At 74.6% G+C, this 115343-nt stretch carries 83 protein-coding genes and 1 pseudogene (1 of these 84 cut by a window edge); 50 read left to right on the top strand and 34 right to left on the bottom strand.

From position 1 onward, the window contains the following. A protein-coding gene (locus tag ACWDRR_RS01845) for a phophatidylserine decarboxylase associated domain-containing protein (protein ID WP_449770192.1) crosses the window boundary here: on the bottom strand, positions 1 to 651 show its 5' portion. The gene continues 588 nt to the left of window position 1, outside the view; 651 of the gene's 1239 nt are visible here — the first part of the coding sequence; its start codon is at positions 649 to 651; the stop codon falls past the left edge of the window. Between the two features lie 369 nt (positions 652 to 1020). Here ACWDRR_RS01845 and ACWDRR_RS01840 point away from each other — a divergent pair, with 369 nt between their 5' ends. Together ACWDRR_RS01840 and ACWDRR_RS01835 are read left to right on the top strand one after the other, a co-directional pair. Then, entirely contained in the window at positions 1021 to 2100 is a 1080-nt protein-coding gene (locus ACWDRR_RS01840; RefSeq protein ID WP_449770191.1) for a restriction endonuclease, read from the top strand. 94 nt (positions 2101 to 2194) lie between these two features. Next, positions 2195 to 2743: an NUDIX domain-containing protein gene (locus ACWDRR_RS01835; RefSeq protein WP_449770190.1), complete on the top strand. Its 549-nt coding sequence runs from the start codon at positions 2195 to 2197 to the stop codon at positions 2741 to 2743. A gap of 118 nt (positions 2744 to 2861) precedes the next feature. On the opposite strand, the gene ACWDRR_RS01830 is transcribed toward ACWDRR_RS01835, so the two are convergent. Together ACWDRR_RS01830 and ACWDRR_RS01825 are read right to left on the bottom strand one after the other, a co-directional pair. Further along, positions 2862 to 4106, bottom strand: coding sequence for a cytochrome P450 (locus ACWDRR_RS01830; RefSeq protein ID WP_449770189.1), 1245 nt, complete (start codon positions 4104 to 4106; stop codon positions 2862 to 2864). Positions 4107 to 4181: 75 nt separating this feature from the next. Then, positions 4182 to 4316 (bottom strand): hypothetical protein, encoded by a 135-nt coding sequence (locus tag ACWDRR_RS01825; RefSeq protein WP_449770188.1) that lies wholly within the window; start codon positions 4314 to 4316, stop codon positions 4182 to 4184. Positions 4317 to 4565: 249 nt separating this feature from the next. Here ACWDRR_RS01825 and ACWDRR_RS01820 point away from each other — a divergent pair, with 249 nt between their 5' ends. From ACWDRR_RS01820 to ACWDRR_RS01800, 5 genes are all read left to right on the top strand, one after another. Then, a complete protein-coding gene (locus ACWDRR_RS01820) occupies positions 4566 to 4694 on the top strand; it encodes a hypothetical protein (protein ID WP_360634607.1) in 129 nt (42 codons plus the stop codon). A gap of 163 nt (positions 4695 to 4857) precedes the next feature. After that, entirely contained in the window at positions 4858 to 6012 is a 1155-nt protein-coding gene (locus ACWDRR_RS01815; RefSeq protein WP_449770187.1) for a hypothetical protein, read from the top strand. Then, positions 6009 to 6902 (top strand): phytanoyl-CoA dioxygenase family protein, encoded by an 894-nt coding sequence (locus tag ACWDRR_RS01810; protein WP_449770186.1) that lies wholly within the window; start codon positions 6009 to 6011, stop codon positions 6900 to 6902. Before ACWDRR_RS01815 ends, ACWDRR_RS01810 begins: the two co-directional genes overlap by 4 nt. A gap of 13 nt (positions 6903 to 6915) precedes the next feature. After that, entirely contained in the window at positions 6916 to 8304 is a 1389-nt protein-coding gene (locus ACWDRR_RS01805; RefSeq protein WP_449770185.1) for an MFS transporter, read from the top strand. A gap of 331 nt (positions 8305 to 8635) precedes the next feature. Continuing rightward, positions 8636 to 8911, top strand: a complete 276-nt coding sequence (locus ACWDRR_RS01800) for a hypothetical protein (RefSeq protein ID WP_449770184.1) — start codon at positions 8636 to 8638, stop codon at positions 8909 to 8911. A gap of 20 nt (positions 8912 to 8931) precedes the next feature. On the opposite strand, the gene ACWDRR_RS01795 is transcribed toward ACWDRR_RS01800, so the two are convergent. The 5 genes from ACWDRR_RS01795 to ACWDRR_RS01775 form a co-directional block, all read right to left on the bottom strand. Further along, positions 8932 to 9933 (bottom strand): LuxR C-terminal-related transcriptional regulator, encoded by a 1002-nt coding sequence (locus ACWDRR_RS01795; protein WP_449770183.1) that lies wholly within the window; start codon positions 9931 to 9933, stop codon positions 8932 to 8934. A gap of 478 nt (positions 9934 to 10411) precedes the next feature. Further along, positions 10412 to 11221 carry a methyltransferase gene (locus tag ACWDRR_RS01790; protein WP_449770182.1) on the bottom strand — a complete coding sequence of 270 codons (810 nt, stop codon included), beginning with the start codon at positions 11219 to 11221 and terminating at the stop codon, positions 10412 to 10414. A gap of 330 nt (positions 11222 to 11551) precedes the next feature. Continuing rightward, the gene (locus ACWDRR_RS01785) at positions 11552 to 14458 is read right to left on the bottom strand and encodes an AAA family ATPase (RefSeq protein WP_449770181.1); all 2907 of its coding nucleotides are present in this window, start codon (positions 14456 to 14458) and stop codon (positions 11552 to 11554) included. A 72-nt stretch (positions 14459 to 14530) separates the two neighbouring features. After that, positions 14531 to 14734, bottom strand: a complete 204-nt coding sequence (locus ACWDRR_RS01780) for a hypothetical protein (RefSeq protein ID WP_449770180.1) — start codon at positions 14732 to 14734, stop codon at positions 14531 to 14533. A gap of 156 nt (positions 14735 to 14890) precedes the next feature. Further along, the gene (locus tag ACWDRR_RS01775) at positions 14891 to 18058 is read right to left on the bottom strand and encodes a type 2 lanthipeptide synthetase LanM family protein (protein WP_449770179.1); all 3168 of its coding nucleotides are present in this window, start codon (positions 18056 to 18058) and stop codon (positions 14891 to 14893) included. Between the two features lie 361 nt (positions 18059 to 18419). On the opposite strand from ACWDRR_RS01775, the gene ACWDRR_RS01770 reads away from it, so the two are divergent. The 10 genes from ACWDRR_RS01770 to ACWDRR_RS01725 all read left to right on the top strand — a co-directional run bounded on the left by ACWDRR_RS01770 (position 18420) and on the right by ACWDRR_RS01725 (position 33037). Continuing rightward, on the top strand, positions 18420 to 19043 hold the full coding sequence (locus tag ACWDRR_RS01770; RefSeq protein ID WP_387879916.1) for a response regulator transcription factor: 624 nt from the start codon (positions 18420 to 18422) through the stop codon (positions 19041 to 19043). Continuing rightward, positions 19040 to 19681 carry a response regulator transcription factor gene (locus tag ACWDRR_RS01765; protein ID WP_449770178.1) on the top strand — a complete coding sequence of 214 codons (642 nt, stop codon included), beginning with the start codon at positions 19040 to 19042 and terminating at the stop codon, positions 19679 to 19681. Before ACWDRR_RS01770 ends, ACWDRR_RS01765 begins: the two co-directional genes overlap by 4 nt. Before the next feature lie 249 nt (positions 19682 to 19930). Next, the gene (locus ACWDRR_RS01760) at positions 19931 to 23164 is read left to right on the top strand and encodes an amino acid adenylation domain-containing protein (protein ID WP_449770177.1); all 3234 of its coding nucleotides are present in this window, start codon (positions 19931 to 19933) and stop codon (positions 23162 to 23164) included. 44 nt (positions 23165 to 23208) lie between these two features. Further along, the gene (locus tag ACWDRR_RS01755; RefSeq protein WP_449770176.1) at positions 23209 to 24477 is read left to right on the top strand and encodes a diaminobutyrate--2-oxoglutarate transaminase; all 1269 of its coding nucleotides are present in this window, start codon (positions 23209 to 23211) and stop codon (positions 24475 to 24477) included. A 49-nt stretch (positions 24478 to 24526) separates the two neighbouring features. Next, complete coding sequence (locus tag ACWDRR_RS01750; RefSeq protein ID WP_449770175.1) at positions 24527 to 25474, top strand: ornithine carbamoyltransferase; 948 nt, start codon at positions 24527 to 24529, stop codon at positions 25472 to 25474. Positions 25475 to 25533: 59 nt separating this feature from the next. After that, entirely contained in the window at positions 25534 to 27867 is a 2334-nt protein-coding gene (locus ACWDRR_RS01745; protein ID WP_449770174.1) for a lantibiotic dehydratase, read from the top strand. Further along, on the top strand, positions 27864 to 29390 hold the full coding sequence (locus tag ACWDRR_RS01740) for an amino acid adenylation domain-containing protein (protein WP_449770173.1): 1527 nt from the start codon (positions 27864 to 27866) through the stop codon (positions 29388 to 29390). Before ACWDRR_RS01745 ends, ACWDRR_RS01740 begins: the two co-directional genes overlap by 4 nt. Further along, on the top strand, positions 29387 to 30418 hold the full coding sequence (locus tag ACWDRR_RS01735) for a threonine ammonia-lyase (protein WP_449770172.1): 1032 nt from the start codon (positions 29387 to 29389) through the stop codon (positions 30416 to 30418). The genes ACWDRR_RS01740 and ACWDRR_RS01735 overlap by 4 nt, the downstream gene beginning before the upstream one ends. Positions 30419 to 30467: 49 nt before the next feature. After that, complete coding sequence (locus tag ACWDRR_RS01730) at positions 30468 to 30728, top strand: phosphopantetheine-binding protein (protein ID WP_329486317.1); 261 nt, start codon at positions 30468 to 30470, stop codon at positions 30726 to 30728. Between the two features lie 11 nt (positions 30729 to 30739). Next, complete coding sequence (locus ACWDRR_RS01725) at positions 30740 to 33037, top strand: lantibiotic dehydratase (RefSeq protein WP_449770171.1); 2298 nt, start codon at positions 30740 to 30742, stop codon at positions 33035 to 33037. Between the two features lie 108 nt (positions 33038 to 33145). Here ACWDRR_RS01725 and ACWDRR_RS01720 read toward each other — a convergent pair whose 3' ends face one another. From ACWDRR_RS01720 to ACWDRR_RS01700, 5 genes and pseudogenes are all read right to left on the bottom strand, one after another. Beyond that, a complete protein-coding gene (locus ACWDRR_RS01720; RefSeq protein ID WP_449770255.1) occupies positions 33146 to 33790 on the bottom strand; it encodes a GNAT family N-acetyltransferase in 645 nt (214 codons plus the stop codon). Next, positions 33774 to 33926: pseudogene (locus ACWDRR_RS01715) on the bottom strand (lasso peptide biosynthesis B2 protein); the annotation flags it as partial. The pseudogene ACWDRR_RS01715 and the gene ACWDRR_RS01720, both read right to left, overlap by 17 nt. Positions 33927 to 34159: 233 nt before the next feature. Next, a complete protein-coding gene (locus ACWDRR_RS01710) occupies positions 34160 to 41383 on the bottom strand; it encodes an amino acid adenylation domain-containing protein (RefSeq protein ID WP_449770170.1) in 7224 nt (2407 codons plus the stop codon). Then, positions 41380 to 47805: an amino acid adenylation domain-containing protein gene (locus ACWDRR_RS01705; protein WP_449770169.1), complete on the bottom strand. Its 6426-nt coding sequence runs from the start codon at positions 47803 to 47805 to the stop codon at positions 41380 to 41382. Before ACWDRR_RS01705 ends, ACWDRR_RS01710 begins: the two co-directional genes overlap by 4 nt. Then, positions 47792 to 48823, bottom strand: a complete 1032-nt coding sequence (locus tag ACWDRR_RS01700) for a TauD/TfdA family dioxygenase (RefSeq protein ID WP_449770168.1) — start codon at positions 48821 to 48823, stop codon at positions 47792 to 47794. Before ACWDRR_RS01700 ends, ACWDRR_RS01705 begins: the two co-directional genes overlap by 14 nt. 190 nt (positions 48824 to 49013) lie before the next feature. Between ACWDRR_RS01700 and ACWDRR_RS01695 the strand changes: the two genes are divergently transcribed. From ACWDRR_RS01695 to ACWDRR_RS01675, 5 genes are all read left to right on the top strand, one after another. Next, a complete protein-coding gene (locus ACWDRR_RS01695) occupies positions 49014 to 49229 on the top strand; it encodes an MbtH family protein (protein ID WP_387879859.1) in 216 nt (71 codons plus the stop codon). Between the two features lie 32 nt (positions 49230 to 49261). Then, positions 49262 to 50623 carry an MFS transporter gene (locus ACWDRR_RS01690; RefSeq protein ID WP_449770167.1) on the top strand — a complete coding sequence of 454 codons (1362 nt, stop codon included), beginning with the start codon at positions 49262 to 49264 and terminating at the stop codon, positions 50621 to 50623. Between the two features lie 201 nt (positions 50624 to 50824). After that, positions 50825 to 51844, top strand: coding sequence for a 2,3-diaminopropionate biosynthesis protein SbnA (gene sbnA, locus ACWDRR_RS01685; RefSeq protein ID WP_449770166.1), 1020 nt, complete (start codon positions 50825 to 50827; stop codon positions 51842 to 51844). After that, positions 51838 to 52851, top strand: a complete 1014-nt coding sequence (gene sbnB / locus ACWDRR_RS01680) for a 2,3-diaminopropionate biosynthesis protein SbnB (protein ID WP_449770165.1) — start codon at positions 51838 to 51840, stop codon at positions 52849 to 52851. The genes sbnA and sbnB overlap by 7 nt, the downstream gene beginning before the upstream one ends. Positions 52852 to 53035: 184 nt before the next feature. Continuing rightward, the gene (locus tag ACWDRR_RS01675) at positions 53036 to 55354 is read left to right on the top strand and encodes an ATP-binding protein (RefSeq protein ID WP_449770164.1); all 2319 of its coding nucleotides are present in this window, start codon (positions 53036 to 53038) and stop codon (positions 55352 to 55354) included. 145 nt (positions 55355 to 55499) lie between these two features. Here the strand turns inward: ACWDRR_RS01675 and ACWDRR_RS01670 are convergent, their stop codons facing one another. Both ACWDRR_RS01670 and ACWDRR_RS01665 read right to left on the bottom strand, forming a co-directional pair. Then, complete coding sequence (locus tag ACWDRR_RS01670; RefSeq protein WP_449770163.1) at positions 55500 to 55694, bottom strand: hypothetical protein; 195 nt, start codon at positions 55692 to 55694, stop codon at positions 55500 to 55502. A gap of 341 nt (positions 55695 to 56035) precedes the next feature. Next, the gene (locus ACWDRR_RS01665) at positions 56036 to 57235 is read right to left on the bottom strand and encodes a serine hydrolase domain-containing protein (RefSeq protein ID WP_449770162.1); all 1200 of its coding nucleotides are present in this window, start codon (positions 57233 to 57235) and stop codon (positions 56036 to 56038) included. A gap of 355 nt (positions 57236 to 57590) precedes the next feature. Here ACWDRR_RS01665 and ACWDRR_RS01660 point away from each other — a divergent pair, with 355 nt between their 5' ends. Further along, a complete protein-coding gene (locus ACWDRR_RS01660) occupies positions 57591 to 58139 on the top strand; it encodes a hypothetical protein (RefSeq protein ID WP_449770161.1) in 549 nt (182 codons plus the stop codon). A gap of 141 nt (positions 58140 to 58280) precedes the next feature. Here the strand turns inward: ACWDRR_RS01660 and aspS are convergent, their stop codons facing one another. The 5 genes from aspS to ACWDRR_RS01635 all read right to left on the bottom strand — a co-directional run bounded on the left by aspS (position 58281) and on the right by ACWDRR_RS01635 (position 64453). After that, positions 58281 to 59588, bottom strand: coding sequence for an aspartate--tRNA(Asn) ligase (aspS, locus tag ACWDRR_RS01655; protein ID WP_449770160.1), 1308 nt, complete (start codon positions 59586 to 59588; stop codon positions 58281 to 58283). Between the two features lie 131 nt (positions 59589 to 59719). After that, positions 59720 to 60835, bottom strand: coding sequence for a hypothetical protein (locus tag ACWDRR_RS01650; RefSeq protein ID WP_449770159.1), 1116 nt, complete (start codon positions 60833 to 60835; stop codon positions 59720 to 59722). Then, positions 60819 to 62009: an amidohydrolase family protein gene (locus ACWDRR_RS01645; protein WP_449770158.1), complete on the bottom strand. Its 1191-nt coding sequence runs from the start codon at positions 62007 to 62009 to the stop codon at positions 60819 to 60821. Before ACWDRR_RS01645 ends, ACWDRR_RS01650 begins: the two co-directional genes overlap by 17 nt. Before the next feature lie 32 nt (positions 62010 to 62041). After that, positions 62042 to 63037, bottom strand: a complete 996-nt coding sequence (locus ACWDRR_RS01640; RefSeq protein ID WP_449770157.1) for a TauD/TfdA family dioxygenase — start codon at positions 63035 to 63037, stop codon at positions 62042 to 62044. Positions 63038 to 63217: 180 nt separating this feature from the next. Then, a complete protein-coding gene (locus ACWDRR_RS01635; protein ID WP_449770156.1) occupies positions 63218 to 64453 on the bottom strand; it encodes a helix-turn-helix transcriptional regulator in 1236 nt (411 codons plus the stop codon). Positions 64454 to 64523: 70 nt separating this feature from the next. Here ACWDRR_RS01635 and ACWDRR_RS01630 point away from each other — a divergent pair, with 70 nt between their 5' ends. After that, positions 64524 to 65165: an HAD family hydrolase gene (locus tag ACWDRR_RS01630; protein WP_449770155.1), complete on the top strand. Its 642-nt coding sequence runs from the start codon at positions 64524 to 64526 to the stop codon at positions 65163 to 65165. A 122-nt stretch (positions 65166 to 65287) separates the two neighbouring features. On the opposite strand, the gene ACWDRR_RS01625 is transcribed toward ACWDRR_RS01630, so the two are convergent. The 10 genes from ACWDRR_RS01625 to ACWDRR_RS01580 form a co-directional block, all read right to left on the bottom strand. After that, entirely contained in the window at positions 65288 to 66190 is a 903-nt protein-coding gene (locus ACWDRR_RS01625; RefSeq protein ID WP_449770154.1) for a helix-turn-helix domain-containing protein, read from the bottom strand. Between the two features lie 193 nt (positions 66191 to 66383). Next, complete coding sequence (locus ACWDRR_RS01620) at positions 66384 to 67202, bottom strand: alpha/beta fold hydrolase (RefSeq protein WP_449770153.1); 819 nt, start codon at positions 67200 to 67202, stop codon at positions 66384 to 66386. A 122-nt stretch (positions 67203 to 67324) separates the two neighbouring features. After that, a complete protein-coding gene (locus ACWDRR_RS01615) occupies positions 67325 to 68293 on the bottom strand; it encodes an alpha/beta hydrolase (RefSeq protein ID WP_449770152.1) in 969 nt (322 codons plus the stop codon). A 317-nt stretch (positions 68294 to 68610) separates the two neighbouring features. Continuing rightward, the gene (locus ACWDRR_RS01610; RefSeq protein WP_449770151.1) at positions 68611 to 69594 is read right to left on the bottom strand and encodes an AraC-like ligand-binding domain-containing protein; all 984 of its coding nucleotides are present in this window, start codon (positions 69592 to 69594) and stop codon (positions 68611 to 68613) included. 270 nt (positions 69595 to 69864) lie between these two features. Beyond that, positions 69865 to 72582 carry a BREX system ATP-binding domain-containing protein gene (locus ACWDRR_RS01605; RefSeq protein ID WP_449770150.1) on the bottom strand — a complete coding sequence of 906 codons (2718 nt, stop codon included), beginning with the start codon at positions 72580 to 72582 and terminating at the stop codon, positions 69865 to 69867. Between the two features lie 270 nt (positions 72583 to 72852). Continuing rightward, on the bottom strand, positions 72853 to 73674 hold the full coding sequence (locus ACWDRR_RS01600; RefSeq protein ID WP_449770149.1) for an alpha/beta fold hydrolase: 822 nt from the start codon (positions 73672 to 73674) through the stop codon (positions 72853 to 72855). Positions 73675 to 73821: 147 nt separating this feature from the next. Beyond that, positions 73822 to 74325 (bottom strand): DoxX family protein, encoded by a 504-nt coding sequence (locus ACWDRR_RS01595; protein WP_449770148.1) that lies wholly within the window; start codon positions 74323 to 74325, stop codon positions 73822 to 73824. Between the two features lie 19 nt (positions 74326 to 74344). Beyond that, positions 74345 to 75019, bottom strand: coding sequence for a hydrolase (locus tag ACWDRR_RS01590; protein ID WP_449770147.1), 675 nt, complete (start codon positions 75017 to 75019; stop codon positions 74345 to 74347). A 104-nt stretch (positions 75020 to 75123) separates the two neighbouring features. Next, on the bottom strand, positions 75124 to 77022 hold the full coding sequence (locus ACWDRR_RS01585; protein ID WP_449770146.1) for an amidohydrolase: 1899 nt from the start codon (positions 77020 to 77022) through the stop codon (positions 75124 to 75126). A gap of 22 nt (positions 77023 to 77044) precedes the next feature. Then, positions 77045 to 77755 carry a GPR1/FUN34/YaaH family transporter gene (locus ACWDRR_RS01580; RefSeq protein ID WP_449770145.1) on the bottom strand — a complete coding sequence of 237 codons (711 nt, stop codon included), beginning with the start codon at positions 77753 to 77755 and terminating at the stop codon, positions 77045 to 77047. A 392-nt stretch (positions 77756 to 78147) separates the two neighbouring features. Between ACWDRR_RS01580 and ACWDRR_RS01575 the strand changes: the two genes are divergently transcribed. Further along, positions 78148 to 80205 (top strand): galactose-binding domain-containing protein, encoded by a 2058-nt coding sequence (locus tag ACWDRR_RS01575; RefSeq protein ID WP_449770144.1) that lies wholly within the window; start codon positions 78148 to 78150, stop codon positions 80203 to 80205. Between the two features lie 85 nt (positions 80206 to 80290). Here the strand turns inward: ACWDRR_RS01575 and ACWDRR_RS01570 are convergent, their stop codons facing one another. Continuing rightward, on the bottom strand, positions 80291 to 81160 hold the full coding sequence (locus ACWDRR_RS01570) for an AraC family transcriptional regulator (RefSeq protein WP_449770143.1): 870 nt from the start codon (positions 81158 to 81160) through the stop codon (positions 80291 to 80293). 403 nt (positions 81161 to 81563) lie between these two features. Continuing rightward, positions 81564 to 82208: a GyrI-like domain-containing protein gene (locus tag ACWDRR_RS01565; protein ID WP_449770142.1), complete on the bottom strand. Its 645-nt coding sequence runs from the start codon at positions 82206 to 82208 to the stop codon at positions 81564 to 81566. Positions 82209 to 82560: 352 nt separating this feature from the next. Between ACWDRR_RS01565 and ACWDRR_RS01560 the strand changes: the two genes are divergently transcribed. The 25 genes from ACWDRR_RS01560 to ACWDRR_RS01440 all read left to right on the top strand — a co-directional run bounded on the left by ACWDRR_RS01560 (position 82561) and on the right by ACWDRR_RS01440 (position 108726). Further along, positions 82561 to 83883, top strand: a complete 1323-nt coding sequence (locus ACWDRR_RS01560; protein WP_449770141.1) for a TrpB-like pyridoxal phosphate-dependent enzyme — start codon at positions 82561 to 82563, stop codon at positions 83881 to 83883. 231 nt (positions 83884 to 84114) lie between these two features. Continuing rightward, positions 84115 to 85224: a 2-deoxy-scyllo-inosose synthase gene (locus tag ACWDRR_RS01555; protein ID WP_449770140.1), complete on the top strand. Its 1110-nt coding sequence runs from the start codon at positions 84115 to 84117 to the stop codon at positions 85222 to 85224. Between the two features lie 197 nt (positions 85225 to 85421). Beyond that, positions 85422 to 86060, top strand: a complete 639-nt coding sequence (locus ACWDRR_RS01550; RefSeq protein WP_449770139.1) for a class I SAM-dependent methyltransferase — start codon at positions 85422 to 85424, stop codon at positions 86058 to 86060. A gap of 86 nt (positions 86061 to 86146) precedes the next feature. After that, on the top strand, positions 86147 to 86992 hold the full coding sequence (locus ACWDRR_RS01545; RefSeq protein ID WP_449770138.1) for a sugar phosphate isomerase/epimerase family protein: 846 nt from the start codon (positions 86147 to 86149) through the stop codon (positions 86990 to 86992). Between the two features lie 7 nt (positions 86993 to 86999). Further along, the gene (locus ACWDRR_RS01540; RefSeq protein WP_449770137.1) at positions 87000 to 87920 is read left to right on the top strand and encodes a deoxyribonuclease; all 921 of its coding nucleotides are present in this window, start codon (positions 87000 to 87002) and stop codon (positions 87918 to 87920) included. Further along, entirely contained in the window at positions 87865 to 89112 is a 1248-nt protein-coding gene (mfnA, locus tag ACWDRR_RS01535; RefSeq protein ID WP_449770136.1) for a tyrosine decarboxylase MfnA, read from the top strand. The genes ACWDRR_RS01540 and mfnA overlap by 56 nt, the downstream gene beginning before the upstream one ends. Positions 89113 to 89123: 11 nt before the next feature. Beyond that, positions 89124 to 90569 (top strand): B12-binding domain-containing radical SAM protein, encoded by a 1446-nt coding sequence (locus tag ACWDRR_RS01530; protein ID WP_449770135.1) that lies wholly within the window; start codon positions 89124 to 89126, stop codon positions 90567 to 90569. Then, a complete protein-coding gene (locus ACWDRR_RS01525) occupies positions 90566 to 91618 on the top strand; it encodes a zinc-dependent alcohol dehydrogenase (protein ID WP_449770134.1) in 1053 nt (350 codons plus the stop codon). Before ACWDRR_RS01530 ends, ACWDRR_RS01525 begins: the two co-directional genes overlap by 4 nt. Further along, positions 91615 to 92949, top strand: coding sequence for a phenylacetate--CoA ligase family protein (locus ACWDRR_RS01520; protein ID WP_449770133.1), 1335 nt, complete (start codon positions 91615 to 91617; stop codon positions 92947 to 92949). The genes ACWDRR_RS01525 and ACWDRR_RS01520 overlap by 4 nt, the downstream gene beginning before the upstream one ends. Beyond that, positions 92946 to 93806, top strand: a complete 861-nt coding sequence (locus ACWDRR_RS01515; protein ID WP_449770132.1) for an NAD(P)-binding domain-containing protein — start codon at positions 92946 to 92948, stop codon at positions 93804 to 93806. The genes ACWDRR_RS01520 and ACWDRR_RS01515 overlap by 4 nt, the downstream gene beginning before the upstream one ends. Continuing rightward, entirely contained in the window at positions 93803 to 94942 is a 1140-nt protein-coding gene (locus ACWDRR_RS01510; RefSeq protein ID WP_449770131.1) for a BtrH N-terminal domain-containing protein, read from the top strand. Before ACWDRR_RS01515 ends, ACWDRR_RS01510 begins: the two co-directional genes overlap by 4 nt. 5 nt (positions 94943 to 94947) lie before the next feature. Further along, the gene (locus ACWDRR_RS01505) at positions 94948 to 95628 is read left to right on the top strand and encodes a class I SAM-dependent methyltransferase (RefSeq protein ID WP_449770130.1); all 681 of its coding nucleotides are present in this window, start codon (positions 94948 to 94950) and stop codon (positions 95626 to 95628) included. A 15-nt stretch (positions 95629 to 95643) separates the two neighbouring features. Next, a complete protein-coding gene (locus ACWDRR_RS01500) occupies positions 95644 to 97143 on the top strand; it encodes a coproporphyrinogen-III oxidase family protein (RefSeq protein ID WP_449770129.1) in 1500 nt (499 codons plus the stop codon). Next, entirely contained in the window at positions 97130 to 97894 is a 765-nt protein-coding gene (locus tag ACWDRR_RS01495) for a class I SAM-dependent methyltransferase (protein ID WP_387879764.1), read from the top strand. The genes ACWDRR_RS01500 and ACWDRR_RS01495 overlap by 14 nt, the downstream gene beginning before the upstream one ends. A 138-nt stretch (positions 97895 to 98032) precedes the next feature. Further along, positions 98033 to 99001, top strand: a complete 969-nt coding sequence (locus ACWDRR_RS01490; protein ID WP_449770128.1) for a carbon-nitrogen hydrolase family protein — start codon at positions 98033 to 98035, stop codon at positions 98999 to 99001. A 4-nt stretch (positions 99002 to 99005) separates the two neighbouring features. Then, on the top strand, positions 99006 to 99938 hold the full coding sequence (locus tag ACWDRR_RS01485) for a carbon-nitrogen hydrolase family protein (protein ID WP_449770127.1): 933 nt from the start codon (positions 99006 to 99008) through the stop codon (positions 99936 to 99938). Between the two features lie 6 nt (positions 99939 to 99944). After that, the gene (locus ACWDRR_RS01480) at positions 99945 to 100568 is read left to right on the top strand and encodes a hypothetical protein (RefSeq protein WP_449770126.1); all 624 of its coding nucleotides are present in this window, start codon (positions 99945 to 99947) and stop codon (positions 100566 to 100568) included. A gap of 227 nt (positions 100569 to 100795) precedes the next feature. After that, on the top strand, positions 100796 to 101032 hold the full coding sequence (locus tag ACWDRR_RS01475; protein WP_360634850.1) for a ferredoxin: 237 nt from the start codon (positions 100796 to 100798) through the stop codon (positions 101030 to 101032). After that, complete coding sequence (locus ACWDRR_RS01470; protein WP_449770125.1) at positions 101029 to 101604, top strand: NADPH-dependent FMN reductase; 576 nt, start codon at positions 101029 to 101031, stop codon at positions 101602 to 101604. The genes ACWDRR_RS01475 and ACWDRR_RS01470 overlap by 4 nt, the downstream gene beginning before the upstream one ends. A gap of 168 nt (positions 101605 to 101772) precedes the next feature. Beyond that, entirely contained in the window at positions 101773 to 102333 is a 561-nt protein-coding gene (locus ACWDRR_RS01465; protein WP_449770124.1) for a hypothetical protein, read from the top strand. Beyond that, positions 102330 to 102929: a class I SAM-dependent methyltransferase gene (locus tag ACWDRR_RS01460; RefSeq protein ID WP_449770123.1), complete on the top strand. Its 600-nt coding sequence runs from the start codon at positions 102330 to 102332 to the stop codon at positions 102927 to 102929. The genes ACWDRR_RS01465 and ACWDRR_RS01460 overlap by 4 nt, the downstream gene beginning before the upstream one ends. A 165-nt stretch (positions 102930 to 103094) precedes the next feature. After that, entirely contained in the window at positions 103095 to 104726 is a 1632-nt protein-coding gene (locus ACWDRR_RS01455; protein ID WP_449770122.1) for an MFS transporter, read from the top strand. A 129-nt stretch (positions 104727 to 104855) separates the two neighbouring features. Continuing rightward, on the top strand, positions 104856 to 105557 hold the full coding sequence (locus tag ACWDRR_RS01450; protein WP_449770121.1) for a hypothetical protein: 702 nt from the start codon (positions 104856 to 104858) through the stop codon (positions 105555 to 105557). A 153-nt stretch (positions 105558 to 105710) separates the two neighbouring features. Further along, complete coding sequence (locus ACWDRR_RS01445; RefSeq protein ID WP_449770120.1) at positions 105711 to 106499, top strand: DNA alkylation repair protein; 789 nt, start codon at positions 105711 to 105713, stop codon at positions 106497 to 106499. Between the two features lie 49 nt (positions 106500 to 106548). Further along, positions 106549 to 108726, top strand: a complete 2178-nt coding sequence (locus ACWDRR_RS01440; protein WP_449770119.1) for a molybdopterin-containing oxidoreductase family protein — start codon at positions 106549 to 106551, stop codon at positions 108724 to 108726. Here ACWDRR_RS01440 and ACWDRR_RS01435 read toward each other — a convergent pair. Beyond that, positions 108695 to 111274 (bottom strand): right-handed parallel beta-helix repeat-containing protein, encoded by a 2580-nt coding sequence (locus ACWDRR_RS01435; protein ID WP_449770118.1) that lies wholly within the window; start codon positions 111272 to 111274, stop codon positions 108695 to 108697. The genes ACWDRR_RS01440 and ACWDRR_RS01435 overlap by 32 nt on opposite strands. Then, positions 111274 to 115257: a hypothetical protein gene (locus ACWDRR_RS01430; RefSeq protein WP_449770117.1), complete on the bottom strand. Its 3984-nt coding sequence runs from the start codon at positions 115255 to 115257 to the stop codon at positions 111274 to 111276. The genes ACWDRR_RS01435 and ACWDRR_RS01430 overlap by 1 nt, the downstream gene beginning before the upstream one ends. Positions 115258 to 115343: the final 86 nt, after the last annotated feature.

Here is a 115343-nt window from a genome sequence, read left to right as displayed (position 1 = left end):
CGGATCGGTGTCGACGGGCCGCTTCCCCGGGAGGAGTTCCCGGTGGAAGAACGCGTTGAACGAGGTGAAGCCCCAGTGCGGCTTCTTCCGGTCCGCCGCGGTGACGTACTCGTCGAGGTCGAACTCCTTCGCGGCGGGCGGGGAGAGCCAGCCGTTCTCCTTCTCGGTCAGGACGCCGAGACTCTTGTCGCCGTTCAGGTGGTCGCACCACTCCTTCAGGATCCGCTGGACCGCCCGGTTGAACTTCTCGTTGCGGAACAGGGCTTCACCGGCCGGCGTCATCATCATGTAGACGAAGAGCGCCGACATCGGGAAGAAGACCCGCTTCTCGCGGTTCGGGTTGTACTGCGGCGCGGTCCTCCTGATCAGGTCGAGGGCGGCGAGCAACTCGTCGACGCCGTTGATGTACCGGTGCGGCGGTGGAACCTCCTCGATCATCTGGGTCACGTACATCCGGATGATCCCGTCACGCTTGATCAGCTGCTCCAGCTCACGAACCCCCGGGCTGAACTTCTCACCTCCGACGCCCAGTTGCAGGGCGAGATCGGCCTGCCACTCGTCGATGGCCTGCCGGCTCTCCGGCAGGTAGCCGGCGACGCGCGCAAACAGGTTGTCGTACTGCCCATCGAGAACAGCCTCTGGGTAACCCACGGATCTCTCCATCCCGAAGTGTCCGAATCACAACTCCTCGGCCAGTGGTACCACCGCAAAGGTCAATCGTGTACGAAGACATGCGGGGGTACCGGAACTTCGCCCGCCGCAATGAGCGACCACGCCCGGCGCGGGGTATCCGTCGCCACCTGGGCGAGAAGCGATGTTCGGCCGGCATCGACGGACGATCGGAGCATTTCCAACTCCTTCTTCCCCCAGGTCAACTGACGGATCGACAGTCATGTTCATGCTCGCAGGAGCGCTCGGGCGCAGGGCCTACTATCAGTTCCGACACAGGACTGACGCCGCGTCGGCGATTCGTCTACCGTGACGCCTGCCCAACCAGCCACCCCTGCAAGGGAGCACCGTATGGCCCGGAGCCGGAAGCTCCATCGCCTCAGCAACCCCGACACCAGCGAGCGCCACGCGCAGCGCATGCTGTTCCGCCACCTCCGCGACGACACCAACGCGAATCGCGGCCGGATGGCGAAACGGGTTCGCGAGCTCCAGCTCCTGCTGGCGATGGACCCGGTCGAGTTCGAGCAGCTCATAGCCCGGTTGATGGAGGCCATGGGCATGAAGGTCGAGCTCACGGCACGCTCGCGGGACGGCGGGGTGGACGTCCGCGGGATCGACACGGACGCCTTCCGCGGCGGGAACGTGATCGTGCAGGTGAAGCGGTACCGGGACACGGTGACACCGTCGGCCGTACGGGACTTGTACGGCACGCTCCAGCACGACCGGGCCGCGACGAAGGCCGTCCTCGTCACCACCAGCCGGTTCGGCCCGAGCTCGCACCAGTTCGTGGCGGGCAAGCCCATCACGCTGATCAACGGTGCCGAGCTGGTCGGCCTGCTCAAGCACCACGGTTTCCACGAGGTGTTCGCGCCCGCGCACCACGGCTCCGCCGACGCCGACGACCGGAACGCCGACGACCTGCCCGCGATCGAGCTGGCCACCGAGCCCGCCCGGCTCCTCCTGCACTGGACCGGCGAGGAGGAGTACGACATCGCCGCCCTGGTGTGCCAGGGGAACAGGGCCCTGTCGGACGAACATCTGGTGTTCTACAACAACGGCTCCACGCCCGACGGTTCGGTGCGGCTGGTCACCGGCTACGGCGACGCGAACGCCTGCCTGATGGTGGACTTCGACGCACTTCCCGCCGACGCCGACCGGCTCGTCATCGTCGCCGCGGCCGACACCGGGAACCACCCGGCGGCCACCATGGCCGGGTTCGCCGGACCGGCGCTGATCCTCGAAGCCGGCGCCGACCAGGCCCCGGCCGTGGTGCACCTGGCCGACGGCGCGGCGGCCAACACCGCGATGCGCCTCGGCCGGTTCGATCGCGACGCCGCCGGGAACTGGGACTTCACCCCCGCCCTCGCCGGCTACCCGGGGGGACTGCACCAGGCGGTCGTCGCCTACGGCCTGGAGGTCGAGGACGCCTAGCGCCGGGGCGTCCGGACCTGGCCCGGACCCGCAGCGCCCCCGCGGGATCGGCTCGCAGCAGCACCCTCACCGTGATCACAGAAGGGAACTCCCGATGAGCCGGTCCGACGCCCCCGCGCCGGAGACCGCGACGAAGGTCAGGCCCCGCGTCCAGGTGGTGGCCGGGCTGGTGCGGTCCGGGGACCGGATCCTGCTGGTCCGCGAGGTCGTCGCCGACGGGGGCCCGCTCGCCTGGTCCCTGCCGGGCGGCGGGGTGAAGGCGGGCGAGCTGATCCACGAGGCCCTGCGCCGCGAGCTCCGGGAGGAGACCGGGCTGGAGGTCGGCGAACCCACGGGCCTCGCCTTCGTCGTCCACCACGACACTCCCGAGTACCCTTCGGCGATCCTTTGCGCGCTCGCGTACGACTCCTGGGAGGGCCGGATCACCGTGTCGGACGATCCCTCCGGCGACATCGTCGAGGCGCGCTTCCTCCCGGTCGACGAGGCCCTGCGGGCGATGGCCGGGACCACCGGGCCGCCCCATCACCAACCGGTCGTGGAGTACCTCCTCGGCCGGGCACCCGCCGGCACCGCCTGGATGTACCGCAGGACCGAGGAGGGCACCGACGAACTGGTCGCGCGCATCGCACCCGTAGGCCCGTGACCGCCGGGCGGCAGGCCCTCGGCATCGGCGCGGGACCGTGCGGGCTGACAGCGGCCCGCGCCCTGCACCGGTCCGGCGTCTCGTCGTCGACCGTGAGAAGGGCGCTGCACGGACGGGCTCAGGGCCGGATCGCGGACCAGGTCGCGGGCAGCGGGTCGAACCAGCCGATGACCCGGCCGCTGCCGTCGTGGGCCGAACCGGCGACGGTGACGGGCGCGACGTACAGGTCCTCGACCCGGCGGGCCAGGGCCGCGATGGCGACCTGGAGCTGCATCCGGGCCAGCGCGGCGCCCGGGCAGTGGTGGGCGCCCATGCCGAAGCCGAGGTGGGCGTTCTCGCCGCGCTCGACGTCGAAGGTGTCCGGGCGGGTGAACGCGCGCTCGTCCCGGTTGGCCGCGCACAGCGCTCCCACCGCGACCTCGCCGCGCCGGATCAGCGTGCCGCCGATCTCGACGTCCTGCGCGGCGTAGCGGGGGAAGGTCGAGGTGCTGTGGAACGGCGTGAAGCGGATCAGTTCCTCGACGGCGGACGGCACGAGGTCCGGCCGGCGGCGCAGCCGCTCCAGGTCGGACCGGTGGTGCATCAGGGCGCGCACGAAGTTCGACAGCATCAGGACGGTGTTCTGGAGCCCGGGCAGGAGCAACCGCAGGGCCGCCGTGACGAGTTGACGGTCACCGAGGCGGTCGTCGCCCTCGCCGCGGGCCCGGATCATGGAGCTCAGCAGGTCGTCGGCACCGGCACCGGCCGCGTCGCGTGAGGCGATCAGAGCGGCCAGGTGGCGGGCGAGGGCGCGCCGGTCCTCCTTGTCGGCCTCCGACGGGGGCGACGCGGTGGTCGCCGCGCCGAGCAGCAGCGCCCGGACCTCGACCCGGTCCCCGGCGGGCACGGCGAGCAGCTCGCACAGGACCTCGGCGGCGAGCGGTTTGACGAACAGGGCCATCAGGTCCACGGGCGTCCGGTCGCCTTCCGGGCCCGCGACGCTGTCCAGCCGGTCCGACAGGTCCAGCCGGTCCAGCAGGTCCTCGGCGGTCCGCTCCGCGGCTCCGCGCAGCCGCTCGATCTGCCGGGGCTTGAGACCTCCCTTGGTCACCCGGTTGACCTGCGCGGACGTCAGCGCCGGGGCCTTCTCCGGTGCCGCGGCGGCGCCCGGCTCCGGCGGGGTCAGCCCGAACCGGCTGTCGGTCAGGATCCTGCGGACGTCGGCGTACCGGGAGCAGAGCCACGCCTCGCCCAGGTCCCGGACCTCGACCCGGCGGAGCCCCTCGGTGTCGCGCAGGCCGGCGTAGCGGTGGTCGAGGTCGAGGAGATGCGGCTCCCCGAAGGGGTAGCGCGGCACCTCCGGTGCGGGTTCGGGGTGAGTCACCGTGCGTTCCTCTCTGCGAGGCGGGTGCGGACCGACGCGGGGCCGGACCGGGGACGCGGGGTCGGACCGGGACGCTCAGGAGCGCGCCGCGACCTGCCAGCCGAAGCCGTCGTCGTCGCCCCCGACGCCGACCGCCGCGGCCACGGCGGCGCTGCGGACGAGCGACCGGTGCAGGTCCGAACCGGGCTCGGTGCCGGCGAAGTTGCTCATGGTGATGCCTCCGGGAGGTCTGCGGGGTGGGGTGTCGGAAACCTGTATACAGCGGCTTCCCGGCCTGGTCAGCCCCTTGCACCGGCCTCGGGCCGACATGGCAGGGACAGTCCGTTCCGGCGCCGGGAGGCCGGTTCAGGCCACGTCCACCGGGGTGCAGGAAGTGACCACTACCGCCCGCTCCGGCCCGGGCCACAGCATGGGACCAGTCAGCAGCCCGCTGACGACCACCAGCCGAAGGAGACTGCAATGTCTGCGTTCGAGGAGCTTGAGGAACTGGTCAACACGATGGCCGCCGCCGAGCCGGCCGAGGTCGACGAGGACGGCATCGGCGACGTGGCGTGGAAGGTCTCGTACTCGACCTTCTACAACAACTAGTCGTTGCCGGCAGGGGCACCCGCCGCACCGCGTCGGAGGATCTCCCCTCCGGCCGGGCGACGGGTGCCCCTGCCGCGTCCGCTGCGCCTTCCCCCACCGCCCGGGCGCGCCGTGCGCCCGCGGATCCGCCCGGCGGGTCCCCGTCGATCCGAGGAGCTCGACCATGAACTTCGTCATTCCGGACGAGAAGGTCCAGCAGGGCATCAAGGTCCTGCTGGACGACTACGTCCTCATCGAGAGCACCGACACCTTCGTCATCACCTACACCCCGGACAGCCGTGACCCGGCGGCCTGGCTGGCGCTCGCGCTCCGGCACCGGGGCTTCGCGACGCCGATCGTCCCGATGCGCAAGCTCGAGGACCCGGAGTTCGCCGGGCGCCTGGAGGCGGTGCTCCCCGACCCGGAGACGCTGCCGGGCCGCCTGGTCGTCCTCACGCTGGAGCGCGACACCATGTCGCACTTCAACGTGTTCGAGAACGCGCTGAAGAGGTTCGGCGGCGACCGCACGATGATCCTGCGGATCATCAGCGCCTCCACCGCGTTCTTCACCAAGTCCCTCAACCTCGCCCCCGCGCAGCTGACCCGGTTCAACGCGACGCTGCTGGAGCGGGTGAAGCCGGCCCGCAAGGTGCGGGTGACCAGCCGCGGCGGCACCGACCTGACGATCGAGCTCGACGCGGACAAGTACCACTGGATCAGCAACCGGGGCGTCTGGCGGCCCGGCGGCTTCACCATCCTGCCGGCCGGCGAGGTGGCGACCTACCCGGTCACGGTCGACGGCGTCCTGGTCGCGGACGGGGCGTTCAACGCCAACATCATCACCCCGCTGAACGCCAGCCTGGCCGCCAACCCCGTCCGGGTGGAGATCGAGAACGGCCAGGCGGTCTCGCTCAGCTGCGCCGACCCGCAGCTCGACGCGATGTTCCAGCTCTGCCTGAACAGCCCCTACGGCCGCAACGTCGGGGAGTTCGGCCTGGGCACCAACCGCGGCATCGACGAGTTCATCACCGCCAACTCGCACATCAACGAGCGGCGTTGCGGCGTGCACCTGGGGTTCGGCCAGCACAACCAGCGGGTGAGCAAGGTCCCGTACATCGCGGACGTCCACCTCGACCTGATCACCGCCGGGGCACTGGTCTGGGTCGACGACGACCCCGAGCCGATCGACCTGGAGACCTTCGCCGCCACCGACGCGGAGCACCCGGCGGACGCCCTGGACGAGGACATCACCGGCGACTGCTGCGGCCTGGGCTACGGCCAACTGGAGGGCCTGGCCGCGTGCGTCGCCCCCGGCAGCCCGGTGCGGGTCCAGCGATGACGGCCGCGGCGAACGGCACCGCGACGGCCGCCCCGGCCCCGGTCTCAGCGCCGGCACCGACCTCGGTCCCGGCCCCGGCCCCGGCCCCGGTCTCCGCCGAGGAGTTCGCCCGGCGCGGGTACGTGATCCTGCGCGGGATCCTGGACGCCGAGGAGGTGGAGCGGGCCCGGGCCCTGTGCTCCGGCTACCTGACGGGCACCGGCTCGCAGGAGATGCTCACCAGCGACTTCCTGGCCGACGACTTCCTGGCCGGCATCGTGCTGCGCGAGCGTGTGGTGCGCGCCGTCAAGGAACTGCTCGGCGACGACCACCCGGTGCTGTACCCGAACTGCACCGCGCGCAAGAACGTGTACGTCCCCTGGCACGTCGACGCGACGTTCGTCGGACCGACCGCCGCCTACGTGTGGGAGCCCGGGTTCGCACACGTCCAGTGCGGGCTGTACCTGCAGGACAACGACCCGGTCGGCGGGGGCGGGATCGACGTGGTGCGCGCCTCGCACCTGATGTCCTTCGACGGATACGGCACCACCGAACCGGAGTTCGACATCCCGGCGCGGACGGTGGGCGAGTCGGACCTCCGCGAACGCGTCGATACCCGGGCGGGCGACGTCGTGGTGTGGAACGCTCGTCTGATGCACACCAGCACAACCGTCGTGCGGGACCCGGGCCGGGAGAAGTTCGGGGTCTTCTTCAGCTACGCCCGCACCCATGTGCGCGACAACCACCGGTTCCTGAGCCAGATCGCCGTGGACTCGATGCGCACGATGAACGGCGTCTCCCGGCTCATCCCCCGGCTGGCCGAGATCGCCCGGATGCGGTACCCGGAGAGCTTCCCGGCCTGGTTCGCCCAGGAGGCCGCCGACGCGGCGGTCCGCATCGTCACCCTGTGAAAGGACGCGCGACGTGACATCGACGACCCTGGCCGGCGGGGGTGAGCAGACCTCGGCGTCGCCGGTGTTCCCCGACCGCCCGTTCCGGGCCCTGTGGGCCGCAACCGGCCTCTCCCAGGTGGGTTCGGCGGTCAGCAACGTCACGATCCCGATGTGCGCGGCGGTCACGCTGGGCGCCTCGGCCCTGGAGATGACCTCGCTGGCGGTGGCCGAGGTGCTGCCGTCCCTGCTGATCAGGCTCCCGGCGGCGGCGTGGTCCGACGGGCTGCGCCGCCCGCGCGCCCCGATGATGGCGGCCTGCAACCTGGTGCAGGCCGCCATCATGGGGGCCATCCCGCTGCTCTGGTGGTTCGGGGCGCTGCACATCGTGCTGCTGATGGTGCTGGCCGCGGCGGCCTCGGCGGCGCTCGGGGTGTACTCCGCGCTGTCCAGTCCGCTGCTGGTGCAGATCGTCCCCAAGGCGCACCTGGTGGAGGCCAACGGGAAGATCTCGGCGACCCGCAGCATCGCGGACATCAGCGGGCCCGCGCTCGGCGGGGCGCTGCTCGCCCGGATCGCGGCGCCCTACGTGGTCCTGGTCGACGCGCTGTCGTTCCTGGCGTCCGCGGCCCTGCTGACCCGGGTCCGGCCCGGGAAGGCCGACGAGGCCGGCCCGGCGGCGGACCCGACGGCCGGCCGGCCGGGCACCGACGGCGGCGGCGCCGACAGCAGCCCCGGCGGCGACGCCGGCACCGGTGCCGGGGGAGGCACCGGCGGGACCTCGAAGCCCGCGAGACAGCGGCTCGGCGCCGCCGCCAACGTGCGGCTGGCGCTCGCGATGGCGCGGCAGTCCGGCGTCCGGGCGATGGTCGCGGTGGCCTTCGTCAACGGCCTCACCCAGCCGGTGCTCGTGCTCTTCCTGGTGCGGTCGGTGCACATGCGGCCCTCGCTGATCGGCACGCTGCTGGCGCTCGGCGCGGTCGGCGGCGTGACCGGCGGCATGCTGGTCGGCCGGGCGCAGAAGCGGCTCGGGTCGGGCCGCACGCTCGCCCTGGGCACCGGCGTCAGCCTGCTGTCGCTGGCCCTGCTGCCGTTCACCACCGCCGGGCCGAGCGCGATGGCCGGGCTGGTGCTGCTCGAACTCGCCGGCAGCTTCGGGGGGACGCTCCTGGTCGCCACCGTCTTCGGGAGCCTGCAGGCCGCGGCGCCCAAGGACCGGATCGCCCAGGTGATGGCCATGGCCTTCGTGCTGCTGCAGGCCGCCAACCTGATCGGGGTGCCGGTCGGCGGAGCGCTGGCCATCGCGTTCGGGACGCGGTGGGCGATGGTCGCCGCGTTCGCGGTGATGGCCGCCGTGCTGGGCCCGCAACTCCTCCGCTGGGCCCTGACCCGGTGGGCACCGGACCCGCCGATCTCCGTCTGACCGACCGCCGGCCGGCCCGCCCCGGGCGCCGGGCCCTGACCACGGCCCCCGGACACCGGCCCCCGAGTACCCGAGCACCCGAGCACCCGTCAGGCCGCCCGCACGCCAGCGCCCGCGCACCGCGGCTCCCGCGCACCGGAGCCGCGGCGGCCGGGCGGTGGAACGGGCGGCGCAGCGGGCTCGGGACCGGCTCGCAACGAGGCACGTGAAAGGTTCAGCGTGAATGCGCAACGGCTGAAGTCCGACCAGCCGGCCGGAAGGGGACGCGGGCGCGACGGCGCCCGCACCCCCCGGACCGGAACGCACGCCCCGGCCGGGAGCGGGTCGACCCGTGTACCTGACCAAGACCACGGTTGACACCCCCGGCGCCGCGCCGCAGTCCGCGCGGGAACTGCACCGGCACCTGCTGTGCAGCAGGGCGGGCACCGACTCCCTCCAGCACGCGCGGATCGAGGTCCACGAGGGCTTCGTGGTGTTCAACCTCTACGTGCAGGCCCGCGACCTGCTGGACGCGGCGCGGGTGGCCGTGCAGCTCTGCCGCCGGACCATGGCCGGCGCCGGCACCTGCCCCGACTGGGCCGTCCGCTCCACCGAGGTGGGGCCGTAGGGCCGCCGGGCGAACGCGCCCTACTCCAGGTCGTCCGGGGTGATCCAGGCCCGCGAGACGGCCTGGGCCCCGGCCTGGAACCTGCTGCGCGCGCCGAGCCTGGTGTGCAGGTCCGACGCGACCCGGCGGGCCGTGCGGACCGAGACGCCCAGCTGGCGGGCGATCGCCTCGTCGGTCAGACCCGCCGCCAGCAGCCTGAGCACCTGCCGCTCCTGGCTCGACAGCCCGTCGTCGTCGCGGCGGCGGGCGGCGCCGAGCACCGTCGCGGACCGCCAGACCGAGTTGAACAGCGCGGTCAGTGCCGTGATGATCCCGACGCTGGAGATCACGACCGCCGCGGTGCCCTCCTGCTCGGCCGTGTCCAGCGGCACCACGGCCACCCGCCGGTCGACGATCAGCATCCGCAGCGGGAGCGACGCGGTGGTGCGCACCTCGCTGCCGAGCCCGCTGAGCCACTGGGCGTACTCCAGGGTCGGCCGGTGGTTGCGGACGCTGTCCTGGTAGACGGTGCGCAGCCGCACCCCGCGGTCGATCGCCTCGGCGTCCAGCTCCCGGCTGGCGTTGATGTTCTCCTCGGACTGGGCACCGCCCGGCATGAAGGAGCTGGCCTCCCACTCGCAGCCGCGCGCGAGTTCGCTCAACCGGTCGCGGATCGCCTCGATGCCGGACAGCCGCTCGATGCCCGGCTCGGTCTCGGCCGGCCGGCTCTCGGCACGCTCGGCCAGCAGGGTGGACAGTGCGGCGGTGCCCTCCTCGATCTGCTGGTGCCGGCGGGCCATCTCGGCCTGCTGACGGGCCACCAGCGCGGAGAGCCCGATCTCCGGCCGGACGGCTCTCGGCGCGGGCCGGCCCGGGAACACCTGGAGCAGCGAGATCCCGGTGAGCTCGTCGAGCGCGACCCGGATCTGGGCGTGGTCCACGTCGAGCCGGCGGGCGAGGACGTCGAGGCTCTCGTCCGGGTGCTGGAGCATCGCGAGATAGACGGACTCGGCGAGGCTGCTCAGCCCAAGCCCTTCGAACATTGACCACTCCCCCTGACCCGGCCCGGCGGCTGACGTCGGCGCACAACTCCTGCCTGATCTCGCCATGCACATTTAATCCGGCAATTGACTTCACAGATTGGCACTTGACGTGGCCCCCCACAAGCGGGCCTGCGCAGGCGGATCGGCGGCCCCGGCACCGGTGTTCGGTCCGCGAACGGGTCCGCCGACGGGTCGCCTCCCGGGCCCCGGCAGGCTCGGGATCAGCGGACCACCGTGGTCGCGCGGCATCCGCGGGGCGCCCCGGTGCCGTCGGGGCCGGTCCTCGACGCGGCGCCGCCGGCGAGCGCGGGCCCCGCGTTGGCAGGATCCTGCCGGACCCCCGGCGCACGGCAGGGGCCCGGCGCAGTCACCCGGGCTCCGGCGCACGCCCGCGCCACCGGCGCACGGTCGCGGCACCGGCGGTCGGCGCCGGGCAGCCGAGCCGTCACGGCCGTCGGGACCGGGCGCGTGGGCGGGGCTACCGGGGCTCGGCCCCGCGCCGGGCGACGAGGTGGAAGAGCCGGGCGAGGCCGCGGTAGGGGTCGCGCAGTCCGGCCTGCCACTCCAGCTCGCACAGGTCCGCGAACTCCTCCGGCGACGGCTCGCCGGACCGGTGGTCGGAGAAGACCCGCACGCCGAGCCACTCCACCGTCGGCGCCCCGCGCGCGGCCAGGCGCCGGCCCAGGTCCTGCGGGGTGTCCGGCCGGGTCGGCAGGTACTGGTCGCCCTGCTCGGCGGACTCCAGCAGGGTCGCCAGCGCGCCGCGCCAGTCGCCCTGCAGCCCGTCGCGCATCGCCTGGGAGTCGCGGTTGACGGTGAGCAGCGAGACCAGGCCGCCGGGCGCGGCCAGCCGCACCAGCGCGTCCAGCATCGGGTCCGGATCGGCGAGGTACAGCAGGACGCTGTGGCAGCAGACGAGGTCGAACCCCGTCCCGACCAGCTCGGGTGCCTCCTCCCCCAGGCCCTGGACCAGGCGTACCCGGCGGCCGACCTCGGGGGGCTCCGCGGCGACGAGGTCGGCGGCGGCCCGGAGCAGCGTCTCGTCGTTGTCCACCACGGTCACCGAGTGCCCGGCCCGCGCCAGCAGGATCGCCTGCCGGCCGAAGCCGCCGCCGATGTCGACGACCCGGCAGGCGCGCTGCGGCAGGTGCCGGGCCAGCGCGCGGGTGACGAGCTGGAACCGGACCTCGCCGCGGATGCCCCGGGCGTGGTCGAGGTAGGCGTGGGCCCGCTCCCGCGCGGAGTCCGTCCACATGTTCCGCTCCGGCCAGGCGGCGGGTTTCGTCATCTGCGTCGGTCCCTTCCTGGTGCCGTCGTGGTGCCGACGCTGCGGGACCTCGGCGGGCGGATCCCGGTGGGAGCCGGCTCGCAGCCAGTGTCCCGCTCCGCGGGGGCCGCTGTCCCGGGGCGGGCGGTGGCCGAAAGCTGCACCGGCACGAACCGGCCCCCTCCGGCCGGCCCGGCCGCTTCCGCCCCGCCGGAGCGCGCCGGTGCCGGCGGCAGCAACTGACCGCTTGCGGCCCGCGCCCCGGTCGGGTACCGCGCGGCGCGGGCACCGGCCACCCCCGGGCGGCGGGGGCCGGGACGGGGTCACGGCGAGCGCCGGCCGGCGGTCGGGTCAGGACTGCTCCGCCGCCAGCGCGCAGAGCTGCGCCCGGTTCGGCAGCCCGGTCTTGGCGATCAGGCTGGCGACGTGCTTCTCGACGGTGCGCGGCGAGATGTAGAGCCGGGCGGCGATGTCCTTGTTGCTGAGCCGGTCGGCCAGCAGCTGGAAGATCTCGTACTCACGGACCGTCATGCCCTTGAGGCGCAGCTGCGCCGGGATCCGGTTGCTGCCGGTGCGGTGCTGGCGGACCGGCGCACCGATCGCCCGGAGCAGGGTGCGGCAGGCGCCGACGACGGCGGTGGCGGAGGTCTCGCGGAAGTGGTGCTCGGCCTCCCGCAGCCAGCCCTCCGGGTCGCCCCAGCCCAGGGCATGGGCCTCCTCGGCGATCAGCCGCTGCCCGAGGTGGCGGGCGGTGGGGTAGGGCGCGCCGGCCTCCTGGGCGAGCAGGGCCGCCCGGCCGGCCGCCTCGGGCTCCCCCTCCCGGCCGAGCAGCACGGCCTCGGCGAGCAGCACGAAATGCCGGTTCCACCGCATCCGGCCGGCCGAGCTGGCGGCCACCCGGTCGAGCCGGTCGCGGTCGGCCCGGCCGTCGAGCAGGTCGAGCAGCAGGCCGAGGCCGTGCCGGCCGCCGAGGTGGAAGGTGCTCGGGTTCTCGGCCTCCAGGGCCTGGAGGCCGGCCATGTCGCGGGCGGCCCGGTCGCGGTCCTCCTCCAGGAGGGCGCAGAACACCCGGGCCAGGCCGAGGGCCAGCGGCTCCTCGGGCGAGCCGCTGCCGCCCCAGCGGCCGAACTCGGTCAGCGCCTCCTCCATCGCGGCCCGGTCGCCCTGGTGGGCGGCCAGCACCGAACGGGTCATCAGCAGGTAGCGGGCCACCGGTGTCAGCCGCAGCCGTGCGGCCATGATCAGCGTCTCGTCGCCCAGCGCGCGGGCCTCGGCGAACCGGCCGCGCAGGACGTCGTGCAGGGCGAGGATCCCGTCGAGGGTGTAGACGACGGTGACGGCGCCCAGCCGGCGGGCCTCGGTGCGGGCCTCGTCCAGGGTGGCGGTGCCGCCGTCGGCCAGCCACCGGCTGCCGCCGAGGCGGGTGAGCGCGTACATCCGCTGGAGCGGCAGGCTGTGCCGCTCGGCGGTGCTCATCGCCCGCTCCAGGTAGGTGACCGCCTCGGCCGGGTCGCGCTCGCGGGCGACGACGCCCAGCAGCTCCCAGGCCTGACAGGCGACCAGGGGCTGGTCGTGCCGCTCGGCGGTGTCGATCGCGGCGCGGGCCAGCCGTTCGGCCCGCTGGGTGCGGTCCTGGCCGGGGGTGTCGAGGCACAGGTAGGCCTCCACCACGTCGGTCAGGGCGGTGTGGGCCTCGTCCGGATCCGGTCCGAGCAGCGCGCGGGCCCGTTCGATCTGGTTGTTGCCGTCGGCCCAGCGGCCGGCCATGTAGGCCACCTGGGCGAGGCGGGTGTGCAGGGCGGCCAGCCGGGGCGCGCCCAGGCCGGCGCCGACGAGCTCCCGCAGGCTGCCGGCGAGGCTGAGCGCGCGGGTCAGCTCGCCGGTCTCGGCGAGGGCGGGCAGCAGGGCCTCCAGGGCCTCGGCGCGGGCGGCGGAGTCGGTGCCCCCGGCCAGCAGGCGCTCGGCCCGGTCGAGCAGGGCCACCGCGGAGCCGACCGTGCCGTTGGCCAGGGCGCGGCGGCCTGCCTCGGTGAACAGCCGGCCGGCCCGGACCGGGTCGCCCGCGTCGGCGCGCAGGGTCGCGGCCAGCGGGCACCAGTCGCCCCGCAGGTCGGGGTGGAGGGCCTCGATCGCGTCCGCGGCCTGGTGGGACAGGGCGGCCCGGGCCGTCGGGGTGAGCTGGGCGAGCAGGGCCTCGGCGGTCAGCGGGTGCTGGAAGGCGTACCAGTCGGGGGCGGGTTCGTCGGCCGCGACCAGGCGGGCCGTCACGCTCGCGTGCAGGTGGCTGAGCAGGCTCCGGTCGTCCGCGCCGGTCATCAGCTGGAGCACCGACAGGGGGAAGCGGCGGCCGAGCACGGCGGCGGCGGAGAGCAGGGTCTGCCCCTGCGGGCCGAGTTCGTCGATGCGGTGGATGGCGCCTTCGAGGAGCGCCCTCGGCACATTGCGGCGGAGGTTGCCGGCCACCCGCCAGGCGGCGTTCTCGCGGACCAGCGCGCCGCCGGTGACCGCGCCCTGGAGGAGCTCCTCGACCAGGAACGGGATGCCCGCGCTGTCCTCGCGGATCTGGGTCAGCACCTCGGCGGGCACCAGGCCGGGTTCGGTGTCCAGGCAGGAGGCGATCAGGCGGTCCACCTCGGCGCCGTCCAGCGGCGCCAGGCGGAAGACCGTTCCGCTGCGGCGGCGCCCGGCGGACTCGGCGAGCAGGAGGGCCTCGCCGGGCTCCGAGCGGACGGTCGCCACCAGCATGACCGGCTGCTGGTCGAGGTTGTCGACCAGGTACTCGACGACGGCCAGCGTCTCGGTGTCGGCGTCGTGCAGGTCCTCCAGGACGAGCAGGCAGCCCTGGTCGCGGCCGGCGGAGGCGAGCAGCCGCAGGACGGCCTCGGCGAGCACCACCGTCGACCCCTGGTCCGGGGTGCCGGTGCCCCAGTCCGGTATCAGCCGGCCGAGCACCGGGCGGTACGGGCCGAGGCTCGCCTCGTCCGGGGTCTCCCCGCCGCGCGAGAGCGGCATCAGCGCCTCGGTGAGCGGCCGGAGCGGCACCATCGGTCCGATGGTGCTGCTCCGGCCGCGCAGGACGCGGACTCCGGCGTCGACGGCGTCGCCGATCACTTCGGCCACCAGCCGCGATTTGCCGATTCCCCCCTCGCCGACCAGGAATGTGGTACAGCCGCGCGACCGGCGGAGATCCCGCAGTGATTCGCCGAGTTTGGCGACTTCGGCATCACGGCCGATGAGATGGGCTGCCCGCACACGCATAGCCCCGGATAGTAGTCGCTATCCCCACGGAGCGTCGCGTTCCTGTTCGGACGGGCTCTGTGTGAGCGCAGGTCAGAAGGGCACCGAGACGCTGGTGGTGATGGAGCCGAGGCCCACGACCACGCCACTGCCGAGGTTCATTCCGGCCAGCGCGCGGGTCCGGGCGCAGGCCCCGTTCCAGCGGACCAGCCGGATCTCGCCGGCCGGGTCCGGAATCGTCGCGGCCTGGTCGGTGGCCTCGCTGCGGACAGCACCGTTGTGCAGGGAGTAGGACATGGGGCTTTCCTTTCCATTCGGGAAGCGATGCGTGGTGATAAGTCGCGCTGTGCTCTGTGGTTCTCTGCAGTTTGATTCTTTTTCAGGTGTTTCAGGTGTTTCAGGTGTTTCTGTTCTATTCGGTTGTGTTCGGGGGGTCGGGGGTGGGGCGGCGGTTCAGGCGCGGCCGGCGCGCCCGCCGCCCGGGGCGGGGTCCAGCAGCAGGACGGCGGGCACGGTGTCGGCGAAGCCCAGGCGGAGCAGGGCGTAGCCGATGCCGGACAGCCCGGTGAGCAGTCCGGGCGTCGCCACCTGCCCGGGTGTCCCGCAGCGGGGCCCCCAGTCGTGGAGCTGTCCGAGGACCATCCCGGCCCGGCCGGTCAGGCTGTTCCGGGCACCGCCGTGGCCGCGCCCGGCGAGCGCCGCCAGCGCCTCCGCGGTGCCCAACTCGCCGTGGCAGAGGCTGAGGTCGGCCACCGGCTGCTGCCCGGTGAGCCGGCGGACGGCGTCCCCGAGCGGGCCATCGGCCGGCTCGGCGGACAGGCCCGCGTCGGCCGCCGCCAGCACGGTGCCGGCCGTCCCGGAGCACCAGCCGGTGGCGAGCCGGTCCGCGGCCAGCGCGGCGGTCAGCCGGGCCCGGCCGGCGGCGGCGAACCGCTCGCCCTCCGGGCCGCCGGTGAACCGGGCGTGCCGGGCGAGCGCCCAGCCGATGCCGGCCTCCCCGAAGGCGAAGCCGGCCCGCTCCGGGGCCGCGCCGCCGAGCGGACCGGGCGGCGGCAGCCGGAGCAGCCGTTCGGCGATCCGGTCCGCGAGGTCGGCGGCCTGCGCCAGCCCGCGCTCGCGGTGCACCGCGTGCAGGGCCGCGAGCGCGCCGGCCAGGCCCGCCGAGACGCCGGCCGGGGCGTCCTCGTCGAGCGCCGCCAGGGCCAGCGCGTCCAGCGCGGCCGGCAGGCACTCGGCGAGGCCGTCGTCGACCAGTCCGGCCAGCCGGGCGAGGGCGTAACAGAGACCGCCCAGGCCCTCGAAGCCGCCCGGGCCCACGGCCCGGCCCAGCGCCGGGTCGGCGGCCACCGCGGCGACGAGTTCGGGCAGCGGGGCGATCGCCGCCCGGGCCAGCCCGGTGTGCCGGGCGGAGCCGGTGAGCGCCCCGAGCTGGGCCAGGAACAGGGCCACTCCGCTGTAGCCCTGGGCCAGTCCGGCGCCCATCGGGAGCACCGTCCAGTGCTCGTCGACGGCCTCCAGGCCGATCCAGTTGACCCGGCCGTGCCCCTGGACGGAGCGGCCCACGATCTCGTCGGCGATCCCGGAGGCGGCGGCGAGCAGCGCGGACGGCTCCGGGACGGCGGCGGGCGAGGGGCGGGTGCGGCCGCCCGCCCGGTGCCGGGGGCCCGTGGCGTCGGGGCCGACGGAGGCCAGCGTGGCCGAGATGATCCACTCCTGGTCGTGGCGGTCGACGGTGTTCATGCCGTCGAGCTTCGCCCGGGCGGTGGCGAGGCCGGAGGTGTCCAGGACGCCGGGCACCGGGCTGCCGTCCGAGGCGAACACCTCGGGCGCGCCGGGCCGGTGGAAGAAGACCGGGATGTCACCGTCCCACAGGTCGGCGATCTCGTGCTCGATCAGCGCCTGCCGGGCCGGGTCGCCCTGCGACTCGGCCCAGAGCACCGCGAACACGGCGTCCCGGTCGAGCCCGTCGCCCAGCAGCTGCGGGTGGGTCGCCTCCTCCAGCAGGGTGGCGTACAGCATCGTCGGGCGGATCACGAGCCGGCCGACGGCCTCCGCACCGGTGGCCAGCAGCCCGGCCGGGTCGGCCAGTTCCGCCCGGTACCGGACGACGGCGTCGTACCCGGCGCGGAACCCGGCCAGGGTCGCGGACAGCCGGTCCGCGGCGCCGGCCCCCGGCACGGTGCCGTACGGGCGGTTCTGCGCGCCGGTGAACGGCACCGGCCGGCGCACCAGGCGCATCTCGTCCGTGCCGGCGCCCTCCCAGACCATCCGGGTGTTGGGGAACTCCCCGCCCGGTGCGGCGCCGAGGGCGGAGACGTCGACCGCGCCGAGCTCGCCCACCAGCAGCTGGGGCAGCAGGCAGGTCCGGTGCACCGAGGCGGCGTGCGCCGCGGCCGCCGGGTCCGGCAGGGTGGTGGCGCCCTCGCCCAGGACGGGGTGCAGCAGCGTCTCGACGTCGACGAGCACCGGCTGGTCGCCGTGCGCGAGGAGGTTCTCGCAGTGCAGGTCCACCCCTTCGAGGGTGTAGGCCAGGGCGAGCAGCGCGCCCTGCCGCCGGTGGAACCGGTCGATCTCGGTCAGCGAGCGGCAGACCCGGTGGTCGATGTACTCCAGCCAGCCGTAGCCCTTCCCGGCGACCCAGCGCGGGGTGCGCAGCCCCAGGCCCGGCGCCTTGGTGTCCAGCCAGCCCACCATGTCGTCCAGCAGCGCGTGCTGGCCGATCGGCCTGGGCTTGTAGACCACGCCGGCGCCGCCGGCGAACCACAGCACCGCCACCGACCGGCCCTGCTGGTGGAAGTCCCCGTGGCCCAGCTCGACGGCGGCCAGCGGGCCCTGGTCGTGCCCGCCGAACAGCTCCGCGGTGAGCGCCGGCCGGTCGGCGGCGAGCCGGGTCAGCAGCTCGGCGCCGGACCGGGCGGTGTTGCGGCACATCCGGGCCAGCAGCCGGGCCAGCACCGGGTACCGGGTGAACAGCCGGGCCAGCCCGGCCCGGGTGCCCGTCCGGGCCGCGAAGTCGGCGAACCGGGCCGCGCCGGTGGCGCCGGCCAGGCCGCCCGCGGCCCGGGCGGCGGCGAGTTCCACGACCAGCGTCCGGGCCGCCTCGCCGGCCAGGCGCTCCGCCAGCCAGCGCGTGTACGCCGGGGCGAACACCGCCAGGTCGCCCGGGGCGGCGCCGCCCGCCCGGGCCTGCTCCGTCAGTTCGCCGACGGCGGCGGCCACCAGCGGGCGCAGCAGCGGGGCGAACACCGCCGCCCCCTCGGCCGCTTCGGCGGGGACGCCACCGGGCCGCTCCGGCGCGGCGGCGAGGGCCTGCTCCGGCGCGGCGGCGAGGGCCCGCTCCGTGAACTCCGCCCACGCGGGCTTGGCCAGCCGGCCGGCCAGGCGCTCCGGCGGTTCGGCGGCGAGCGCCGCGGCCTGCCCCGCATCGACGCCCAGCCGGGCCAGCCGCACGGACTCGCAGGCCCGCTCGACCGCCGAGCGGGTGCGCGCCCCGGCCGTCGGGCCCGCCGCCGGCGCCACCGGCGGGTGCGGGGCCGACAGCCGTTCGCGCAGCGTCGCGGCCGGCGCCCACCAGGTGGGCGCCGGCCCTGAGGCCCGGGGGGCGGGGTCGGTTGTGGTCACGTCCGCCACCCTTCCAGCGGCACGACCCGTCCGTACAGGGGAGCACCACCCGTAGATTTCGTCGCGGACTACCCAGACGACGTACCCGCCGTGCCCCACCTTCTCGGGACCGGGTGGTCCGACGGGTGACGGGGGGCGGGCGCGGGGTCGGCCGCAGGGGCGCGGAGCTGCGGCGGAGCGGGCCCGGGGGCACCCGGGACCGGTGGCCGGATCCGGTCACGCCGCGGGCGGGGGCCGTGGCACGGCCGGGTACGGCCCGCCGCGGCGGGGAAAGCGGGTGATCGCGCCCCATGCGGCGCGGCACACCGGAAGCGAAGACTCCTCGCCGAGAGGTTCACCCCACGCTGACCGAGGAGTGCACATGGGCAACCCCCTGCCGCTTTGCGTCGTGGCCCTGGACCCGGTGCTCGAAGCCGGCGCCGTGAGCGCGCTGTCCGGCAACCCGGACATCGCCCTGGTCCAGCCCGAGGAGAAGGCCGACGTCGCCGTCGTCCTGGTCGACCGGGTGGACCGCCAGGAGCTCGACCTGGTGACCGCGACGCGTACCGGCCCGCACCGGCCCGCCATCGTCGTGATCGCCGCCGACCTGTCCCCGGCCGAGGCCGCCGACGCCATCAACGCCGGGGCCCGCGGTCTGCTGCGCCGGCGCGAGGTCAACGCCGACCGCCTGGCGCGGACCGTGCTCACGGTGGCCGGCGGCGACTGCACCGTACCGCCCGACCTGATCGACGGACTCCTCGACCACGGCACCGAGCTCGACCCGCACCCCGGCGCCCGGGGCCACGGGCCCGGCTGGGGCCTGGACGAGCGGGAGCGCGCCGTCCTGCGACTGGTGGCCGACGGCCACGAGACCGACGAGATCGCCCGGGAGCTCTGCTACTCCGCACGGACCGTCACCACCGTGGTCCGCGACATCACCCAGCGGTTCCGGCTCCGCAACCGCGCCCACGCGGTGGCCTACGCGCTGCGGGCGGGTCTGCTGTGAGCGCCCTCGCCCTCGGGACCAGGCCCGAGACCGGAAGACGGCCGGGCGGGCTGCGCGTCCACCTCGGCCCGGCGGGCGGGCCGGCCCGCGAAGCGGTGGCCGCCAACCTGCGCCGGGCCGGCATCGAACTCGCGGCCGCCCGCTCCGAGGCCACCGTCCGGGTGGCCGCCGGGCCGACGCCCGGCGCCGCGCTCGACGGCTGGCCGGAGCCCGACGGCGCCCCGCTGCTGCTGGTCGCCGACACCTTCACGGCCGCCGGGGTCCGGCGGGCCGTCCGGGCCGGGGCGGTGGCCATGCTGCAGTCCACCGAGGCCACCCCGGAACGCCTGCTCACCGCCGTCCGCTGCGCCCGGCACGGGGAGGGCCGGATGCCCTACGGCGTCCTGGTCGGCCTGCTCGGTCCGACCCGGCAGGGCGACCCGGCACCGCACCGGCCCGCCCCCGACTCGCCGCTGACGGCCCGCCAGACGGGCGTCCTGCGCCTGGTCGCCGAGGGGCACGGCAACGCGGCCATCGCCCGCGAACTCTCCTGCTCCGAGCACACCGTGAAGAACGTCATCTACGACCTGATGGCCCGGCTCCAGGTCCGCAACCGGGCGCACGCGGTGGCCCACGCCGTCCGCACCGGGCTGATCTGACCCGGCGCGCCCCCGGGTCGGCCACCCCGGCCCGATGGCACCCACCCCGGCCCGATGGCGCCGACCCCGACCGGACCCCGACGGCGCCGCCCCGGCCCGCCGCCGACCAGAGACATTGACGCAGCAAAAGCGGCGCCCCGCGCTGCCGCTCCTTCCCTACTCCCCCGCCGCACCCGACCGGCAAGCTCCGGTTGTGCCCCGACCACCCGGGGCGCGCGACGTTCTGACTACCCCTTTGGAGGTGAGCCGGTGGACCGCGGTGACGTCCGGACGACATCCTTCTCGCAGCAGCGGCTGTGGTTCCTCGACCAGCTGCGGCCCGGTACGGCGGACCATCTGCTGCCGCTGGCCCTGCGCCTGCGCGGCAGCCTCGACGCCGCCGCCCTCGCCGCCGCCCTGGCCGCCGTGGTCGAGCGGCACGAGGTGCTGCGCACCCGGTACGCGGCCGCCGACGGCGAGCCGGTGGCCCGGGTGGCGCCCTCCGTCGAGGTGCCGCTGGAGACCGTGGCGGCGCCCGCCCCCGGCGAGGCCGGCATCACCGCCGTCCTCGACGAGGTGCTGGGCCGGCCGATCGAGCTGTCGACCGCGCCGCCGCTGCGCGCCACCCTGGCCCGGCTGGCGGCCGACGACCACCTGCTGGTCGTCGTGGTGCACCACATCGCCTTCGACTTCTCCTCCTGGAACGTCCTCACCCGCGACCTGGCGGCGGCCTACCGCGCGGCGACCACCGGCGGCCCCGTCGGCCTCCCGGAACTGCCTTTGCAGTACGCCGAGTTCGCGGCCCGGCAGCAGGAGCGGAGCACCGGTCCCCGGCTCGCCCGCCAGCTCGGCTACTGGGGCTCCCGGCTGGCCGGCCTGCCGCCCCTGGAGCTGCCCACCGACCGTGCCCGGCCCGCCGAGTGGGACGGCGCCGCCGCGGTGGCCCGGTTCACCCTCCCGGCCGAGCTGGTGGCCCAGGCCGACCGGCTGGCCCGGTCCCGGCGGGCCACCCGGTTCATGGTGCTGCTGGCGGCCTTCCAGGCCCAGCTGGGCCGCTACAGCGGGCAGCGCGACTTCGCCGTCGGCACCCCGGTCGCCGGCCGGGGCCAGGCCGCCACCCGGGAGCTCATCGGCCCGTTCGTCAACACCGTGGTGCTGCGCGCCGACCTGTCCGGCCGGCCGAGCTTCGGCGAGCTGGTGGACCGCGTCCGGGCCGGCTCCCTCGCCGACCTCTCGCACGCCGAGACGCCCTTCGAACGCGTCGTCACCGAGCTGGCCCCGGCCCGCGACCTCAGCCGCAACCCGCTCTTCCAGGTCTCCTTCCTGACCCTCGACGCGCAGGCCGAACCGCCCGCGCTGCCCGGGCTGGACGTCGAGCTGGTGCCCACCCCCGTCGCCGGGACGCCGTTCGACCTGGCGCTGGACCTGCTCGGCCGCCCCGACGGCAGCCTGGGCCTGCGGCTGCAGTACGCCACCGCGCTGTTCACCCCGGAGACGGCGGCCCGCCTCACCGATGACTACGTCCAGCTGCTGCGCGCCGTGCTCGCCGCCCCGGACGAGCCGCTCGCGCTCGCCACCGCGCAGCTCGCGCCGCTGCCCTCCGGCGAGCGCCGCCGCCGGCTCGCGCTGGGCCAGGGCGCCGCCCGCGCGGTGCCCTCCCCCACCGTCACCGACCTCTTCGAGCAGCAGGCCCGCAGCACCCCGGACGCCCCCGCCGTCCGCTCCTCGGACGGCGCGCTGAGCTACGCCGAACTCGACGCCCGGGCCGACCGGTTGGCCCGGCGGCTGCGCGACCTCGGCGTCGACCGCGGCGTGCGGGTCGGCGTCCTGCTGGAGCGCGGCACCGGCCTGCTCACCGCCCTGCTCGCCGTCCTCAAGGCGGGCGGCGGCTACGTCCCGCTCGACCCGATGCACCCGGTGAAGCGGATCGGCTACCTGGTCGAGGACACCGGGGCCGCGGTGGTGGTCACCTCCGGGCCGCTGGCCGAGCGGGTGGCCGGCACCGCGGCGACGACCCTGCTGCTCGACGGCGACGAACCGGCCGGCGGCGAACCGGCCCGCGACGAACCGGCCGAGGCCTCGACCGGCACGCCGGCCCGGCTCGACCGGACCACCGGCCAGGACGACCTCGCCTACGTGTTCCACACCTCCGGCTCGACCGGCATGCCCAAGGGCGTGCAGATCCCGCACCGGGCGCTGACCAACTTCCTCCACTCGATGGCCGCCCGGCTCGACCTGCCGCCCGGCGCCACCGTCCTCGGGGTGACCACCGCCTCCTTCGACCCCTCGATGCTGGAGCTGTGCCTGCCGCTGCTGACCGGCGCCCGCCTGGTGCTGGCCGACACCGAGCAGGCCCGCGACCCGGAGCGCCTGATCCGCCTGATCGGCGAGGCCCGCCCGGACGTGCTCCAGGCCACCCCCTCGATGCTGCGGATGCTGACCGACACCGGCTGGACGCCCGGCCCCGGCCTCACCGTGCTCTCCGGCGGCGAGAAGCTCCACACCGAGCTGGCCGCGACGCTCGCCGCCGGCGGCGCCCCGGTCTGGGACCTCTACGGGCCGACCGAGGCGACCATCTGGACGAGCGTCGCCCGCCACGGCGCCGACGGCTCCGTGCTGACCTGGGCCGCGGTGCACAACACCACCGTCCGGGTGCTCGACGACCGGCTGGAGCCGGTGGCCGAGGGCGGCACCGGGCAGGTCTGCATCGGCGGCGACGGCCTCGCCTGGGGCTACCGCGGGCGGCCCGGCCAGACCGCCGGCGCCTTCCTCCCCGACCCGCACGCCACCGCCCCCGGCGGCCGGCTCTACACCACCGGCGACCTCGGCCGGCTCCGCCCGGACGGCTCGCTCGAAATCCTCGGCCGCAGCGACCACCAGGTGAAGATCCGCGGCCACCGGATCGAACCGGGCGAGATCGAGGCCGCGCTGCTCGCCCTGGCGGGCGTGCGCTCCGCCGTCGTCCACCCGACCCCGGACGGCACCGGCGGCCGGCAGCTCACCGCGTACCTGGTCGCGGAGGACGCCGAACGGCCGCCCACCGCCGAGGACCTGCGCGCCGCGCTGCTCGACTCGCTGCCCCACCACCTCGTCCCGGCCGCGTTCGTCCTGCTGGACGCGATCCCGACCGCCGTCAGCGGCAAGGTCGACCGGCACGCGCTGCCGGTGCCGGAGCCCCGCACGGCCGCCCCGGCCACCGCCGCCCCGCGCACCCCGCAGGAGCGGGCCGTGGCCGAGGTCTGGGAGGAGGTCCTCGGCGCCACCGGGATCGGCGTCCACGACGACTTCTTCCGGCTCGGCGGGCACTCGCTGCTCGCCACCCGGGTGTCCGTCCGGCTGCGGGCCGCCCTCGGCGTGGACGTGCCGGTGCGGGCGCTCTTCGACCACCCCACCGTCGCCGCGCTGGCCGCGGCCCTGGACGGCTACCCGCGGACGGCCGTGGCCGGCCCGCTGCCCCGGCTGACCGCCCGCCCCCGCGGCGACCGCGCGACCGCCGGCCGCTGACCGACCCGCACCCCCTCCTTGCCCCCTCGCCCCAAGGACCCGCCATGACCACCGCCACCACCACCGACACCTCCGTCTTCGAGAAGCTCGAATCCGAGGTGCGGATGTACTGCCGCACCTTCCCCGTGGTGTTCGAGCGCGCCAAGGGCGCGCTGCTGCACACCGACGACGGCCGGGCCTTCATCGACTTCTTCTGCGGCGCCGGCAGCCTCAACTACGGGCACAACAACGACGCGGTCAAGCAGCGCGTCCTGGAGTACCTCGCCGCCGACGGCGTGATGCACGGCCTGGACATGCACACCGTCGCCAAGCGCGAGTTCCTCACCCGGTTCAACGAGGTCGTCCTGCAGCCGCGCGGGCTCGACTTCAAGGTGCAGTTCACCGGCCCGACCGGCACCGACGCGGTGGAGGCGGCCCTCAAGCTGGCCCGCCGGGCCACCGGCCGCACCGGGCTGACCGCCTTCACCGGCGGCTACCACGGCATGTCCCGCGGCTCGCTGGAGATCACCGGCAGCCGCCGGGCCCGCCGGGCCGGCGGGGTGGCCGGCGGCGACGTGACCTTCGTCCCCTTCGAGGACGGCCCGCTCGGCCCGTTCGACTCGATCGACCTGATCGAGCGCCTCTGGGCCGACCCGTCCTCCGGCACCGAGCCGCCGGCGGCCGTCGTCGTCGAGCCGGTCCAGATGGAGGGCGGCGTCTACCCGGCCGGCCGGGAGTGGCTGCGCCGCCTGCGCGCCCTCACCGAGCGGTACGGCGTGCTGCTCGTCCTCGACGAGATCCAGTCCGGCTGCGGCCGCACCGGCACCTTCTTCGGCTTCGAGGAGGCCGGGATCGTGCCGGACATCGTCACCGTCTCCAAGTCGCTCAGCGGCTACGGCCTGCCGCTGTCGCTCACGCTGTTCCGCCGCGAGCTCGACCTGTGGCAGCCCGGCGAGCACACCGGCACCTTCCGCGGCAACCAGCTGGCCTTCGTCGCCGCCACCGCCGCGTGCGAACTCTGGCAGCAGGACGCCTTCCTGACCGGCCTGCGGAACAACTCGGCCCGGCTCGACCGGTTCCGGGCGGACCTCGGCACGCTCGACCCGGAGCTCGTGCTGCGCGGCCGGGGCATGGTGCTCGGCATCGACACCGCCCGGGCCGGCGGCCCCGACCGGGCCGAGCGCGTCCAGCGGTACGCCTTCGACCACGGCCTGATCGTCGAGCGCTGCGGCCGGTACGACGAGGTCCTCAAGGTGATGCCGCCGCTGACCATCACGCCCGAGCTGCTCGACGAGGGCCTCGGCGTCCTGCGCGACGCCCTGCGCGCGGGCTGACGGCCCGCCACCCGCCACCTGCCACCCGCCGCCCGAGGAGGAACCCCCGATGCCCCGACCGCCCCGCCGCCACCTGGTCTCCGTCGACGACCTCACCGACCGCGAGCTGCGCTGGATCGCGCACCGCGGCGCCCAGTACGCCGCCGGGGAGTGCGAGAGCGCCCGGCCGCTCGCCGACGCCGTCGTCGGCGTGCTGTTCCGCAAGACCTCCACCCGCACCAGGACGGCGTTCTCCGCGGGCGCGCTGCGGCTCGGCGCGAAGCTGATCACCTACGGCCCCGGCGACCTCCAGGAGAACACCGGCGAGAGCGCCGAGGACACCGGCGACGTGCTCTCCCGGATGCTCGACGTGCTGGTGGCGCGCACCGCCGGCAGCACCGAGGAGCTCCGCGCCTACGCCGCGCAGCAGCGGATGGCCGTCGTCAACGCGATGAGCGCCGCCGAGCACCCCACCCAGGCGCTCACCGACCTCACCACCATGCTCGGCCGCTTCGGGCGGATCGAGGGGCTGAGCGTGCTGTACGCCGGCGAGGGCAACAACACCGCCTCGGCGCTGGCCCTCGCCCTCGCCCGCTTCCCCGGCACCGAGCTGCACCTGCGGACCCCGGCCGGCTACGGGCTCGACCCGGCCTACCTCGACCGCGCCCGGACCCTCGCCAAGGAGTCCGGCGCCCTGGTCGAGGAGCGGCACGACATGGACGACCTGCCGGAGGCCGACGTCGTCTACACCACGCGCTGGCAGACCACCGGCACGGCCAAGGCCGACCCCGACTGGCGGCGCTCCTTCGAGCCGTTCCGGGTGGACGCCTCCGTGCTCGCGGCCTGCCCCGGCGCCGTCTTCATGCACGACCTGCCGGCGCACCGCGGCGACGAGGTCACCGCCGAGGTGCTGGACGGCCCCGCGAGCATCGCGTTCCAGCAGGCCGAGAACAAGTACCACAGCGCCCGCGCGGTCCTGGAGTGGTGCCTCGGCGGCATCCCGGCCGAGCAGGCCTGACGGTCGGTCGGCCACCGGCGGACGACCCGGCGCACATTTCCCAGGGAGGTAGCTCAGCAATGTCCGACACCATACGAATGCCCGGCGGTGGGTGGCGCCTGTGGCCGCACTTCGCGCTCCGCGGGCCGGGCTTCCCCGCCGCCGGAGTGCTCCGGCTGGCGCCGGAGGGCCTGGCCGCGGCCGCCGACAAGTTCACCCCCGGCGAGGTACCGGCGGCGGCCGACTGGGAGGCCTTCGAGGAGACCTTCACCGCCGCCGCCGTGCAGACCGCGCGGGACCTCCAGGAGATCGCCGCCTCGGGGCCGTTCCGGGCCGCGGTGGCCTGGCAGAACCGCGCGGTGCTCGGCACCGGCATCAAGTCGTTCCTCGACTGGACGCCGTCCGCCGAAGGCCGCACCAGCATGCCCCGCCAGCGCGAGGAGCTCGTCGCGCACTACTGGCAGCGGTTCTGCGTCAAGAACGACACCATCGGCTTCTTCGGCCCGGTCGGCTGGGGCACCTTCGACACCGCCCGGCGCGGCGTCGAGGTCCACCCCGGCACCGGCCTGGTCGCCGACTCCCGGGTGTACTTCTCCAGTTGGTCCATGGACGCGCTGGCGAAGGCGATCGAGCGCGACCCCCGGGTGCGCGACTGGACGCCGCCGCGGCCGGTGCCGTTCGTCCGGGCGGCCGAGGGCACGGTGCTCGTGCCCGGCCGCCCGCCGCAGCCGGCCGCCGAGCCCGCGCTCACCGTCTTCCGGCTCTGCGACGGCCGCCGGACCCCGGCCGAGATCGCCGGGCTGGCCGCCCGGGAGCTGGGCCGGCCGCTGTCCGCCGCGGAGGTCACCGCCGCCCTGGAGTGGCTGGTCGCCCGCCGGGTGGTGCTGTGGAAGCTCGACGTGCCCGCCGGCACCTACCCCGAGCAGGAACTGCGGGCGATGCTGGAGCGCATCGGCGACGCCGAGGTGCGCGACCCCGCGCTGGCCCGGCTGGCGGTGCTCGAACAGGGCCGCGACCGGGTGCAGCGGGCCGGGACCGACCCCGAGGAGCTCACCGCCGCGCTCGCCGCGCTGGAAGCCGACTTCGCCACGATCACCGAGGTCGCGGCGGTCCGCGAGAAGGGCGCCCGGACGGCGCCCAACCGCGCCCTGGTCTACTCCGACACCCGCCGGTCCGCCACGGCGACCGTGGGCACCGCCGTCCTGGAGCAGCTCGCCCCGCTGGAGCTGTGCATGACCGCCGCCCGCTGGCTGACCAACCGGTACGCGGAGGCGGTCGGCGCGCGCATCCGCACGGCCTACCTCGCCCTGCGCGAGCGCAGCGGCGGCCCGGTGGACCTCGGCTCGCTCTGGTTCGCCTGCCTGCCCGCCCCGCACCCGGAGTCGATCGCCGACGCCGACCGGATCCAGGCCGACCTGCGCGAGCGCTGGCGGCGGATCATCGACGCACCGGCCGGCGCCCGGCGGGTCACCCTCGCGTCGGCCGACATCGCCGAGCAGGTCCACGCGGCGTTCCCGGACGAGGGCCGGGGCTGGTCGCTCAGCCGGTACATCAGCCCCGACCTGATGATCATCGCCGAGGACCTCGCGGCCGTCGAACGCGGCGAGTTCGAGCTCGTCATCGGCGAGCTGCACGTCGCGATGAACACCCTCGGGCAGTCCCTCTTCGTCCACCAGCACCCCGACCGCGAGCAGCTGATCGACGAGACCACCCGCGACTTCCCCGGCCCGCGCCTGCTCCCCATGCTGCCCAAGGAGCTGCCGCTCAAGTGGTCCGCCCGCAGCCGGCAGGCGCTCTCCCGCCCGCAGGACCACTACGTCGCGCTCACCGACCACACCGCCGACCCGCACCGCCCGCGCACCGTCCGCTCCGGCGACGTGCTGGTCGAGGAGCGGGACGGACGGCTGGCCGCCGTACTGGCCGACGGTTCGGAGTTCGACCTGCTCGACGTCTTCTGCCACGCGCTCACCAACCGCGTGATGGACCGCTTCACGCTGCGCTCGGACGGCGACCACTCACCGCGGATCACCATCGACTCCACCGTGGTCGCCCGGGAGACCTGGCGGTTCGCCGGCGCGGCGCTGGACTTCGCGGACGAGAAGACCGAGGCCCGGCGCTTCGTCCGGGCCCGGCAGTGGCGCGACGCCCACGAGCTGCCCCGCTTCGTCTTCGTGGTCTCCCCCACCGAACCCCGGCCGTTCTTCGTCGACTTCGACAGCCCCGTCTACGTCACCATCCTGGCCAAGGCGGCCCGCCGGCTCGCCCGCAAGGACCCCGACGCCCGACTGACCGTCAGCGAGATGCTCCCCACCCCCGAGCAGGCCTGGCTCACCGACGACCGGGGCGAGCGCTACACCTCCGAACTGCGCCTCGTCGCCGTCGACCGGACGACCGGGACGGAGGAGCCGGCATGAGCACCCCCGCCGGGGCCACCTTCGTCGACGCCATCCGCGCCCACGCCGACCGCGCACCGCACGCCCCCGCCCTGCTGACCGCCGCCGGCCCGGTCGGCTACGGCGAACTCGCCGCCCGGATCGACCGTCTCGCCGCCCACCTCGCCGCGCAGGGCCTCGGACCGGAGCGGGTCTGCGCACTGGCGCTGCCCCCCGGCACCGACGCCGTGGTCGCGACCGCCGCCGTCGTCCGGACCGGCGGGGCGTTCCTCGCCCTGGACACCGAACTGCCCGACGGGCGGCTCGCCGCACTGGCCGCCGGCGGCGGCGCGGCGCACCTGCTCACCACCTCGGCCCTGGCCGAGCGCCTCGGCCCGCTCGTCGACGCGCCCGCCGTCCTGCTCGACCGGCTGCCCGCCGAGGCGCCGCCGGCCCCCGCGCACCCCGCCCCGCACCCGCGCTCGCTCGCCTACGTCAGCCACACCTCCGGCTCGACCGGCACGCCCAACCCCGTCCTGATCGAGCACCGCGGCCTGGACACCTATCTGCGCGCGGTCGCCCGCGACAACGACCTCGGCCCCGGCACCGTGACCCTCCAACTCGCCCCGCCCGGCTACGACGCGTCCATCCGGGACACCTTCGCCCCGCTCACCGCCGGCGGCTGCGTCGTCCTCGTCGAACGCTCGCGCCTGCTGCGCGCCGAGGCCTTCGCCGACACCGTCGCCGAGTACGGCGTCGACACCGTCCTCAGCACCACCCCCTCCTTCCTCACCTTCCTCGCCCAGCACCCCCGCGCGGCCGAACGGCTGCGCACCCTGCGCCTGCTCTGCTCCAGCGGCGAATCGCTGCGGCCCTTCCTCGCCGCCGGCGGCCGCGCCCTGATCGGCGGCCGCCTGGTCAACCAGTACGGGCCCACCGAGTGCACCATGACCTCCACCCGGTACGAGGTGCCGGCCGAGCCGGACACCTCCACCGACACCGTCGGCACCCCGATCGACGGCACCCTCGTACGGCTGCTCGACCCGCAGGGGCGCGACGTCCCGGCCGGGCAGGTCGGCGAGGTGCACATCGGCGGCGCCGGGGTGGCCCGCGGCTACGGCGGGCTGCCCGGCCTGACGGCCGACCGCTTCCCGCCCGACCCGTACGGCCCGCCCGGCGCCCGGCTCTACCGGACCGGCGACCTCGCCCGGCGCAGCCCCGACGGGACGCTCGACTACCTCGGCCGGGCGGACCGCCAGATCAAGATCCGCGGCCACCGGGTGGACCCGGCCGAGATCGAGGGCGCCCTGCTCACCCACCCCGGGATCACCGGCGCCGTGGTGATCGCCGAGACCGACGACCGGGGCCGGACCTGGCTCGACGCCCACGTCACCGGCCCGCTCGACGGCACCACCGACGCCGGGCTGCGCGCCCACCTCGCGCGCACCCTGCCGCCGCACATGATGCCCCGGCGCTTCACCCGGCTGGAGCGCCTGCCCGTGACGCACAGCGGCAAGGCCGACCGCCGCGCCCTGCGCGCACCCGTGCCGGAGGCCGTCGCGTGAGCGCCGCCGACACCCGGGTCGCGACCGCCACGGACACCCCGGTCGGGCCGGCCGACGTGCTGGCCGCCGCCGAGCGGATCGCCCCGTACGTGCGGCACACCCCGCTGCTGCGCTGCGAGTCCCTGTCCGACCTGCCCGGTCTGCCCGCCCTCCCCGGTCGGCCTGGCCTGCCCGGCCTGCCCGGTCTGCCCGGTCTGCCCGGTCTGCTCGTCAAGGCCGAACACCTGCAGCACAGCGGCTCGTTCAAGCTGCGCGGCGCGGCCAACGCGATGCTCGCCCTCGGCGCCGACGAGGTCGTCGCCGGTTCCTCCGGCAACCACGGCATCGCGGTCGCCACCCTCGCCCGCACCCTCGGCGTCCGGGTCACCGTGGTGATGGCCGCCGGCGCCGCCGAGGCCAAGGAGCTGGCGATCCGGGCGCTCGGCGGCGAGGTCCTGCGGGTGCCCGGCGGGGTGGCCGAACGCGACCGGTACGCCAAGGACCTCGCCGCCCGCACCGGGGCGGCGCTGGTTCCCTCCTCCGACCACGAACTCGTGATCGCCGGACAGGGCACCGTCGGCCTGGAGGTGTTCCGGGACGCCCCCGACCTCGACACGATCTTCGTCCCGGTCGGCGGCGGCGGCCTGCTGGCCGGCGTCTGCCTCGCGGCCGCCCGCCTCCCGAGGCCGGTCCGCGTCGTCGGCGTGGAGCCCGAGCAGGCCCGCCGCTACGCCCGCTCGCTCGCCGCCGGCCGACCGGTCGAACTGCCGCCCAGCGACACCGTCGCGGACGGGCTGCGCGGCCAGCGGCCCGGCGAGCTGATCCTCCCGATCGTCCGGCACCGGGTCGACGAGCTGATCGGTGTCGACGACGCGGCGGTCCTGCACGCGATGGACGTGCTGCACCGGGCCGGCATCGCGGCCGAACCCAGCGGCGCCGCCGCCCTCGCCGGAGCGCTGCGCTCCGGCGCCCCGGGCCGGAGCGCGGTCGTCGTCTCCGGCGGCAACTCCGCCGCCGTCCTGGCCGCCGCCGCAGCAGCGGCGCGCTGACCGCCCCCTCCCCTCTCCCCGCACACCCACCCCTTCGGAAGGACCGACCATGACCACCATCGACACCGCCGAACTCGCCGGGCAGATCGCCGGCTTCTACCGCGAGACGCTGGGCGACGACTCGCTCGACACCGACAGCGACTTCTTCGAGGCCGGCGGCGACTCGCTCGCCGCCTTCCAGATCGTCGACCGGCTCCAGGAGCTGGTCGGTGCCGAGATCGCCGTCGCCCTGGTCTTCACCTACCCGTCCCCCGCGGAGCTCGCGGAGGTCGTCGTCGACGACCTGTCCCTCGCTCCCGCGTCGGCCTAGGAGGCACCGGAATGCACGAGGAATCCGTCTCCCTGAGCGGCCGGTGGCGGCTGTGGGACCAGGTCGCGGTGCGCGGCCCCGGGTTCCCGGCCGATGGGGTGCTCCGGCTGGCGCCGGAGGGCCTGGGCGCGGCCGCGGACAAGTTCGGGGCCCGGGACAAGCTCTCCGGTGCCGCCTGGCAGGCCTTCGAGGAGGAGTTCACGCAGGCCGCCGCCCTGGCCGCCGCGAACGCGCAGGAGATCGCCGCCTCCGGGTCGTTCCGGGCGGCCGTCGCCTGGCAGAACCGCAGCGTGCTGGACTCGGCGATCCGGCCCTTCCTCAACTGGTCGCCCGCGACCGAGGGCCGGACGTTCAAGCAGCGCCAGCGCGAGGAGCTCGTCGCCCACTACTGGCAGCGGTTCTGCGTCAAGAACGACACCATCGGCTTCTTCGGCCCGGTCGGCTGGGGCACCTTCGACACCACCCGGCCCGGCATCACCGTCGACCCGGGCACCGGGCTGATCGCCTCCTCGGAGGTCTTCTGGTCCAGCTGGTCGATGGACGCGCTGGCCCGCGAGATCGGCGCCGATCCGGCGGTACGCGCCTGGACCGCGCCCCGCCGGGTGCCGTTCGTGCGGCTGGAGGAGGCCGCGGTCCGCGTCCCCGGCCGCCCGCTGCGCCCGGTGCCGCCGGAGACGCTGCGGGTGCTGCGGCTCTGCGACGGCACCCGCTCGGCGCACGCCGTCCAGCAGGAGATCGGCCCGCAGACCGACGTCCCCGCCCTCCTCGACGAACTCGTCCGGCTGCGCTGGATCACCTGGCAGCTCGACGTCCCCGCCGACATCCGGCCCGACCGCCGGCTCCGCACCGCCCTGGAGCGGATCGGTGAGCCGGCCGTGCGCGCCACCGCCCTGGCCCGGCTCGACGAGCTGGAGCGCGCCGGCGAGGCCGTCCGGGCGGCCGCCGCCGACCCCGAGCGCCTGGTGGCCGCCCTCACCGAGGTCGAGCAGACCTTCCAACGGGTGACCGACGCGGCCGCCAAGCGCGAGAAGAGCGGCACCACGGCGCCCGGCCGCGCCGTGGTCTACCAGGACTGCCGGCGGGCCGCCCGGGTGACGCTCGGCAGCAAGGTGCTGGAGGCCCTCGCCCCGCTCGACCTGCTGATGGACGGCGCCGCCTGGCTCGCCTCGGCCCTGGCCGCCCGGGTGGCCGGCCGCGTCGCCGAGGTGTACGAGAAGCTGCGCGCCGACACCGAGCCCGACCGCCCGGTGGACCTCGCCACCTTCTGGTTCGCCTGCATGCCCGTCCTGCACGGCGCCGCGGGCGCCGACGCCGCCGAGCTCCAGGCCGAGTTCGAGCGCCACTGGCAGCGGATCCTGCCCTCCTCGGACGGGGTGCGCCGGGTCACCGTCGCGGCCGCCGACCTCGCCGACCGGGTCGCGGAGGCCTTCGGCCCCGCCACCGCCGCGGGCTGGACCGCCGCACGGTACATCAGCCCGGACATGATGATCGCGGCGGAGGACACCGCGGCGATCGACCGCGGCGAGTTCGAACTCGCGCTGGGCGAACTGCACCTGGCCGCGAACACGCTCGGCAACGAGCTGTTCGTCAACCAGCACCCCGAGCCCGCGGAGCTGTTCGACCGGACCGACCGCGACCACCCGGCGCCGCGGCTGATGCCGCTGCTGCCGAAGGAGCACAAGGCCCGGCTCTCCGCCCGGATCCGGCACGCGCTGGTCCGCCCGCAGGACTACCAGGTCGCCCTGCTCGACAACACGGCCGACCCGCACCGCGACCGGACGGCGCCGAGCGCCGACGCCGTGGTGGAGCAGCGGGACGGCCGGCTGACCGTGGTGCTGCCCGACGGCGCCGTGTTCCCGGCGATCGAGGTCTTCTCGCACGTCCTGACCACCCTGGTGATGGACCGCTTCCGGCTCCTGCCGGAGGCCGACCACTCCCCCCGGATCACCATCGACAAGATGGTGGTGGCCCGGGAGACCTGGCGCTTCACCGGGCCCGCGCTGGACTTCGCGGACGAGAAGACCGAGCCCCGCCGGTTCGTCCGGGCCCGGCACTGGCGCGATGCCCACGAGCTGCCCCGCTTCGTCTTCGTGGTCTCCCCCACCGAACCGCGGCCGTTCTTCGTCGACTTCGACAGCCCGGTCTACGTCAACATCCTCGCCAAGGCCGCCCGCCGGCTGACCCGCAAGGACCCGGACGCCCGACTGACCGTCACCGAGATGTTCCCCACCCCCGAACAGGCCTGGCTCACCGACGACCAGGGCCGGCGCTACACCTCCGAACTGCGCCTGGTCGCGGTGACCGACTGACCCACCTGCACCACGGAACACACCGACCCCGGGCCGGGCTCCCCCAGGAGCCCGGCCCGGTCGCGTGGGCGCCCGCCCGGCGTGGACCGACCACGCCGGGCGGGCGATTCAGCCGTCGGCCGGGAGCACCCCGGGTACCGGATCACGGCCCCCGGGCGGGTGGTCCGGCAGCAGGGGCGTGATCACCGAGGGGCCGGTGAACTCGGTGGCCAGCGCGTCCATGATCAGTTCGTCGCAGATCCTGCCGAGCCAGTACCCGGCCTCGCGCAGGGCACCAACGGTGCGGAATCCGGCCTTCTCGTAGGCGCGGACACCGGCTGTGTTGGGGGCGAGGACCTTGAGCCAGACCATCCGCAGGTTGGTGATGTGGAAGGCGTAGTCGAGGGTGAGGCGGGTGGCCGCGGCCCCGAGGCCCTTGCCGCGGGCCTCGGGGGCGAGCATCACGACGTACTCGGCGGTACGGACGGAGGGGTCGGGCAGCAGCGTGCTGACTCCGGCCGGGACCGGCCGGCCGCCGGTGAGGTCGTAGACCGTGAAACGGATGTTGTCGCCGCGGAGCTGGTGCGCGATGCCCTCGGTGCGGGCCTCCAGCGACTCGGGCTGCTGGCGGCCGTAGCCGACGAGCAGGGCGGGGTCCTGTTCCCAGCGCCAGTAGGTCTCCACCAGGTCGGCACGGTAGGGGCCGAGGCCACAGGTGTCGTCGCGGACCCAGACGGTCGGCTCAGGACCGGTCGGCTCAGGGCTGGCGGTGATGGCGGGCTCCGAGGGTGAGGACGGGCGTGTAGGCCCCGGTGGACGGTGGCTCGGCGACCGGGGCGCCGTCCTCAGTCTGCACCCAGGCGTGCAGCCGTACGGCATCGGCGGCGATTCCGTGGCACCAGGTGACGGCGAGGCGGCGGGAGGCCGGACATCGCGCGGGCCGGGGCCGGCCTGTGGACGTGCGGCGACGGGCCGCGCCCCGGCGGAGTGGTCAGCAGCTCGACGCCCGAGGCCGGTGACCTGGCCGGGAGCCGAGCGGGTCGTCGAGCTCGGCAGGATCCGTCACCCGCTCCCTGACCCGACGCCCCGAGGGCGGGGGCGCGTGCAGCGCCTCCGCCCTCGGGGTGGTCCCTCGTCGTGCCGTCAGCCGGTGGGCTCCGCGGTGCCGGCGAGGATGGTGGTGATGGTCTCGGCCAGGCGCCCGAGGTGGGGCGGCTTCATGACGCCGAAGTGGTCGCCGGGCATCCGGTGCAGGGCCACCTCCCCGGTGAGTTCCTGCCAGCGGGCGAGGTACTCGGGGAAGGCCTGGCCGGAGGCCACCTCGTGCTTGCCCTCGGCCAGTTCGTCGCTGGCGATCAGGTGCAGGCGCCCGCCGTAGGGGCGGTGGCGGTAGCTGAGGCACATCTCCATGACCTCGCGCCACATCCGGGCGGAGGGCAGCCAGACCTCGCCGGCGCCGTGCTCCGGCAGGACGATCCCGACCTCGGGGTCGACGTCGTCCACCAGGTGTTCGAGCAGCGCCAGGGTCTCCTTCCGGAGGACGGAGGTGTCCTGCTCGGCCGGTGCGGCGGCCAGTTCCGCCAGCTTGGCGACGCAGCTCTCGATCAGCCGGTACTCCTTCCACAGCTCGGGCCGCTCGTGGTTGTCGAGCCCCGGGTCGAGCAGGACGAAGGTGACCTCCTCGCCCTCGGCGGTGAGCCGGTGGGCCAGTTCACTGGCGATGCCGCTGCCGCCGCACCAGCCGAACAGCCGGTACGGACCCTGCGGCGCCGCGGCCCGCAGTTCGGCCAGGTAGCGCTCGGCCATCTGCTCGGTGGAGGGGACGGGGCCGCCGTGCTCGGCCTGGAGGCCGGGCCAGGCGAAGGCCGCGACCGGCTGGTCCGGGTCGAGGTGGGCCACCAGCGGGCGGTACCAGTGGGCGCTGCCGCCGCCGGGGTGCACGCAGAACAGCGGCGGCCTGCTGCCCTCCCGGCGGAGCCAGACCAGCGCCTCCACCGGCTCGCCGGCCTGCGCCGCGTCGACGGCCGCCGCCAGTCCGGCGACGGTCGGGTCCGCCACGAAGGAGCGCACGGTCAGCTCGATCCCGTGCCGCTCGCGCAGCAGGGCGGTGATCCGCAGGATGGCCAGCGAGTGGCCGCCGAGGACGTAGAAGTCGTCGTCGACCCCGACGTGTTCGATGCCGAGCACCTCGGCCCAGACCTCGGCGACCGCCCGCTCGGCGGGGGTGCGCGGGGCCGTGGAGCCGGCGGTCGGGGCGGGCCCGGCGGGCGCGGGCAGCGCGGCCCGGTCGATCTTCCCGTGGGCGGTGAGCGGGAGGGCGGGCAGCTCCACCCAGGCTCCGGGGACCAGGTAGTCGGGCACCCGCCGCCGGAGCTGCTCGCGCAGCGCGGCGACGTCCAGCGGGCCCGCCCCGGGTTCGAGGACGACGTAGCCGACCAGCCGCTTCTGGCCGTCCGGGCCGGGGTGCACGGCGGCCGCGGCGGCCCGGACGGCGGCGAGCCCGCCGATCATGGCCTCCACCTCGGCGAGTTCCACCCGGTGGCCGCGGATCTTCACCTGGTTGTCCCGCCGGCCGACGAAGGACAGCGTCCCGTCGGGGTCCCGGCGGACGATGTCCCCGGTCCGGTAGAACCGTGCCCCGGGCACGTCGCCGGACGGGTCCGGCACGAAGCGGTCCGCGGTGAGGTCGGGGCGGCCGAGGTAGCCGCGGGCCAGCCCGGGGCCGCCGACCAGCAGCTCGCCGGCCACGCCGAACGGCACCGGGTCGAGGTCGTCGTCGACCACCAGGACGCGGGTGTCGGTGATCGGCACGCCGATCGGCACGCCGCGGTCGGCGTCGGCCAGGGTCACCCCGCGCAGCGCCGTGCTGAAGGTGGTGCACTCGGTGGGGCCGTAGCCGTTGGTCAGCGCCACGCCGTGCCCGACGGCGGTGCGCACGTGCGAGGGCGAGAGCGCGTCGCCGCCGGCGAGCACCTGCCGCACCTCGGCCAGGACCTCGGGGTGGGTCTCCACCATGTGCTGGAACAGCCCGGCGGTGAGCCAGAGCAGCGTCACCCGGTGGCGGCGGATCACCTCGGCCAGCTCGGCGGCGGTGGTCGCCCCGGGCGGGCAGACGGCGAGCCGGGCGCCGTTGCCGAGCGCCCCCCACACCTCCAGGGTGGAGGCGTCGAAGGCGAGCGGTGCGTGCAGCAGCACCACCTGGTCGGGGTCGAGGTCGGCGTAGTTGGGGTCGTGCACCAGCCGGACGACGGCGCGGTGGGTGACCTGGACGCCCTTGGGCCGGCCGGTGGAGCCGGAGGTGTAGGTGACGTAGGCCAGGTTGTCGGGGTGGGTACCGGCCTCGACCGGCGTCTCGGGCAGCACCGCGAGGCCGCTCCAGCCGGCGTCCAGCGGGACGCAGCGCAGGTCGGCGATCCGCGCGAAGCGGTCGGTGTCCTGCGGGCGGCAGATCGCCACGTCGGCGCGGACGTCGTCCAGGACGTAGCCGATCCGGGCGTCCGGGTAGGCGGGGTCGAGCGGTACGTAGTAGCCGCCGGCCTTGAGGACGCCGAGCATGGCCAGCACCGCCTCGATGCCGCGGTCCAGGCAGATCGCGACCGGCGTCTCCGGGCCGACGCCGAGCCCGCGCAGCAGGTGGGCCAGCTGGTTGCTGCCGGTGTCCACCTCCCGGTAGGTCAGGCGCCGCTCGCCGTCGTCCAGGGCGATCGCCTCCGGGTCGGCGCGGGCCGCGAGCAGCTCGGGCAGGCAGACCTCGGGCAGCGGGCGGGTGGCGGGGGCCTGCGCGGTCAGCCGGTCGAGGCCGGGCGCCCGGAAGGCCTGCGGGTCCGCGTCGGCGTCCTCGGCCATCGCGGTGAGCACCGCCAGGAACGCCTCCCCGATCGCCGCCAGGCGCTCCCGGCCGACCCAGCCCGGGCGGCAGGTCATCCGCAGCTCGCCGGGGAAGGTCCAGACGTCGAAGGTGAACTCGTTCGGGCTGTGGTCGGTGACGGTGCCGATCTCCGTGCGGTGCTCGTCGAGCACGTGGAAGTCCAGGTAGGCGAAGACCACCTCGACCAGCGGCTCGCCGCCGCCCCACTCGCGCTGCATCGCGGGCAGCGGGTAGCGGCGGTGCGGCCACAGGGCCAGCTCCTCGGCGAACACCGAGCGCACCAGCGCGCGCCAGCTCGGCGCCCGCAGGTCGACGGCGAACGGCACGGTGTTGAGGTACATGCCGCGCACCCGGTCGCCGCCCGGCAGTTCGGGCCGGCCGTTGGTCACCGCGCCGGCGAAGAACCGGCGCTGGCCGCTGAGCAGGCCGAGCACCTTCAGGTGCGCGGTGTAGAGGACGGTCTTGAGCGAGCTCTGGGTGTCGGCGGCGAGCCGGCGCAGCTTCGGCTCCAGCTCCGCCCAGGGCAGCCGCACCTCGGTGGCGGGCAGGTGCGCCTCGGCCGGGGCCGAGTCGGCGGGCAGCCGCAGCCGGTCGCGGCCGGTGATCCGCCCGCGCCAGAACTCGCGGTCCGCCTCGGAGGCCAGGGCGCGCTGCTCCAGCTGGATGAAGTCGGCGTAGCGGACCTCCGGCGGCGCCGCGGCCGGGGCGCCGGTGCCGGCGGCCAGCTCCCGGTAGACGGCCCGCAGCTCGCCGATGACGGAGTGGTGGCTCCAGCCGTCCAGGATGGCGTGGCACTCGACGTGGGTGAGCAGCCACTCCCGGTCGCCGACGAGGTGGGCGTGGTAGCGCAGCAGCGGGGCGCGCCCGACGTCGAACGGGGTGCGCTGGGCCTCGGCGCGGAAGCGCCGGACGACCTCCTGCTGCTCCTCGGCCGGCAGGTCGCGCAGGTCGTCGACGCCGATCTCCAGGTGGAGGTCGTCCGCCGGGTGGACGAGCTGCAGCGGAACGGAGTACCCGGAGAGGTCGAAGGAGGTGCGCAGGATCTCGTGCCGCTCGATCAGCAGGCGCACCGCGCCGTTCAGCGCCTCGGCGGAGAACGGGCCGTCGTCGACGATCTGGAAGGTGCTGACGTTCTGGTAGGTGTTGCGCTCGGGGTCGGCCAGCATCTCGTAGACCATGCCGACCTGGACCTGGCCCATCGGGTAGGCGTCGACCAGGCCGTCGGGGAGGCGTTCGCGGTCGCCGGGGGCGAGCAGCTCGAAGTGGCCCGCCAGGGCGGTCTCCTCCGGGGTGGCCGCCGGCCGGCCGGCCGCCAGCGGGGCCAGTTCGGCGACGGTCTGCCGGGCGAAGACGTCCTGGACGGAGACGGCCAGCCCCTGGTCGCGCAGCGCGCCGACGGCCCGGATGGCGCGCATCGAGTCGCCGCCGAGCTGGAAGAAGCCGTCGTGCACGCCGACCTTGTCGACGCCGAGGGCGGCGGCGAAGGCGTCCGCGAGGGTCTGTTCGATCTCGCTGCGCGGGGCGACGAACGTGCCGACCAGCTCGGAGCGGGTCCGGTCCGGTGCGGGCAGCGCCTTGCGGTCGGTCTTGCCGCTGGGGGTCAGCGGCAGTGTCTCCAGCGTCGTCCAGTGCACGGGCCGCATGTGCTCCGGCAGCCGTCCGCGCAGGTGCTCGCGGGCCGCCTCGACGTCGGCCGAGGCCGGCACCAGGTAGCCGACGAGCTGCTCGTCGTGGACGGCGACGGCCGCGGCCGCGACGCCGGGGGCCTGCGCCAGCACCGCCTCGATCTCGCCGAGCTCGACCCGCTGGCCGCGGATCTTCACCTGGTGGTCGAGCCGGCCGAGGTACTCGATCTCGCCGTCCGCCCGGTACCGGGCGAGGTCGCCGGTGCGGTAGAGCCGCCCGCCGGGGGCGGTGGCGAAGGGGTCGGGCACGAAGCGGTCGGCGCTGAGCGCGGGCCGGTTCAGGTAGCCGCGGGCCAGCTGGACGCCGCCGAGCAGGAGTTCGCCCGGGACGCCGATCGGCAGCGGGCGCAGCGAGGCGTCCAGGATGTAGGCGCGGGTGTTGGCGATCGGGCGGCCGATGGTGACGGGCCGGCCCGGCTCGCAGCGGACCGCGGTGACGTCGACCGCGGCCTCGGTGGGCCCGTAGAGGTTGTGCAGCTCGCAGCCGATCCGCTCGTGCACGGCGGTGACCAGGTCGGCCGGCAGTGCCTCGCCGCTGCACACCATGCGGCGCAGCGAGGGCAGCGGCGGCAGCGGTTCGGCGAGGAAGGCCCGCAGCATCGACGGCACGAAGTGCAGGGTGGTGACGGCCTCGGTGTCGATCAGGTCGGCGAGGTAGGCCGGGTCGCGGTGGCCGCCGGGGCGGGCGAGGACGAGGGTCGCGCCGGTGATCAGCGGCCAGAAGAACTCCCACACCGAGACGTCGAAGCTGTACGGGGTCTTCTGCAGCACGCGGTCGGTGGCGTCGAGTCCGTAGGCCTCCTGCATCCAGTGCAGCCGGTTGACGATGGCGCGGTGCTCGACCAGGACGCCCTTGGGGCGGCCGGTCGAGCCGGAGGTGTAGATCAGGTACGCCGGGTGCTCGGGGGCCGCCGCGAACACCGGGTCGTGGGTCCAGCCGCCGGGCCGTTCCGCGGTGATGTCCACCAGGTGCGCGGCGCCGCCGGACACCAGCGGCGTGAGCTGCGGGTCGGTGACCACGGCGCGGGCGCCGGAGTCGGCCAGCATGAAGGCGAGCCGGTCCGCGGGGTAGTCCGGGTCGAGCGGCAGGTAGGCGCCGCCGGCCTTGAGCACGGCGAGCAGTGCCACCACCAGGTCGGCGCCGCGGTGCAGGCAGACGCCGACCACGGACTCCGGGCCGACGCCGAGGGTGCGCAGGTGGTGGGCGAGCAGGTTGGCCCGGACGTCCAGCTCGCGGTAGGTGAGCGCGGCGCCCTCGAACCGGACCGCGACCGCGTTCGGGGTGCGGGCGACCTGGGCCTCGAACAGCAGCGGCAGGGTGCCGGAGGGGTAGCTGCGGCCGGTCGCGTTCCAGCTGAGGAGCTGGCGCTCGCGCTCCTCCCGGGGGAGGATCTCCAGCTCGTCGAGCGGGGTGTCGGGCGCGGTGACCGCGCTCTCCAGCAGGCGGGCGAACTGGGCGGCGAACCGCTCGGCCGTCGCCCGGTCGAACAGGGCACTGGCGTAGTTGACGCCGCCGGCGAGCGAGCCGTCCGGCTGTTCGGCCAGGCCCACGGTGAGGTCGAACTTGGCGGTGCTCTCGCCGACCGGCAGCCGCTCCAGCGTCAGGCCGCCCATCGCCGTGGGGGCCGGCGTGCCGGCCGCGTCCTGCCACAGCAGCATGGCGGAGAAGAGCGGGGTGCGGGCCGGGTCGCGCTCGGGCGCCAGCTCCTCGACCAGGCGCTCGAACGGCACCTCCTGGTGGCCGTAGGCCTCCAGCGCGACTTCGCGGACCTGCCGCAGCAGTTCGGCGAAGGTCGGCCGGCCGGTGAGGTCGACCCGGAGCACCAGCGTGTTGAGGAACAGGCCGACGAGGTCCTGCACCTCCGCGCGGTCGCGCCCGGCGACCGGGGAGCCGACGGCGACGTCGCGCTGCCCGCTCCACCGGCCGAGCAGGACGGCCTGGGCCGCCAGCAGGGCCATGAAGGGGGTGGCGCCGTGCTCCCGGGCCAGGGCCGTGAGCCGCCGGGCCGTCCCGGCCGGGACGGCCAGCGGCACCAGGGCGCCGGCCGCGTCGCGCACCGGCGGGCGGGGCCGGTCGGTGGGCAGTTCCAGCGGCGCCAGGCCGGTCAGCCGCTCGTTCCAGTGGTCGAGCCGGCGGCGCAGCGCCCCGTCGGAGAGCCGTTCGCGCTGCCACACGGCGTAGTCGGCGTACTGCACGGGGAGTTCCGGGGTGCGGGCCGGGCGCCCGGCGACGGCGTCGTCGTAGCGCTCGGCGAGTTCGCGCACCAGGAGGTCCTCGGACCAGCCGTCGCAGGCGATGTGGTGGACGGTCAGCAGGAGGACGTGCTCCTGCGGGGCGAGCCGGGCGAGCACGGCGGACAGCACCGGGCCCTCGGCGAGGTCCACCGGGCGGCGCCCGCCGGTGGCCAGGTCGGCCAGCCGGGCGTCCGCGGCGGCCCGGTCCAGGGCGCTCAGGTCCTCCTCGGCGAGCGGGACGGCGCCCGGCGCGTCGACGACCTGGACGGGCTCGCCGTCGACCACCGGGTACCTGGTCCGCAGGACTTCGTGGCGGGCCGGGATCCCGTCCAGCGCGGTCCGCAGCGCGGCCCGGTCGAGCGGGCCGCGCAGCCGCAGCGAGGCCGTGACCAGGTACTCGGTGGAGCCGGGCTGGAGCCGGTCGAGGATCCAGAGCCGGCGCTGGGCGAAGGAGAGCGGCAGCGGGCCGCTCCGGGGCGCCCGGCCGATGCCCTCGGCCGGGGCGGCGGCCGCCCGGCCGGCGAGGCGCCGGCGGAGCAGCTCCTGCCTCAGCTGTGCGCGGTCCTTGGTGTCGGTCATCGGAGCCCCTCCTCGGCGAGCAGGCCCGCCACTTCCTCGTCGGTGAGCGCGGTGATCTCGGCCTCGACGGCGTCGGTCACCGCCTCGGTGAGCCGGGCCACCGTGGTGGCCTCGAACAGCAGGCGCAGCGGCAGCTCGACGGCGAACGCCTCGCGGAGCCGGGCCAGGACCCGGGTGGCGAGCAGCGAGTGCCCGCCCAGGGCGAAGAAGTCGTCCTGGACGCCGATCCGCTCCACGCCCAGCACCTCGCTCCAGATCGCGGCGACCGCTTCCTCGGCGGGGTCGCGCGGGGCCAGGTGCTCGCGGGCGCCGCCGGCCAGGGCGGCGGAGGCGTCGGGCAGGGCCTTGCGGTCGACCTTCTTGCTGGCGGTCAGCGGGAGCGCGTCGAGCGGCACCCAGACCGCGGGGATCATGTACTCGGGGAGCAGCGCGCGCAGGTGGCCGCGCAGTTCCGCGACGTCGGGCATCGGGCTGCCCGGCCGTGCCACCAGGTAGGCGGCGAGCCGGCGTTCGCCCGGGGCGGTCTCCGGGGCGGTGACCACCGCCTCCTGGAGGGCGGGGTGGCGGGCCAGCGCCGCCTCGATCTCGCCGAGTTCGATGCGCAGGCCGCGGACCTTGACCTGCTGGTCGATCCGGCCCAGGAACTCGATGGTGCCGTCGGGGCGGTGGCGGGCGAGGTCGCCGGTCCGGTACAGCCGCCGGCCCGGCTCCTCGGTGAAGGGGTCCGGCACGAAGCGCTCCGCGGTCAGCTCGGGGCGCCGGTGGTAGCCGCGGGCCAGCCGGACGCCGCCCAGGTACAGCTCGCCGGGCACGCCGACCGGGACGGGCCGCTGGTCGGCGTCGAGGATGTGCGCGCGGGTCCCGGGGACGGGCCGGCCGAGCGGCAGGGCCGAGGCCTCGTCGCCCTCCCCCGGGAGCTCGGAGACCGGGTGCAGCAGGCAGGTGACGGTGGCCTCGGTCGGGCCGTAGTTGCACAGGAAGCGGGCGGGCAGACCGGTCTGCGCCCAGCGCCGCGCGTCGAGGCCGGTGACCACGTCGCTGCCGACGTTCATCAGCTTCAGCCCGCTCAGCAGGTGCAGGTCGGGGGACTCCAGGACGGCCCGGTAGTAGGACGGGGTGATCTCGACGACGGTGACGCCGTGCTCGGCGAGCCGGGCGGGCAGCTCGGCCGGGGTCCAGAACACCGGGTCGGCCACCACGACGGTGGCGCCGGCCACCAGGGTCGCCGCGATCTGGTCCATCGCGACGTCGAAGGTGAGCGCGGAGAGCAGCACCACCCGCTCGCCGGGCGCGATGCCGTACTGGTCGGCGATCACCCGGCAGTGGTGGGCGTAGGAGCGGTGCTCGATCATCACGCCCTTGGGGCGGCCGGTCGAGCCGGAGGTGTAGATGACGTAGGCGAGGTTCTCCGGACGGATCCGGACGGGCTCGGCCGGCACGGGCTCGGGGGCGGCCTCGGGGGCGTCGGCCAGCACCACCCGGTAGGGGCCGGTCAGCCGGTCGGCGAACGCGCCGGTGGTGACCACCAGCTCCGGGCCGGCGTCGGCGAGCATGAAGTCCAGCCGCTCGCCGGGGTGCTGCGGGTCGAACGGCACGTAGGAGCCGCCGGCCTTCAGCACCGCGAGCAGCACCACCACCGCCTCGACGCCACGCTCCAGCAGGGAGCCGACGACGGTCTCCGAGGTGACCCCGAGGGAGCGCAGCCGGGCCGCGAACCGGTCGGCCCGCGCGTCGAGTTCGGCGTAGCGGAGCTGCTGGTCGCCGAAGACCACGGCGATCGCGTCCGGGGTCCGCCGGGCCTGCCGGGCGAAGAGCTCGGGCACGCAGAGCCCGTGCTCCTCGACCGGGTCGAGCACGGCGGCCCGGTCGCCCGCCGGGTCGGCCCAGCGGGTGAGGACGGTGTGCCGCTCGGCGTCGGTGAGCATGCCGAGGTCGCCGATCCGGGCGCCGGGGGCGGCGGCGACGCTGCCGATCAGGGTCAGGTAGTGGCCCGCCATCCGTTCGACGGTCGCCCGGTCGAAGAGCGCGGTCGCGTACTCGAACCAGCAGTACATCCGGCCGCCGCGCTCCTTGACGGTCACGGTGAGGTCGAACTTGGCGATCTCCAGGCCAGCCCGGACCGGCTCCACGGCGAGCGCGCCGAGCCGCTCGGGGACGCCGGCCAGGTGCTGGTGCTCGAACATGACCTGGAACAGCGGGTTGCGGGAGAGGTCCCGCTCCGGCCGCAGCGCGTCGACCAGGTGCTCGAACGGCACGTCCTGGTGGGCGAAGGCGTCGAGCACCGAACCGCGGACGTGGTCCAGCAGGTCGGTGAAGGCCGGGTTGCCGGCCAGGTCGTTGCGGATCACCAGGTTGTTGGTGAAGAAGCCGACCAGCTCCTCGGTCTCCTGGCGGGTCCGCCCGGCGACGGGGGTGCCGACCGCGAGGTCGTCGAGGCCGGTGTAGCGGTGCAGCATCACCTGGAAGGCCGCGAGCAGCACCATGAACGGGGTCGCGCCGTGCCGGCCGGCCAGCTCGGTGACCGCGCGGCCGACCTCCGGCGCCACCTCGACGACCACGTTGCCGCCGCGGGAGTCGCGAACGGCCGAGCGGACCCGGTCGGTGGGCAGCTCGACGGGGGTCAGGCCGCCCAGGCGGTCGCGCCAGTAGGCGAGCTGGTGGTCCAGCCGGCCGGCGTCCTGCTGCTCGCGCTGCCAGTGGGCGAAGTCCGCGTACTGGACCGGCTCGGGGGCGGGCAGGGCCGGCGCGCCCTCGGTGAAGGACCGGTAGGCGAGGTCCAGTTCGCGCAGGTAGACGGTGGTCGACCAGGCGTCGAAGGCGATGTGGTGCAGGGTCAGGACGAGCAGGTGGTCCTCGGGGGCGGTGCGGATCAGGGTCGCCCGCAGCGGGTGCCCGTCGGCCAGGTCGAACGGGCGGCGGGCCAGCTCGTCGACCAGGGCGCGGGCGCCCTGCGCCGGGTCGGTCAGGTCGGTGAGGTCGGTGAGGGTGAAGTCGACCGGCCCGGCGGGGTCGACGACCTGGACGGGGTCGCCGCCCTCGTCGCGGTACCGGGTGCGCAGCACCTCGTGCCGGGCGGAGAGCGCGTCCAGCGCGCCGCGCAGCGCCCCGGTGTCCAGCGGGCCGGTCAGCCGCAGCGCCAGCGGGACGACGTACTCGTGGCTCCCGGGCTCCAGTCGGTCGAGGAACCACATCCGCTGCTGGCCGAAGGAGAGCGGCAGCGGGCCGCCGCGGGCCACCGGCCGGACGGCGTCCGCCGCGCTCTGCGGGCCGGTGTCGGCGGCGCCGGCGATCCGGGCGGCCAGCCCGGCCACCGTCGGCGCGTGGAACAGCTCGCCGACGGTCAGCTCCACGCCGAAGGCGCGGCGCAGCCGCAGCACGAGCTTGATCGCGAGCAGCGAGTACCCGCCGAGCGCGAAGAAGTCGTCCTGTGCGCCGACCCGTTCGACGTCCAGGACCTCGGCCATCAGCTCGGCCACGGTCTGCTCGGCCGGGGTGCGCGGGGCCTCCCAGGCCCGCTCGGCCGGTCGCTCCGGCTCGGCGGCGGCGGGCAGCCGGCGGCGGTCCACCTTGCCGTTGGGCGTGAGCGGCAGTTCGTCGAGCTCGACGACGGCGGACGGCACCATGGCCTCCGGCAGCCCGGCGGCCAGGTGGGCGCGCAGCGCCTCCGGCTCGATCCGCGCCCCGGAGGCGGCCACCACGTAGGCGGTCAGCCGGGTGTCCCCGGTGCCGGAGCGGTGGGCGGCCACCACGGCGGCGGCCACCGACGGGTGGGTCCCCAGCAGGGCCTCGATCTCACCGGGCTCGATCCGCACGCCGCCGATCTTGACCTGGTCGTCGACGCGTCCGACGTACTCCAGCGCGCCGTCCGCGCGGCGGCGCACCAGGTCGCCGGTGCGGTAGCGGCGGGCGCCGGGCACGGTCGCGAAGGGGTCGGGGACGAAGCGGTCGGCGGTGAGGTCGCCGCGGCCGGCGTACCCGCGGGCCAGCCCGATGCCGCCGACGCACAGCTCGCCGACCACGCCGACGGGCACCGGCCGGTCCTCGGCGTCCACCACGTAGGTGCGCACATTGGGCAGCGGCAGGCCGATCGGCACCTGCTCCCCGGGCTCGGCCGGGTCCCACGGCCAGGCGGTGGAGTCGATGGCGCACTCGGTCGGGCCGTAGGTGTTGACCACCTCGACGTCGACGATCCCGCGCAGCCGGGCGCAGAGCTCGGCGGGCAGCGGCTCGCCGGCCGAGCAGACCACGCGCAGCGCGTCGCAGTCGGCCAGCGCCGGCTCGTCCAGCAGCAGGCGCAGCATCGAGGGCACGCCCTGGAGCACGGTGACGCGGTGCTCGGCGACGGCGCGGGCCATCACCGCCGGGTCGCGGTGGGCGTCCTGCGGGCCGGTCACCACCGTGGCGCCGCAGACCAGCGGGGAGAGGAACTCCCAGACGGCGGCGTCGAAGCCGATGGTGGTCTTCTGCAGCACCCGGTCCCCGGGGCCCAGGCCGTAGCGCTCCACCGACCAGAGCACCCGGTTGCGGATCGCGGCCTCCGGGACGACCACGCCCTTGGGCAGGCCGGTGGAGCCGGAGGTGTACATCACGTACGCGGCCTCGGTACCGGCCACGCCCTCCGGTTCGACGGCCGGGGCGTCCTCGTGGGAGCGGGCGGGGTCGAGCACGAGCGTGTTCGGGTGCTCGGGCAGCCGGCCGAGCAGGGCGTCCTCGGTGATCAGCAGGCTCACCCCGGCGTCGGCGAGCAGGTGGGCCAGCCGGTCGGCCGGCTGCTCCGGGGCCAGCGGCACGTAGACCCCGCCCGCGGTCAGCACCGCGAGGAGGGCGGTGACCAGGTCGGTGCCGCGGTGCAGCGCGACGCCGACGGCGCTCTCCCGGCCGACGCCGCGCGAGCGCAGCAGGCCGGCGAGCCGCCGCACCCGCTCGGCGAGGTCGGCGTAGTCGGTGTGCCGCGCGCCGGACACCACGGCGACCGCGTCCGGGGTGGCCAGCGCCTGCGCGAAGAACAGTTGGGCCAGCGACTGCCGCGGGCGCTCGGTCTCGGTGCGGTTCCAGCGGGCGAAGGCCGCCAGCTCCGCGTCGGGGACGGTCTCCAGCGCGTACGCGGGGGTGGTCGGGCGTTCGGCGATGCCCGCGAGCAGCCGCAGCAGGCTCGCCGCCATCCGCTCGATCCGGGCCCGGTCGAACAGCGCGGTGGGGTAGATGAGCCGGGCCGCGAGCGAGCCGTCGGGGAGCTCGGACAGGTGCAGCGAGAGGTCGAAGGCGGAGTGCTCGGTGGCCGCCTCCACCTTGGCGACGTCGAGCCCGGGCAGCCGCAGCGGGCGGCGCTCGGCGTTGTGCAGCGCGAAGCCGACCTGGAACACCGGGTTGCGCGAGAGGTCCCGCTCGGGGGCGAGGTCGGCGACCACCCAGCCGAAGGGGACGTCCTGGTGCTCGTAGGCGTCCAGGGTGGTCTCGCGCACGCGCGCCAGCAGGTCGAGGAAGGACCCCCGGCCGGACAGGTCGGTCCGCAGCACCACGGTGTTGAGGAACATGCCGATCAGCGGTTCCAGGGCGACTTCGTTGCGGTCGGAGACCGAGACGCCGACGGCCACGTCGGACCGGCCGGACCAGCGGGCCAGCAGCAGCTGGAACGCGGCCAGGTGCACCATGAACGTCGTCGCGCCGCCCTCCCGGCCGAGCGCGGCCAGCCGCTGCGCCAGCTCCGCCGGCACGGTGAACGGGACGCTGTCCCCCGCCGGGTCCCAGCGGGCCGGGCGCCGGCGGTCGGTGGGCAGCTCCAGCGGCTCCAGGCCCGCCAGCCGCTCCCGCCAGTAGCCGCGCCGCTGCTCGGCCCGCTCGGGGGTGGCGGCCCAGGTGTCGCGCTGCCACTGCGCGAAGTCGGCGTACTGCACCGGGACGGGCTCCAGCGGGGACGGCCGGCCGGCCGCGAAGGCCTCGCAGAGCTCGTGCAGCTCGCGCGCCAGGAGGCCCCAGGACCAGCCGTCGAAGGCGATGTGATGGACCGTCACCAGCAGGACGGCCTCCTCCTCGGCGAGCCGCGCCAGGGTCAGCCGCCAGGGCGCCCGGGTGCGCAGGTCGATCGGGGTGCGCAGCTCGGCGGCGTGCAGCTCGCGCAGCCGCGCCTCGCGGTCGGCCTCGGCCGACCCGGTCAGGTCGACCCGGGCGAGCGGCACCGGGCCGGGCTCGTCGATGTACTGCACCCCGGTGCCGCCCTCGGTGCCGTAGCGCGAGCGCAGCACCTCGTGCCGGGCCGCGATCTCGGTGAACGCGGCCTCCAGCACCGGCAGGTCGAGCGGGCCGCGGATCCGGAACGCCTCGCACATCAGGTACTCGGTGGAGGCGCCGGAGCGGAGCTGGTCCAGGAACCACAGCTGCTCCTGGGCGAACGAGAGCGGGTGGCCGCTGTCACCGGTGGGCATCGGACGTCTCCAGGAGCGAGTCGGGGGTCACGAGGGCCGAGTGGGGCTCGGCCATGGCCACGGCGATCCGGCGCGGGCCGGTGAACGGCTCGCGGGCGTGCGCCGACAGCATGTTGTCCACGAGCAGGACGTCGTCCCGCTGCCAGTCGAAGCGCCGCCACTCGGCGCGGTAGCAGGCGCGCAGGTGCGCGACGACGTCGTCCGGCACCGGCCGGCCGTCGCCGTAGTAGGTGTTGGTCGGCAGCTGGTCCTCGGCGTACATCTCCCGCAGCGCGGCGCTCACCTCCTCGCCCAGCGTGGTCACGTGGAAGAAGGCGAGGTGGTTGAACCACACCGTCTCGCCGGTCACCGGGTGGCGGTGCACCGCCTTGCGCCGGGCCCGGGTGCGCAGGCCGTCGGCGGTCCACTCGGTGGCGACGCCGTTGCGGGCGCAGTACGCGTCGACCTCGGCGCGGTCGGCGGTGTTGAAGGCCTGCTGCCACGGCACGCCGAAGCCGTCCGAGAAGTTGCGCACCACCATCCAGCCGCGGGCCGCGAACTCCTCCCGGACGGCGGGGTCGATCGCCTCGTAGACCCGGCGGGTGTCGGCGAGCGGGGTGGCGCCGAGCGTCTCCGGCGGCTCGACGCAGTGGAAGAAGAGGGTCAGCGGCCAGTCGGCCTGGTAGGAGTTCTCGTTGTGGAGGAAGATCTCCTCGTTCGGCGGGTAGTCGGTCGAGGTGTACACCTGCCCCTTGATGGTGCTGCGCGGCGAGGACCGCTCGGCGTAGGCGAGGGGGGAGCCGGACACCGCCCGCACCGCCGCCTCGAACCCGTCCACGCCGCCGACGTCGAACCCGCGCAGCAGGACCGCGCCGTGTTCGAGCAGCCGGCCGCGGACGAACGGTCGGGCGGCCGAGAGGTACTCGGCCAGGGGCGTGCCGGGAGTGTCGGCCGGCACCGTCAGGGGGAGGACGGAGCCCGCGCCGTTCTCCCGGGCTCGGTCCGTCGGTGCGGGCCGGATGGAGGGGTTCGCAGTCATACGCCTCAGCGTCGTCGCCCGGGCGGCACCCCTTCGAGAGAACAACCGGCAGTCACACCGGCAGCCTTGGCGTCGCGGTGACTGCGCCTCCTTCTCTGCAGCCGGGCCCGGCGGGTGCGGCAGGCTCGCTGGCGCCGCCACCGGTCACGTGAGGTTCGTGACGCGGCAGTTCACCCGAGGGAGGCCCGCCGTGGCCGAGGAAGAGACCGACGACCGCACCTACCGCGTCGTCCTCAACGACGAGGAGCAGTACTCCGTCTGGCCCGCCGACCGGGAGCTCCCGCTCGGCTGGTACGCGGAGGGAACCGAGGGCACCAGGGCCGACTGCCTGACCCACATCGGCACGGTCTGGACCGACATGCGGCCGCTCAGTCTGCGCCGCCAGATGGAGCGGGCGGCCGGCTAGCGGCCGGGCCGGCCCCGCGAGGTGTGTGACACATGACCAGCCCCGACACGCGGGCTCCGGCGGACGCGCAGGCGCGGCCGCCGGACCCGCCCGACCTGCCGGACCCGCCCGTCCTGCCGGACGCGGACCGCCTGCCGGACGCGGCCCGCCCGCCGGAACAGCCGGAGGCGGCCGCCGCCGAGCCGGTCGTCCCGCTGCACCGCAACCGCGACTTCCTGCTGCTGTGGGGCGGCTCGGCCGTCTCCCTGCTCGGCTCGACCGCGACCACCATCGCCTACCCCCTGCTGGTCCTGGCCCTCACCGGCTCGCCCTTCGACGCCGGACTGGCCGGCTTCGTCGCACTGCTCCCGGCCCTGCTGCTGCAACTGCCGGCCGGCGCCCTGGTGGACCGCTGGCCGCGGCGGCGGCTGATGATCTGGTGCGACGCGCTGCGCGCGCTCGGCGCGGCGGTCATCGCCGTCTCGTCGGCGCTCGACGTGCTCAGCCTGCCGCTGGTGCTGGCGGTGGGCTTCACGGAGGGCGCGCTCACCGTCTTCCACGGACTCGCCGCGCACGCGGCCGTCCCCAACGTGGTGGCGCCGAGCCAGCTCTCGCTGGCGCTGTCCCGCAACGAGGCGCGCGGGCGGGGCGCCGTGATGCTCGGAACGCCGCTCGGCGGCGCCCTGTTCGGCCTCGGCCGGGCCGTGCCCTTCGTGGCCGACGCGCTGACCTACCTGGTGTCGCTGACCGGTCTGCTGTTCATCCGCAAGGAGTTCGAGGCCGAGCGGTCCGCCGGCACCGGCACCATGGGCGAGCAGGTCCGCGAGGGCCTGCGGTGGCTGTGGAGGCACCCCTTCCTGCGCACCACCACCCTGCTGGTGGCCGGCAGCAACCTGATGTTCCGGGCCCTGTTCCTGGTCGCCATCGTGCTGGCCACCGACGTCGGCGCGTCCTCGGCCGGGGTGGGCCTGATGGTCGGGGTCGCGGGCGCCGGCGGCCTGCTCGGCTCGCTGGCCGCGCCGTGGTTCGCCCGCCGCCTGGGGCTCACCGCCCTGGTGATCGCGGCGAACTGGGCCTGGGCCGTCCTGATGGTCGTGATCGCCCTCAGCCGCGACCCGCTCACGCTCGCCGCCGCCTACGCGGCGATGTGGTTCGTCGGGCCGCTGTGGAACGTGGCGCTCGGCAGCTACCAGCTGGGCATCACGCCCGACCGGCTGCGCGGGCGGGTGCTCGCGGCGATGAGCACGCTCTCCAACGGGGCCCTGCCGATCGGCTCGCTGCTCGGCGGCCTGCTGCTCGACTCGGCCGGCGCCCGGACCGCCGCGGTCGCCCTGGCGGGCTGGATGGTGCTGCTCGCCGTCGCCGCCTCGGTCGCCCGCACGGTGCGCACCGTGCCCGGACCGGCCGCACCGTGAACCCGGCGGCTCCACCCGGCCGCGGTTCGCACCGCTCCCCTTGCTCCCACCGCTCCCCCGGCTCCCGCCACCGCCCGACAGCCGTTCCCCCGGCCCGGGCGGGGACAGCCGGACAACCCCTCGATCCAGTGCAGACAGGAGGAACCAGCGTGTTCCGCACCATGCTCGGGCCGCGCCCCGATCCGACGGGGCGAGGCCATCATGCCGGGACCTGACGACCGGCCGACCGGCGTGCTCGGCACGATCGGCGGCACCCCGCTGGTCGAACTCGCCAAGCTCGCCCCGGGCCGGCACTTCACCACCTACGCCAAGCTGGAGGCGTTCAACCCCGGCGGCAGCATGAAGGACCGGTCGGCGCTGGAGATGCTCCGCGAGCGGATCCGCACCGGCGCGCTGGTGCCCGGCCGCTCGGTGGTCGTCGAATCCAGCTCCGGCAACCTCGGGATCGGGCTCGCCCAGGTCTGCGCCTACTACGGGCTCCGGTTCATCTGCGTGGTGGACCCGCGCACCAACCGGCAGAACATCGCGGTGATGCGGGCGCTCGGCGCCGAGGTCGAGGTGGTCCACGAGACCGACCCGGCGACCGGCGAGTACCTGCCCGTCCGGATCCGCCGCATCAGCGAGCTGACCGCCCGCATCCCCGGTGCGTACTGGCCCAACCAGTACGCCAACCCGCTGAACCCGCAGGCGCACCGGCGGACGATGCGCGAGATCCTGGACGCGGTGCCCGGCGGCGTCGACTACCTGTTCTGCGCGACGAGTTCGTGCGGCACCCTGCGCGGCTGCGCCGAGCACGTCCGCGACCTCGGACTGCCGGTGACCGTCGTCGCGGTGGACGCCCGGGGCAGCGCCATCTTCGGCGGCGTCCCGACCTCCCGGCTGATCCCCGGCCACGGCGCGGCCGTCCGGCCGGCGCTCTACCGCGACGGGCTCGCCGACGAGGTCGTCCACGTCACGGACCTCGACTGCGTGGTGGGCTGCCGGCGGCTCGCCGCCCGAGAGGCCGTGCTGGCCGGCGGCTCCTCCGGCGCGCTGGTGGCGGCCCTCGACCTGATGGCCGACCGCATCCCCGCGGGCTCGCGCTGCGCGGTCGTCCTGCCGGACCGCGGCGAGCGCTACCTCGACACGATCTACAACGACGAATGGGTCGCCCGCCACTTCGGCGACGTGTCCCACCTGTGGAAGGAGAAGGAGAACGCGATGGAGGTGGCACCATGCTGATCCTGGGAGCCGGGGAGGTCCGGCAGGTCCTCGACGGTGCCGAGAGCGAGGTCGTCGCGGCCGTCCGCCGCGCCTACGTCCTGCACGACCGGGGCCGCACGGCCCTGCCGCACTCGGTCTTCCTGCGCTTTCCCGACGAGCCGCGCAACCGGATCATCGGACTGCCCGCCTACCTCGGCGAGGACGTCCCGGTGGCGGGCATCAAGTGGATCTCCTCCTTCCCCGGCAACACCGCCGCCGGCCTGGAACGCGCCTCCGCCGCGGTGATCCTCAACTCCATGGCCACCGGGCACCCGGAGGCCCTGCTGGAGGGCTCGGTGATCTCGGCCCGGCGCACCGCGGCGAGCGCCGCGCTCGCCGCGTCCGTCCTGGGCTCCGAGACCCCCGAGACCGGCGCCGCCCTGATCGGCTGCGGCGTGATCGGCTTCGAGATCCTCAACTTCCTGCGGGCCGTGCTCCCGGACCTCGGCGCCGTCACCGTGTTCGACCTCGACCGCGCCCGCGCGGAGGCCTTCGCCGCCCGCTGCGCGGCCCGCTGGCCCGAGCTCAAGACGGCCGTCGCCGACACCGCCGAGGAGGCGCTCGCCGCCCACCGGCTGGTCTGCCTGGCCACCACCGCCGCCACCCCGCACCTGACCACCGAGGCCTGCCGGCCCGGCACCCTGGTGCTGCACGTGTCGCTGCGCGACCTGACGGTCGAGAGCATCCTGGGCGCCGTCAACGTGGTCGACGACGCCGACCACGTGTGCCGCGAGGGGACCTCCCTGCACCTCGCCGAACAGCGGGTCGGCAACCGGGAGTTCATCGCCACCTCGATCGGCGCCGTGCTCCGCGCCGACGAGCCCTTCCGGCGCCCCGAGGACGGCGTCACGGTGTTCTCGCCGTTCGGGCTCGGCGCGCTCGACCTGGCCCTGGCCGGTCTGGTCCACCGGCAGGCGCGGGAGCGCGGGCTGGGCACCCGCGTGCCGGGGTTCCTGCCGGAGGCCGCCGGAGCCACCGCCGGCTGACCGCACCGGCGCCGCCGGGGCCCCGGGCCCGCCGCCCGTCCGGGCGGCCCCCGGGCCCCGGCCCCGGCGGCGCGGGGTGGCGGCCGGGGCCCGGGTGCCGCCTGCCCGGTGGCCGGAATCTGCGGGTCGCCGCAGGTCAGAGCCGTCCACCGGTATGATGATTCCTCACCTATCGGGGGGTCAGATGAGCCAGCCGGAGCCTCCGGCCCTGGGACCGCTGCTGCGGGCGCACCGCCACGACGCCGGGTTGACCCTGGAGGAGCTGGCGGAGGGTTCGGGGGTCAGCGGCCGCGCCATCGGCGACATGGAGCGCGGCCACAGTCGCGGCCCGCAGGCCCGCACTGTCCAGGCCCTCGCCACCGCCCTCGGGCTCGGCCCCGCCGACACCGAGGCACTGCTGGGCGCGGCCCGCGCAGGTCGGCGGCGGCATGCGGCCACCGAGGCGCCCGGCCTCTGCGACCTGCCGCCCGCGGTACCCGACTTCACCGGTCGCGAGGGCGAGACCGGCTGGCTCGCCCGAACCGCCGGCGCCCCGGCCGGTCCACCGGTCTCAATCGTCTCCGGCGCGCCCGGGCTGGGCAAGACCGCACTCGTGGTGCACGCCGGGGCGCGGCTGGCCGACCGGTTCGCGGACGGCTGCTTCTTCGTCGACCTGCGCGGCCTGGACACCGAACCGGTCGCCCCGCACGACGCCCTGGGCCGCCTGCTGCGGGCCCTGGGCGTCCGCGAGCGCGACCTGCCGGGCGAGACCGACGAGCGCCGCGGGCTCTACCGCCGGCTGATGCGCGAGCGGCAGGCCCTCGTCGTCCTCGACAACGCCGCCCACGAGGCCCAGGTACGCGCCCTGTTGCCCGGCCCGGGCCAGGGCCGGGTCTGGGTGACCAGCCGCCGCACGCTCGCCGGGATCGAGCACGCGCGGCGGCTCGTCCTGGCGCCGCTGCCCGTCGGCGCCGCCACCGCGCTGCTCGGCGCGATCCTCGCGCAGCGCGAGGACGAGGCGGCCGGTGCGGGCGGGCCGACCGGCACGGACGGGTCGACCGGCTCGGGCGGGTCCGGCCCGGCGGCGCTGGCGCGGATCGCGGAGCTGTGCGGGCACCTGCCGCTGGCGCTGCGCATCGCCGGGAACCGGTTGTTGAGCCGGCCGGCCTGGAGCGCGGACGGCCTCGCCGAGCGGCTCGGGGACGAGGACCTGCGCCTCCAGCGCCTGACCGCCGGCGATCTGCGCATCCGCTCGGCGTTCCGGCTCTCCTACGAACAGCTCTCCGAGCCGGTGCGCCGCCTCTTCCGCCGACTGGCGCTCGTCCCGGGTGCGGACTTCGACACGGGGGCGGGCGCCGCCCTCACCGGTCTGCGGCCGGACCTGGTCGAGGAGATGCTCGACGAGCTCCTCGACCTGGGCCTGCTCGGCCACACCGCCGGCGACCGGCTGCTCTTCCACGACCTGCTGCGGCTCTACGCGCGCGAGCGGCTCCAGGAGGAGGAGACCCCGCAGGAGCGCACCACCGCCGAGGCGGCGCTGCACCGCTGGCTGCTCGACACCGCGGCGGCGGCCGGTCAGTGGTTCCAGCCCGGCCCGTCGCCGGACGACGGGGCGACGGTGAGGGCGGGGTTCGGCTCGGCCCGGGCCGCGCAGGCCTGGCTGGAGGCCGAGAGCGCCAACTGGCTGGCCGCGCTGCGCGTCGCGGCCGCGGCCGGCCGCCACGACGAGGTGGTGCGGACGGCGGAGTCCATGCACTGGTTCTCCGACCGCTGGACCAACTGGGGCCACTGGCCCACCGTTTTCGGGCTGTCCCGCACGGCAGCGCACGCGCTGGGCGACGACGTCCTCGCGGCCACCCACGCCAACTACCTGGCCTGGGCGGTGCACTACTGCTCGCACCAGCCCCGCGAGTCGTCCGCCATCGCGGAGCAGGCGGCCGAACTCGCCCGCCGGGGCGGGGACGTCACGCAGGAGGCGTGGGCGCACTTCTACGCGGCGGCCGCCGCCGTCCGGCTGGGCGAGTCCGCGGAAGCCGTCTCCCGGGCCCGACGCTCGGCCGAGCTGTTCGCCGCGGCGGGCGACCGCGAAGGGCGGCCGCAGGCCCTGCTGGCCCTGGCCTCCGCCCAGGCTGCCACGGGCAGCCTCGGGGACGCGGTGACCACCACCGACGCCATCCTCGGCCTGCTGGCCGACCCGGCCACCGCACCCGCCGCCCACATCAGCGACTTCACCCGGACCAACGCGCTCGCCCAGCAGGGGCGGGCCCTTCTGGCGCTCGGCCGGCCCGAGGATGCCGAGCGCACCTACGCCGAAGCCCGTACGGTGGGCGCCCGGGTCGCCGTCCCCCTCCTCCAGGCCATCGCCGCCCTCGGCCAGGCGCAGGCCCTGACCAGGCTCGGGGCGCGCGAGCGCGCCCTCGAGGCCGCCCGCGAGGCCAGGACCTTCGCCGAGGCCGCCGGCGACCCGGCCCGGCTGGCCGAGGCCACCCAGCTGGAAGCCACCCTGACAGCTACTACGGACTGATCGGGGCCCCCGACCCCTTGCCCACGTCTCGTCCCGGGACTTCACGCCAGGCGCTCACTCGGAAAGCGTGTTCGGACACCCCTCACGAGTTCGAATCTCGTATCCTCCGCACCCGCCCGCCACACGGCAGACGAAGGACCCGACCTCACTGGACGTCATCCCCGAGGTGGTCGCTGTCGTTGGGTAGTCCGCTGGTCGGCCGGAGGAGCTGGCGGACGGTGACGCGGCGCCCGTCGATCCCCTCCCCGCGGACGAGGCCGGGCCGGCAGGTGTCGACGGAGGCGTCCAGGTCCACCCTCCGCTCCGCGACGAAGGTCTTGGTGCCGCTGCCGATCCGCACCTGCCCGTCGACGGGTACCGGTGCGCCGGTGGCCAGGTCTCCGACTCTGCGGTGCAGCTGCGGGTGCGGCCGTTCCGGTCCTGGACGCTCGCCAGGGCGGCGGGCATCCCGTCGTCCCGCACCGGCGCGTTCAGGCTCCGCCGGGACGGAGTCCTGCCCGGCGGCGGAGGCCTGGGGCGCCGACAGAACGCCCGGCGTCATAACGCCGATGGCCGGCGCGGCTGCGGCCGACAGGGCCCGTCTGCCGAAGTCCTTGCCGTGTCTGTCCACGCATGAGTCAACTCCTGGGGAATTGCTGGACCTTCATTCGGGTCGCCCGGGCCCGGGCGGGGTGGCGTGCCTCAGCCGCACAGGGCCCTGTCCACGGCGTCCTTCACGTGCTGCGTGGCCGCCTCGTCCGTCGGGATGGTGGTGACCGCGACGTTGGCGGCGCGGCCGTCGTCGGTGACACCGCCCCGGGTCTCGTACCCCGCGATGTCGCCGCCGTGGCCCCAGTAGACGCCGCCGCACGACAGCGGCCTGCTCGTGAGCCCCAGCCCGTAGCGGAGGCCTGAGGTCCCGGCGGGGACGGTCGTGCGCATCTCGGCGAGCTGGTCCGCCGGGAGGAGGCGGCCGGCGAGGAGCGCGGTGAAGAAGCGGTTGAGGTCGGAGTTGGTGGAGATCAACTGACCTGCGGCCCAGCCTGCGGAGGGGTCCATCTGCGTGAAGTCGCGCAGCGGTCCGTCCGCCGGGTTGCGGTGGTAGCCCCGGGGGTGCGGCTCTCGGATGGTCATCTCGCCAGGGGCGGGAAAGTAGGTGTGGCGCAGCCCGATGCGCTTGACGATGCGCCGGTCCATCTCCTCGGCGAGGGGGCGGCCGGTGACCTTCTGGACGATCAGGCCGGCCAGAACGTAGTTGGTGTTGCTGTACCCCCACGTCGTCCCCGGAGCCGCGTCGGCCTTGTACCGGAGGGCGATGTCGAGCAGCTCGCGGGGCTCGAAGTACCGGTTCCTGATCTCGTCGTCGTCGACGTGGATGCCGTACTCGGGGAGTCCGCTGGTGTGCTGAAGGAGCTGGCGGACGGTGATGCCGCGCCCGTCGATCCCCTCTCCGTGGACAAGGCCGGGCAGGTAGGTGTCGACGGTGGCGTCGAGGCCGATCTTCCCTTCGCCGACCAGTTGCAGGACCACGACCGCCGTGAACGCCTTGGTGTTGCTGCCGATCCGTACCTGGCCGTCCCTGGGCACCTTCGAGCCGGTGGTCAGGTCGCCGACTCCTGCGGTGTAGGTGCGGGTACGGCCGTTCCGGTCCTGGACGCTCGCCAGGGCGGCGGGCATCCCGTCGTCCCGCACCAGCGCGTTCAGGGCCCGCTGGACGGCGTCCGGCCTGGCGGCGGCAGCGGAGGCGGCTGCGGAACCGGGGGCGGAGGCGGCGGGCGGGGCGAGGGCGCCCAGCGTCATGACGCCGATGGCCACCGTGGCGGCGGCCGACACGGCTCGTCGCCGCCTGCCTCCCTGCTGCCGGGTCGAGCAACGAAGGCCCTGCCGGATCTGAGCACGCATCAGTCAACTCCTGGGGAATCGTTCGGTCTGGGCACGATCCTGGTTTCCGGGGCTCTCTGACCGCATCGCGGAAAAGCGGGAGAAATCGCTCCCCCGATCGGGGGAGGCTGCCGGTGGGTTGCCCGGCGATACTGGCGACCACGATCAGGGGAATCCGGCCGCTGCTGCGCGGCTCCACGTGTTCGGGTGCGCTGTCCGCCTATTGCGGCGCGCTGGCGAGCCTTCCGCTGCTGCCTCGTGCCCTGTTGCCGGCGCTGTCGTGGCGATCCGCTCCGGAAAGCGTGCAGATCGTCCTGGTCCTGCTGGTCCGGGCGGTGCCGGTGATCCCGTCCGTGGTGGGCCGTTGCTCCGGGAGATGTTCCATGACGATGACATGGAGGTGCGCAAAGCGGCAGCGCGTTCCCTGCGCGCCGTGGCCTCGCTACCGCCCGGAGTCTCGGACTCGCTCATCGACTCCTTCCTCTCCGGCCCTGCCTCCGCCGAGCACCCCGACATCCTGGCCGCGTCGCTCTCCCGGTCCACGATGCGACTGCCTTCCAGGGCACTTGAGGCGAGTCACGCCCTGGCTGCGGTTGCGGAGAGAGGGAGCGATGAGAGGAGACACGGATACGCCCTGATCCAGAGCCATCTGACCGAGACGGTGCTGCGGCTGTACCGCCAGGGGAATCCCGTGACCAGGGGTCAGTGCCTCGACATCATCGACGGCCTCTACCGCACGAACGCCCACGGGTCGCTTCGATGTCTTCTCCGGCGGCCGGGAACCATCCCGGCCGCCGTGCGTCTTGTGTGCTCGCCAACCGTCACCCAACACCGAAGGGCACCACTTGACAGCTGGGCTGACTGCCACGAGGCCGTGATCGCCATGGGCTTCGACGGACTCCTTGCCGGAGCGGTCCGGTCCTGACGGGCGGTATTGCAGCGCGGGTGAGCACGCTCCGGCCGACGACGGCAGGGGCTCGGAATTTGCGAGTCGCGCCCCTCCGTCCACAGGTGCAGGACCGGCTCGCTGCAGCCGTTCAGGCCCCGATCCCCCGAACGCTCCCAGCTACGGCTCCAGGCGGTGGGGCCCGCGGAAGAGGAAGGTGACCTCGCGGATGGTGGGGAGCCCCAGGAGCAGCATGAGAAGCCTGCCAAGGCCGAGACCGAGGCCGCCGTGGGGCGGGGTGCCGAAGCGGAAGCAGTTCAGGTAGCCGGCGAGGGGCTCAGTCTCCATACCCTTCTCGCGGGCCTGGGCGATGAGACGCTCGTGACGGTGCTCGCGCTGGGCGCCGGTAGTGATCTCGATGCCCTTCCACAGCAGGTCGAAGGACTCGGTGACGGTGGGGTCGTCCTCGGGCCGCAGGTGGTAGAAGGGCCGGACCGAGGCGGGAAACCGCGTCACGAACACGAACTCGTGCCCGGTCTCCTCCGCGACCAAGGCGCAGAGCTTGCGCTCGCCCTCGGGGTCGAGGTCGTCCTTGACGCCCTCGGGGTCCCATCCGGTGGCCCGGAGCTTGGTGAGGGCGTCAGCCATGGTGATGCGCGGGAACGGCGTCTCGGGGACCACGACTTGGGCGCCGAAGTGCTCGGTGATGGCGTCGCCGTGGCGCTCGGAGACCTGCTGGAGGACGCGCTGGAGGAGGCGTTCCTCGAAGGCCATGACGTCCTCGACGCCGTCGATCCAAGCGAGTTCGGCGTCGACGCCGGTGAACTCCGTGGCGTGGCGGGAGGTGAAGGACGGCTCGGCGCGGAAGACCGGGCCGATCTCGAAGACCTTGTCGATGCCGGCGGCGATGGCCATCTGCTTGTAGAACTGCGGGGACTGGGCGAGGTAGGCGGTGCGCTCGAAGTAGCCGACCTTGAACACCTCGGCTCCGGACTCGGAGGCGGTGCCCATTAGCTTGGGGGTGTGGAGCTCGGTGAAGCCCTCCTCGGCGGTGACCTCGCGCATGGCCTGCTCGACGGTGGTCTGCACCGCGAAGATCAGGTGCTGCGAGGGCCGGCGGATGTCGAGGAAGCGCCAGTCGAGTCGCTGGTCCAGACCGGTGTGCTCGTCAATGGGCAGCTTCGGCTCGGCCGGGGAGACGACCTCGACGCGCTCGGGGACGATCTCCAGGCCGCCGAGCTTGACCTGCGGGTTGCCGACAACCTTGCCGGTGATCTTCACGGCGGACTCGGCGGTGATGCTCTCGAAGGCTGCCTCGATCTCGTCGCCTTCGCCGCCTCGGGCGTGGGTGACCTGAACGAGGCCGGTGTGGTCGCGGACCAGCACGAACTGCATGCGCCGCTGGAGGCGAAGTGTGTTGATCCAGCCATAGACGGTGACCGTCTCGTCGAGGTGGCTGGGCAGGTCTGCGACGAGGGTGCGCGTCATGGCTGGCAACTCCCTGGTTGCGGGCGCGTTGGTCGCGCCAATGGCGTCGGACGGTAGACGGCCGCCCGGGGGGACTGGCTCACCATAACCGAACCTGTCCCTCCCGTGCGGCCGGATTAAGCCGTTCGTGATCAGGCGAGGCTGAACACGCCGGAGAAGAGCGGGAGTTCGTAGCGGTCGATGATGTCGTTGAAGCCGACGTGGACGTCGATCAGTCCGTCGAGGTCGTACTGGAACGGGATGTCCATCTGCTTGACGACGAACGGGGTGAGGACGGTCGGCGCGGGGCACACGCCCAGGTCGGCGATGGTCTCCAGACCGCGGAGAGTGTCTTCGGCCGGCTCGATGCCGGCGAGCAGGCAACTGCCGACTTCGAGGCGACCGAAGACGTCGACTGCGTCGGCGAAGACGGCCGTGTAGTCGTCGAAGGTCAGGGTGCCCTTGTAGCCGTGGACGTAGCGCTGGCGGTAGTCGTTGTTGACGATCTCGACGCCGGAGTTGAAGCGGCTGATCCCGGCTTCGCGCAGCGTGGTCAGGTAGTCGTGGCGGTGGGCTGCGTCGCGGCGCATGCGGTCGGGGATGACCTGGGAGACGTAGATGCCTCCGGTGTAGCCGATCCGGCGCAGGGTGGTGGCCAGGCGGCAGTGGCGATCGAGTTCGACCTTCTCATTGGTGATGCTGCCGGTGCACAGCCAGATGATGTCGTAGTTCTGGTTGATTTCCTCCGCATGGGCGTCGACGTAGGCGAGGCAGGCGTCGAAGTTGCCGGTGTAGTTGGAGCTGGCGCCGCCCTGGAGGGCGAGGATCTCCCACTCGGACTCCTTGAAGCAGAAGTCGCAGGAGAAGGCGCAGTAGGTGTGGTAGTCGAACACGAAGGAGCGCATGCCGTTCTCGCGCATGAGCCCGAAGTTGTACATGCCGGTGGGGGCGCGGTCGCCGTCGATGAACTGGGTGCTGGCGATGGCGTGCTGCTTGCCGTTGAGGTGGGCGCTGATCTGGTCGCCGTCGAACATGAACGGGGAGTTCTGGTTGACGCGGACGGTGATCTTCTTGGCGAAGCCGGGGCCGGTCAGCTGGAGCTCGATGCGGGGGACGACCTGGCCGTAGACGGGGAAGCGGATGTCGGTCGTGGTGAGCTGGACGCCGTCGCGCAGGGCGCCGAGGCGGAAGACCTCCTCGATGCGGACCTTGTCCATGCCGGTGAGGGTCAGCGGAAAGCGGTCGGCTCGGTCAGTGCGAGACGGCACGTTCGCGTTCCTTCCTGGCGGTGCGGACAGAGACGAGGCGGGCGGCGTTGGCGCCGGTCAGTCCAGCGGTGAAGGCTTCGGGGAGGGCGGCGAGTGCGTCGGCCCATTCGGCGGCGGGGTTCTTCGGGGTGCCGGGGTGGGGGTAGTCGGTGGCGAGCATGAGCCGCGCGGTGAGCCAGTCGGGCAGGCGGGTGAGGTCCTCGCCCAGGCCGACGGAGAAGAAGAACGTGTCGCGGTCGGTCAGGTAGGCGCGGGGCGGCAGCTCACACAGGCTGGTCTGGCCGTTGCCGCGCAGTGTGTGCCAGGACTCCTCGGCGCGGTCGAGCCAGGAGGGCAGCCAGCCGGCGTTGCACTCGTGGAAGGCGAAGCGCAAGCGCGGGTAGCGGTCCGGGACCCGGGCGTCGAGCAGGGCCGCGAGGTGCAGCTGGCCGGGCAGGGTCTCGTTGATGTGGTTGAACAGCGGCCCCATGGCCGGGGCGCTCAGGCTCGTGCTGCCACCGCGCCTGCGGGCGATGGGCAGGAAGTGCGGGACGGCGACCTTGTGCAGGTGTAACGCGATGTCCAGGTCCTGCGCGGCGGCGAACAGCGGCTCTGCGGGCAGGAGGCTGTCGCGGATGCCGCCGGGGATCATGGCGTGGGCGAAGCCCGCGTCGGCCAGCCGTCGCAGCCGCTCGGGCGCATCCTTGGCGGCCGGCACCTGGGCGACCGGGAGGAGGCGCTCGGGGTCGCAGCTGGCCATATCGGCGATCCAGCGGTTGTAGGCGTCGAAGTGCGCGACCGCCCAGGGGCTCGTCGGGTCGACCTCGCGGGGCCAGATCAGGCCGAGCGAGGGGAACAGCAACGTGGCGTCGATGCTGGCGGCGTCGAGCCAGGCGAGCCGCGCCGGGCCGTCCCACGACGCTCGGGTGCACGACTCCTGGTAGGAGGCGAAGACTCCGTCGGTAGGCAGGGTGTTCCAGTCGCGGATCTCGCCGTCCTCCGGCGCGGGGAGACCGCCGAGACGGCGAACCAGCGCGGAGGGGCGGCCCTGGAACAGGAGCTTGTCGCCGTCCTCCTCGTCGCGCACCACCCGGAGGCGGTCCTCGCGGAAGGCCGGGTCGAGGTAGGACTCCCAGTCCCACAGGGGTTCCATGATGTGGCCGTCGGCGTCGACGACCTTGTGTCCGTGCCACATGGCGGACCAGTCCTTTGCTCTCGGCGGGAGGGTCAGGCGGGCAGGGCGAGGGCCTTGATGTACTCGGTCGGGTAGTGGGCCAGGCGCGTGTCTGGGACGACCCGGCCGCCGGACGGCAGGCGGCGCAGGAGCAGCACGCGCTGGATCCACCGGTCGGTGCCGTTGTACGCGGGGCGGAACGCGGGGCGGCCGTGGACGGCATGGCGGTTGTCGATCAGGAGCAGATCGCCGGCGCCGAGCAGGACCGACTGAGCGCACCGGCCCAGGGCCTCCTCCAACGCGGCCAGCGCGGCAGCGCCTGCGGCCGTGATGGCGGTGATCAGGGTCGAGTACTCCAGCACAGGGCCGTCGGCGCGGTCCTTGAGCAGCGGCACCGGCTCGGTCGTGCGTCGGCCCTCGTGGTCGTAGCTGCCGCGGTCAGTGGGGAAGACGAACAGCGGCTCCCGCAGCGCGCCGCGCTCGGCGGGAGTGAGCTGGGCCAGGGCCTGGGGGATGTCCGAAACCAGCGTGACGGCCTGCCCCGTCGGGTCCGGGCGCAGGCCGAGCAGCGCCAGGAAGTCCGGTGGGTAGGCGGTGAAGCACGCCTCGGTGTGCAGCACGAGGTCGTTCGCGCCGGAGGCGGTCTGCACGTTGTGGTGTGAGGCGACGGGGTACCGGTTCTGGACCAGGTGCGCGCCGTCCCACTCGCGGTAGGCGAAGATCTCGCCCAGCCGCGCGCCGACCAGAGCCAGGACCGGCTCCGCGCCGGCCGGTCGCACCTCCGGCAGCCGGTGGAAGCTGCCCGCCGGGGTCCGCGGCAGCGCCTCGGGCATGGGAACGCCGCGGATCAGCAGGCTCGACGGACCCTGACGCGAGGCGAAGCGGTCCAGCACGGCCGTGAGGCCGTCTTCGGGCAGCGACGCCGCCGCAGTACGGGCTTGCTGGGCGAACGCGTCGCCATCGGTGTAGGGGTCCGCGCGAATCTGGCTGGCCGCCTGCCAGATTGCGGCGCTGGTGTGCGGGGCGAGGCCGACGACGGTGATCGGCATGCGTGAAGGCATGAGGGAGCCCTTCCAGAAGATGGGTGAGGGACCCCCGCTCCGGCTACTGATCGGGTCGCCTCGCGGGGTGCACCCAGCTTCGCGGCGGGCAAGGCCCGGAAATGGCACAGGAGTGCAACTCGGCACCCGGGCCGGTAAAGCTTCCCTCCGGGCGTCGCTGCCGCAGCGTCAGACGGCGATGCCCAGCCAGGTCGCGAGGCCCCGCGCTGCGTCAGGCGAGCGCTTGGACCGGTGGACGATCGCGGCGGCGGCCTCCTTGGCTCCGGAGTGCGTACGGGTGTGCTGCGGCGCGCGGCGACGAGCCTCCAGCAGCGAGGACAGGGCCCCGTCGAAGTCCCCCTGCCAACTCTGTGCCCGCGCAAGGTCGATGAAGTGGTGACTGGCCCGCTCGGCCGGCAGGCTGGAGGGCGGCACCCACCCACGAGCTCGGCGCACGGCCTCGTCGGCGTCCCCGAGCTCGACGGCGATCGCCACCTCGTGCACCTTCAAGTTGGCCGGCCCGAAACTGGTGTGGAAGTAGGCCACCTCGGCACCGACCGACTCGGCCATCACCCGCGCGATCTCCAGGTGCGCCCACGCCTGCTCCGGCTTCCGGCCGAACGCCGCCAGAACCGCAGCTCGGGAGTGCAATGCACCGTAGACGCTCGCGGCTTTGGTGTCGGTCAGTGTCCTGCCGGCGATCGCCTCCCCGGCCGCACCGAGGATCCGCAGGCCGGACTCGACCGGACCCGAGACGAAGAACGTCTCCGCCCGCACGTAGGCTGCCGTCGCCAGCATCAGCTCGTCACCCGACCGCTCGGCCGCCCAGCGGACGCGATCGATCAACGTGGTCGACAGGTCGTAGTGCCCCAGCTTGTGCGCGACGGCATCCGCACAGCGGTAGGCCGAAGACAGTAGCCAGAAGGCCAACTCCCGATCGTGGCCCGCGAGGACATCCGCCGCGACGCTCAGTTCCTCCAGCAGTGGCACGACCATCTCGCCCAATGCCCCGTACTGGCACTGCAGCCGCAGGTGCCCGGCCCGAGCGACGTCACGAGCGAGCTCTGGCAGTGGGCGGACCGGACGCCCCAGGTCAGGCGGGCAGTCGTACACGGCCACCACCCGCCGCAACTCCGGAAGACACGCCTCGCCCCGACTCGCGACCGCCCCGGCACCCTCCTCCTCGCCGAGGAGGGCGGAAACCTCGATGCGCAGGGCACGGGCGACTGCCACAGCGAGAGACCAGCTGCCCGGCCGCTGACCCGCTTCGACCTTGCTCACCAGCGACTTCGACACACCCGCGAGATCCGCCAGCTCCTGCTGAGTCAGCTCATGCAGGCTGCGCAGCTCCCGTAACCGCTGCCCAAGGTGCTCGGTGGATGCTTTCACATGGCACTCCCGGCCGACCGATACGTTACGTGCCACGTATTCTCACCCCAGAAGCGCGTCAACAGTGCCCAGTTGATGCAACCCACGGCCAACAGGGAGCGACAGCATGGCGATCCGCTCGGTGGTGTTCGACGTCGGAGAGACCCTCATGGACGACACCACATTCTGGGGCTCCTGGGCCGACTGGCTAGGCGTCCCCCGCCACACCCTCGCCGCCCTTGTCGGCGCCGTCACAGCCCTCGGCCACGACAACGCCGAGGCCCTGCGACTCATCCGGCCCGGCTTCGACCTCACTGTCGAGCGCCAGGCCCGCGAGGACGCCGGTAAGGGCGAGTCCATCAGCGAAACCGACCTCTACCCCGACGCCCGTCCTGGCCTCGCGGCCCTCCAGGCCGCTGGCCTCTGGGTCGGCATCGCGGGCAACCAGACCGCACGAACCGCCGAACTCCTCGCAGACCTCGACCTCCCCGTCGACGCCATCGCAACCTCCGGCCAGTGGGGCGTGGCCAAGCCCGACCCGGCGTTCTTCGCTCGCGTCAGAGACTGGGCACCCGGCAACCCCGATGAGATCGTCTACGTTGGCGACCACCGCGACAACGACATCATCGCCGCCAAGGCCGGCGGCCTCCGCACGGCCCACATCCGCCGAGGCCCCTGGGGGTACCTCCAAGCAGGTGACCCCGAACTCAAGGACAACGCCGACTGGCAGATCGACTCCATCATCGATCTGCCGCAGCTTCTGTTGTAGTGGGCCTGTGCGGTGGCCGTACAGGCCCCGCGCTGGGCCTCGGATCGTGGTCTCAGTCCTGGTCTCATTCACCCCCGTCCGGCCAGGTTCAGCCGTCGCCCAGCCGGCCCCTCCGCCGCAGGTCAGGCCGGGAGGGCGGGCCAGGTGGCGTCCTCACGGGTGCCCGCTTGCCAGTCGCGCGGGGTGACCCCGTAGGCGGCGCGGAAGACCCGGCTGAAGTGGCTGGTGCTCACGAACCCCCAGCGCCCGGCGACGGCGGCCACCGTGGCCGGCCGGGCCGACGGGCGGGCCAGGTCGCGTCGGCACATCTCCAGGCGCCGGCGCTGGATCCAGCGGCCCACGGTGACGCCCTCGTGCTGGAAGAGCTTGTGGAGGTAGCGCACCGAGAAGTGGTGGGCGGCCGCGATCGTCTCCGGGGTGAGACCGGGATCCCCCAGCCGCCGCAGGATGTACTCCTTCGTCCTGGCGATCGTGGCGCGGAGCTCCTCGGGCACCGGTCCGACCGCCCGCCGGCGGTGCTCGTGGGCGAGGACGGTGAGCAGGTCCAGGGCCGTGGTGGCGAGCCGGCCGGCCAGCTGCGGGTCCAGCGAGACCACCGGACGGGCGAGGCGCCCCAGGTAGGCGGCCACCAGCGCGGCCGTCCCGGTGTCCGTCCCGAACGCCGTCCCGGACAGCTCCAGCAGGTCCTCCTCGGCCACCCCGGCGGCTTCCCGGGGCCAGTGGAACGCCGTGCCGGAGTAGGCGTCCGACACCTCCAGGACGACCGGGCGGCCGGCCCGGGCGACCGCGAACGTGCCCGGTCGCAGCGGCAGCCGGTGGCCGTCCAGCTGCAGCGTGGCCGTGCCGTGCTGCGGGAGGACGAGGGTGATGTGGTCCTCGCGGCCGCACAGCACCACACTGCGGCCGTGTGCGACCGGCCACGAGCCGGCCACGATCGAGGAGACCCGCAGCGGGCCGAGCCGGTGGCCGGCGATGCTCGCGGCGAAGGGGACACTCCGGGGCGGGAGGGGGGTGAGGACTGACATCGGTACTCCTGCGACGGCCGCCCGGGCGGGCCCGGGCGGCCGTGTGCTGACACGGGGTGAGGGGAGGGGCGCGGGGCGACGCGGCCCGCACTCCCATCCCAGCCGCTCGGGCGGTGGGAGACCAGGAAGAACAGCAGGAGGAACTCCGCCCTGCCAGCACCGCGCCGGCACCGCGCGGGCGAGGACGCACCGGTCAGGCGAGGAAGGCGGCCAGTTCGGTGTTGACCTCGTCGGCGTGGGTGAAGATCAGGCCGTGCGGTGCGCCCGGGACGATCCGCAGGGTGGCGTCGGCGAGCAGGGCGGCCAGCGGTTCGGCCGACGCGGCCGGTGGCAGGGTCCGGTCGGCGGCGCCGTGCAGGACCAGCACCGGCACGTCGATCCGGGGCAGGTCGGGCCGCAGGTCGGTGCCCCAGGCGTGCGCGCAGGCGGCGGTGGCGCGGACGGAGGACTCCAGGGCCGCTCCCCCGTGGTAGGCGGCCAGCCGGTCGCTCACCGCGCCGCCGCCCAGCAGGTCCACCGCGTACAGGTCGTGCAGGTAGCCGGTCATGAAGGCGGTCCGGTCGGTGACCACGGTCTCGCGCAACACCGTCAGCGCGGTCGGTACCGCACAGGGGGCGTCGGACGGGGTCGGCGGGACGGCGGCGATCAGGACGGCGGACCGGACCCGTCCCGAGCCGTGGACGGCCAGGTAGCGGGCGACCTCGCCGCCGCCGAGCGAGTAGCCCACCAGGGTGGCGTCCCGCAGGTCGAGCGCGGTCAGCAGCGCGTGCAGATCGGCCGCGAGGGTGTCGAGGTCGTACCCGTCCCGGGGGCGGTCGGACCGGCCGAAGCCACGGCGGTCGTAGCTGACGACGCGGTGGCCGGCCGTCAGGAGGGCCGCCTCCTGGCTCTCCCAGGAGGCGGCGTTGAGCGGCCAGGCGGGCACCAGGACCACCGGGCGGCCCGTCCCGTGGTCCTCGTAGTAGAGGCGCACCGGGGCGGCGTTCTCCTCGGCGACGGTCAGGAAGGGCATGCGGGGCTCCGTGGTTCGGTCGGTGCGGGGACTCGTCGACCGTACGGACGGGCGGGGGCGCGGCTGTGCCGTCAGCGCATGCCCACTGGCCGCCGGGCGACCACGACCGGCGGGGCGGCCGACTACCAGGAGTGGCGGTGCAGGGCGATGTGCAGGGTGTCCACGGCCTGGATGAGGGCGGAGCGGGCCGAGTCGGTGCGGCAGTGCGAGTCGAACAGCACGAAGCCGTGCGGGACGCCCTGGTAGCGGGTGGCCACCACGGGGACTCCGGCCCGGCGCAGCCGAGCCGCGTAGGCCTCGCCCTCGTCCCGCAGGACGTCGGCCTCCGCGGTGATCACCAGGGCCGGTGGCAGGCCCGCGAGCTCCTCCAGGCCGGCGCGGAGCGGGGCCGCGGTGGCCTGCGCGCGGTGGGCCGGGTCGGGCAGGTAGGCGTCCCAGAACCGGCGCATGTCCGCCCGGTGGAGGAAGTACCCCTCGGCGAAGGCGCGGTAGGACGGCGTGTCGAAGTCCGCGTCGGTCACCGGGCAGAGCAGCACCTGGTGGAGCAGCCGGGCGCCGCCGCGCCGGCGCAGCAGCAGGGTCAGGGCGGCAACCAGGTTGGCGCCCGCCGAGTCGCCGGCGGCGGCGATCCGGCTCCCGTCGAGCCCGATCTCGTGCCCGTGCGCGGCGATCCAGCGGGCGACGGCGTAGCACTGCTCGACCGCGACCGGGAAGCGCGCGGCGGGCGGGCGCCCGTAGTCGACGAAGACCACGGCGGCGTCGGCGCCCACGGCGAACTCGCGCAGCAGGTGGCGGTAGCTGTCGGCGTCCCCCAGCGCCCAGCCGAGGCCGTGCAGGAACAGCACGACCGGGGTCGGCCGGGCGGCGTCGACCGGGCGGACCACCTGGACCCGGACGCGGCCGACCGGGGTCGGCAGCGCCAGCCAGGCGGCGTCCGTGTCCTGGTGACCGTCCGACGGGTGCGGCCCGGCCAGGAAGGAGAGGTCCGGCGGCGCGGACGCGTCCGATCTGCGGGCGCGGGTGGTCAGGAACTCCTGGAGGCCGTCGTCGAGGACCGGGCTCCGGCCGTCGGGGGTGGTGCTGTCGGACACGGGTGCGCTCCTGGCGTGGCGGCCGGCCGGGCCGGCTTCGCGGGTGGTCGTCGCCCCGCCCTCGCGCCCGGCGGCGCGGCGTACGGTGGCCGCCGCGGCGGTTCCGGGCACGGCGGCGAGCCGGGGGGACTGCCACCGTGCCCGGAGGTCGTGCCGGGCGGGGCCGGAGCGCCCGGACGGCACCTCGCCACGCTAGGCGGCGGCCGGCCCGCGCACGGTGCCGAGAGCGAACCGGAATCAGCCCCTCCGCGCACGGCCGCCCCGGCGCGCACTCCCCGACGCGACGGTCCCGGCGGCGCGGGGGCCCCGTCGGCCCGTCAGGCCCCGTCGGTGCGGTCGGCCCCCTCGGTACGTCGCGCCCGCCATTCGCGCGGGGACGTCCCGTACGCGGCCCGGAAGGACCGGCTGAAGTGCGCGGGGTTGACGAACCCCCAGCGCTGGGCGACCGCCGAGACCGTCGGTGCGCTGCGGCTGCGCCGCCCGAGCTCCCTGGCGCACTCCTCCAGCCGGCGCCGCTGGATCAGCCGGCTCACCGTCACCCCCTCCTTCTCGAAGAGCCGGTGCAGGTAGCGCACCGAGATGCGGTGGGCGTCGGCGATGCTCTGCGGGGTCAACCCGGGATCACCGAGGTGGCGGTCGATGTGGGTGCGGACCAGCCGGACGAGGTGGGTGTTCGCGGCGTCGGGCTCGACGGCCGGCCGGCCCGCGAGCTCGGCGACGAGGGTGAGGAAGAGGTCGGCGACGCTGCCGGCCAGCAGATCGCCGACGGCCGCCGGATAGCTGGGCGCGGCGTCGGCGAGGGTGTCGAGGAAGGGGAGCAGCACGGCCCCGAGGCTCTCCCGCGAGCTGACGGCCCGCCCGGTCACCCGGCGGATCTCGGCCTCCGGCACACCGAGCAGTCGGTGCGGCAGGTGGAACACATGGGAGCGGAAGCGCTGCGGGTAGTCGACCGAGTAGGGCCGCGCGGTGTCGTACAGCACGAGGTCGCCGGCCGCGACCTCGGCCCGGCGGCCGTCCTGGGTCAGCACGGCGTGGCCGGACACCTGGACGCCCACCGCCACCTGGGCCTCCGCCCCGGGCGAGCGCGCGATCAGGCCCGGTGTCCGGGACAGTCGCGTCGCGTCCGCCTCCAGCGTGGACACCCGCAGGCAGCCCAGCCGGTGCGAATCCAGGCGGCCGTCGAACGGGCCGTCGGCGAGCGGCAGCACCTCCACCGGCGCCAGGGCGTGGGACACCGCCCGGCCCCAGTGCACCACCTTCTCCGCGTCCGGCACCGCAGTGGTCGTGACCTGCAGGTTCACCTGGCTGTCCCTCTTCTCTCGGCGTTCACGGCCGAAGCCCCGCAGGTCCAGCCTGGTCCGGGAAGCGGGCGGTCGCCTAGGTCATCTGACTGTCGCTCCGCCCGGCGGCGGCGGCCGTGCGCCGTGAGGCACGAGGAGTGCACGGCCGGCACAGCGGACGGGGTGGCGCAGGGCCCCGGCGGGCGCGGCAGGTGACGGGGCGGGACGCGGCCCGGCGGGCGCGGCAGGTGACGGGGCGGGACGCGGCCCGGCGGGAGAGCCCGGCGGGGCTCAGTGGCCCTCCAGGGCCCGGGTGAGCGCCGCCCGCGAGGCGATCCCGAGCTTGGGGAAGACCTTGTACAGGTGTGCCGCGACGGTGCGGTGCGAGAGTCCGAGCCGGTGGCCGATCTCCTTGTTGCTGAGGCCGGTCGCGGCGAGCCTGGCGATCCGCAGCTCCTGCCCGGTCAGTGCGTCGGGCGCCCGGTGCGGCTCCGGTGCGAGCGGGCCGCCCGCGGCGCGCAGTTCCTCCTCGCAGCGCCGGGCCCACGGCTCGGCCTGGAGCCGTCGGAAGGCCCGGTGCGCCGCGCGGAGCACCTCCCGGGCGTCGGCCCGGTGGCGGCGGCGCAGCCACGAGCCGTGGGCCAGCCGCAACCGGGCCAGTTCGAAGACCCACTGGTCGGCGCCCGGCACGGCGTACGCGGCGCGGTAGGCGTCGTCGGCCGCGTCGTCCTCGGCCGCCAGGGCGGCGGCCGCGGCGAACAGGAAGGCATGGTGGCCGGAGATCTCGCCGGGCCGCTCGGCCTGCGCGGCGGCGACGTGGGCGCGGGCCTCGGCGCGGCGGCCCGTGTGCACGGCGGCCTCGACCAGGTCGAAGGCGAGCTGGTGGAACCAGGGCAGGCCGCTGGGCGTGTGCCCGGCCGGGGTGAGCCCGGTGAAGTGCGTGTACGCCTCCTCGTACCGCCCGTGCGCCAGGGCGGCCAGGCCCTGCAGGTGGGTCAGCCGGTCCAGCACCAGACGCATCCCGGCGCGCGCGGCCACCGGCCGAATCAGCCCCGCCGTCTCCCGCAGCCCCGCCTCGTCGCCCCGGCCGGCGAGGAAGTGGGCGTGGTAGTGGCGGAACATCAGCGCGTTGCAGTGGTAGCCGAGTTCCTCGGCGGCCTCGGCCTCGCGCAGGCACACGGCGGCGAGGTCCCAGCGGCCGCGCAGGAAGTCCTGGTAGCACTTGGCCTTGGCGACGGAGCCCTGGGTGGCGTAGCCGTGCAGGCCGGTGAAGCGCCGCCAGAGGTCGCCGTCGGCCACGTCGACCGCCGAGGCCGTCCAGAGCAGCAGCCAGGCCGCCCCGGCCTCCTGCTCCTCGCTCATCCGGTCGACCACCGCGCTCAGCTCCCCGGCCACGCCGCCGGCGGTCCGGGCCGGGTCGAGCCAGGCCCGGTGGCAGAGCCGGGCGGGCTCCGAGACGTGCGCGTGGTGCCGCTCCAGCGCCCGCCAGGCCCTGGGGTCGTCGGTGTAGGTCGCGGTGAGCAGCAGTTTGAAGAAGACCTGCTCGGCCAGTCCGTCGAAGGGCTCGGCGCCGGGTGCGGTCAGCGCGTCGAGGGCCGCGGGCAGCAGTGCGGAGGCGGACTCGAAGTCGATCCGGTGGCTCTGGTCGACGTACACGACCGCGTAGGCGAACAGCGGGGCGATGTCGGACGGCACCGGACCGCTCTTCAGCTCCTCCACCAGGGCCGCGGTGTACCGCAGCTGCCCGCCGCGGGCCGCCATCACCGCGGCCCAGGTGAGCCGGCGGGCGCGCTGGTCGGGGTCGGCGCTGAGCACGGCGGCGCGGTCGAGCAGCAGCGCTCCTTCGGCGTCGCCGCCCCGGCGGGCCAGCCCGGTGCCGGCCTCCTGGAGGCGGCGGGCCAGGTCCTCGTCCGGGAACAGGGCCGCGGACGCCTCGTGGACCAGCCGCTGGGGATCGTGCGGCGCCAGGCACCGCGCGAGCGCGCGGTGGGCCTCGCGCTGCGCGGCCGGCGCGGCCGCCGCGATCACGGCCGTGCGCACCAGGGGGTGACGGAAGACCAGGCGTCCGGCCGGGTCGAGGCGGGCCAGGCCGCCGGCCTCGATCTGTTCCAGCGCCTCCTGCGCGCCGTGGCCCGCGACGGCCCGCAGCCAGACCCCGCCCGCGGAGTCCGGGCCGGCGGCCAGGGCTGCCAGCAGCAGCAGCCGGCCGGCCGACGGGGTCACCGCCGCGAGCCGGCCGGCGAACATCCGCTCCAGGTGCCGGCCCAGCGGCAGGCGGTCGGGCAGCGGGACGACACCCCGCCGCTGTTCGGCGGCCAGCTGCCGCGGCAGTTCCACCAGCGCCAGCGGGTTGCCGGCCGCCTCCCGCAGGACACGCTGCGCGGCGGTCGCCGCCAGCTGCGGGTAGCTCCGGTGCAGCAGCAGGGCGGCGTCCGGTTCGGAGAGCGCCCGCACCTCGATGGGCTCGGCCGACCACGCCTGGGCCACCGGGCCGCCCGGCCGGCTCGCGCCGACGATCACCAGCGGCAGCTCGGCGCAGCGCCGGCGGACGAACGCGAACACCGTGGCACTGGAGGAGTCGATCCAGTGCAGGTCGTCCAGCAGCAGCAGGAGCGGCCCGCCCAGCGAGGCCTCGGCGAGCAGCGCCAGGGTGGCGGCACCGACGGCGAACCCGCTCGGCGCCGTACCGGCCCGGACGCCCAGGGCGCTTTCGAGAGCCGCCCGCTGGTGGGCCGACAGCGTGCGGGAGTCGTCCAGCAGGGCCCAGAGCGCCTGGTGGAGCGCCCCGAACGCGAAGTCCGTCTCCGCCTCGGCGCCGACCGCCCGCAGGACGGTGAACCCGCGCTCGCGCGCCTCGCGGGCCGCCCACTCCAGCAGCGTGCTCTTGCCGACACCGGGCTCGCCCCGCACCAGCACGGCGGAGCCGCCCGCACCGTCCGCCGCCCGGGCCAGTGCCGCGTCCAGCCGGTCCGTCTCCCGCCGGCGGCCGATCAGGAGCGGGCCGCACACCTCCTGCACCGTCGCTCCCCCGGACCGGCGGCCGCCCGCGGGCGGCCGGGCTGTCGTCACTCCCCGCGCCGGCGCGCGGAACCCGTCGGGCCGGGGTCGCCCGACGGCGACCCGTCGCCGGGCAGGGACAAGGCTAACCGCCTGTCAGCCGTGCGCGTGCCGGGCCGGGGACGCCCGCGGAGCCCCGCACCCGCGCATCGGCGCAGGCGGGGGCCCTGGGGGTACGAGGTGACTGCCGTGCAGGTGAGCGAGGTCGCAGGAGCGACGGGGTCAGGCGCCGACGAACTCCAGCAGGTCCTCGGTGAACGCGGTCTCGTACGCGCCGACCAGGCCGTGCGGGGCGCCCGGGTAGACCTTGAGGACGCCCTGGGACAGCAGCTTCACGGCCTTCTCGGCGGAGGCGGCGATCGGGACGATCTGGTCGTCGCCGCCGTGGGCGACCAGGACCGGGATGTCGATCTTCTGGAGGTCCTCGGTGAAGTCGGTCTCGGAGAACGCCTCGATGCAGTCGAGGGCGCCCTTGAGGCCGGCCTGCATGCCCTGGAGCCAGAACTCGCGGCGCTTGCCGTCGGAGACCGCGGCGCCGGGCCGGTTGAAGCCGAAGAACGCCTCGCTGAGGTCGTAGTAGAACTGCGACCGGTCGGCGGCCACGCCGGCCCGGATGCCGTCGAAGAACTCGATCGGGGTGCCCTCGGGGTTGGCCTCGGTCCGCAGCATCAGCGGCGGCACGGCGCCGAGCAGGACGGCCTTGCGCACCCGGCCGCTGCCGTGGCGGCCGAGGTAGCGGGCGACCTCGCCACCACCGGTCGAGTGGCCGACCAGGACGGCGTCGGTGAGGTCGAGCTGCTCCAGCAGCTCGGCCAGGTCGTCCGCGTACTGGTCCATGTGGTTGCCGTCCCAGGTCTGGTCGGACCGGCCGTGGCCGCGCCGGTCGTGGGCGACGACCCGGTAGCCGGCCTCGGCGACGGCGACGGCGAGGCTGTCCCAGGCGTCGGCGTTCAGCGGCCAGCCGTGGGAGAGGACGACCGGACGACCGGTGCCCCAGTCCTTGAAGAACTTCTGCGAGCCGTCGGAGAGCGTGATGAAGGGCATGATGCGCCTTTCGGTGTCGGTGTCGGTGTCGGTGTCGGTGTCCCGGCCGGGCCGGTGGGCCCGGCCGGGGAGCGGTGAGCAGGTCGGGAGAGATGAGCAGGGTCGGGACGCGAGGGGGGGTGGTGCCTCCTCGGGGGTGCGCGGCCGTCAGGGCCGGGCGGCCACCGGGGCGGGCCGGTGCAGCAGCAGGCGGACGGCGAGTCCGCTGCCGACGCCGCCCAGCACGGTGACCGCGACCCACCAGAGGGCCCAGGGCGCCAGGCCCAGGGCCTGGTCGACGGAGTACCGGCCGGGCCCGGTGAGCGCGAGCACGGTCGCGACGACGATCAGCACGAGCGGGTACTCGTAGCCGTCCTTCTGCACCCAGAGGCCGTGCGGCCACTTCACAGTCAGGGCGACCGTCATCACCCCGGCCGCGCCGGCCGCCGCGAGCGGGGTCAGCGCTCCGGCGGCGAGCAGCAGGCCCGAGCCGATCTGGCCGGCTCCCGCGGCGAGCGCGGTGAGCCTCCCGCCGCGGAAGCCGTCGTGCCGGAACTCCTCGGTCCCGCCGGCCAGGCCGCTGCCGTCGAGCCGGAAGCTGACCTTCTGGATGCCGTGACCGGCGATCAGCAGCCCGGTCACCAGGCGGAGGATGAGCAGACCGGTGTCCATGGTCTCGTTCCGTTCCCGGTCAGCCCGCGGCGTGCGGGTCGATCATGGACTGCGCGTAGACCACGCCCAGCCCGTACGCGCCGCCGTGCTCCTTGACCACGTCCAGGGTGTCCGCGTACGTCCCGGTGCGAGCCCAGTCGCGCTGGAGCTCCAGCAGCACCTGGAGCCAGGTGACCGGCACCGCGCCGGCGGCGGCCATCCGCTGCACGGCGTGCTCGTGGGCGGCCGGCGTGACACCGGCGGAGGCGTCGGCGACCACGTAGACCTGGTAGCCCTGGTCGAGCGCGGACAGGGCCGGCAGGACCAGGCAGACCTCGGTCCAGAGGCCGGAGAGCACGATCTTGCGGCGGCCGGTGGCCTTGACCGCCTCGACCAGCGCCTCGTCCTCCCAGGCGTTCATCGAGGTGCGGTCGACGATCTCGTGCTCCGGGAAGACCGCGCGCAGCTGCGGCAGTATCGGCCCGGAGAAGGACTCGGCGGCGACGGTGGAGAGCACCACCGGCACGTCGAAGACCCGGGCGGCCTTGGCCAGGCCGACGGTGGCGTTGATGACCCCGGCGCGGTCGGCGCCGGCCGCGCCGAAGAACATCTGCGGCTGGTGGTCGACGAACAGCATCATCGCGTTGTCGGGCGAGATGAGGTCCGGGCTGGGCTGGGCCGAGACACCGGCGAGGTCGAAGGTGCGGTCGGTCATGATCGGCTCCTTGAGTCGGGAGGGTCGGAGTGGGGAGAGGTGGGGAGGGTCGGGGTCGGGAGGGTCGGTCGGACGGTGGGTGCGGCCCGGCGACGCCCGGGGGCTCAGCCTCCGAAGCAGGGGTCCACGAAGCCGGCCGGGCCGGCGGGTTCGAGCCCGCGGGCGAGCCGCCACCGGTACTGCTCGTCCCCGGCGGCCGCCACCTCGGCCAGGCGGTCGGCCTGCCGGGCACCGGAGTTCGAGGGCGGCGGGGAGGCCTGGTAGCCGCCGAAGTGGGCGACCGGGCTCCAGGCCGGGCTGATCGGCGGCGCCGCCTCGTCCAGGCCCTCGTACTCGGCCACCGCGTGGACGAGACGGCCGCCCACCACGGTGAGCACGGCCTCGATGTGCGGGATGTCCTCGGCGGGCACCGTGAAGTAGTCATGGGAGAGCACCGCGAAGTCGGCGAGGAAACCTTCCTTCAGAAGCCCCTTCACCGCCTCCTCGCCGGTGATCCGGGCGCCGCCGCGGGTGTACAGCTCCAGCGCGCTCTCCCGGGAGAGCAGCCGCTGCGGCGGGTAGAGCGCGCGTCCGCCGACGGTCCGGCCGGTCACCAGCCAGTGCAGGGCCACCCACGGGTTGTAGGAGGAGACCCGGGTGGCGTCCGTGCCCGCCGCGACCGGCAGGCCGAGCGCCAGCATCTCCGTCACCGGAGGGGTCCGGGCGGCGGCCTCGGCGCCGTAGCGGTCGGCGAACGCCGAGCCCTGGAAGGACATCCGGTTCTGCACGCTGATCGCGCCGCCGAGCGCGGCGATCCGCTCCAGGCTGTGCGGGGAGACCGTCTCGGCGTGGTCGAAGAGCCAGCGGTTGCCGGCCGGGAAGAGCCCGTCCGCGGCGAGCTTCTCGAAGACCGCGAGGTCGCGCCGGATGGTCTCGTCGTACGTCGCGTGCAGCCGGAAGCCCCAGCCGTTCTCCATCAGCAGCCGCACGGCCTGCTCGAACCGGGCCTCGTAGCCGGCCTCCAGGTCGGGCCGCGGCTCGGTGAAGTTCTCGAAGTCGGCGGCGGCCCAGGTGAGGTTCTCCCCGGCGCCGTTCAGCCGCAGCCACTCGTCGCCCTCGCCCGGTCGGACCGTCTCGACCCAGCGGCGCAGGTCGTCGATCTCCTGCCCGGCGGTCTGCGGGAACAGGTGGTACGCGATTCGCAGCGTGAGCTGCCCTTCGCGGGCCAACTCGATGACGGTGGCGTAGTTGTCGGGGAAGTTCTGGAAGCCGCCGGCGGCGTCCACCGCCGAGGTCAGGCCGAACCGGTTGAGTTCGCGCAGGAAGTGCCGGGTGGAGGTCTTGCGGTCCGCCTCGTCCGGCGCGGGCGCCTTGGCCAGGGTCGAGTACAGCACAAGCGCTCCGGGGGCGGCCAGCAGGACGCCGTTGGGCTCGCCGTCGCGGCCGCGGACGATCTGCCCGCCGCGCGGATCCGGGGTGTCGCGGGTGAATCCGGCCGCGCGGACGGCGGCCCGGTTCATGATCGCGGACTGGTAGAGGTGCAGGACGAAGACCGGGGTGTCCGGCGCGGCGGCGTCGAGCTCCGCCGGGGTGGGCAGCCGACGTTCGGCGAACTGCTCGGCCGTCCACCCGCCGACCACCCGGATCCACTGGCCCTTCGGGGTGCGGGCGGCCTGCTCGCGGAGCATCGCCAGGCCCTGGCGCAGCGAGCGCACCCCGTCCCAGCGCAGCTCCAGCACGTAGTTCAACCCGCCGCGGATGACGTGCAGATGGGAGTCGTTGAGCCCCGGCACGACCCGTCGGCCGAGGCCGTCGACCACGCGGGTGTCCGGCCCGACGTGGGCGGCGATGTCGCGCTCGTCCCCGAGGGCGAGCACGCGGCCGTCGCGGACGGCGAGCGCGGAGGCCTCGGGCCGGGCGCGGTCCCCAGTGTGGATCTTCGCGTTGCGCAGGACGAGGTCGGCGGGGTGCTGGGGCGGGCCGGCAGCGGGCACAGTGCCGCCGACGGGCATGGAATCAGCCATGATCGTCGCTTTCGGGAGGGGTTCAGAGGGTGCGGCGCACGCCGGCCTGGCGTTCGAGGTCGCGCAGTTGGACCGTCAGATCGCCCTCCACCGCGTGGTGGGCCGGGCCGCTGCGGCCGATCGGCAGGACCTCCTCGCCCCGCATGTCCTCCAGCATCAGCGCGAACGCCGTGTAGAGGGCCACGGCGGCGAGCAGCAGCCCGAGCGCGCCGGAGAGGGTGCCCAGCCGGGCGACGCCGGTCAGATTGGCCAGCGCGGCCACCGCGAACCGGGGCACCGCGGTGCACAGCACCAACCAGAGCGCCCGCTTGCGGCCCGCCACGCTCGCCATCATCAGGGCGAACAGCGCGAACGTGGCGTTCAGCACGCCCAGCACGTGGGTCCCGCCGACCGGATCGACCACCAGGACGAGCGAACTCGCCAGCCAGAGACCGGAGAAGCAGGCCATCAGGGTCGCCGCCAGGGCGTCCCGGGCACCGAGGGCGAACACCGCCACCACCAGTTGCAGGACGAACGCCGGCAGGATCGCCAGGCCCACCGCCCGCCGGGCGCCGTCCTCGAAGACGCCGAGCTGGAAGCAGCCGACCAGCACCGAGGCGATCCCGACCGCGTAGAACCCGAGCGGCATCGGTGAGGCGATCGGCCGCAGGTTGATCCGCGTCATCCGGCGCAGATCCGGCTCGAAGCGCCGGACCCCGGACGGTTCGGCCGGAGAACTCTCACTGGTCGTCATGGTGCCTACTCCGATGCGGGATGGACGAGCCTCGCGGAGCGCCGTGGCGCGGGCCGCGGCCGGTCCGGCGAGGGCGGGCGGGGCGGTCGGGGCGGGAGCTCCCGGCTGCCGTGCGGAACACGACGGACGCTAATGCGGCTTCGGGACGGCCGGTGCTCTCTCCCTGCACAGGCCTTGCTCACGGGCGCACCGGGACACCGGCCCGTCCCCGAGCGGGCCGGCACGTCAACGGGCCATCCGTCCACGCCTATTGACTCGGAATCCAACAGTGGCGATTCTCGTCACACCGAGTACGCGGGACATGACAGTCGCCCGGCCGGGGCGGTCAGGCGCCCCGCGCCGGTCGGCCGTGTCTCCGCGTCGTCCGCCACCGAAGACACAAGTGGTGACCCATGCCCCCTCACCCCCACCGCCGGCGCAGACTCGTCACGGCCCTGGCGTCCCTCCTCACCCTCCTCTCCCTGCTCTTCGCCGCCCCCGCGCCCGGGGCCTCGGGCGACCCGGGCTGGTGGAACCCGGTCGCGCGGCCCGCGCCCGACTCGCAGATCGGCGTCACCGGCGAACCCTTCCGCGGCACCGACGCCCAGGGCCGGGTCCGCGGCTTCGTCGACGCCCACGACCACCTGATGTCCAACGAGGCCTTCGGCGGCCGTCTCCTGTGCGGGAAGACGTTCTCCGAGTCGGGGATCGTGGACGCGCTCAAGGACTGTCCCGAGCACTACCCCGACGGCTCGCTCGACGTCTTCGACCTCCTCACCAAGGGCGACGGCAAGCACGACCCGGTCGGCTGGCCCACCTTCAAGGACTGGCCGGCCCACGACTCGCTGACCCACGAGCAGAACTACTACGCCTGGGTCGAACGGGCCTGGCGCGGCGGCCAGCGGGTGCTGGTCGACGACCTGGTCACCAACGGCGTCATCTGCTCGATCTACCCCTTCAAGGACCGCGGCTGCGACGAGATGGACTCCATCCGCCTCCAGGCGCAGAAGACGTACGACCTCCAGGCCTACATCGACCGGATGTACGGCGGGGCGGGCAAGGGCTGGTTCCGGATCGTCACCGACAGCGCGCAGGCCCGCGAGGTGGTGAAGCAGGGCAAGCTCGCCGTCGTCCTCGGGGTGGAGACGTCCGAACCCTTCGGCTGCAAGCAGATCCTGGACATCGCGCAGTGCAGCCGGGCCGACATCGACCGCGGCCTGGACGAGCTGTACGGCCTGGGCGTGCGCAGCATGTTCCTGTGCCACAAGTTCGACAACGCGCTGTGCGGGGTCCGCTTCGACGAGGGCACCCTCGGCACGGCCATCAACGCCGGCCAGTTCCTCTCCACCGGCACCTTCTGGAAGACGGAGCAGTGCGCCGGGCCGCAGCACGACAACCCGATCGGCCTCGCCCCGGCGCCGGAGGCCGAGAAGCTGCTGCCACCGGGGGTGACCGTCCCGGCCTACGCCACCGGCGCGCAGTGCAACACCCGCGGCCTCACCGAACTCGGCGAGTACGCCGTGCGCGGCATGATGCAGCGCAAGATGATGCTGGAGGTCGACCACATGAGCGTCAAGGCGGCCGACCGCGCCTTCGACATCCTCGAATCGGCCTCCTACCCGGGCGTGATCTCCTCGCACAGCTGGATGGACCTCGACTGGACCGAGCGCGTCTACAAGCTCGGCGGCTTCGTCGCCCAGTACATGAACGGCGCCGAGGCGTTCAGCGCGGAGGCCAAGCGCACCGACGCGCTGCGCGACAAGTACGGGGTGGGCTACGGCTACGGCACCGACATGAACGGCCTCGGCGGCTGGCCCGCCCCGCCCGGTGCCGGCGCCCCGAACCCGGTCCGCTACCCGTTCCGCACCGCCGACGGCGGCTCCGTCGTCGACCGGCAGACCACCGGCGAGCGCACCTGGGACTACAACACCGACGGCGCCGCGCACTACGGCCTCGTCCCGGACTGGCTGGAGGAGATCCGGCTGGTCGGCGGGCAGGGCGTGGTGGACGACCTGTTCCGGGGCGCCGAGTCCTACCTGACCACCTGGGGCGCGGCCGAGCACCACCGGGCCGGCACGAACCTGGCCGCCGGCGCCTCGGCCACGGCCGGCTCCGCGGAGTGGAACCCGTTCACGAGCTACGCCCCGGACCGGGCGATCGACGGCAGCACGGGCACCCGCTGGGCCAGCGACTGGAACGACGACCAGTGGCTGCGGATCGACCTCGGGTCCACCACGCTGGTCGGGCGGGTCACCCTGGACTGGGAACGCGCCTACGGGAAGGCGTACCGCATCGAGGTCTCCACCGACGGCGCCACCTGGCAGTCGGTGTGGTCCACCACCACGGGCGACGGCGGCCTGGACACCGCGCGGTTCACCGGTGTGCCGGCCCGGTACGTCCGCGTCCACGGGCTCCAGCGCGGCACGCAGTGGGGCTACTCGCTCTACGAGGTCGGGGTCTACAGCACCTGACGGAAACCCCCGACAGGGGTGCGCGGGCCCCGGGCGACCGCCCGGGGCCCGTGGGGGCGTGCCCGCTGCCCGGGCGCGCTCCCGGTCACCCCCGGCGGGTGTGCGGCATCAGGTAGACGTCCACCGCGACCTGGCGCTCGGGGTGGGCCGACGGGAAGGAGGAGAACTCCAGGTAGTACGGCAGTGGCGGGCGCTCGGTGCGCTGCATGCCCTTGGTGGCGGCGCTGACCGCCAGGTGCATGTAGGTGAACGGGATCAGCTCGGGCGGCCCGACGTGACGCATCGCCAATCCCGTGGACGCCGGAACCACTTGGACGCCCATGCCGTCGCGCGACTGCGGGTCGAAGCGGTCCGAGACCGGGACGCAGATGTCGTGCCGCGTCCGGGCGCCGATGAAGAAGTCCGGGTCGTCGTAGGAGACGCCCAGGGCCTTGGAGCGGGCCGGACAGTGGCCGTGGGTGGTGAGCCAGCCGCGCAGCCGCTCCCAGGCGGTGTCGGCGCTGTCGATCGGGCCAAGGTGGGAGTAGAACGCGACCCGGCGCTGCGGGATCGCGGCCGGGCGGATGTCGGCGCCGGCCGCGCCGGCGGTCGGCCAGGCGGTGTTCTGCGGGTTGGTGCGCAGGTCGGTGGGACATATCCCGTACGCGGACCGGAACGCGCGGGTGAAGGCCGCGTGCGAGTTGTAGCCGGCGCTGACGGCGATGTCGATGATCGTGCGGTCGCCGTAGACCAGTCGGTACGCCGCCAGCGAGAGTCTGAGCCTGCGGACGTAGCGGTGGATCGGCTCGCCGACCTGGTGCCGGAAGACCCGGCGCAGGTAGTCGGGCGAGGTGTTGGTGGCCATCGCCAGCTCCTCCAGCGAGACGGCCGCCTCACCGTCCCTGACCTGGGCCACGATGTGGGGGATGGCCCGGCGCAGACGCTCGTCGTGGCTGCTCAGCGTGTCGATCTTCATAGCAGACTGAAGCCCTCCGCTTCTCGGGTCCGACGGGCGGGGTCCGACGGGCCACCGGAGCCGATTCCGGGCCTGTGGGGCCGACGCCTGACGACGGACCGACCGATGTCATGTCAATCGATCGCACCTCAATGCCTACCTGCGCGGCAACCCCCCGTGCGCGCCAGGGTCGGACGTCCGGATCCACATCGCCCCGGAGCTTGGCCGGGGAACGGACACTGCCCTGCCGGCAGCTCCCGGGGACGGGCGAAGACGGGCCCCGAACGGGCCGTCGGCCCTGACGGGGATTCTCACGATGCTAGGGGGGGCGTCCAAGGCTGTCCAGCGGGCCGCAGCCGGTGCGCGGAGGTGCGCCACGGCGGCCACGGGAGGTCACCGGCCCGTGCCCGGGTGTGCCGACGCCTCAGGACACCGGCTGGCGCAGGATGGTACGGCGCCGCTCGGGGGCCGTCCTGGTCGGGTCGGAGAGGTAGATCTCGTGGTGCCGGCCGGCCTCGCGCAGACCCTCGGTGTGCAGGTAGTCGTGCAGCAGCTTCACCGTCCGCGGCTCGGTCTCGTACGGGCCCTTGTGCAGCACCTGGACGCAGCGGCCCTCGGCGAAGGACTCCCGGCGCAGCCGGCCGGCCGCCTCGGCGCCGGCCTTGGCCGCCGCCTTGGCGAGCGCGGCGGCGAGTTGGGCGTCGGTGTAGGGGACGGGCTGGCGGATCAGCAGGGTCCACTCCCAGCCGGCCCGGTCGCCCGGGCCGTAGGAGTCGGCGGAGACGGCGTCGAACCGCGGGTCGTTGCTGTGCCAGAGCCCTTCCAGCGGCATGACCGCGTAGTCCGTCCCGGTGTCGGCCCGGACGGCGAACTTGAGGGCGTACGAGGCCGCGTACAGCGCGGCGACGGCGGGCCCGAACGCGGGGCTCTGCTGCGGGTCGCCGACGCCGTCGACGGCCAGGAAGGCGAACTCGGGGACGTCGACCGGCTGCGGGACGGCCCTGGCGGCGTACAGCGCGCCGCCGAGCTTGCGGTGGTCGGTCTTCTCGGCCTTGCCGGTGGTACTCATGGTGCACAACTCCCGTACGGCTGCGGATCGGGGCGCCCGGGGCGCCGGTGGGTCGGGCGGCCGGAGGCCCCCGCAGGGGCGAACGAGACGGCGCGGCCGCGGTCACCGCGCGCCCGGTCGCACGATCCGGACCGTCGCCCGGCCGCCGGCCCGGGCCGCTGACCCGGGCTTCGCCCAGGACCGGGCCGGTCCGGGACGGCTTTTCCACCGTTGCGGTCAAGTCCTCCCCCGGCAACCGATCCAAAGCTTGACTGAGCCGGTCAACAACGCTCCAACCGCTTCTCACCCGGTCGTTTCGCTGCGAGAACTGACGTGCGCGGTTCCCCCATCCGGATGACGAGAGGGATGCATCGTGACTCCAGCCGCCCAGTGGACCCCCGTGTCGGTGCCGGCCGCAGCGGACCCCCATGAGGTCCCCTCGCACTGGTTCAACCTCGTCCCCAGCCTGCCCGGCCCCGTCCCGCCGCCCCGCGAGCCCGAGGGCGCGGAGCACGACGCCTGGGGCTCCCGGCTCGCCCTGCAACAGCGGATCCGGCTCGACGCCGTCCGGGCCCAGGACGGCGCCACCGAAGCCTTCCTGGCGATCCCCGAGCGGGTCCGCGAGGAGCTGGCGTCGATCGGGCGCCCCACCCCGCTGCTGCGGGCCCGGGCCCTGGAGCGGTACCTGGAGACCCCGGCCCGGATCTACCTCAAGCGCGAGGACGTGCTGCCCACCGGCAGCTTCAAGCTCAACTCGGCCATCGCCCAGGCCCACTTCGCGGCCGAGCAGGGCGTCGACACGCTGGTCACCGAGACCGGCGCCGGCCAGTGGGGCCACGCCGTGGCCTGGGCCGCCCGCCGGTTCGGCCTGCGGGCCGTCATCTACTGGGCGGGGGTCTCGGCCCGCCAGAAGCCCGGGCGGCGCGCCCTGATCGAGATGCTCGGCGCCGAGGTGCACGCCTCCCCCAGCGAGCGGACGCCGGTCGGCAAGGCCCTGCTGCGCGACGGGCGGCACCTGCTGGGCTCGCTCGGCACCGCGATCGGCGAGGCGATCAGCCACGCCGCGCTGCACCCGGACACCCGCTACATCTCCGGCAGCAACCTGGCCCACGTGCTGATCCACCAGACCGTCATCGGCCAGGAGACCAAGGCCCAGCTGGCCGCCCTCGGCGAGCGGCCGGACGTGCTGGTGGCCTGCGTCGGCGGCGGCAGCAACCTCGGCGGCTTCATGGGCCCCTACCTGGCCGAGAAGGCGGAGCGCGGCGACGGGCTGCTGCTGCTCGGCGCGGAGTCCGCCAGCGCCCCCCGGCTCACCCGGGGCACCCTGCGCTACGACCACGCCGACCCGGAGGGCGTCACCCCGCTCGGCAAGTCGTACACCCTGGGCCGGGACTACGAGCTCCCGGAGACCCACGTCGGCGGGCTGCGCCAGCACAGCGGCTCGCCCATCATCGGCGTGCTGCGCGGCGAGGGCCTGCTGGACGCGGTCGCGTACGAGGAGGAGGACGTGTTCGAGACCGGGCGGCTGGTGCTCTCCACCGAGGGGATGCTGATCGCGCCCGAGTCCTGCCACGCGCTGCGCGCGGCGGTGGAGCGGGCCGTGCTGGCCCGGGAAACCGGGCGCTCCGAGGTGATCGTCGCCTGCGTCAGCGGCAACGGCCTGCTCGACCTCGACGGGTACCTCGCGCACCGCTGACCCGCCTCACCGGCCCGCCCCGCGGAGCCGCCGACCGCGCACGCCGACCGCGCACGCCGGGAGCGCACCACCGCGTACCCGGGCCGGCCCGCACCACCGGGAGCACCACCCCCGCGCACGGGGCGCGACGACCGGAGCACCCGTGCCACGGCCGCGCACGCCAGGACCACGCACGCCAGGACCACCCGTTCCGACACCACCCGTTCCGACACCCTGCACGAAAGGACCGACGTGTCCGACGGAACCATCATCGAGCTGTCCAGCGGGACCAACCCGAGCTGCCCGTACTATCTGGGCGAATCCATCGGCGACCGGCTGCCCGAGTACCTGGGCCGGCACGCCTTCGACGAGTTCTACCTGGTCACCAGCCAGCCGCTGTACGAGCTGTTCGGCCGGGACCTCGCGCACCGGCTCGGACGGGCCGGCGTCGCCGTCAACCTGATCACCGTGGCCGAGGGCGAGAGCGTCAAGGGCTGGCCCGAACTCACCGCCCTCTGCGAGCGGTTGGTGGCCGCCGGCGCCACCAAGGACTCGATCGTCGGCGCGCTCGGCGGCGGCATGATCAGCAACCTGGCCGGACTGGCCGCCGCCATGGTCTACCGGGGCCTGCGCTTCGTCGAGATCCCGACCACCATGCTGAACCTCACCGACGGCACCCTCAGCAACAAGCAGGCGATCAACGGCGCGCTCGGCAAGAACCAGTTCGGCGTCTACCACGCGCCGCTGTTCATCTGGGCCGACGTGGCGATGCTGCGCAGCGAGCCGGAGCGCCAGCACCGCAGCGCGCTGGTCGAGGCGCTCAAGAACGGCCTGGTCAACGACGCCGCGTGGGTCGACCGGATGGAGAGCCTGCTGGCCGGCGGCGTCGCGGGCATCCGGGACGACCTGCTCGGGGTCTGCCACGAGGTGGTCCGCAGCAAGCTGGGGATCCTGGCACAGGACCCGGGCGAGCGCGGCGCCGGGATCATCCTGGAGTACGGCCACACGGTGGGCCACGCGGTGGAGTTCCTCTCCGGGGGCGCGCTGCTGCACGGCGAGGCGGTCGGCATCGGGATGTGCGCGGCGGCCCGGCTGGGCATCCGGCTCGGGATCACCGCCCCGGAGGTGCTGGCCCGCCAGGAGCACCTGCTGGGCACCCTGATCGGCAGCCCGACGGCGGTGCCCCGGGAGTTCACCCCCGAGCGGATCGTCGAGGTCATCCTCAGCGACAACAAGCGCCGGGCGGGCAGCGCGGTGCGGTTCGTGCTGGTGCCCGAGGTCGGCCGGGTGCACATCGTCGACGGCGACCACGAGACACCGGTGCCCGAGCCACTGCTGAAGAGCGTCCTCGCCGAGGCCTGAGCGCCCTGAGCAGCCTCCCTGAGCATCCTGCCCTGAGCACCGCCGCCCTGAGCACCGCCGCGCCGAGCACCCCGCCCCGAGCACGCCGCCCCGAGCACGCCGCCCGACCGGAGCACCCCGCCGGAGCACCCCGCGCCCCCTCCGACCGCCGAACCAGCAGGCCCGGACGGCCTGTCCGGCCCCCCGAAGGAGTCACCATGAACGACGCGCATTCCCCGGAGATCGCCGAGACGGTCTACCGGCTCGACGGCCCGCTGCGCTGGGCCCTCGGCGAGGTGCAGGACCTGCTGCGCAGCGTCGGCGCCGCCCCCGGCCAGCAGGTGGTCGACGTCGGCGCGGGGACGGGCTACGCGGCCGTGCCCGCCGCCCGGCTGGTCGGGCCGCAGGGCTCGGTGCACTGCGTCGACGGCAGCCCGGAGCTGCTGGAGGTGCTCGCCGCCCGGGCCGCCCGGGAGGGCGTGGCGGACCGGCTGACCCGCACCGTGAGCCCGGTGGTGCCGCTGCCGGTCGCCGACGCCGCCGCGGACCTGGTGATCTCCACCTACGTGCTGCACGAGCTGGCCGACGACGCACCGGCCGCGATCGCCGAGATGTACCGGGTACTGCGCCCCGGCGGGCGGGTGGCCCTGGCGGACTACCGCAAGACCGCCGACAAGGAGCGCAACCGGGAGATCGAGGCCTGGTACGCCCGCCAGCCCGACGGCGCCGGCCCCGAGGAGGTGCACCTGCGCTTCTCGCTCGGCCAGGTGGAGGAGATGCTGCGCGCCGCCGGCTTCCAGCGGATCGAACTGCGCACCTGGCACGACTTCCACGTGCACGCCACCGCGGAGAAGTGAACCGGACCACCACGCGGGGGCGCGCCCCGACGGCCGCCCCGGACAACGCATCTGACGAACAGTCGGCACGGAGAAGGAGAACAGTCGTGGTCAAGCTTGCCTACAACGCCAACGGCCTGCGGACGATCCCGGTGGAGCGCGCGATCGAGGCGGTCGCCGACGCCGGCTACCAGGGGATCGAGCTCTCGCTGCACCCGGCCCACCTGGACCCGTTCGCCTTCGGCCCCGCCGAGGCCGCGCCGATCCGCAAGGCCCTGGAGCGCACCGGCCTGACGGCCTGCTGCCTGGCCGCGGGCGCCGACAACCTGCTCGGCGAGGAGCGCTTCGAGCCCTCGCTGATCCACCCCACCGCCGAGGGCCGGGCCCGCCGCGTCGACCTGGTGCTGCGGGCGGTCCGGATCGCCGACGAACTGGGCATCCCGTACGTCAACTTCGCCACCGGCAAGCGCAAGCCCGAGGTCGGCGAGGAGCAGGCCCGGCAGTGGCTGGACGAGGGCGTGCGGCAGGTGCTGGAGGGCCCGGGCAGCGCGGTGCTGGCGATGGAGCCCGAGCCGGAGTTCTTCCTGGAGAGCAACGACGGGGTCGCCCGGCTGGCCGACGCGCTGGCCTCGGACCGGTTCGCCCTCGCCCAGGACCTCGGCCACTGCCGGGTGGTGGAGGAGGACTACCTCGCCTCGGTCGAGCGGAACCTGCCCTACACGAAGATCATCCAGGTCGAGGACATCAAGGGCCGGGTGCACCACCACGAGATCCCCGGGGACGGCGACATCGACTTCGCCGGGTTCTTCTCGGTGCTGGGGCGCGGCGGCTACGACGGCTACGTCAGCGTGGAGCTGTACAACCACGCCGACCGCTACGAGCACGCGCTGCGCCGCAGCCGCGAGGTGCTGACCGCCGCGATCGCCGCCGCGGCCGCCGGCCCGCGGGGCTGAGCCGGCCGTGCCCGCCGACCGCCCCGGCCCGCCGCCGCCCCCGCCGCCGCTCGCCCCCCGGGCCCTGCACGGGACCGGTCTGACCCCGCTGTTCGACCACCACATCCACACCGACCTGCGCAACGCGGACGACTACGAGCTGATGGCCGTCAGCGGGGTGCTCACCGCGCTCGCGCCGTGCTCCGCCTCCCTGGAGGCCCGGGACTCCGGCAGCGCCTTCGCCGCCCGGTTCGAGCGGCTCGCCGGGGCCGAGACCGCGCGGGCCGCCGCGTACGGGATCGACCTGCACGTGGCGCTCGCGGTGCACGCGGCCGACATGGCGGGCCTGCGCGGCGCGCTGGCCGGGATCGAGGTGCTGGAGCAGTACCTGGACCACCCGAGGGTCCGGGCGCTGGGCGAGGTGTCGCTGCGCGGCGGCGGCCCGGACGAGGTGGAGGTCCTGGAGCGGCAGCTGAAGCTGGCGTCGGCGCGCGCGGTGCCGGTGCTGGTCGAGTCGCCGCCCGCGCTGCCGGCCTTCCGGGAGATGCTGGCGCCGCTGGCGGGCGCGGTGGAGCGGGCCGGCATCGACCCGGCCTCGATCGCGCTGCTCGACCTGGACGAGCAGCGGATCGACCTGCTCGCCGAGCACCCGGCGCTGCGCGGGCTCGGCGGGTACGGGATCGCCGTCGCCCCGCGCCAGGACGCGCTGTTCCAGGTCCGCGAGAAGCAGTCGCACCGCGAAGTGCTCGCCCTGCTGGAGCGGTTCGGCCCGGAGCGGCTGATGCTCAACACCGGCCTGCACTTCGGCTCGGCCGACCCGCTGGGTCTGGCCCGCACCGTGCACCGGCTCCGACTCCATGGTGTCCCCGAGCAGATCGTGAGGGCTCTCGCTCATGGCAACGCTGCCCAGTTCTTCGCCGTCCCCCACCGGGTCCCCGCCGCCGGCTGAGTCCGCCGGCGCCCGCCCGCCCGGGCTGCCCGACCGGGGCGCGCCCGTCGAGCAGGTGCTGGCCGAGCTGGCCGGGCTCTGCGCGGACGACCACGACTACCGGGACGGCACCGTCTTCAACTCGATCTGCTCGACGCCGCTGCCGGTGGCCGAGCAGGTGTTCGCCGCCCACCAGCAGGCCAACCTGGGCGACAACCGGATCTTCCCCTCGCTGCCCCGCGCCGAGGCCGAGGTCACGGCCATGCTGGCCGACCTGATGGACGGCCCGGGGGCGTCCGGGGTGGCCACCTCGGGCGGCACCGAGGCCAACCTGCTGGCGGTGCTGGCCGCCGTCCGGCGCCACCGGGCCCGGTTCGGGGCCGGCACGCCGGCCCGCGTCCTGCTGGGCGACAGCGCGCACTTCTCCTTCGACAAGATCGCCACGCTGCTGCCGGTGGAGGTGGTCCGGGTCCCCTCCGACGGGCGGCTGCGGGTCGACACCGGGCGGCTGCTGGCGCTGGTCACCCCGGACACCGCCCTGGTGGTGGCCACCGCGGGCAGCTCCGAGTCGGGCGCCGTGGACGACGTGCCGGTGATCGCCGCGCACGCCTCGGCGCTCGGCGTGCCGGTGCACGTGGACGCCGCCACCGGCGCCTTCCTGGTGCCGTTCGCCCGTGAGCTGGGCGACCCGCTGCCGCCGATCGGGTTCTCGGTGCCGGGCGTCTCCTCGATCACGCTGGACCCGCACAAGTACGGCGGCGCGCCGATCCCCTCGGGCCACGTCCTGTTCCGCGACCAGGACGCGCCGGACGCGCTGCGCACCTCCTCGCACTACCGGGGCACCTTCGACCACCACGCCCTGCTCGGCACCCGGCCCGGCGGCGCCCTGCTGGGCACCTGGGCGGCGCTGCGCGCCCAGGGCCGCAGCGGCTACCGGGCGTCGGTGGCCGGGCTCTGGGAACGGCGGGCGCTGCTGGTGCGGCTGCTCACCGAGGCCGGCTTCGAGGTCGCCCCGCGGCCCGAGCTCACCGTGGTGACCGTCCGCCACCCGAGCCCGGAGAAGCTGGTGGACGCACTGGAGGAGCGCGGCCTGATCGCCTCGGTGGCCCGCCGGCTCGGCCTGCTGCGGCTGGTCGTGCACTGGCACCAGAGCGAGCGGCAGCTGCGCCGCCTGGTCGGGGTGCTGGCCGAGGTCGACGGGGGCCGGCCGTGAAGGTGCTCTTCGTGTCGATCAACAAGCTGAAGTCCTTCCGACCGGTGCTGCCGATCGGCATGGTCACCATCGCCACCCAGGCCCGGGCGGCCGGCCACCAGGTCGAGACGCTGGACCTGATGTGGGAGGAGGAGGACGAGCCGGTGGTGCGGGCCGCGGTCGGCGCCTTCAAGCCCGACGTGGTGGGGATCTCGATCCGCAACGTCGACTCGCAGAGCATGCTGGAGCCGGTCGTCTACACCCCGCTCGCCCGCGAGGTGGCCGACTGGTCGCGCGACGAACTGCCCGGCGTCACCGTGCTGCTGGGCGGTCCGGGGTTCTCCACCGTCCCGGAGGACCTGATGGACTTCGTCCGGGCCGACTACGGCATCACCGGCTTCGCCGAGGAGTCCGTCCAGCCGCTGCTGGACCACCTGGCCCGGGGCGAGGAGCCGCTGGACGTGCCCGGGGTGATCCGCCCGCTCCCGGGCGGCGGCTACCACCGGCGCGACGCCGTCTTCCGGATCGACTACCGCAAGGCGGCCCGCCCGGACCCGGCGCTGTACGACCAGCGGTACTTCAGCTACTCGTACGAGACGCACGACCGCAGCCTCAAGGTGCCGGCGACCATCCAGACCAAGAAGGGCTGCGTGCTGGAGTGCGTCTTCTGCAGCAACTTCCTGGTGGACGGCACCGGGGTGAAGTTCGACGAGGTCTCCCGGGTCGCCGACGAGGTGGAGCGGCTGCGCGACGAGGGCCTGGAGGTCCTGGAGATCGTCGACGGGGTGTTCAACCTGCCGCTCAACTACTCGCTGGAGGTGCTGCGGGAGTTCGTCCGGCGGGGCATCGAGATGCCCTGGTCCTGCATGGTCAACCCGGGCAACGTGACCGCCGAGCTGGTCGACCTGATGGCCCGGACGGGCTGCTACTACGTGGAGTTCGGCACCGACTCGGCCTGTGACCGGATCCTGCGCGGGCTGAAGAAGAACTTCCGGCAGCGCCAGATCGTGGAGTCCCACCGCAAGTTCGTCGAGGCCGGCATCCGGGTCGAGCACTGCCTGTTCATCGGCAGCCCCGGCGACGACCGGGACTCGGTCCGCGAGACCTTCGACGTGATGGAGCAGCTCGTCCCGCCCGCCACGCCCGACGTGCACGCCTTCTGGACGCTCGGCCTGCGGGTCTGCCGGGGCACCGCCCTGCACGCCACCGCCGTCGCCGAAGGAATGATCACCGGAACGGAGCGATTCATCGTGCCCAAGTACTACTGCTCCCGCGCGGTCATCGAGGACGACACCCTCCTCGACGAGATCCAGGCGCGGGTGCTGGCCAACGACAACTGGTACCTGTGGTGGGGGCTCAACTCGATCAGCCTGCGCGAACGCATCACCATGGCCCGCGCGGAGAGCGAGCGGATCGAGGCCGAGCTCAACGACCACCTGCCGCCGCTCCCGGCGCCGCCCGCGGGCGGTGCCCGGTGAGCGCCGGGGCGGACCTGCGGCTGACCGGCCCCGGCCGGCTCACCGTCGACGAGGCGAAGCCGCCGACCGCGCCGCTCGGCCCGGACGAGGTGCTGGTCGAGGTCGACCGGGTCACCCTGTGCGGCAGCGACCAGGCGCTGTACGACGGCGCCTACGGCGGCCCGAGCAGCTACCCGCTGCGCTTCGGCCACGAGTGGTCCGGACTGGTGGTCGACACCGGGAGCAACGGCCGGGCCCTGCTGGGCCGCTGGGTCACCGGTGACTGCTCGCGCTGGTGCGGCGACTGCCCCCGGTGCGGCACCGACCGCAACGTCTGCGCCCGGATCGAGAAGTTCGGCCTCACCGTGGACGGCTTCTCGACCCGCCTGCGGACGGTCGACCGCCGCTACCTCTACCCCGACACCCACGACCTGGGCCCCGGGCTGCTGGCACTCTCCGAGTTCTTCGCCGTCGCCGCCCAGGGCCTGCACCGGATCGCACCGCGCCCCGACGAGCGGGTGCTGGTGATCGGCGCCGGCGCCCTCGGCCTGGCCTCGTACCTGCTGCTCACCGGGGCGTACGGGGTCGGCGGGGTGGAGCTGCTGGAGGCGGACCGGGTGAAGGCCGCCGCCGTCACCGAGCTGCTGCCGAGCGCGCTGGTCCGCACCGAGGCGCCCGAGCCGGACGCCGCCGCGCGGTCGGCCGGCGGCTACGCCGCCCTCACCGCCACCGCCCGCTACGACCTGACCGTGGACTGCTCCAGCGGCGCCGACGGGCTCGCCACCGCGCTGGCCTGCGCCGTACCGCGCGGGCGGGTGCTCTGCTTCGGGCTGCGCCGCAGCGCGGCGCTGCGCACCGACCTGCTGGTGGCCAACGCGCTGACCCTGGTCGGCTCGATCGGCGGCACCGGCGGCTTCGGCCGGGCCCAGGAGTTCCTGGCCGGCCACCGCGAGGAGGCCGCCCTGCTGGTCACCCACCGGCTGCCCGCCGAACGGGCGGCGGAGGCCTTCACCCTCGACCCCCGCACCCGGATCAAGACCCAGCTGATGTTTGGAGAGGATGCCCGGTGACCACCGCCGACCGCCCCCCGCACCTGCGCTATCCGGAGATCCGGGAGGCCGCGCTCGCCGATCTGGCGGCCTTCGAGAAGCTCAGCCCCGACCAGGTGCCCGACCACCAGTTCGCTCTGCTGCGGCGCCAGTTGGACCACGCCTTCGCCAACTCGCCGTTCTACCGGGAGCACTGGGCCGAGCGCCACGGCACGCTGCGGCCCGGCAGCGTCGAGGAGCTGCGGACGCTGCCCTTCACCACCAAGGCGGAGCTGCGCGGTGCCTACCCGTTCGGACTGCTCGCCGTCGGCCGGGAGGAGCTGATCCGCTACGGCGAGTCCACCGGCACCACCGGCAGCCCCACCTCGTCGATGATCACCTACGAGGACTGGATCCGCGGCAACGTCGCGGTCGAGCAGTCCGTCGGCCACGTCCTGGGCCCCGGCGACCTCGCCTTCATCGCCATCCCCTACGAGCTGGCCTTCGCCTCCTACGACCTGGACCGGGCGCTGGAGCAGAACGGCGCGGCCGTGGTGCCGGTCGGCACGCTCAGCCTGGTCTGCCCGTTCGAGCGGATGGTCGAGATGATGTGGACCGTCCGGCCGACCGCGCTGGTCTGCACACCGAGCCGGGCGCTGCGCCTCTACGACATGCTCAAGGACACCGGGCGCGACCCGGCCGAGATCGGCCTGCGGACCTTCCTCTACGTGGGCGAGACCTGCTCGCCCGCCAAGCTGGAGAAGATCGCCGCGCTCTGGGGCGTCCGGCTCTCCAACGCCTACGGCTCCACCGAGACCAACTCGCTCGGCCTGGTCTGCGAGCGCGGCAGCCTGCACCTGACCGAGGACCGGCACCTGTTCGAGGTGATCGACCCGGAGACCACCGGGCCGGTGCCCGACGGCACCGCCGGCGAACTGGTCATCACCTCGCTCGCCGGCCGGGCCATGCCGCTGCTGCGCTACCGCAGCGGGGACTTCGTCACCGTCTCCGCCGAGCCCTGCGCCTGCGGCAGCCCGCGCCGGGTGCTCGCGCACCACGGGCGGGTCAGCGAGCAGCTGATCGTCGGCGGGCAGCGGATCAACAAGCTGGCGCTGGAGCAGACCGTGCTCGCCACCGGGGGCGCGGGCCTCTACTGGGCGGCCGGCGTCGCCGGGGACCGGCTGGAGATCCGGGTGGAGGCCGAGGGCGAGGACCCGACGGCGCTCTGCGCCGCCGTCGCCGAGCGGGTCACCGCCGAGTTCGGGGTGCCCGCGGCGGTCGCCCCGATCGACCGGGCCCAGGTGCGGCGGGCGATGGACCGGATGCTCAAGCCCGGCAGCCTCACCATCGAGGACCTGGAGGCGGTCTCATGACACTCGGCCTGCGCCCGGGCAACCCGGCCGAACCCCGGCACAACGACCCCGGGACGATCGCCGTGGTCGGCCTCGGCCGGCTCGGCGCGGTGCTCGCCGACCGGCTCGCCGAGCGCTTCCCGGTGCTGCTCAACGACAGCGACCCCGCGGTGGCCCGGCGGGTCGCCGCCGAGCTCTCGCTGCCCGACATGGACCAGCGCGAGATCCTGTCGGCCGCCGACACCGTACTGCTCTGCGTCCCGCCGCAGGAGACCGCGGCCGCGCTGCGCCGGCTCGCCGCGCTGGCCGAGCGGATCGGCCGCCGGGCGCTGTTCGTCAACATGGCGACCAGCGTGCCCACCGAGGACCTGCCGGACCTCGGCGTGGAGGTGGTCGGCCTCAAACCGGTCTGCCAGTTCACCGCGGTGGCGCTCGGCCTCAAGACCGTCCTGGTGACCTCCGCGCCGCGCCGGATCGGGCTGCTGCGGACCCTGGCCGCCGACCTCGGCGAGGTGGTGCTCGGGCCGGAGGCCTGCGTCGGCCCGGCCAACCGCGCCGCCACCAAGGCCGCCCTGCGCGCCTGCGCCGACCTGGCCGCCGAGCTGACCGAACGCGGCCTGCCCACCGACATCGTGCGGGCCGCGATCCGCAACGTCTTCGTGGGGACGGCACTGGACTACCCGCCCTCGGACGCCAACCCCTACACCCGCTCGGTGCTGGACGAGATCGCCGCCGACGCCGCGGCCGCCGCCCGGCCGCCGGCCGCCCCGCCGACCGCCGCCGTGCCCGCCACCCGGCCGACCGCCCTCGTCCCGACGGACGCGCTCGGCTGGGCCGCCTGGGCCGAGCGCCCCGTCACCCCGGGAGGACCCGCATGACCACCACCCCGCCGGACGTGCTGCACGGCGGCGCGCACTGCGAGACCGCCTCGATGCGCAAGCAGCTGGCCGCGCACGGCCTGCCGATCAGCGAGGCGATGCTGTTCGGCGTGGCCGGCGGCATCAACTTCATGCACATGCCCGCACCGCCCGGCGGGCGCGGCTTCACCGGCGGCCGCAACGGCCCGTTCCCGGAGTTCACCCGCCGGATGGCGGCCGGCGTCGGCCTGGACCTCGAGGTCGCCGTCACCGACGACCCCGACCGCGCCCGGGACGACCTGCTGGCCGAACTCGACCGGGGCGGCCCGGCGGTGATCTACGCGGACCTCTTCCACCTGCCGTACTTCCAGGCCACCCGGCACTTCGGCGGCCACGCGATCGTCGTCGTCGGGTACGACCGCGAGCAGGGCACCGTCACCGTCTCGGACCGCCCGGCCCGCCCGCAGACCCTGACGGCGGCCGAACTGGCCACCGCCCGGGCCTCCGCCCACCAGCCCTTCCCGCCCCGGCACGCCCTGCTGCGCGCCGAGTGGAAGGCCGCCCGGCACCCCACCGAGGACGACATCCGCCAGGGCATCCGCTTCTCCTGCCGCGCGATGCTGCACCCGCCGGTGCCCAGCTTCGGGCTGCGCGGCCTCGACTCCTACGGGGCCGGGCTGCAGCACCTGCTGCTCAGCGACACCCCCGCCGGCGCCGTGGTGGAGGAACTGGCCGGCGCCTACGTCGACTTCGAGCTGGCCGGCACCGGCGGGAACGCCTTCCGCAACCTCTTCCGGGAGTTCCTGGCCGAGGCGGCCGAACTCACCGGCGACCACCGGCTGGCCGACGCCGCCCTGCTCTGCGCCGACAGCGCCGGGCGCTGGGCGCGGGTGATCGGGCTGCTGCTGCCCGACTGGACGGCGGACTTCGCCGAACTCGCCGCCGCCTACCGGGCCCGGGAGGCGGAGCTGCTGGACGGCGGCGCCGCCGCCCTGGCCCGGGCCGCCCTGCTGGGCGAGCGGCTGCCCGCGCTGCGGGCCGCCGCGGCGGCCGGGCTCGGCCCGGTGCGCGAGCGGCTGGCCGGCGAGCTGCGGGCGGCCCTGAGCTCCGTCGCCGAGACCGAGCGGGAGCTGTTCGCCCTGCTGAGGGAGGTGTGAGCGGTATGCCCACCGGCCTGCTGCCGGCCGTCCGGACGCCGACCCGCCATCGGCTCTCCGACGAGGCGGACCGCCTCGCGTACGACCGGTACGTGGCCGCCCGCAACCAGTACAAGGAGGAGTTCCTCGACCTGCTGGAGAGCGCCTGCGCGGACGGCCCGGTGCTGGAGGTCGGCCCCGGCTACGGCGGGTTCGCCGGGCTGCTGCTGGCCCGCCGCCCGGTCGACCTGCGGGTGCTCTGCACCGACCCGGGCGCCGTCGCCCCGCTGCGCGAGCGGCTCGGCCCCGCGGTGCCCGTCGACCACTGGCCGGCCGGGACCCCGTTGCCGGCCGCCCTCGCCCGGCGGCACCCGCTGGTCTACAGCGTGCACGCACTCGGCGAGTGCGTCGAACCGGCCGCCCTGCTGCGCGGGTTGGCGCAGGCCCTGGCCCCCGGCGGCCGGCTGCTGGTCAACGACCTGCGCCGCGACCCGGACCCGTTCATCCTCGAATACACCCTGCGCGAGATGGCCGCCGACGAATCGCCCGACGGCCGCTACCGCTTGCGCACCTACCTGGACTCCCTGCGCGGCGCCTGGACCAGCGCCGAACTGCGCGAACGGCTCGACGCCGCAGGGATGGCCGACTGGGCGGTCGGCCCGGACGGCCCGATGGCACTCACCGTCGAGCACCACCGCGCCACCTGACGACCGGAGAGGCACATGACCCAAGAAGCGATCACCCGGAACTTCCTCGACACCCCGAGCTTCTGGCGCGACTACCCGGAGCGGGACATCGAGTTCGTCCGCTGGTACCCGTGCGACGTCAAGCCGCTGACGGCGGACCAGATCTACGCCACCCGGGAGAAGTTCCCCAAGACCACCTCGTTCTACGTGCACATCCCGTTCTGCAACCAGGTCTGCACCAGCTGCCCGTACAACAAGTTCTCCACCCGCAACACCCTGGTGCAGCGCTACATCCAGGCGCTCAAGCGCGAGATCGACCTGTACTCGCAGCTGCCGCACGTCCGGGACACCGTCTTCACCTCCGGCTACTTCGGCGGCGGCACCCCGACCACGCTGCGCGCCGAGGAGCTCGACGACCTGCTCGGCTACATGAAGCAGCGGCTCAACTTCAGCCCGGACTGCTCGATCACCATCGAGTCGACCCCCGTCGACGTCGACCAGCAGAAGCTCGACGTGCTGCTCAAGCACGGCGTCAACCGGATGAGCCTGGGCGTCCAGACCTTCCACGACCCGCTGCTGCGCTACCTCGGCCGGGCCCGGGCGCACACCGGCGAGTCCGCCACCCGCACCATCGAGCTGATCGACCGCAGCGGCCTGGAGAACCTCTGCATCGACTACATGATCGGCATCCCCGGCCAGACCCCGGACCTGTGGGCGCAGGACATCCGCACCCTGATGGACCTGCCGGTGACGTCGTTCTCGGTCTACAACTACGCGGTCATGCCCGGCTCGGAGGTGTTCTTCGCGCTGCAGAGCGGCGCCACCCCGCCCTGCCCGAGCACCCGCGAGGCCGACGAGATGTACCAGTACCTGCACACCACGCTGATGGACGCGGGCTACCTGGCGCTCACCTACAACGACTTCATCGAGCCGATGCGGCCCGAGTGGGAGGCCGCCGGGGTCAAGACCTACCCGGTGGTCAAGGACGGCAGCAAGCCGTACCGCGGCCTGGAGACGGACACCTTCTACCTGACCGACCACCTGTCGCAGATCTGGGGCCGGTGCGGGGACATGGTGGCCATCGGCTCGGGCGCCTACGGGTACCTGAACAACCACATGTACCTCAACGAGCCGGACATCGAGTCGTACATCAGCCGGTGCAACGAGGGCCGGCTGCCGGTGGTGATGGGCGCCTACACCGACGAGCACGAGCAGCGCTGCCGCAGCCTCGTCCTGGGGCTGAAGCTGCTGCGGGTCAAGCGCTCGGTCTACCGCGAGCGGCACGGCGTCGACCCGTACGAGTACTTCAAGGACAAGGTCGACGACCTGGTGGCCAAGGGGCTGCTGGAGGTCGACGACGACGCGATCCAGGTCACCTACCCCAAGGGCTGGTACTACATCGACAACATCTCCAAGAGCTTCTACTCGGACGCCAACTACCGGCTCCCGCAGCCGACCTCGGCGAGCACCGAGATCCTCAAGTGGCAGATCGACCGCACCGACGGCCGGAAGGGGCTCCCCCTTGTCCAGTTCTGAGACCACCGCCCGCCGCGCCCGCCGGGGCCGGATCTTCGACCTCGCCGAACGGGCCCCGCAGGGCGACCCGTTCGAGACCGCCGAGGAGTGCCGCGCGTACGACCGCAGCGTGCGCACCTCGATGATCATCCCGATGCAGCACATGATGAAGCTGATCGGGCCGGACTGCGGGCCGGACAAGGACGTCCTGGAGATCGGCTGCGCCAGTGGCCTGCTCTCGCTGCGCCTGGCCGCCCAGCACCGCGACTCCACCTTCACCGGGCTGGACAGCAACGACTCCTTCCTGGAGGTCGCCCGGGAGAACACCATCTTCGCCAACCTGGTCTCCTACGGCGGCGACTTCGCCTGCGACTGGGCCCGGTACAGCCGGCTGCCGTACCCGGACGACAGCTTCGACGTGGTGTTCAGCTTCTGCGCGATCAACCGCTGGGACAAGCCCGCCCGGATCCTGCCCGAGCTGGCCCGGGTCTGCCGCCCCGGCGGCGCCGTGCTGCTGTACGACCTGGCCCGCGACGCCGACGAGGGCATGGTCTCCTTCGTGCTGCAGTACGCCGGCGGTGACGCCAACGCGTTCATGACCTCGCTGCGGGCCTCGTACTCGACCGAGGAGATGCGCGAGCTGCTCGACCAGGTCGGCCTGGGCGACTGGAGCGTCACCAAGGAAGGCATCAACCTGGTGGTCTCCTCCCGGGCCCGGGACACCGGGTACACCGTCGGCGAACCGGGCATCTACGAGCGGATCTTCGACTGACCGTCCGCCCGGGCCCGTCCGGTCCGCCCGCCCGCCCGTCCCCCGGGCGGACCGGGCCCGCCGTCGGGGCGTGGTGCCCGCCGCAGCGCGGGCACCACGCCCCGGCCCCGCCCCGCCCCCTCCGGAAGGAGCACGCCCATGCCCACCGCCGATCTTCGCCGGTACCGGGTCGGCGTCGTCCAGCTGTCCGTCGCCACCAACCGCCGTGCGGAGAACCTGGCGCGGGCCGAGAAGCTGGTGCGCGCCGCGGCCGACGACGACTGCCGGCTCGTCGTCCTGCCCGAGGTGTTCGCCACCGCGCTCAACCTGCCGAAGAGCCACGAGATCGCCGAACCGGTGCCCGGCCCGCTCACCGAGTGGCTGGCCGGCCTGGCCCGCGAGCTCGGCGTCTGGATCGCCGCCGGCGTGCTGGAGCGCGCCGGGGAGCAGGTGCACAGCACGGCCGTCCTGCTGGACGACACCGGGGTGCTCGTCGGCACCGCGCGGCGCACCATGGTCTACGACCTGGAGGCGCACTTCATCACGGGCGCCACCGGCGCCCGCGTCTTCCCGACCCCGCTCGGCCGGATCGGCTTCGCGCTCGGCTACGACGTGCAGTTCCCCGAGGTGCTGCGCGGCCTGTTCGCCGCGTCGGCGGAGATCATCGTGGCCCCCTCGGTGCTGCTGCGGCCGTTCGCCGAGCCCGTGCGGCAGATGCTGCTCGCCCGGGCCGCCGAGAACTGCGCCTACGTGCTGTTCGCCAGCGCGACCGGCGAGAACACCCTCGCCGGGCTCACCTACATGGGCCGCAGCGCGATCCTGCGCAGCCCGCTGGCGATCGGCGCCTACTCGCGGGACTTCCGCAAGCAGCAGCCGGTCCTCGCCGAGGCGGACCGGGAGGAGGTGCTGCTGACCGCCGACCTGGACCTGCACGAGCTGCGCCGGATGCGCGAGGCGGCGCCGTTCGCCGCCGACTTCCGCCGCTCGCCGCTGGGTCTCGCCCTGACCGCCGCCACCCACCCGGACGGGCCACTGCCCGACTGGGCCGCCGAGGCCCTCGGCGCGCGGACCACCCCGGACACCCCGAACCACGCCCCGGCGTCCCCGGGCACCTCGGACGGAGCCTGACTCGATGACCGTCGACCGCAACCTCGCCACCAGCCGGCCCCGGGTCGCGCTGATCCAGACCTTCTGGGACCCGGACCCGGAGGTCAACCTGGCCCGGACGCTCGCCCTGCTGGACACCGTCCAGGACGTCGAGCTGATCATCCTGCCGGAGTTCTTCCTCGGCCCGCCCTTCTACTTCCCCGGCCGCGCCCATCTCAAGGGCGTGATCGACCAGCCGGTGCCCGGCCCGGTCTTCGACCGGCTCGCCGAGGTGGCCCGCGCCAAGGGCTGCTACCTGCTCTGCGGCACGGTCGTCGAGCGCGAGGACGACCGCTACTACAACACCGCCGTCCTGCTGGACGACCGGGGCCGGATCGCCGCCAAGGCCCGCAAGACCCACCGCTTCGCCGCCGAGATGGTCACCGTCTCGCCCAGCGACGAACTGGTCATCGTGGACACCCCGTTCGGGCGCCTGGGGATCTGCGTCTGCTCCGACTTCTGGATCCCCGAGGTGCCGCGCACGCTGGCGATGCGCGGCGCCGAGATCATCGCGGTGCCGGGAGCGGCGCTGCGCGGCAACATCCAGATCACCCGGCCGTGCATCCAGGCCAACTCCTCCTTCAACGTCTGCTACACCCTGCTGGCCAGCGCGGTCGGCGAGGTGACCGGCGAGCGCGCCGGGCGGACGGTCTCCATCTCGGTGGCGGGCCACAGCACCGTCGCGTCCCCCGAGCAGCTGGTCGGCTCGCTGGACGAGGAGGAGGGCGTGCTGATCGCCGAGCTCGACCTCGACCGGATCCGCGAACTGCGGGAGGTCGACCTGTCGTTCCGCAAGAGCCTCTACTTCTGCCTGCACGGCCGCCGGCCCGAGCTGTACCAGGACCTGCTGAAGCCGTACGCCGGCCACCAGGACCTGGAGACCCTCATCACGGACTACCTGACCGCCCCCCGGAGCTGATTCACCATGGCACCCAGCCTGCTCTACCCCGCCGCCGAGCACCTGCCCACCGGGGCCGACCGCGAGCCCGCCCTGAAGGAGGTCCTCGACTGGGCCGACCGCGCCGCCGCCACCAGCACCGCCGACGCGCTGCTCGCCTTCTTCGGCCAGCCGCTGGACCCGCGCACCCTGCGGCTGACCGGCCTGCACCACGTCGCCGTCTACCTGGGCGACTACCGCACCGAGGAGGAGTACGAGGCCTGGCTGGAGACCGTCCGGGCCCACCCCGGCCTCGGCCGGGTGTCCGCCGGCCCCTCGCACATCGCACCGCGGGTGCACGGCACCCCCGGGCACTGGATCAACGTCACCACCGAGCGCGGCACCGAGGTGGAGTTCTTCACCTGCCGCGCCTACGGGGCCTGGGCCGACGAGCCGCCGGAGCGCAAGCGGGCGCTGATGTCGCACCTCGGGCTCTGCGTCGACACCCCCGACCACGTCCGCCGGGTGCTCGACTACCTGGCCGGCTTCGACAGCGTCGAACTGCTCGCCTACGCCCCTGAGGACGAACTCGGCCACACCTACGGCCACCTGCTGCGCACCGACACCGACCGGGTGCTGGAACTGGTCCACGCGGGGCGGGTCCAGGCATGAGCGAGCGCAGCGAGCTCACCGTCCAAGGGTGCGCGTTCCGCGAAGCGGCCACCGAGCGAAGCGAGGAGGGCGCATGAGCGAGCACAGCGAGCTCACCGTCCAAGGGTGCGCGTCCCGCGAAGCGGCCACCGAGCGAAGCGAGGAGGGCGCATGAGCGAGCGCAGCGAGCTCACCGTCCAAGGGCGCGCGTCCCGCGAAGCGGCCACCGAGCGAAGCGAGGAGGGCGCATGAGCGGCTACCCCGTACCGGCCCGGCTGCCGGAGAACGCGCCCGGGCGGTTCTACGTCAACGCGGAGTGCACCGACTGCGACACCTGCCGGTGCATCGCCCCGGACTCCTTCGTCCGCAACGACAAGGCCGGCTACACCTTCGTCGCCCGCCAGCCGGCCGACGAGGACGAGGAGGAGCTGGTGTACGAGGCGATGGACTGCTGCCCGGCGGACGCCATCTGCGAGGAGGAGTGAGCGCCCGTCCGCCGGGGCCGAGGATCCTCGGCCTCGGCGGCTCACTGCGCCCCGGCTCGACCAGCCAGCTGCTGCTGCGCCGGGCGATCGGCGTCCTGGAGGCCGACGGCTGCCGGACCTCCCTGCTGGACCTGCGCGAGCTGGACCTGCCGTTCTGCAACGGCGACAAGCAGGACCCGTGGCCGAGCCGCCCCGACGTCAAGCTGCTGCGGGAGGAGTTCCGCGCCGCCGACGGCGTCATCCTGGCCGGACCGGAGTACCACGGGACCATCGGCGGGGCCCTGAAGAACGCCCTGGACCTGCTGGACTTCGAGCACGTCGAGGGGAAGGTCTTCGGGGCCATCTGCGCGCTCGGCGGCCGCAACAACTCCAACGCGCTCAACCACCTGCGCCTGGTGGCGCGCTGGTACCGGGCCTGGATGGTGCCCGAGCAGGTCGCCGTGCCGCAGGCGCGGACGGCCCTGCCGGGCGGTGAGCCGGCCGATCCCGAGCTGGGCGCGCGGGTGGACGAGCTGGCCCGCAGCGTGGCCCGGGCGGCGGCACTGCTGCGGCCCGGGGCCTCCCCCGGGTAGGGCCGGCCGGGCCGGATCGGTCCGGAATTGGTTCCGAACGTGTCCAGGACAGTCAAACGCGGGCGCCGACCCGTTGATAGCGTCACCCCTGTGAATAAGACGCACACATTGGGTGCGCATTTCCAGGGGGCCGGAGAATGGTTCCCGGTGCTCCCCAGACCACTTCTCGTGATCAGTCTCCGCCATCCGTCGAACGGAACTCCGCGGGAGGCGACCTGGCTTCGCCTCACCGCCTTTCTGTTCAATCGCGGGATTTCCGACGACCGCACCGTCGGTATCGAAGTCCTGTACGACGATCCGGAGTCCACGGCGCCCGACCGGCGGCGTTTCGACGCCTGCCTGTCGGTGCCCCGGGACCGGGTCGCCGGGCTGTCCCTGCTCGACCCGCGCCGGGACAGCCTGGGCATCCGCGTGCTGCCCGTCCTGAGCGAGCGGCTGATGCTGTGGCGGGGCGGCTCGGCCCAGGCCGAACCGCCCGTCCGCCACCGGCACGTCACACCGGCCGCCGACCTCGCGCTGCGGGCCAACTGGCCCCGGTACGAGGTCTACCGGGGCTCGCCCGTCCTGACGCCCGGGCACCCCGAGGTGATCGGCTGGTACGCCACCGCGACCCCCTCGGCCGGCGCCGCGGGCGCCGGTCACCTCCCCCCGCGCACGCCCGCCGCCGGCGTGCCCCGCCGGCCGTACGGTGCGGTCCGGCGCGCTTCCGGAAGGGGTCAACGACCATGACCACGACGACCACGATGGACTGGGACCGGGCCTACCGGGCCGGGGACCACCACCAGTACTGGGAGCTCAGCGCCCCCTCGCCCGACCTGGTCGGCTTCCTCGCCGCCACCCCGCCCGCCCCCGGCGCCCGCGCCCTGGACCTCGGCTGCGGCACCGGCTGGGACACCGTCGCGCTGGCCCGGGCCGGGTACCGCGCGACCGGGGTGGACATCAGCGGCGAGGCCGTCGGCCTGGCCGCCGCGCGGGCCGCCGAACTGGGCCTGGAGATCGAGCTGTCGGTCGGCGACGTCCGCGGACTCGACCTGCCGGACGAGGAGTTCGACCTGCTGGTGGACCGCGGCTGCTTCCACCACCTCGGCCCGGAGGACCGCGACCGCTACGCGACCGAGGTGGCCCGGCTGTTGAGCCCGGGCGGCCTGCTCTACCTGCGCGGCAGCCGGCAGGAGATGTTCCCCTTCAAGCCGGTGGACGCCCCCGCGCTCGCCCGGCACTTCCCCTCGGACCGGTTCAGCACCGGGCCGCTGATGCCCTTCCAGCTCCACACCGACGTCCTCAAGCTGGACGCCAACGCGGTGGTCCTGCGCCGCGCCGACTGACCGGGGGCGGCTGCCCCCGCGCCCGCGGCCACCCGCCGCGGCCACCCTTCGCGACCGATTCGCGCCGGCCTGCCGAGACCGGCGGACATTCCGTGCTTCCCCGTTTCCGGAGCCCGATGCCCGCTTCGCTCGACGGCTTCCGGCGCTCCAAGAAATGAGCCACCTATGCCCACCCCGCAAAGCCGGGACAAAAGTCCCTGGCTCATCCTCGGCGTGCTCAGTATGGGCTTCTTCATGACGTTGCTCGATATGACGATTGTCAATATCGCGCTGCCCCATGTGATGTCCGGTGTGCACGCCTCGCTGGACGAGGGCCTGTGGGTGTTCAGTGCCTACATCCTCGGCTACGCCACCCTGCTCATCGTCGCCGGCCGGCTCGGCGACCTCTTCGGCCCGCGCCGGGTCTACCTCTACGGCCTGGCCGTGTTCGTGGCCGCCTCCTGCCTGTGCGGGGTGGCGCCCAACGCCGGCGTGCTGATCGCGGCCCGTGCCGTCCAGGGCATCGGCGGGGCCATGCTCGCCCCGCAGATCCTCCCGATCGTCACCATGGTGTTCCCGCCCTCCAAGTGGGGCGCGGCGTTCGGGTTCACCGGCGCGCTGTCCGGGCTGGCGGTCCTGACCGGGCCGACGCTGGGCGGCGTCATCGTCAGCTACCTGGACTGGCGGTGGATCTTCTACCTCAACCTGCCCATCGGCATCGCCACCGCCTACCTGGTGCTGCGGCACGTCCACGACTACCGGCCCGGCAAACGGCAGCCGCTCGCCGTGGTGCCGACCGCCCTGCTCGTGCTCGGCCTCACCGCGCTCGCGTTCGGCCTGATCGAGGGCGAACGCCTGGAGTGGAACGCCACCGCCTGGGCGGCGATCGCCGCGGGGCTGCTGGTGCTGGCCTATTTCGTCCTGGACCAGCGCAGGCACCAGAGCTCCGGCCCGCTGATCCCGTTCGACCTGCTGAAGCTGCGGAACTTCGCCTCCGCCAACGTGGTCGCGGCGATCATGGGCTTCTCGATGCTCGGCGCCTTCCTGCCGATCTCGCTCTACCTGCAGACCGTGCTCGGGATGTCCCCGCTGCGGGCCGGCTTCACCATCGCCGCGATGCCGCTCACCTCGGCACTGGTCGCCGGGGTCGGCGGCAAGCTCTCCGACCGGGGCTCCGGCAAGGCCGTCATCCTGACCGGGCTGGCCTGCTTCACCGCCGGGCTCGGCGCGTTCATCCTGGTCACCGGGACGGACACCGGCACGCTCGCACTGCTCGGCCCGTTCGTGCTGGCCGGCCTGGGGATGGGCCTGGTGTTCTCGCCGCTGTTCAGCGTCGGCATGCGCCAGGTCCCGCCGCCGCAGGCCGGGGTGGCGTCCGGGCTGGTCAACACCGCCCAGGAGATCGGCGGGCTGCTGGCCAGCGCGGCGATCGGCGCGATCCTGTCGCTGCGGCTCTCCAGCGGCCTGCGCGGCTGGGTGGACGAGCAGGCCCTCGCCCTCCCCCCGGAGGCCCGGGCGGGCTTCAAGCAGGCGTTCGCCCCGCTCACCGACGGCGCCCTGAAGATCGGCAGCGGCGGCCCGCCGCCCGGCCTGGCCGGTGCCGACCCGGCCCAGGCCGCCAAGGTCCAGGACGCCTTCGCCGAGGCCTTCACCAGCGCCATGCACAGCGGTCTGCTGCTGCCGGTGGGCCTGCTCGCCGTCGGCTGGGTGGTCGCCCTCCTGCTCATCCGGGACGTCCCGGCGCCGGTCTTCGGGGCCCCGCGGCCGCCCGCCGCCAGGACCCCGGGCGGCGCCCCGGCGGCGGCCGAACAGGCCTGAGCCCACCGGCCCCGGCCCCACCCCGCACGCACCCGTCCCCGCCCGAATCCGCACCGACCGAATCCGCACCGACCCCGATCCCGACACCGACCGATCCGCACCGAACGAACAGAACCGAGGAGTCATCCGATGTCCCAGTCCCCCGTGGTGCTGTCCACGCACATGATGGCGACGTACATGGTCAAGCCCGGCTGTGCCGAGCAGGCCCGTGACATCATCGCCCGTCACTGGCCCGCCCTGAAGGCCCACGGCCTGGTCACCGACGAGCCCGCGACCGTCTACCACAGCGAGAGCGAGCACGGTCCGGTCTTCTTCGAGATCGTCACCTGGGTGGACGAGAACGCCGTCAGCCGCGCCTTCAACACCCCCGAGGTCAACGCGATCTGGCAGGAGATGGCGGCCATCACCGAGGCCCGCGAGGGCCGGCCGCCGGTGGACTACCCGATCGTGCACCGGATGGGCTACTTCCAGGACGAGCCCGACCTCCCGGAGGAGGACGCCTACACCGGGCTCGCCCACTACCTCGTCCGCCCGGACAAGGTCGCCGAGTTCCACGAGCTGATGGCCCGCGACTGGCCGACCCTGCGCGACGAGAAGCTGACCACCGGCGACCGCGCCGTGGTCTACTTCGGCGAGGACGCCACCGGCCCGTTCTTCCTGGAGATCGTCCGCTGGTACGACCAGCAGGGGCCCAGCATCGCGTACCGCAACGACAAGGTCAGCGCGATCTGGCAGGACGTGTTCCGCTACACCGAGGGCCGCAGCGGCCGCCCCGCCTCCGAGTACCTGTGGGCCGGCGAGCTCCGCTACCCCTACCACGAGTCCGACTGACCCAGGTCCGGTCCGGCCGATCCTGCCGGGCGCTGATCCGCCAGGATCGGCCGGACCGGAGCTAACGTCACCACCTCAGCGAACCATCAGCGTTCGGACGGGTCGGGCCCTGGTGCCCGGCCCGTCCGGCCCCGTCCGACCGGAGCTTCCTCGGTGACCCGCAAGACCCCGCAGACCTTCGACGCCCCGCCCGCCCCCGTCCTGGCCGACCGCCTCAGGTCCGAGCTGGAGGACAGCGCCGTACCCGGCCGGGCCGAGGGCGAGAAGGCCTACCTGAAGAGCAGCCTGGAGCACATCGGCGTGCCGCTGCCCGCGATGCGCACCGTGGTGCGCACCTTCGTCCGCCGCCACCCCGGGCTCGACCGGGACACCCTGCTGGAGCTCACCGAGGAGCTCTGGGCACCACCGGTCCACGAATCGCGCTCCTGCGCCGCGCTGCTCCTGGAGGCCCGCTCCGACCTGCTGGTCCGCGCGGACACCGGCTACCTGGAGCAGCTGCTGCGCGAGTGCGAGACCTGGGCGCACGTCGACCTGATCGCCCCCAAGGGCGCCGGCGCCCTGCTGCTGCGACTGCCCGGGACCGCCGAGGACTTCCTGCGCTGGAGCCGGGACGAGGACCAGTGGGTGCGGCGCGGCGGCATCCTGTCCTACCTGCTGGCCCTGCGCGACCGGGGCGAGTTCCCGCACTACTTCCCCGCCTTCGCCGACCTCGCCGACCCGCTGCTGACCGACTCCCGGTTCTTCGTGCGCAAGGCGCTCGGCTGGGCCCTGCGCGAGGGCGCCAAGCACCACCCCGAGGAGATCGCCGACTGGCTGCGCGCCCGCCTGCCCCGGGTCTCCGGACTCACCCTGCGCGAGGCGATCCGGCCGATCGACGACGACACCTGCCGGAGCCTCCTGCAGGAGCACGCCGAACTCGGCGGGCGCCGCCCGCGCGGCTGACCGCCCGCTCCCCGTCCGCGCCCGTCCACCGCCCGCCCCGGAGGCCCGTATGACCACCCAGAGTCCCGCCGACCGGCACCGCCGGCCGCTCCCGGTCGTCGAGGTGCTCGCCGGGGACGGCCGGCACCGGACGATCTGCCGGATGTGCCACGGCGGCTGCGGCGCCATCGTCACCGTCGACGAGGGCCGGCTGACCGCCATCGAGGGCGACCCGGAGAACCCGAACAACCACGGCTTCCTCTGCGCCAAGGGCCGTGCCTCGCTGGAGCACCTCAACCACCCCGACCGGCTGACCACGCCGCTGCTGCGCACCGGGCCGCGCGGCAGCGGCGAGTTCCGCCCGATCGGCTGGGACGAGGCGCTGGACCGGACCACCGCCGCCCTCGACCGGGCCCGGATCGAGCACGGCCCCGAGGCGGTGGTGCTGGCCCAGGGCACCGACCGCAACTACCAGGAGTGGCTCTTCCGGTTCGCCAACAGCTTCGGCACGCCCAACGTGCTCGGCCCGGCGCACGTCTGCTTCTACCCCCGGGTGATGGCCGGCATCCTCACCGCGGGCGGCTTCACCTTCTGCGACTACGAGGGCCGGCCCGACCTCGTCCTGGTCTGGGGCTCCAACAAGGCGCTCACCCACGGGGACGGCGTGATCGGCACCCGGCTGCTCGCCTCCGTCCGGGACGGCACCCGGATGATCGTGGTCGACCCGCGCCGGACGTCGCTGGCCTCCCGTGCCGAGCAGTTCCTGCAGGTCCGCCCGGGCGGGGACGCGGCGCTGGCGCTGGCGATGATCCACACCGTGATCGAGGCCGACGCCTACGACCACGCGTTCGTCGAGAAGTACACCGTCGGCTTCGAGGACCTCGCCGCCCACGTGGCCGACTGGTCGCCCGAGGCCGTCGCCGAACGGACCGGCGTCCCGGCCGGGCAGATCCGGGCGGCCGCCCTCGCCTACGCGGCGGCGCCGAGCGCCGCGATCGAGCTCGGCACCGGACCGCAGCAGCACCGGGACTCCTTCCACACCTGCCGGGCCGTCCTGCTGCTCTCGGCGATCTGCGGCAACCTCGACGCGCCCGGCGGCGACGTCCTGTGGGACCCGCCGGGCATCGACGGCCGGCGGTCGTTCCCGCGCGCCGAGCTGCTGGCACCCGAGCAGGCCGCCAAGCGCCTCGGCGGCGACCGGCACCGCATCCTGGCGATGTCCGGCTGGGCCCACCCGGGCTCGGTCTGGGACGCCGTGCTCGACCCGGCCGCGCCCCACCCGGTCACCACCATGCTGGTGCACGGCAGCAACCTGCTGCTCAACTACGCCGACTCCGACCGCGTCCGGCGGGCCCTGGAGCGGCTGGACTTCCTCGCCGTCGCCGACCTCCGGCTCACCCCGACCGCCGCCATGGCCGACGTCGTCCTCCCGGTCGGCGGCTGGCTGGAGCGCGACCAGATCGTCGAGCACGCCCACTACGTCGCGGCCCGCCGGGCCTTCGCCCGGGTCGGCGACACCCGCTCCGACGAGTGGATCCTCACCGAACTGGCCCACCGGCTGGGCCTGTCCGCCGACTTCTGGCCCGACGCCCGGGACTCGCTGGACACCCGGCTGGAGCCGATCGGCATGGACTGGCGGCAGCTGGCCGAACTCCACTACCGGGCCACCACCCTGGAGTACCACAAGTACCGCAGCCGCGGCTTCGGCACCCGCAGCGGCAAGGTCGGCCTGCGCTGCGACGCCCTGCGGGCCTTCGGCTACCCGCCGCTGCCCGTCCCCGGCCCGCCGGTCGGCGGGCCGGAGGACGGCCCCTACCTGCTCACCTCGGCGCACTCGCCGTTCTACTTCAACTCCGAGTTCCGCGACCTGCCCTCGCTGCGCTCCAAGGAGCCCGAGCCCCGGCTGGAGATGCACCCCGAGGCCGCCGCCCGCGAGGGCCTGGCCGACGGCGACTGGGCCGAACTCGCCACCCGCACCGGCCGGATCCGGCTGCGCGTGCTGCTCACCGACCGGATCGCCCCCGAGGTGGTGATGGCCCCGGCCGCCTGGTGGTACCCGGAGCGCGGCGCCGACGGCGGCTGGCGGGAGGCCAACGTCAACCTGCTGACCACCAACGAGGACGAGAACGCCGAGATGGGCTCCTCCACCTTCCGCGGCCTGCGCTGCACCGTCACCCGGGCGGCGGACCAGGAACCGGCCCCGGGCGGTGCCGCCGCTACGGGAGGTCCTCGGGCTCCAGGGCGGTGAGCTGGCCGGGGGTGGGGGCGGTGGTGAGCTCCGCCATGCGCTGGGCCTGGCGCTCGGTCATCTCCTGGAAGGTCTGCCGGGCGGAGCGGCCGTTGCCGAAGCCGGAGCCGCGCGGGATCGTCTCGAAGTGGCGCAGCAGGCGCCGGCGGGCGTCCGCGGTGAGTTCGTACCGGTGCTCGCGGGCCTGGTGGTCGACGATCGCGACCAGGTCGGGCGCGGTGTAGTCCTCGAAGACCAGGGTGCGGGTGAAGCGGGAGGAGAGGCCGGGGTTGGAGCCGATGAAGCGCCCCATGTCGGCCGGGTAGCCGGCGGCGATCACCACGACGTCGTCGCGGTGGTCCTCCATCAGCTTGACCAGCGTGGCGACGGCCTCCAGCCCGAAGTCGTGGCCGCCGCCGGCCGCCGGCACCAGGGAGTACGCCTCGTCGATGAAGAGCACGCCGCCGAGCGCCCGGGTGAACGCGGCGGCGGTGCGCGGCCCGGTGTGCCCGACGTACTCGCCCACCAGGGCGCTGCGGTCCACCTCGACCAGGTGGCCGCGGCGCAGCAGCCCGAGGGCCTTCAGCAGCCGTCCGTAGAGCCGGGCGACGGTGGTCTTGCCGGTGCCGGGGTTACCGGCGAAGACCAGGTGGCGGCTGAGCGGCGGTGCGGGGAGCCCGGCCTCCTCGCGCAGCCGGACGGCCTGCATCAGCTTCACCATGGAGTGCACGTCGTGCTTGACCCGGTCCAGGCCGACCAGGGTGCCGAGTTCGGCCAGCAGGTCGTCGAGGCTCTCCTCCACCACGGTCTCGTCGAAGAGCTCGGCCGGGGCGGAGGCCGGCGGCGCGGCGGCGCCGGGCGGGCCCGGGACCGCCGGGGCGGCGCGGTTGGGGGTGGCGGGGTTCGGGAGCGCGGGCGCGGCCGGGTTCGCCGGGAGTCCCGCGCGGTCGCCGAGGTCGCACTCCTCGAAGACGGGGGCCGCGCCCGGGTCGCCGCCCAGCGCCTCGGTGCAGTCGAGCAGCCGGCAGCGCCGCAGCCGGGGGGCCGCGCCGTCGGCCAGGTGCAGTGCGGGGAAGCGGCTGCGCACCACGTCGCAGGAGGTGAACAGGCCGCCGGCGCCCTCGGCGAAGTAGATGCCGTTGCGGCCGGTGTCCTCGATCCGCAGTCCGGCGACGACCGGCCGGGCGCCCGTCCACACCACCACGCCGGAGCCGGTGCTGCCCTCCACCGAGCCGCCCTCGACCCGGGCGTCGGAGCCGGCGTCCAGCAGCAGGCCGGCCGCGCCCGCCTCGGCGACCCGGTTGCCGACCAGGACGGCGCTGCCGCCGGTGCCGATCTCCAGCCCGGCCCGGGTGGTCGTGGTGACGGTGGAGTGCTCGATCCGGGAGCCGGTCGGGGAGGTGACGGCGACGCCGGTGTGCGCGGCGGCGATCCGGCAGCCGGCGACGGTGGCGCGCGCGTGCTCGGTGACGGCGACGCCGGTCATGGCGACGCCGGTGACGGTGCAGTCGGTCAGCGCGGCGTCCGCCTTCCCGGCCAGGTGGACGCCGTGCTCGGCGCCGCCCCGCACCCGGCAGTAGGTGAGGGCCGCGCGGGCCTCGCCGGAGAGGTGGACGGCGCTGAACGCGCAGTCGTCCAGCCGGCAGTCGGCGAGTTCGGCCCGGGCGTGGTCGGTGGCCAGCAGGCCGTTGGCGGCGGGTGCGGTGACCGTGCAGCCGTCGGCGGTGAGCCGTCCGTCGTCCTGGACGACCAGGGCGCTGGCGGCGGCCCGCAGGATCCGGCAGTCGACCAGCTGGGCCGAGGCCGCGCCGGTGACGTGCACGCCCGCCGCCCCGGCCGACTCGATCCGGGTGGTCTCGACGACCGCCCCGGCGCCGTCCTCCAGCAGCAGGCCGGCCCGGCCGGTGCCGTGCAGCACGGAGTCGGCGAGCCGGAGCCGGGAGCGCCCGCGCAGCCGGATGCCGGAGCCGGTGGTGGACTCCAGGCGGAGCCGGACGGCGTCCAGGCGGGCCGTCCCGGAGAGCACCGCGCCGGTGCCGTCGGTGTCGGCGATCACGGTGGACTCGGCGCGGACCCGGGCGCCGCCGGACAGTCGCAGGGCGGCGAGCCGGGCGCCGTGCAGCCGGCAGTCCCGCAGCAGCACGGCGGAGGTGCCCTCCTCGCCGTCGCCGTCCAGTTGCCCGGGCTCGGGGCCGTCGGGCCCGCGGACCTCGATCCGGCCGCCGCGGACGGTGCAGTGGGCCAGGACCAGCCCCGCGCCGGGGGCGACGGTGACGGCGGGTTCACCGGGGTCGGCGCCCTCGATGTCCAGGCTGCGGACGAGGCAGTCCGGCCCCTGCACGGTGAGCGCGGGGCCGCCGCCGGGCGGGGCGGCCAGCACCACGGTGCCGGTGCCCTGTTCGGCGAGGAGCACGACCCGCCGCGGGAGTTCCAGCGACTCCTCGTAGCGGCCGGGGGCGACCACCACCGTGTCGCCGGGCAGGGCCGCCCGCAGGGCGTCGGCGATCAGGCGGTGGACGCCCCGGCCGCGCGGGCCGACGGCGTGGATCCGGTGTGTCCGGTGTTGCATCAGGGCTGTTGTCCTTGCTGCGGTACGGGAGCGGGGGTGACGACGGGGGCGGGGGTCGGGACGGGCGCGGGCACCGGGGTCGGGTTGCGGTACCAGGGGGGGTTGATGCTCGCCCGGTAGGCGTTGGTCAGCCAGATCGAGGTGATCGACTTCTCGAAGATCTTGAACGGCAGCTGGATCCAGAACTCGGCGAAGCCCTGCCGGTGGAAGAACCGGCTGCCGCCGCCCATGATCACGGCGTTCTTGGCGATCGCCGCGCTGCTCGCCGTGGTCAGCCCGGCCAGGCCCGCGATGCCGCCGTCCAGGAAGGCGTCCATCCCGCTCAGCACATGGGTCTTGCCGTCGGCCCCGGTGACGCCCCAGACGGCGGCGTTCATCGAGCCGTTGACCCAGCCGACCAGGCCGCCCAGCGCCGCGTTGTAGAAGAAGTCGTAGGTGCCGCCGCGCCAGCGGGTCGGGGTCTCGTTGCCCGCCCACTCGTTGGCCCAGTGCTTGTCGTGGTTGTTGGGCCGGCGCATCTCGTGCTTGCCGCCGTCCACGTTGCCCAGCACCGACTTGGGGCCGCCGACGGCGGAGCCGCGCAGCTCGTGCATCCCGGTGGAGACCAGGCTCTTGACGCCGGCGCCGACCGCCGCGTTCGCGAAGGACTTGAGCGCGTCCTTGCCGGTGAACGGCTTGTTGTTGACGGCCGCGACGATGCCGTTGACCGCCAGGTTGGCGGCGAACTCCAGCACGAACTCCTGCCCGAACTCCAGCGCGACCTTCTTCGCCAGCACCTTCCAGTACGGCTGGTAGAGCGCCTCGCCCAGCGGCACGATCCCGTGGTTCGCGGCGGGCAGGCCCGGCACCCCGTCCAGCGCGTTCTGCATCCGCGGCACCTGGATCCGGACCGAGTCGCCCCACGGCAGCCGGTTGGCCTCGCGGATCCGCCGGCCGAAGCCGCGGATCTCGGTGAGCGGGCCGCGGAAGTCGTACTCGTTGCCGGTCACCCGGAACCGGCCGCCGGGGGTCGTCTCCCAGACCAGGCCGCTGTCGGTGCGCTGCGCGATGATGTGGTTGTTGGCGTCGTAGCGGCGCCACTGGCTGCGCCAGGCGTCCTTCTCCAGGAAGGTGCCGTCCCCGAGCGGCTTGCGCTCGCGGACCACCGCGCCGTGGTCGAACTCCTTCCAGGAGCCGGCCGGGTGCGGCGCGCCGTTGCCCTGGACGTACTCGCGCACCCGCAGCGGGCCGTCGCCGAGCGACAGGTGCGGGGGCACCTCGCGGACGGTGAGGGCCGGGCCGCCGCCGGCCGGGCGGAACTCGTCCCGGAAGTGCCGGGTGCCGGCCCGCCACTGGTCGTCCCAGGTCCGGGTGTTCGCGTTCCACCAGCGGCGGATCTGCTGCCCGGCGCCGTAGTCGACGGCGGCGCCGTCCGGACCGGACTTCCGGGTGAACCAGCGCTCACCGCCACCCACCGGGTCGATGCCCCGCCAGGAGTCGGCGAACCGGCCGCCGTCGAGCATGTTCCGCTCGCGGACCAGCGCGCCGTTGGCGTCGAAGTCCCGGAAGGAGTCGTCCCAGGGCAGCCGAGGGTCGTCGGAACCGCGGAACACCAGCCGCCGGCCGGAGGTCCGGTTGCCCAGGTGGTCGATGCCGGTCCAGCGCCACTCGGCGGAGTCCGGCCGGCCGGTGCCGGTGATCCGGCTGACGTTGCCGTGCGCGTCGCTCCAGTTGTCGTGGATGCCGGTCAGGTTGCCGTGGGGGTCGCGCTGCACCCAGGGGTCGGCCGACCGGGCGTGGACCTGGCCGGTCGCCGGATCGACCCGCGGCGGCACCCGGTACTCGCGCACCGAGCCGTCGGGGAAGCCCTCCCGGGCCACCCGCCAGTCGTTGCCGCCGTCCGGCCGGAAGCGGTCCTGCCAGATCGGGTGGTCCGCCCCGGCGCCGGCGGGCGGGGTCAGCTCGGCCCGGTAGCCGGCGCGGCCGGGCTCCTCCCAGGGGATGTGCGCGGGGTTGGTCGGCGGATGCGGCGGCGGGGTGGCGTGGTCACCGACCTTGAGCGTGGCGCCGCTGTGCAGCTTCCCCGTGGAACGGACGAACCGGCCGTCCGCGGCGAGGTCGACCGCGCTGCTGTCCATGCCCACGTAGCGCAGGCCGCCACCGGGGTTCACCCCGCCGGTCTTGTTCCACAGGAAGGTCTGGAAGCGGGTGTCGCTGCCCAGGTGGCGGACCGAGCCCTGCGGCGCCCCGCCGAGCCGGTCGCGCACCCACAGCGGCGGGCGCTGCTCGGACCAGCGGCTCGTGGTCAGCACCCCCTGGTCGGTCGTCAGGACTTCGCGCTTGCCGACCTCCTTGCCGTGCGGGGAGTGCCGCTCCCAGTTCCGGCCGACCCCGCCCCGCCAGGTGTACTCCTGGAAGTGCCCGGCCTTGTCCGGCCCGTGGCCCATCCCCCACTGCTTCTGGACGACGGTGTTGGTGCCGTCGCCGAGCCGGTCCGTCCAGCCGCTGTCCCGGTGCTGGGTGCGCGGGCCGTGCCCGAGCTCCACCCCGGCGCCGTCGAAGCGGTGCCAGGTCCAGGTGCGGTCGGCGCCGCGGACGGCGAAGGTGTGGCCGGTGACGCCGCCGGTCTTCTGCAGCCCGTCGCGGTACTGGTGGACGGTGACGCCCCGGTGGTCGACGTCCCGCCAGCCGAAGCCGGAGGTGTCGTAGCGGCGGGTGCCGTGGTTGGCCAGCCCGCCGGCGCCGTCCCACTGCGCCCAGGCGGTCCGGCGGTTGAGGTCGCCGAAGGCGATCGTGTCGGTGCGCCGGAAGGAGTCGAGGACCCCGCCGCCGGACAGCATCCGCCGTTCGAACACCTCCACCGGCGTGTAGGTGGCGGACATCAGCCGGATCCGGTTGCCGCCGCCGGTGATCTCCACCCGGCCGTGGTGGAACGCGCCGGTGCCGACCGGCGGCGGGGTGGCCGCGGCGGGGTGCGGCGTCCGCTGCCAGGTGGCTCCCCCGGCGACGGTGTGGTCGATGACGTACTGGTGGTCGGTGCGGCGGCCGCCGTCCACCACGTTGAAGCCCTGGTGGGTGACGGCGCCGCCGTTCGGCGCGTGGACGGTGAACTCGCCGTGCCGGGGGCCGCCCGGGCGGTCGAAGGACACCTGCAGCCCGCCGTCCGGCCGGACGGTGACGGTCCGTTCGGGCACCCGGACACCGGCCGCGTTCTCCAGGTGGCCCGGACCGGCGACGGCGCCGGGGCCGGGCTCGGGGACGACCGCGAAGGTGCCGTTCGGGAGGCCGTCGGGGCCCTGCAGCCCGGTGCCGAACTCCAGCCGTGCACCGTCCGCGCCGTAGCGGACGAAGTCCCCGCCCGCGGTGGTGTCGGTGATCTGGTGACCGCCGCCGGGCCGGTCGACGGCGGTGAGGTGCGGGAGCGGGGTGCCGCCGGCGTCCACGACCTCCAGGGTGCGGGGGCCGCCGGGCGGGGTGTGCGCCACCACCCACTGGTTCAGCGCCGCGCCGCCGGGGCCGTGCAGCCGGGTCGCGTCGTCGGTGATCCGCCCGGCGTCGTCGAAGACCCGGTACCCGCCGGCCGGATCGACGACCCGGAACCCGGTGCCCTCCGGGGTGACGATCCACCGCGGGTCCGGGTGGAAGCCGGCGTCCAGCCACTGGAAGGCCAGCGGATGGACCGGGCCGCCGGCCGGGCGCTCCAGATGCCCCAGCGGCCGGCCGGTGTTGTCGAGCAGTTGCTGCCCTTCGACCTGGAGGATGCCGTCCGCGCCGTGCCGCTCGTACCGCAGGCCGGCGCCGGGCGTGACGGGCGGCTGCTCGATCCGGAAGCCGCCGCCCGGGTGGGCGACCACCCGCTCGGGCAGCCGGGTGCCGGCCGCGTCGGTCAGCACGTGACCGCCGCCCTGCGGGACCACGAAGTGCGCCCCGCGCAGACCCGCCGCGTCCCCGAGCGAGATGCCCTGCTCGCCGAAACCGCCCTGCGGCGTGTAGCGCGTCGACACCCCCGACCGCGGATCCGTCACCCGCCAACCACCGGCCGGCAGCGGATCGGCACTCAGACCCGTCGGCCGGCCCAGGTCGTCCGTCA

The sequence above is a fragment of the Kitasatospora sp. NPDC003701 genome, from assembly GCF_053587085.1.
The sequence above is the reverse complement of the archived record's forward strand: the minus strand, read 5'-3'. Positions and strand labels throughout refer to the sequence as shown.

Excerpts from the sequence above, each read along its gene's own strand:
- ACWDRR_RS01840 (WP_449770191.1), top strand. The coding sequence starts at position 1,021 with ATGGCCCGGAGCCGGAAGCTCCATCGCCTCAGCAACCCCGACACCAGC.
- ACWDRR_RS01835 (WP_449770190.1), top strand. The coding sequence starts at position 2,195 with ATGAGCCGGTCCGACGCCCCCGCGCCGGAGACCGCGACGAAGGTCAGG.
- ACWDRR_RS01825 (WP_449770188.1), bottom strand. The coding sequence starts at position 4,316 with ATGAGCAACTTCGCCGGCACCGAGCCCGGTTCGGACCTGCACCGGTCG.
- ACWDRR_RS01820 (WP_360634607.1), top strand. The coding sequence starts at position 4,566 with ATGTCTGCGTTCGAGGAGCTTGAGGAACTGGTCAACACGATGGCCGCC.
- ACWDRR_RS01815 (WP_449770187.1), top strand. The coding sequence starts at position 4,858 with ATGAACTTCGTCATTCCGGACGAGAAGGTCCAGCAGGGCATCAAGGTC.
- ACWDRR_RS01810 (WP_449770186.1), top strand. The coding sequence starts at position 6,009 with ATGACGGCCGCGGCGAACGGCACCGCGACGGCCGCCCCGGCCCCGGTC.
- ACWDRR_RS01795 (WP_449770183.1), bottom strand. The coding sequence starts at position 9,933 with ATGTTCGAAGGGCTTGGGCTGAGCAGCCTCGCCGAGTCCGTCTATCTC.
- ACWDRR_RS01790 (WP_449770182.1), bottom strand. The coding sequence starts at position 11,221 with ATGACGAAACCCGCCGCCTGGCCGGAGCGGAACATGTGGACGGACTCC.
- ACWDRR_RS01785 (WP_449770181.1), bottom strand. The coding sequence starts at position 14,458 with ATGCGTGTGCGGGCAGCCCATCTCATCGGCCGTGATGCCGAAGTCGCC.
- ACWDRR_RS01780 (WP_449770180.1), bottom strand. The coding sequence starts at position 14,734 with ATGTCCTACTCCCTGCACAACGGTGCTGTCCGCAGCGAGGCCACCGAC.
- ACWDRR_RS01770 (WP_387879916.1), top strand. The coding sequence starts at position 18,420 with ATGGGCAACCCCCTGCCGCTTTGCGTCGTGGCCCTGGACCCGGTGCTC.
- ACWDRR_RS01755 (WP_449770176.1), top strand. The coding sequence starts at position 23,209 with ATGACCACCGCCACCACCACCGACACCTCCGTCTTCGAGAAGCTCGAA.
- ACWDRR_RS01750 (WP_449770175.1), top strand. The coding sequence starts at position 24,527 with ATGCCCCGACCGCCCCGCCGCCACCTGGTCTCCGTCGACGACCTCACC.
- ACWDRR_RS01745 (WP_449770174.1), top strand. The coding sequence starts at position 25,534 with ATGTCCGACACCATACGAATGCCCGGCGGTGGGTGGCGCCTGTGGCCG.
- ACWDRR_RS01740 (WP_449770173.1), top strand. The coding sequence starts at position 27,864 with ATGAGCACCCCCGCCGGGGCCACCTTCGTCGACGCCATCCGCGCCCAC.
- ACWDRR_RS01730 (WP_329486317.1), top strand. The coding sequence starts at position 30,468 with ATGACCACCATCGACACCGCCGAACTCGCCGGGCAGATCGCCGGCTTC.
- ACWDRR_RS01725 (WP_449770171.1), top strand. The coding sequence starts at position 30,740 with ATGCACGAGGAATCCGTCTCCCTGAGCGGCCGGTGGCGGCTGTGGGAC.
- ACWDRR_RS01710 (WP_449770170.1), bottom strand. The coding sequence starts at position 41,383 with ATGACCGACACCAAGGACCGCGCACAGCTGAGGCAGGAGCTGCTCCGC.
- ACWDRR_RS01705 (WP_449770169.1), bottom strand. The coding sequence starts at position 47,805 with ATGCCCACCGGTGACAGCGGCCACCCGCTCTCGTTCGCCCAGGAGCAG.
- ACWDRR_RS01700 (WP_449770168.1), bottom strand. The coding sequence starts at position 48,823 with ATGACTGCGAACCCCTCCATCCGGCCCGCACCGACGGACCGAGCCCGG.
- ACWDRR_RS01690 (WP_449770167.1), top strand. The coding sequence starts at position 49,262 with ATGACCAGCCCCGACACGCGGGCTCCGGCGGACGCGCAGGCGCGGCCG.
- sbnA (WP_449770166.1), top strand. The coding sequence starts at position 50,825 with ATGCCGGGACCTGACGACCGGCCGACCGGCGTGCTCGGCACGATCGGC.
- sbnB (WP_449770165.1), top strand. The coding sequence starts at position 51,838 with ATGCTGATCCTGGGAGCCGGGGAGGTCCGGCAGGTCCTCGACGGTGCC.
- ACWDRR_RS01675 (WP_449770164.1), top strand. The coding sequence starts at position 53,036 with ATGAGCCAGCCGGAGCCTCCGGCCCTGGGACCGCTGCTGCGGGCGCAC.
- ACWDRR_RS01665 (WP_449770162.1), bottom strand. The coding sequence starts at position 57,235 with ATGCGTGCTCAGATCCGGCAGGGCCTTCGTTGCTCGACCCGGCAGCAG.
- ACWDRR_RS01660 (WP_449770161.1), top strand. The coding sequence starts at position 57,591 with ATGTTCCATGACGATGACATGGAGGTGCGCAAAGCGGCAGCGCGTTCC.
- aspS (WP_449770160.1), bottom strand. The coding sequence starts at position 59,588 with ATGACGCGCACCCTCGTCGCAGACCTGCCCAGCCACCTCGACGAGACG.
- ACWDRR_RS01645 (WP_449770158.1), bottom strand. The coding sequence starts at position 62,009 with ATGTGGCACGGACACAAGGTCGTCGACGCCGACGGCCACATCATGGAA.
- ACWDRR_RS01640 (WP_449770157.1), bottom strand. The coding sequence starts at position 63,037 with ATGCCGATCACCGTCGTCGGCCTCGCCCCGCACACCAGCGCCGCAATC.
- ACWDRR_RS01630 (WP_449770155.1), top strand. The coding sequence starts at position 64,524 with ATGGCGATCCGCTCGGTGGTGTTCGACGTCGGAGAGACCCTCATGGAC.
- ACWDRR_RS01625 (WP_449770154.1), bottom strand. The coding sequence starts at position 66,190 with ATGTCAGTCCTCACCCCCCTCCCGCCCCGGAGTGTCCCCTTCGCCGCG.
- ACWDRR_RS01620 (WP_449770153.1), bottom strand. The coding sequence starts at position 67,202 with ATGCCCTTCCTGACCGTCGCCGAGGAGAACGCCGCCCCGGTGCGCCTC.
- ACWDRR_RS01600 (WP_449770149.1), bottom strand. The coding sequence starts at position 73,674 with ATGCCCTTCATCACGCTCTCCGACGGCTCGCAGAAGTTCTTCAAGGAC.
- ACWDRR_RS01595 (WP_449770148.1), bottom strand. The coding sequence starts at position 74,325 with ATGGACACCGGTCTGCTCATCCTCCGCCTGGTGACCGGGCTGCTGATC.
- ACWDRR_RS01590 (WP_449770147.1), bottom strand. The coding sequence starts at position 75,019 with ATGACCGACCGCACCTTCGACCTCGCCGGTGTCTCGGCCCAGCCCAGC.
- ACWDRR_RS01585 (WP_449770146.1), bottom strand. The coding sequence starts at position 77,022 with ATGGCTGATTCCATGCCCGTCGGCGGCACTGTGCCCGCTGCCGGCCCG.
- ACWDRR_RS01580 (WP_449770145.1), bottom strand. The coding sequence starts at position 77,755 with ATGACGACCAGTGAGAGTTCTCCGGCCGAACCGTCCGGGGTCCGGCGC.
- ACWDRR_RS01575 (WP_449770144.1), top strand. The coding sequence starts at position 78,148 with ATGCCCCCTCACCCCCACCGCCGGCGCAGACTCGTCACGGCCCTGGCG.
- ACWDRR_RS01570 (WP_449770143.1), bottom strand. The coding sequence starts at position 81,160 with ATGAAGATCGACACGCTGAGCAGCCACGACGAGCGTCTGCGCCGGGCC.
- ACWDRR_RS01565 (WP_449770142.1), bottom strand. The coding sequence starts at position 82,208 with ATGAGTACCACCGGCAAGGCCGAGAAGACCGACCACCGCAAGCTCGGC.
- ACWDRR_RS01550 (WP_449770139.1), top strand. The coding sequence starts at position 85,422 with ATGAACGACGCGCATTCCCCGGAGATCGCCGAGACGGTCTACCGGCTC.
- mfnA (WP_449770136.1), top strand. The coding sequence starts at position 87,865 with ATGGCAACGCTGCCCAGTTCTTCGCCGTCCCCCACCGGGTCCCCGCCG.
- ACWDRR_RS01515 (WP_449770132.1), top strand. The coding sequence starts at position 92,946 with ATGACACTCGGCCTGCGCCCGGGCAACCCGGCCGAACCCCGGCACAAC.
- ACWDRR_RS01510 (WP_449770131.1), top strand. The coding sequence starts at position 93,803 with ATGACCACCACCCCGCCGGACGTGCTGCACGGCGGCGCGCACTGCGAG.
- ACWDRR_RS01505 (WP_449770130.1), top strand. The coding sequence starts at position 94,948 with ATGCCCACCGGCCTGCTGCCGGCCGTCCGGACGCCGACCCGCCATCGG.
- ACWDRR_RS01500 (WP_449770129.1), top strand. The coding sequence starts at position 95,644 with ATGACCCAAGAAGCGATCACCCGGAACTTCCTCGACACCCCGAGCTTC.
- ACWDRR_RS01490 (WP_449770128.1), top strand. The coding sequence starts at position 98,033 with ATGCCCACCGCCGATCTTCGCCGGTACCGGGTCGGCGTCGTCCAGCTG.
- ACWDRR_RS01485 (WP_449770127.1), top strand. The coding sequence starts at position 99,006 with ATGACCGTCGACCGCAACCTCGCCACCAGCCGGCCCCGGGTCGCGCTG.
- ACWDRR_RS01480 (WP_449770126.1), top strand. The coding sequence starts at position 99,945 with ATGGCACCCAGCCTGCTCTACCCCGCCGCCGAGCACCTGCCCACCGGG.
- ACWDRR_RS01475 (WP_360634850.1), top strand. The coding sequence starts at position 100,796 with ATGAGCGGCTACCCCGTACCGGCCCGGCTGCCGGAGAACGCGCCCGGG.
- ACWDRR_RS01460 (WP_449770123.1), top strand. The coding sequence starts at position 102,330 with ATGACCACGACGACCACGATGGACTGGGACCGGGCCTACCGGGCCGGG.
- ACWDRR_RS01455 (WP_449770122.1), top strand. The coding sequence starts at position 103,095 with ATGCCCACCCCGCAAAGCCGGGACAAAAGTCCCTGGCTCATCCTCGGC.
- ACWDRR_RS01450 (WP_449770121.1), top strand. The coding sequence starts at position 104,856 with ATGTCCCAGTCCCCCGTGGTGCTGTCCACGCACATGATGGCGACGTAC.
- ACWDRR_RS01440 (WP_449770119.1), top strand. The coding sequence starts at position 106,549 with ATGACCACCCAGAGTCCCGCCGACCGGCACCGCCGGCCGCTCCCGGTC.
- ACWDRR_RS01435 (WP_449770118.1), bottom strand. The coding sequence starts at position 111,274 with ATGCAACACCGGACACACCGGATCCACGCCGTCGGCCCGCGCGGCCGG.